The 95,898-nt window shown below is 49.5% G+C and carries 84 protein-coding genes, 1 tRNA gene, 2 rRNA genes and 3 pseudogenes (1 of these 90 cut by a window edge); 48 read left to right on the top strand and 42 right to left on the bottom strand.

Annotated features, from left to right (window positions below):
- Window positions 1-103 (top strand): 23S ribosomal RNA (locus H6G00_RS32705); the annotation flags it as partial.
- A gap of 87 nt (window positions 104-190) precedes the next feature.
- Window positions 191-308: ribosomal RNA gene (gene rrf, locus H6G00_RS32700) — 5S ribosomal RNA — on the top strand.
- A 536-nt stretch (window positions 309-844) separates the two neighbouring features.
- Here rrf and H6G00_RS32695 read toward each other — a convergent pair.
- The 3 genes from H6G00_RS32695 to H6G00_RS32685 form a co-directional block, all read right to left on the bottom strand.
- Window positions 845-2,164 carry a dihydrolipoamide acetyltransferase family protein gene (locus H6G00_RS32695; RefSeq protein ID WP_190799923.1) on the bottom strand — a complete coding sequence of 440 codons (1,320 nt, stop codon included), beginning with the start codon at window positions 2,162-2,164 and terminating at the stop codon, window positions 845-847.
- 96 nt (window positions 2,165-2,260) lie between these two features.
- The gene (locus tag H6G00_RS32690; protein WP_190642690.1) at window positions 2,261-2,710 is read right to left on the bottom strand and encodes a YlqD family protein; all 450 of its coding nucleotides are present in this window, start codon (window positions 2,708-2,710) and stop codon (window positions 2,261-2,263) included.
- A 91-nt stretch (window positions 2,711-2,801) separates the two neighbouring features.
- Window positions 2,802-4,799, bottom strand: coding sequence for an AMP-binding protein (locus H6G00_RS32685; RefSeq protein WP_190799922.1), 1,998 nt, complete (start codon window positions 4,797-4,799; stop codon window positions 2,802-2,804).
- A 261-nt stretch (window positions 4,800-5,060) separates the two neighbouring features.
- Between H6G00_RS32685 and H6G00_RS32680 the strand changes: the two genes are divergently transcribed.
- The 3 genes from H6G00_RS32680 (at window position 5,061) to H6G00_RS32670 (ending at window position 7,377) form a co-directional block, all read left to right on the top strand.
- A complete protein-coding gene (locus H6G00_RS32680; protein ID WP_190642688.1) occupies window positions 5,061-5,345 on the top strand; it encodes a DUF427 domain-containing protein in 285 nt (94 codons plus the stop codon).
- A 215-nt stretch (window positions 5,346-5,560) separates the two neighbouring features.
- Entirely contained in the window at window positions 5,561-6,166 is a 606-nt protein-coding gene (locus tag H6G00_RS32675; protein WP_190642687.1) for a DUF3038 domain-containing protein, read from the top strand.
- Window positions 6,163-7,377: a DUF4335 domain-containing protein gene (locus tag H6G00_RS32670; protein ID WP_190799921.1), complete on the top strand. Its 1,215-nt coding sequence runs from the start codon at window positions 6,163-6,165 to the stop codon at window positions 7,375-7,377. Before H6G00_RS32675 ends, H6G00_RS32670 begins: the two co-directional genes overlap by 4 nt.
- Before the next feature lie 48 nt (window positions 7,378-7,425).
- Here the strand turns inward: H6G00_RS32670 and H6G00_RS32665 are convergent, their stop codons facing one another.
- Complete coding sequence (locus tag H6G00_RS32665) at window positions 7,426-8,124, bottom strand: hypothetical protein (protein ID WP_190686992.1); 699 nt, start codon at window positions 8,122-8,124, stop codon at window positions 7,426-7,428.
- A 482-nt stretch (window positions 8,125-8,606) separates the two neighbouring features.
- On the opposite strand from H6G00_RS32665, the gene H6G00_RS32660 reads away from it, so the two are divergent.
- Window positions 8,607-8,846: a hypothetical protein gene (locus H6G00_RS32660; RefSeq protein ID WP_190686963.1), complete on the top strand. Its 240-nt coding sequence runs from the start codon at window positions 8,607-8,609 to the stop codon at window positions 8,844-8,846.
- Between the two features lie 71 nt (window positions 8,847-8,917).
- Complete coding sequence (gene fmt / locus H6G00_RS32655; protein ID WP_190799920.1) at window positions 8,918-9,937, top strand: methionyl-tRNA formyltransferase; 1,020 nt, start codon at window positions 8,918-8,920, stop codon at window positions 9,935-9,937.
- A 46-nt stretch (window positions 9,938-9,983) separates the two neighbouring features.
- Here the strand turns inward: fmt and H6G00_RS32650 are convergent, their stop codons facing one another.
- Window positions 9,984-11,249, bottom strand: coding sequence for a GTP cyclohydrolase II (locus tag H6G00_RS32650; protein WP_190799919.1), 1,266 nt, complete (start codon window positions 11,247-11,249; stop codon window positions 9,984-9,986).
- A gap of 766 nt (window positions 11,250-12,015) precedes the next feature.
- On the opposite strand from H6G00_RS32650, the gene H6G00_RS36405 reads away from it, so the two are divergent.
- On the top strand, window positions 12,016-12,147 hold the full coding sequence (locus H6G00_RS36405; protein ID WP_277882018.1) for a hypothetical protein: 132 nt from the start codon (window positions 12,016-12,018) through the stop codon (window positions 12,145-12,147).
- Between the two features lie 530 nt (window positions 12,148-12,677).
- Window positions 12,678-13,976 carry a glycosyltransferase family 4 protein gene (locus H6G00_RS32645; RefSeq protein ID WP_190799918.1) on the top strand — a complete coding sequence of 433 codons (1,299 nt, stop codon included), beginning with the start codon at window positions 12,678-12,680 and terminating at the stop codon, window positions 13,974-13,976.
- A 156-nt stretch (window positions 13,977-14,132) separates the two neighbouring features.
- Here the strand turns inward: H6G00_RS32645 and H6G00_RS32640 are convergent, their stop codons facing one another.
- From H6G00_RS32640 to H6G00_RS32605, 8 genes are all read right to left on the bottom strand, one after another.
- A complete protein-coding gene (locus tag H6G00_RS32640) occupies window positions 14,133-15,113 on the bottom strand; it encodes a YegS/Rv2252/BmrU family lipid kinase (protein ID WP_190799917.1) in 981 nt (326 codons plus the stop codon).
- A gap of 78 nt (window positions 15,114-15,191) precedes the next feature.
- Window positions 15,192-15,578: a nuclear transport factor 2 family protein gene (locus tag H6G00_RS32635; RefSeq protein WP_190642680.1), complete on the bottom strand. Its 387-nt coding sequence runs from the start codon at window positions 15,576-15,578 to the stop codon at window positions 15,192-15,194.
- 159 nt (window positions 15,579-15,737) lie between these two features.
- Window positions 15,738-16,994: an aspartate aminotransferase family protein gene (locus H6G00_RS32630; protein ID WP_190799916.1), complete on the bottom strand. Its 1,257-nt coding sequence runs from the start codon at window positions 16,992-16,994 to the stop codon at window positions 15,738-15,740.
- 266 nt (window positions 16,995-17,260) lie between these two features.
- Window positions 17,261-18,133 (bottom strand): S-methyl-5'-thioadenosine phosphorylase, encoded by an 873-nt coding sequence (locus H6G00_RS32625; protein ID WP_190799915.1) that lies wholly within the window; start codon window positions 18,131-18,133, stop codon window positions 17,261-17,263.
- A gap of 54 nt (window positions 18,134-18,187) precedes the next feature.
- Window positions 18,188-19,030 (bottom strand): Tab2/Atab2 family RNA-binding protein, encoded by an 843-nt coding sequence (locus tag H6G00_RS32620; RefSeq protein WP_190799914.1) that lies wholly within the window; start codon window positions 19,028-19,030, stop codon window positions 18,188-18,190.
- Window positions 19,031-19,055: 25 nt separating this feature from the next.
- Entirely contained in the window at window positions 19,056-19,388 is a 333-nt protein-coding gene (gene petJ / locus H6G00_RS32615; protein WP_190799913.1) for a cytochrome c6 PetJ, read from the bottom strand.
- On the bottom strand, window positions 19,385-21,181 hold the full coding sequence (aspS, locus tag H6G00_RS32610) for an aspartate--tRNA ligase (protein WP_190799912.1): 1,797 nt from the start codon (window positions 21,179-21,181) through the stop codon (window positions 19,385-19,387). The genes petJ and aspS overlap by 4 nt, the downstream gene beginning before the upstream one ends.
- A gap of 238 nt (window positions 21,182-21,419) precedes the next feature.
- Window positions 21,420-21,854 carry a hypothetical protein gene (locus H6G00_RS32605; RefSeq protein ID WP_190686931.1) on the bottom strand — a complete coding sequence of 145 codons (435 nt, stop codon included), beginning with the start codon at window positions 21,852-21,854 and terminating at the stop codon, window positions 21,420-21,422.
- Window positions 21,855-22,094: 240 nt separating this feature from the next.
- Between H6G00_RS32605 and mgtE the strand changes: the two genes are divergently transcribed.
- The 4 genes from mgtE (at window position 22,095) to H6G00_RS32585 (ending at window position 25,667) form a co-directional block, all read left to right on the top strand.
- Window positions 22,095-23,498 carry a magnesium transporter gene (mgtE, locus tag H6G00_RS32600; RefSeq protein ID WP_190799911.1) on the top strand — a complete coding sequence of 468 codons (1,404 nt, stop codon included), beginning with the start codon at window positions 22,095-22,097 and terminating at the stop codon, window positions 23,496-23,498.
- A gap of 107 nt (window positions 23,499-23,605) precedes the next feature.
- Window positions 23,606-23,911, top strand: a complete 306-nt coding sequence (locus H6G00_RS32595; RefSeq protein WP_190799910.1) for a DUF6464 family protein — start codon at window positions 23,606-23,608, stop codon at window positions 23,909-23,911.
- A gap of 977 nt (window positions 23,912-24,888) precedes the next feature.
- Window positions 24,889-25,167, top strand: coding sequence for an Npun_R1517 family heterocyst differentiation transcriptional regulator (locus H6G00_RS32590; RefSeq protein ID WP_190686924.1), 279 nt, complete (start codon window positions 24,889-24,891; stop codon window positions 25,165-25,167).
- Window positions 25,168-25,280: 113 nt separating this feature from the next.
- Window positions 25,281-25,667 (top strand): metalloregulator ArsR/SmtB family transcription factor, encoded by a 387-nt coding sequence (locus H6G00_RS32585; RefSeq protein WP_190642672.1) that lies wholly within the window; start codon window positions 25,281-25,283, stop codon window positions 25,665-25,667.
- Window positions 25,668-25,753: 86 nt separating this feature from the next.
- On the opposite strand, the gene H6G00_RS32580 is transcribed toward H6G00_RS32585, so the two are convergent.
- From H6G00_RS32580 to H6G00_RS32555, 6 genes are all read right to left on the bottom strand, one after another.
- Window positions 25,754-26,506 (bottom strand): GerMN domain-containing protein, encoded by a 753-nt coding sequence (locus H6G00_RS32580; RefSeq protein ID WP_190799909.1) that lies wholly within the window; start codon window positions 26,504-26,506, stop codon window positions 25,754-25,756.
- Between the two features lie 119 nt (window positions 26,507-26,625).
- A complete protein-coding gene (locus tag H6G00_RS32575; RefSeq protein ID WP_190799908.1) occupies window positions 26,626-27,429 on the bottom strand; it encodes a DUF2993 domain-containing protein in 804 nt (267 codons plus the stop codon).
- 6 nt (window positions 27,430-27,435) lie between these two features.
- On the bottom strand, window positions 27,436-29,241 hold the full coding sequence (locus H6G00_RS32570; protein WP_190799907.1) for a proline--tRNA ligase: 1,806 nt from the start codon (window positions 29,239-29,241) through the stop codon (window positions 27,436-27,438).
- 44 nt (window positions 29,242-29,285) lie between these two features.
- Window positions 29,286-30,029: a DivIVA domain-containing protein gene (locus tag H6G00_RS32565; protein WP_190799906.1), complete on the bottom strand. Its 744-nt coding sequence runs from the start codon at window positions 30,027-30,029 to the stop codon at window positions 29,286-29,288.
- A complete protein-coding gene (coaD, locus tag H6G00_RS32560) occupies window positions 29,927-30,490 on the bottom strand; it encodes a pantetheine-phosphate adenylyltransferase (protein WP_190799905.1) in 564 nt (187 codons plus the stop codon). The genes H6G00_RS32565 and coaD overlap by 103 nt, the downstream gene beginning before the upstream one ends.
- 240 nt (window positions 30,491-30,730) lie before the next feature.
- Window positions 30,731-32,875: a recombinase family protein gene (locus H6G00_RS32555; RefSeq protein ID WP_347278255.1), complete on the bottom strand. Its 2,145-nt coding sequence runs from the start codon at window positions 32,873-32,875 to the stop codon at window positions 30,731-30,733.
- Window positions 32,876-33,189: 314 nt separating this feature from the next.
- Between H6G00_RS32555 and H6G00_RS32550 the strand changes: the two genes are divergently transcribed.
- Together H6G00_RS32550 and H6G00_RS32545 are read left to right on the top strand one after the other, a co-directional pair.
- Window positions 33,190-34,560 carry a proton extrusion protein PcxA gene (locus tag H6G00_RS32550; protein WP_190799904.1) on the top strand — a complete coding sequence of 457 codons (1,371 nt, stop codon included), beginning with the start codon at window positions 33,190-33,192 and terminating at the stop codon, window positions 34,558-34,560.
- A gap of 49 nt (window positions 34,561-34,609) precedes the next feature.
- Window positions 34,610-35,611 carry an alpha/beta hydrolase gene (locus H6G00_RS32545; RefSeq protein ID WP_190799903.1) on the top strand — a complete coding sequence of 334 codons (1,002 nt, stop codon included), beginning with the start codon at window positions 34,610-34,612 and terminating at the stop codon, window positions 35,609-35,611.
- Between the two features lie 74 nt (window positions 35,612-35,685).
- Here H6G00_RS32545 and tsaD read toward each other — a convergent pair whose 3' ends face one another.
- On the bottom strand, window positions 35,686-36,729 hold the full coding sequence (gene tsaD / locus H6G00_RS32540) for a tRNA (adenosine(37)-N6)-threonylcarbamoyltransferase complex transferase subunit TsaD (RefSeq protein ID WP_190799902.1): 1,044 nt from the start codon (window positions 36,727-36,729) through the stop codon (window positions 35,686-35,688).
- A 171-nt stretch (window positions 36,730-36,900) separates the two neighbouring features.
- On the opposite strand from tsaD, the gene H6G00_RS32535 reads away from it, so the two are divergent.
- Both H6G00_RS32535 and psaJ read left to right on the top strand, forming a co-directional pair.
- Window positions 36,901-37,383: a Photosystem I reaction center subunit III gene (locus tag H6G00_RS32535; protein WP_190799901.1), complete on the top strand. Its 483-nt coding sequence runs from the start codon at window positions 36,901-36,903 to the stop codon at window positions 37,381-37,383.
- A 156-nt stretch (window positions 37,384-37,539) separates the two neighbouring features.
- Entirely contained in the window at window positions 37,540-37,674 is a 135-nt protein-coding gene (gene psaJ / locus H6G00_RS32530; RefSeq protein ID WP_190642662.1) for a photosystem I reaction center subunit IX, read from the top strand.
- Window positions 37,675-37,856: 182 nt separating this feature from the next.
- Here psaJ and H6G00_RS32525 read toward each other — a convergent pair whose 3' ends face one another.
- Window positions 37,857-39,569, bottom strand: a complete 1,713-nt coding sequence (locus H6G00_RS32525; protein WP_190799930.1) for an NFACT RNA binding domain-containing protein — start codon at window positions 39,567-39,569, stop codon at window positions 37,857-37,859.
- 251 nt (window positions 39,570-39,820) lie between these two features.
- Between H6G00_RS32525 and H6G00_RS32520 the strand changes: the two genes are divergently transcribed.
- Entirely contained in the window at window positions 39,821-40,084 is a 264-nt protein-coding gene (locus H6G00_RS32520; protein ID WP_190642661.1) for a DUF370 domain-containing protein, read from the top strand.
- A gap of 370 nt (window positions 40,085-40,454) precedes the next feature.
- Here the strand turns inward: H6G00_RS32520 and H6G00_RS32515 are convergent, their stop codons facing one another.
- A complete protein-coding gene (locus H6G00_RS32515) occupies window positions 40,455-41,531 on the bottom strand; it encodes a Gfo/Idh/MocA family oxidoreductase (RefSeq protein WP_190799900.1) in 1,077 nt (358 codons plus the stop codon).
- 382 nt (window positions 41,532-41,913) lie between these two features.
- Between H6G00_RS32515 and H6G00_RS32510 the strand changes: the two genes are divergently transcribed.
- Window positions 41,914-42,579, top strand: coding sequence for a response regulator transcription factor (locus H6G00_RS32510; RefSeq protein WP_190642659.1), 666 nt, complete (start codon window positions 41,914-41,916; stop codon window positions 42,577-42,579).
- Between the two features lie 37 nt (window positions 42,580-42,616).
- On the opposite strand, the gene H6G00_RS32505 is transcribed toward H6G00_RS32510, so the two are convergent.
- The gene (locus H6G00_RS32505) at window positions 42,617-43,090 is read right to left on the bottom strand and encodes a low molecular weight protein-tyrosine-phosphatase (protein WP_190642658.1); all 474 of its coding nucleotides are present in this window, start codon (window positions 43,088-43,090) and stop codon (window positions 42,617-42,619) included.
- 37 nt (window positions 43,091-43,127) lie between these two features.
- Between H6G00_RS32505 and H6G00_RS32500 the strand changes: the two genes are divergently transcribed.
- A tRNA-Arg gene (locus tag H6G00_RS32500) sits at window positions 43,128-43,200 on the top strand.
- Window positions 43,201-43,204: 4 nt separating this feature from the next.
- Here the strand turns inward: H6G00_RS32500 and H6G00_RS32495 are convergent.
- Complete coding sequence (locus tag H6G00_RS32495; RefSeq protein ID WP_190799899.1) at window positions 43,205-44,518, bottom strand: ATP-binding protein; 1,314 nt, start codon at window positions 44,516-44,518, stop codon at window positions 43,205-43,207.
- A gap of 80 nt (window positions 44,519-44,598) precedes the next feature.
- Between H6G00_RS32495 and H6G00_RS32490 the strand changes: the two genes are divergently transcribed.
- Window positions 44,599-44,907 (top strand): TMEM14 family protein, encoded by a 309-nt coding sequence (locus H6G00_RS32490; protein ID WP_190686904.1) that lies wholly within the window; start codon window positions 44,599-44,601, stop codon window positions 44,905-44,907.
- A 201-nt stretch (window positions 44,908-45,108) separates the two neighbouring features.
- The gene (locus H6G00_RS32485) at window positions 45,109-45,696 is read left to right on the top strand and encodes a general stress protein (RefSeq protein WP_190799898.1); all 588 of its coding nucleotides are present in this window, start codon (window positions 45,109-45,111) and stop codon (window positions 45,694-45,696) included.
- Window positions 45,697-45,793: 97 nt separating this feature from the next.
- On the opposite strand, the gene bioF is transcribed toward H6G00_RS32485, so the two are convergent.
- A complete protein-coding gene (bioF, locus tag H6G00_RS32480; RefSeq protein WP_190799897.1) occupies window positions 45,794-46,978 on the bottom strand; it encodes an 8-amino-7-oxononanoate synthase in 1,185 nt (394 codons plus the stop codon).
- Window positions 46,979-47,104: 126 nt separating this feature from the next.
- Between bioF and H6G00_RS32475 the strand changes: the two genes are divergently transcribed.
- Both H6G00_RS32475 and H6G00_RS32470 read left to right on the top strand, forming a co-directional pair.
- Complete coding sequence (locus tag H6G00_RS32475) at window positions 47,105-48,811, top strand: transglutaminase domain-containing protein (RefSeq protein WP_190799896.1); 1,707 nt, start codon at window positions 47,105-47,107, stop codon at window positions 48,809-48,811.
- Window positions 48,812-48,894: 83 nt separating this feature from the next.
- Window positions 48,895-49,641 (top strand): Uma2 family endonuclease, encoded by a 747-nt coding sequence (locus H6G00_RS32470; RefSeq protein WP_190799895.1) that lies wholly within the window; start codon window positions 48,895-48,897, stop codon window positions 49,639-49,641.
- Between the two features lie 29 nt (window positions 49,642-49,670).
- On the opposite strand, the gene H6G00_RS32465 is transcribed toward H6G00_RS32470, so the two are convergent.
- Window positions 49,671-50,441: an amino acid ABC transporter ATP-binding protein gene (locus tag H6G00_RS32465; protein WP_190642651.1), complete on the bottom strand. Its 771-nt coding sequence runs from the start codon at window positions 50,439-50,441 to the stop codon at window positions 49,671-49,673.
- A gap of 280 nt (window positions 50,442-50,721) precedes the next feature.
- Here H6G00_RS32465 and H6G00_RS32460 point away from each other — a divergent pair.
- The 3 genes and pseudogenes from H6G00_RS32460 to H6G00_RS32450 form a co-directional block, all read left to right on the top strand.
- A pseudogene (locus tag H6G00_RS32460) lies at window positions 50,722-51,549 on the top strand (basic amino acid ABC transporter substrate-binding protein); the annotation flags it as partial.
- A 141-nt stretch (window positions 51,550-51,690) separates the two neighbouring features.
- A pseudogene (locus tag H6G00_RS32455) lies at window positions 51,691-52,422 on the top strand (amino acid ABC transporter permease); the annotation flags it as partial.
- A 64-nt stretch (window positions 52,423-52,486) separates the two neighbouring features.
- Window positions 52,487-53,077, top strand: coding sequence for a chromophore lyase CpcT/CpeT (locus H6G00_RS32450; RefSeq protein ID WP_190799892.1), 591 nt, complete (start codon window positions 52,487-52,489; stop codon window positions 53,075-53,077).
- Between the two features lie 212 nt (window positions 53,078-53,289).
- Here the strand turns inward: H6G00_RS32450 and H6G00_RS32445 are convergent, their stop codons facing one another.
- From H6G00_RS32445 to H6G00_RS32430, 4 genes are all read right to left on the bottom strand, one after another.
- The gene (locus H6G00_RS32445) at window positions 53,290-53,583 is read right to left on the bottom strand and encodes an AzlD domain-containing protein (RefSeq protein WP_190799891.1); all 294 of its coding nucleotides are present in this window, start codon (window positions 53,581-53,583) and stop codon (window positions 53,290-53,292) included.
- A complete protein-coding gene (locus H6G00_RS32440; protein ID WP_190799890.1) occupies window positions 53,580-54,323 on the bottom strand; it encodes an AzlC family ABC transporter permease in 744 nt (247 codons plus the stop codon). Before H6G00_RS32440 ends, H6G00_RS32445 begins: the two co-directional genes overlap by 4 nt.
- A gap of 87 nt (window positions 54,324-54,410) precedes the next feature.
- Window positions 54,411-55,217, bottom strand: coding sequence for an AraC family transcriptional regulator (locus H6G00_RS32435; protein WP_190799889.1), 807 nt, complete (start codon window positions 55,215-55,217; stop codon window positions 54,411-54,413).
- Window positions 55,218-55,225: 8 nt separating this feature from the next.
- A complete protein-coding gene (locus H6G00_RS32430; RefSeq protein ID WP_190799888.1) occupies window positions 55,226-56,137 on the bottom strand; it encodes an NAD(P)-dependent oxidoreductase in 912 nt (303 codons plus the stop codon).
- Between the two features lie 291 nt (window positions 56,138-56,428).
- On the opposite strand from H6G00_RS32430, the gene H6G00_RS32425 reads away from it, so the two are divergent.
- From H6G00_RS32425 to H6G00_RS32405, 5 genes are all read left to right on the top strand, one after another.
- Entirely contained in the window at window positions 56,429-57,580 is a 1,152-nt protein-coding gene (locus H6G00_RS32425) for an NAD-dependent epimerase/dehydratase family protein (RefSeq protein ID WP_190642644.1), read from the top strand.
- A gap of 271 nt (window positions 57,581-57,851) precedes the next feature.
- Complete coding sequence (locus tag H6G00_RS32420; RefSeq protein ID WP_190799887.1) at window positions 57,852-58,985, top strand: glycosyltransferase; 1,134 nt, start codon at window positions 57,852-57,854, stop codon at window positions 58,983-58,985.
- Between the two features lie 432 nt (window positions 58,986-59,417).
- Window positions 59,418-61,991 carry an adenylate/guanylate cyclase domain-containing protein gene (locus H6G00_RS32415; RefSeq protein WP_199318849.1) on the top strand — a complete coding sequence of 858 codons (2,574 nt, stop codon included), beginning with the start codon at window positions 59,418-59,420 and terminating at the stop codon, window positions 61,989-61,991.
- Between the two features lie 2 nt (window positions 61,992-61,993).
- A complete protein-coding gene (locus H6G00_RS32410) occupies window positions 61,994-62,887 on the top strand; it encodes a rhodanese-related sulfurtransferase (protein ID WP_190799885.1) in 894 nt (297 codons plus the stop codon).
- Between the two features lie 126 nt (window positions 62,888-63,013).
- Window positions 63,014-63,232 (top strand): hypothetical protein, encoded by a 219-nt coding sequence (locus H6G00_RS32405; RefSeq protein ID WP_190799884.1) that lies wholly within the window; start codon window positions 63,014-63,016, stop codon window positions 63,230-63,232.
- A gap of 488 nt (window positions 63,233-63,720) precedes the next feature.
- Here H6G00_RS32405 and H6G00_RS34960 read toward each other — a convergent pair whose 3' ends face one another.
- The 3 genes from H6G00_RS34960 to H6G00_RS32395 all read right to left on the bottom strand — a co-directional run bounded on the left by H6G00_RS34960 (window position 63,721) and on the right by H6G00_RS32395 (window position 65,562).
- Window positions 63,721-64,296 carry a hypothetical protein gene (locus H6G00_RS34960; protein ID WP_199318842.1) on the bottom strand — a complete coding sequence of 192 codons (576 nt, stop codon included), beginning with the start codon at window positions 64,294-64,296 and terminating at the stop codon, window positions 63,721-63,723.
- On the bottom strand, window positions 64,281-64,994 hold the full coding sequence (locus H6G00_RS34955) for an NACHT domain-containing protein (protein WP_199318841.1): 714 nt from the start codon (window positions 64,992-64,994) through the stop codon (window positions 64,281-64,283). Before H6G00_RS34955 ends, H6G00_RS34960 begins: the two co-directional genes overlap by 16 nt.
- 100 nt (window positions 64,995-65,094) lie before the next feature.
- Window positions 65,095-65,562 carry a hypothetical protein gene (locus H6G00_RS32395; RefSeq protein WP_199318840.1) on the bottom strand — a complete coding sequence of 156 codons (468 nt, stop codon included), beginning with the start codon at window positions 65,560-65,562 and terminating at the stop codon, window positions 65,095-65,097.
- Between the two features lie 197 nt (window positions 65,563-65,759).
- Between H6G00_RS32395 and hemB the strand changes: the two genes are divergently transcribed.
- Together hemB and H6G00_RS32385 are read left to right on the top strand one after the other, a co-directional pair.
- The gene (hemB, locus tag H6G00_RS32390; RefSeq protein ID WP_190799883.1) at window positions 65,760-66,743 is read left to right on the top strand and encodes a porphobilinogen synthase; all 984 of its coding nucleotides are present in this window, start codon (window positions 65,760-65,762) and stop codon (window positions 66,741-66,743) included.
- Between the two features lie 181 nt (window positions 66,744-66,924).
- Entirely contained in the window at window positions 66,925-67,434 is a 510-nt protein-coding gene (locus H6G00_RS32385) for a DUF732 domain-containing protein (protein ID WP_190686847.1), read from the top strand.
- 52 nt (window positions 67,435-67,486) lie between these two features.
- On the opposite strand, the gene H6G00_RS32380 is transcribed toward H6G00_RS32385, so the two are convergent.
- The 4 genes and pseudogenes from H6G00_RS32380 to H6G00_RS32365 all read right to left on the bottom strand — a co-directional run bounded on the left by H6G00_RS32380 (window position 67,487) and on the right by H6G00_RS32365 (window position 70,223).
- Window positions 67,487-67,669, bottom strand: coding sequence for a hypothetical protein (locus H6G00_RS32380; RefSeq protein WP_190799882.1), 183 nt, complete (start codon window positions 67,667-67,669; stop codon window positions 67,487-67,489).
- Window positions 67,670-67,776: 107 nt separating this feature from the next.
- Window positions 67,777-69,405 (bottom strand): glycoside hydrolase family 3 N-terminal domain-containing protein, encoded by a 1,629-nt coding sequence (locus H6G00_RS32375; RefSeq protein ID WP_190799881.1) that lies wholly within the window; start codon window positions 69,403-69,405, stop codon window positions 67,777-67,779.
- A gap of 173 nt (window positions 69,406-69,578) precedes the next feature.
- Window positions 69,579-69,935 (bottom strand): annotated as a pseudogene (gene rbfA, locus H6G00_RS32370) (30S ribosome-binding factor RbfA); the annotation flags it as partial.
- A 90-nt stretch (window positions 69,936-70,025) separates the two neighbouring features.
- Entirely contained in the window at window positions 70,026-70,223 is a 198-nt protein-coding gene (locus H6G00_RS32365) for a DUF751 family protein (protein ID WP_190642635.1), read from the bottom strand.
- Window positions 70,224-70,533: 310 nt separating this feature from the next.
- Between H6G00_RS32365 and H6G00_RS32360 the strand changes: the two genes are divergently transcribed.
- The 6 genes from H6G00_RS32360 to folB all read left to right on the top strand — a co-directional run bounded on the left by H6G00_RS32360 (window position 70,534) and on the right by folB (window position 75,558).
- On the top strand, window positions 70,534-71,583 hold the full coding sequence (locus H6G00_RS32360; protein WP_190799879.1) for a catalase family protein: 1,050 nt from the start codon (window positions 70,534-70,536) through the stop codon (window positions 71,581-71,583).
- Between the two features lie 57 nt (window positions 71,584-71,640).
- Entirely contained in the window at window positions 71,641-72,279 is a 639-nt protein-coding gene (locus tag H6G00_RS32355) for a Uma2 family endonuclease (RefSeq protein WP_190799878.1), read from the top strand.
- Window positions 72,280-72,526: 247 nt separating this feature from the next.
- On the top strand, window positions 72,527-73,831 hold the full coding sequence (locus H6G00_RS32350; protein WP_190799877.1) for a glutamate-5-semialdehyde dehydrogenase: 1,305 nt from the start codon (window positions 72,527-72,529) through the stop codon (window positions 73,829-73,831).
- A 69-nt stretch (window positions 73,832-73,900) separates the two neighbouring features.
- Complete coding sequence (locus tag H6G00_RS35895; protein ID WP_242042636.1) at window positions 73,901-74,722, top strand: hypothetical protein; 822 nt, start codon at window positions 73,901-73,903, stop codon at window positions 74,720-74,722.
- The gene (locus H6G00_RS32340) at window positions 74,719-75,102 is read left to right on the top strand and encodes a type II toxin-antitoxin system VapC family toxin (protein ID WP_190799876.1); all 384 of its coding nucleotides are present in this window, start codon (window positions 74,719-74,721) and stop codon (window positions 75,100-75,102) included. Before H6G00_RS35895 ends, H6G00_RS32340 begins: the two co-directional genes overlap by 4 nt.
- Window positions 75,103-75,189: 87 nt before the next feature.
- On the top strand, window positions 75,190-75,558 hold the full coding sequence (gene folB, locus H6G00_RS32335; protein ID WP_190799927.1) for a dihydroneopterin aldolase: 369 nt from the start codon (window positions 75,190-75,192) through the stop codon (window positions 75,556-75,558).
- Window positions 75,559-75,565: 7 nt separating this feature from the next.
- Here folB and H6G00_RS32330 read toward each other — a convergent pair whose 3' ends face one another.
- A complete protein-coding gene (locus H6G00_RS32330; RefSeq protein ID WP_190642630.1) occupies window positions 75,566-75,940 on the bottom strand; it encodes a hypothetical protein in 375 nt (124 codons plus the stop codon).
- Between the two features lie 247 nt (window positions 75,941-76,187).
- Between H6G00_RS32330 and H6G00_RS32325 the strand changes: the two genes are divergently transcribed.
- Together H6G00_RS32325 and rimM are read left to right on the top strand one after the other, a co-directional pair.
- Complete coding sequence (locus H6G00_RS32325) at window positions 76,188-77,492, top strand: valine--pyruvate transaminase (protein WP_190799875.1); 1,305 nt, start codon at window positions 76,188-76,190, stop codon at window positions 77,490-77,492.
- Window positions 77,492-78,022, top strand: a complete 531-nt coding sequence (gene rimM / locus H6G00_RS32320; protein ID WP_190799874.1) for a ribosome maturation factor RimM — start codon at window positions 77,492-77,494, stop codon at window positions 78,020-78,022. The genes H6G00_RS32325 and rimM overlap by 1 nt, the downstream gene beginning before the upstream one ends.
- 55 nt (window positions 78,023-78,077) lie before the next feature.
- Here the strand turns inward: rimM and H6G00_RS32315 are convergent, their stop codons facing one another.
- Both H6G00_RS32315 and H6G00_RS32310 read right to left on the bottom strand, forming a co-directional pair.
- The gene (locus tag H6G00_RS32315; protein WP_190799873.1) at window positions 78,078-79,271 is read right to left on the bottom strand and encodes a 1-deoxy-D-xylulose-5-phosphate reductoisomerase; all 1,194 of its coding nucleotides are present in this window, start codon (window positions 79,269-79,271) and stop codon (window positions 78,078-78,080) included.
- An 83-nt stretch (window positions 79,272-79,354) separates the two neighbouring features.
- Entirely contained in the window at window positions 79,355-80,599 is a 1,245-nt protein-coding gene (locus tag H6G00_RS32310) for a hypothetical protein (protein ID WP_190799872.1), read from the bottom strand.
- A gap of 417 nt (window positions 80,600-81,016) precedes the next feature.
- On the opposite strand from H6G00_RS32310, the gene glgP reads away from it, so the two are divergent.
- Window positions 81,017-83,230: an alpha-glucan family phosphorylase gene (gene glgP / locus H6G00_RS32305; RefSeq protein ID WP_190799871.1), complete on the top strand. Its 2,214-nt coding sequence runs from the start codon at window positions 81,017-81,019 to the stop codon at window positions 83,228-83,230.
- 282 nt (window positions 83,231-83,512) lie between these two features.
- On the opposite strand, the gene purF is transcribed toward glgP, so the two are convergent.
- Both purF and purL read right to left on the bottom strand, forming a co-directional pair.
- On the bottom strand, window positions 83,513-85,078 hold the full coding sequence (gene purF, locus H6G00_RS32300) for an amidophosphoribosyltransferase (protein WP_190799870.1): 1,566 nt from the start codon (window positions 85,076-85,078) through the stop codon (window positions 83,513-83,515).
- Window positions 85,079-85,412: 334 nt separating this feature from the next.
- Window positions 85,413-87,812 carry a phosphoribosylformylglycinamidine synthase subunit PurL gene (gene purL, locus H6G00_RS32295; protein ID WP_190799869.1) on the bottom strand — a complete coding sequence of 800 codons (2,400 nt, stop codon included), beginning with the start codon at window positions 87,810-87,812 and terminating at the stop codon, window positions 85,413-85,415.
- Between the two features lie 610 nt (window positions 87,813-88,422).
- Between purL and H6G00_RS32290 the strand changes: the two genes are divergently transcribed.
- From H6G00_RS32290 to recJ, 5 genes are all read left to right on the top strand, one after another.
- Complete coding sequence (locus tag H6G00_RS32290) at window positions 88,423-89,190, top strand: peptidylprolyl isomerase (RefSeq protein ID WP_190642623.1); 768 nt, start codon at window positions 88,423-88,425, stop codon at window positions 89,188-89,190.
- Window positions 89,187-92,174: a type I secretion system permease/ATPase gene (locus tag H6G00_RS32285; protein ID WP_190686814.1), complete on the top strand. Its 2,988-nt coding sequence runs from the start codon at window positions 89,187-89,189 to the stop codon at window positions 92,172-92,174. Before H6G00_RS32290 ends, H6G00_RS32285 begins: the two co-directional genes overlap by 4 nt.
- Before the next feature lie 77 nt (window positions 92,175-92,251).
- On the top strand, window positions 92,252-93,832 hold the full coding sequence (locus H6G00_RS32280) for an HlyD family efflux transporter periplasmic adaptor subunit (RefSeq protein WP_190686811.1): 1,581 nt from the start codon (window positions 92,252-92,254) through the stop codon (window positions 93,830-93,832).
- A gap of 86 nt (window positions 93,833-93,918) precedes the next feature.
- Window positions 93,919-95,529 carry a rhomboid family intramembrane serine protease gene (locus H6G00_RS32275; protein WP_190799868.1) on the top strand — a complete coding sequence of 537 codons (1,611 nt, stop codon included), beginning with the start codon at window positions 93,919-93,921 and terminating at the stop codon, window positions 95,527-95,529.
- 26 nt (window positions 95,530-95,555) lie between these two features.
- A protein-coding gene (recJ, locus tag H6G00_RS32270) for a single-stranded-DNA-specific exonuclease RecJ (RefSeq protein ID WP_190799867.1) crosses the window boundary here: on the top strand, window positions 95,556-95,898 show its beginning. It continues 2,021 nt past the right edge of the window; 343 of the gene's 2,364 nt are visible here — the first part of the coding sequence; the start codon lies at window positions 95,556-95,558; the stop codon falls past the right edge of the window.

Raw genomic sequence — 95,898 nt, 5'->3', positions numbered from 1 at the left:
TAATCCAGTAAGGTCACGGGTAGAACACCCGTTGATAGGCTCTAAGTGGAAGCCCAGTAATGGGTGAAGCTGAGGAGTACTAACAGACCGAGGGCTTGACCTCTTCCATTGGTCTAACTAAAACAAAAATCTTCTTTTATTCGCTATGCAGCCTTCAGGGTTCCTGTCCTCGTACACACCCAACAAGTTTCCTGGTGCCTATGGCGCAATGGAACCACTCCGAACCCATCCCGAACTCGGTCGTGAAACATCGCTGCGGCAAAGATAGTTGAGGGGTTGCCCTCCGCAAAAATAGCTCGGCGCCAGGTTATTAATAAGAAAACCACGAATTCCTCCTTCGCTTTATTGAAGGAGGAATTCGTGGTTTTGTATGATTTTGTGCTAGCTCTATTCCTATTTAGGGAATTCTGTAAACACAAACATATTGGGAGGCATCTATGGCTAGTGCAGGGTTAAACAAGTGGATAGTTAGTGGAAGCCTGGCTGCAGATGTTCAAGTTGAAAACGGTTGATCTTCGAAATGGTGAGAAGGTTAAGGTGGCTCAAGGAACAGTATATGTTTGTAAAGCTCGTAATCGCGAAGAATCGTTTACTGTATCTTTGAGTATCTGGGAACGTTCTGCCGCATGGTGTAAACTTCCTTATCTCAAGAAAGGATCTCTAATCATCTGTACCGGAAGTGTTGAACCAAGTCCTTTCATTTCTAGCAATGGTAATTCCCATGTGCTTACCAGATTCACGAGCGGAAGTCACTGAGTAGAGAATTTATAGTTCTACAAATGAACCTGAGGTTGAAACGCTTAACTTGCAACCTCAGGTTTATAGGTTAACTGCAACCTAAACTCTATAGCGTTAAAGATTGAGGGTCAGTTTCAATTAGTTTTGCTAAGTCTTGGAGGAACGCTGCTGCGTGAGCACCGTAAATGATTCGATGGTCACAGGTAATGTTCACTTGCATTCGTTGTCGCACACCTAGTAGCCCATCTTTGGTGGCAACAACTTGCGGATGTGATGCTCCGATCGCTAAGATAGCGCCTTGTCCGGGCGGCAGTATTGCATCGAATCGATCAACTCCAAACATTCCCAAGTTTGAAAGCGTAAAGCTGCCGGAGGTGTATTCATCAGGCTGTAATTGCTTTGTCCTGGAGCGATTAACTAGGTCTTTCCAAGCACGTGATAGGGAATAGATATCAACTTGATCTGCATTCTTCAACACGGGGGTAATTAAACCGGCATCATCCATAGCAACGGCTACTGAAACGTTAATGTCAGGTTTGTATTGAGTGCCCTGTTCAGTATAGCTAGCGTTCAGTAATGGATGTTTTAGCAGTGTGACTGCGACTGCTTTTGCTAGCAGTGCAGTCATAGTTACACCCTTTGATTTGATCTGCTTGTAGATTTTATCCAGGCTATCGGTAGTGATTGTATAACCCACTCGATAGGTTGGAACCTGAAGGCTCGCAACCATGTTTCGCACTACTGCGTTTTGTAGAGTGTTTAGCGGTACAACTTGACCTGGTGCAGTGGGAATCGCAGAAATAGCAGGAGTTGCAGATTTTGCAGAAGTGGGGGATGCAGGGGTAGTCGTTTGGACTACTGGTGCAATAACTGAAGGTGTGGGTACAGCAGTTGGCTGGCTCGTTTTTCCAACTGCTGCTTCAACGTCCTCTGCTACGATTCGGCCATGAGGACCACTGCCTTTGAGAATATCTAGATCAACTTTTAATTCTTTAGCTAGTTTGCGGGCACGAGGAGATGCAACAATTCGACCGTTACCAGCTTTAGAAGAGCCGTTTTGTTCAGTTTCAGACTGAACCGCGATCGCCACTGGCGCCGCTTGTTCTGTTTGATCTTGAGTAGATGCTGATGTCGGGCTGCTTTTGGTTTTACCAGAAACTTGTTGTTTGGCAGTTTCAATTTCAGCTTCTGTTTCAGCTATTAGGGCGATCGCCTCTCCTACAGGAGCAACTTCACCTGCAGGCACAACAATTGTTGCAAGATAGCCTTCATAGAAGGACTCTACATCCATGTCTGCTTTATCAGACTCAACAACAACTACGGTTTCGCCCTTTTCAATCTTGTCTCCAGGTGATTTGATCCAGGAGACAATTTTGCCTTCTGTCATAGTGGAACTAAGGGCAGGCATGAAAACTTCGTGAATCATGAGTAGCTTTGCGACAATTAAAACAACATGGATAGCAGAATCGAATTGTATCGTGATCTGGGTCGTTCAAGGATCGGAAACTAGGATGCGAGTAGGCTATGCATCGCCTCGAATTTCTTGGACAACTCCATCGCGTAAAAGTATCTCTACGCGCATTTTGTCGAACAGATTGTCTCCAATTTCTACACGGAAAAAGCCTTCGACTTGGAGCTGCAACACTTCCTTGTCCAGTTCTGCAAGCTGTACTTGTTGAAGTTGTTGAAGGATTCGATTTTTCTGTTCTAAAAGCTCGCTCTTCTTTTGGTTGACTTGTACTTGGATGTTGCCAATTTGTTGAGCGATCGCTGGATCGGCGGGCTGAGAGGTTTGCTTTTGTAGCTCAGCCGTCATGCGCTGTCCCTGGTTCTCTAACTGTTGCAGTTGACCGTCTAACTGGTTAATTTGGGCCTGTAGCTGTTGCTGCATTCCCTCCTTCCACAGAGGAGTGACAAGGGCTTTTACGTTTACAACTCGTTTTAAGAGCAGATGGGATTTAGAAACATCCATGAGTTTTAGGTCAAGGAAACAATTTGAGGATTAGAGACAAAAATTATGTGAGCGAAGCCATGCTGTTCTTGAGCAGCATAACCAGTACAGTTTAGACAAACATCCCGTCAATCATATCGCGATAGCGTTCCATCACAACGGGTCTACGGATTTTGAGAGTTTGAGTCATGGTGCCATTTTCGATAGAGAAAGGCTCTAAGACAAGCCGGAATGGTCCGATGCGATCGTCGGGACGATATCCAGGTCGATTTTTGACCTCACAAGTTAACTCTTGCCGATACAAGTCCTGGACTTGTTTGCTATCAAGGCTGATTTGAGTCGCAGCTAGAGATGCAGTGTTTTCCTGATCAGGAAGCTGAAGCTGTAGGTTTTGAGTGGCTGCCCATTTTTCTAGCGTTTCTAGATTAGGAACAATCAAGGCACCTAGCGATCGCTGATCTTGCCCGACCAGCATAATTTGGTCAATGTAGGGACTCCGTAAGCAAGCGTCTTCAATAGGCTGCGGCTCGATATTTTCGCCGTTTGTCAAAACGATTGTGTCTTTGGCTCGCCCTGTAATTACCAGATCATCCTCAGCCGTGACTAAACCTAGATCGCCCGTATCGAACCAACCTTCTGAGTCGATCGCCTTGGCTGTTGCCTGAGGATTTTTGTAATAGCCTCGCATTACTTGAGCACCTCGAATCAAAACAACGCCCTGTTGTCCAGCAGGAAGAGGTTGACGGGTTTCTAAATCAACGATGCGGGTTTCAGTTTGAGGAATTGGCTGACCGTCAGCACCTCTAATATTGCGCCAGGGACGACGAACATGGGTAATAGGAGCAGTCTCTGTTAGACCATAGCCGCCTAAAATCTGAATCCCGACAATTTCAAAGAAGTTCTCCAGGTGCATTGCGATCGAACCGCCACCACTCACAACAAACTTAATTTCGCCCCCTATGCCTGCCCGAACCTGTTGGTAGACGAGCTTGTCTCCTAAGCGATGCAATGATGCCAGGAAAGGTAGTTTTAGCCCTGCCCCAAACCGCTCTGCGGCAGAGGGATTCAGGTTTTCTAAGTCTAATTTCTGAACAATTCGGCGGTTATCTATGTAGCGTTGACTAATTTCTAAGAAGAAGTTGATAAGCCGCTGTTTGCTTGCAGGCTGCTCTCGAAACTGCTTCTGCACTCCTTCGTAAATCGATTCCCAGAGGCGAGGCACACCGACCATGTAGTGGGGGTGAAATTCTTTGAGGTCTCGCTTGACTTGACGAATGTTGGTATAGATCTGGGTGCAGCCAAAGGAGAAAATGAAATATTCAAAGGAGCGTTCGTAGCAGTGCCAAATCGGGAGAATGCTGAGGACACGTTCTCCAGGTTGAGGCTGGGCTACGGCTCCTGCATTTGTGACTTGGGACAGCAAATTGCCCTGGGTCAGCATCACTCCTTTAGGAGTTCCAGAAGTCCCAGAGGTATACATTAGGGTAGCTAGCGTGTCCCGATTCGTGCTGACTGCCTGAAGCGAGTGCTTGGCTCCTAACTCTAGAACTTGGGAAAAAGTTAGAGTTTTGAGGCGATCGCCCTCCTCCACAGCCTCATCAGATAGCACAATTGCTAGTCGAATCTGGTCGGGGTTGAGATCAGAGTAGAGTTTTTTAAGGGTAGCCTGGTCTTGAACTGCGATCGCCACACTATCGCTATCAGCAAGAATAAACAGTAGCTCCTCTCGATCTGCCTGAGCACTACGCACTACGTTGACAATGCCAGCCGTCATCATTCCCTGATCAGTGATTAGCCAACGAGGGCTATTGTCTGAGAACAGGGCAACGTGTTCCCCTTCCCGCAACCCCAGTGCCTGCAATCCGGCTGCAAACTGCTGAATCTGCTGCCACAGCTCTGCGTAGGTAATGCTTACCTCTGGTTTCACATGAGGATCATGAAGTGCAACCAGGCTAGACACCTCTTTCCGTTGAGCGGCGATCGCCCAAATTTCGGGAATTGACTGAGCCGCACTAAAGTCATTAGGGCGACTTTCGGAGATGCCAGCACCAGACGGTGTAGCGGTATTTAGAGCGGATGTAGAACCGGAGTTGGTGGGACGATTCATCATGACTAGCTCCGTAAAGTGCCGTTAAAGTTGCGATTTTTCTAAACTACCCTACTTCTTGCAGCGCTAGAATAGTCAATTGGGAAGGACAGAACCCTATCCGTCTGTCTTGTAACTTCTCCATTTCGCAGATTGGGTCACGAACGCAGCCTGCCAACGAGGAGGGTTGCTCCTGAGAGTCGCTGTCCGAATAATCGGCTATGAAATGCTGATAGGTAGCGGAATTAGAATAGGATAGCAAAGCGTGTTATTAGGAGAATTTATATGCCTAAAGCAGTTTGGAATGGTGTCGTTTTAGCAGAAAGCGACAAATGCGAAGTAGTCGAGGGAAATCAGTACTTTCCTCCTGACTCGATCAATTCAGAATATTTTAAGCCTAGCAACACGCATACTACCTGTCCCTGGAAAGGGCTTGCAAGCTACTACAACATTGAGGTGAATGGGCAAATCAATAAGGATGCTGCATGGTACTACCCCAGTGCTAAAGATGCTGCAAAGAATATTGAAGGCTACGTAGCATTTTGGCGCGGTGTGCAGGTCGAAGCCTAACCCCAAATTAGTCCTTAAGTTGGTGTTGTAAAGCTGGCTTTTGGGTATCTTGATGTCTAACTTGCTGCGTGTGATGCTATCCAGCAAACTGAAATTCCCGGATAAAAAGTGTTACTGTCAAAAATTTGTGACCGGACTAACAGATCCCAGGTCTGAATCCAGGAATAGGTAGATCGTGGTTTGATAGAATTCTGCTGAACATCTCCGTGAGGGTAATGAAAGTATATAGTCCACCCGCCCAGTCACCTCCTATGATTCTGGATTCGTTACCCAACCCTCCTGTGTTGGATGAGGTTTGTCCTCGTCGGGCGCGGTTGCAAATTGATCTTATTATCCTGGCGATCGAAGCGCTAGACCTTGGTGGTTCTGAGGCTCTACTCATGGCTGCTAAAGAGCTTGAACTACAGGGAATTGTAAAAAATCGTGTTTCTCTGTGGCGACTACGCAGCACCAACCCACTAAGGCGCAATAGCCAGCGCCGTCCGCTTACGCTAACAGAAGCAAAAGCATTAGTTCTGATTGCTTGTCATTTGTCACGACGGCTAACCGTTCTAATTCGTCAGTTGCTTTTGGCTTATCAGCAGTTGCAAGAAAAACAGCTCTCTCTAGATCACCATTTCCGCCTGTCTGAATATCTGGAGCGATTTAGGGCGCATTTTCGCTCTCGAATGAACCCCAAACGGGCAGGTGTAATGGCATACAGTACCGATGAAAAGCTGAACGAACTCGCAATGAAGCTTTTGAGCCAACTTCTATTTTGCACAGGAACGGGTGGTACGCAGCGGCTCTGGAGCAGCTTGTTTGATGGAGATGTGGCATGACGATTCAGCGTCAATATAGCTTACCGAACTGTAAGCTGGTACTTGAAGGATGGCCAGATGAGGCGATCGCCAGCAGCACAACGGGTCGCCCTCTAGTCTCTAAGTTGGTTAGTGCTGAGTGTCACTTTACTCACCTTGAGAGACCCCTTACAGGGGGAAAAGAATTCTTTGAGAGCCTAATCACAGCCGTTAGTAATTATGCTCAAGAGTTCTTAAGTGGAGTACCTCATCCTTCTCACGCAACGGGCAAGCCAGACCTAGTACATCTTCAACGAATTAATCAGAATCTACATCGGTTAACAGTTCAGGCTGAATCGAACAATGGCAGTCAAGCTCAAAGTTCCGTGACTCCAGTCCAGCTTGATTTGGTGACCGTTCAACTTTTTGATCTGGTTGAGGCGATTGATCAGTTTTTCGCGGATAGCCAAACACTGCCGGAGCTATCGCTCAATCTAGCCCCCGTTTCTAAGCGATATGCTGCATCGCAGGAACCGATAACAAAACGAGCAATGCCAGTTGCTTTGGGAGTTTCTGGGCTAGCGGTTGCAGCGATCGCCCTCTTCTTTGTACCTGTGCCGCAAAGAGGACCAGTAGAGTCAGAGACAACTACAGAACAGTCTACAGAAGTTTCTCCGGCTGCGAATGCCAGTGTTGAAGAAGCAACCGAGTCACCCCCAACTGCAACAACTGCTTCACCAGAACCTGTAGTGGCTGATGACGCATCTGAACTTTCTGATTCTGAGCTGTCTGATTCTGGAGCAGAGCCATCTGATGATGTTTCTGAAACAACAGAAGTTGGAGAATCTTTAGCTGCTGCAGATTTAGAAGCACTGCTAGATGCTGCTCCTGAGATTTCTGACCCAGATCGGCTCGATGAAATGACCTTGCAGTTGCGAGATCAGCTTGATGCAGCCTGGACTGATCGAGATGCTGGACTGGATGAAGAACTCATTTATCGGGTTGGTGTTGCCGAGAATGGCGATATTCTCGGAGTAAAGCAAGTCAACGAAGCCGCTATCACCTACTTTGACCTAACTCCTCTTGCAGATCTGCGATACAACCCAATTGATGCAGATGCGCCAAACCAGGAACCCATTGGTCAGTTTCGAGTTGTGTTTAGACCTGACGGAGTCATTGAGGTCAGTCCCTGGAATGGACGACCTGCTGCCAATGCATCACCTCTAGAGAGCCTTGTTTCTCTGTTGATATAAATACATAAAGGGCGCAAGATTTTTGCGCCCTCAAAGATTCTCCAGTTTCTATCGATGTGCCTGAGGTCCCGCCCAGATGTTGTTTGCCACTCGTCCAAAGGTGACGGGCTGGTCTTCGATGGCGGCGGTGGTGCTTCCGCTAAAATCTACTGCCCATAGCATGGTTTGGGTGTCACCCAGGTTGCCTGCTTGAAAAAGAACCCGCCCAGGATGCGTCTGACTCCAGCCCAATAAAACAGCATTTGTGTACTGAACGCGAGTGGGAGCAACGGTGTAAGTGCGGTTTTGCTGCCGATCCCAAACGACAGCATAGTCGGAAGCAATATCAGAGCCAAACAACGACTCAAACTCTCTTGCCAGGATGCGATCGCCCGTCTCGGACCAGGCAACTGGAATCAAGATGGCGATCCCCCCCGCCTCAACTTCTACAGGAGTGAGATTTCCGTTTCCAAAGGGGTTATCTGCTAGGGGAGAAGATGCAGTAATCGTCTGCAAATCACCCGTCCTCAAATTCTCCAGAAACAAAACACTGCTAACTCGACTCTGAGTGAATTGAGGAGAAACCTGCATTTGAATGCGACTATAAGCCGCATATTCACCATCCGGAGAAATAAGCGACTGGCTGCGGTAATAACGCAGGATTGAAGTATTTGACCGACTTATTTCAGCCAGAGTTGCTAAAACCCAATTCCAGGGAACTGGATAGGGACTATTGAGTGGGTCAAGTTGTACTGACGGCTCCGCCATAGGACTTTCAGAGACAGAATTTTCAGGAACAATAGGGGAAGCTGGCGACTCAGCAGCCGGAACAGCTTCAGGACTAGCTAAGACGGAGCGGGAGCCTAATAGAAACACCAATAACAAGACGGTAGCCAATTGAGATGATGTTCGGGGGAACAACCATCCTAAGCAGAGTTTGATTTGGCGCATTAAGTTAAGTCTCTGGGCGACGGATTTGTGGTGAGATGCGACACCCGAACCAACATAAGGCTGTTCTCGTTCTATCTTTCCTTGATCTATGTATAGCAACTGTAAGGCTCGTGAATGCATGAATTCTCTAAACTCTTCAACAGATGTAATGTTGCTAATGTCAGTCTGTAGGCAGGTAGGTAACTAGTAGGAATCGTGCGATTTTGACCGCAAAGCTGGGAAAATTAACGCTCAGCTTTTGGACTTGTCCAAAGTTGAGGTAGCATCACAACAGGGAAATCTGTGCATGAGGTCGAAATATGACTAGATCCTCAACGGCTCAAGCAACGGAACGCCAATCTCCTCAGCGATCGCCCGGTGGGGGCAGGTCTTTCCTGGTGTTAATTTTTCGGCTGCTGCTGCTAACAGTGGGCGGCAGTTTTGCAGGACTGTTGGGCATAGCGGTTGCTCAGGTTCACCCCGCGCAAATCCAAGAAACGCCCATTCTCGAAAAAGTACTTCAGCGATCTGAAGCGTTAATCAGGGATATTCGAAGTTAATCTTTAGGATTTTCGGAATAAAGCAGTCTCAAACTCTGTTTTCCTGGCACCCATACTGTTGATCCCGGCTCATGCGAATTATTTTTTTTGGTACTCCTCAGTTTGCGGTGCCCAGCTTAGAGCGATTACTGTCCCAGCCTGAATTTGAGTTGCTTGCGGTGGTGACTCAGCCTGACAAACGACGAGGACGTGGCAATGACCTCATTCCTTCTCCGATCAAAGCGTTAGCAGTTGAGCATCAGCTTCCAGTCTGGCAACCGCGCAGCGTCAAGCGAGATGCCGAAACTCTGGAGAAGTTGCGAACAAGTCAGGCAGATGCTTTTGTCGTTGTGGCCTATGGACAGATTCTTTCGCAAGGAATTTTGGACATGCCTCGGTTAGGCTGCATCAACGCACACGGTTCGCTGTTGCCTAGATATCGGGGCGCGGCTCCAATTCAGTGGAGTCTCTATCATGGCGAGACAGAGACGGGGATCACAACCATGCTGATGGATGCGGGCATGGATACTGGAGCAATGCTACTCAAAACAACTACACCAATCGGCTTGTTAGACACGGCTCTAGATTTGGCAGAAACTCTATCGGCAGTGTCGGCTGACTTGCTAGTAGAGACACTGGTTGGACTAGAGCAGCGATCGCTTCAATCTATTCCTCAAGACAATGCTCAGGCTACCTATGCGCCGTTGATTCAAAAGCAGGACTATCAGCTAGATTGGTCACGTCCGGCGATCGCCCTGCACAATCAAGTTCGAGGATTCTTCCCAAACTGCGTTGCGACCTTTCGAGGAACAGTACTAAAAGTTACAGCTACCCTGCCACTGGTAGCGACGTATGACGCGTTGCTTCCAGCTGAGTTGCACGATATAAAATCCGAATGGGAAAGTCTGCTAGAGCAAGCCTCCCAGCAACACGATTCTCTTACTCCTGGAACTGTTGTGGGGTTGCTGAAGAATCAGGGAGCTTTGATTCAGACAGGGGAAGGATTGCTGCTCCTGCGCGAAGTGCAGATGGCAGGTAGGCGATCGCAGTCCGGATGGGACTTCATTAACGGCTCCCGCTTGCAAATCGGCGAAAAGATAGGAAATGGTTAGTTACTGGTCATTCGCGCAACGACCAGTAACTCGTGAATCAAAAACCTCAATCACTCAAACCCCGTCCCTGAACCTGAGCAAGCAAAGTTGCATCCAGTATGTCGCCTTCGGTGTAATAGCCTGCTGCTTTTTTGGCCTCAATTTCTACTTTGGCATCAGCCGGAATCAGTTCTTCGGGAATGGGCACCCGCTCGATGATCTCGATGCCAGAATTGACGATCGCCCGGTATTTCATGTCACTCATGGAGATAAAGCGATCGATTCGGGTAATTCCGAGCCAATGCAGCACATCAGGCATGAGTTCTTGAAAGCGCATGTCTTGCACACCTGCAACACATTCGGTGCGGGCGAAGTAAGCATCGGCGCGATCGCCCCCTTCCTGACGTTTTCGGGCATTGTAGACCAAAAACTTGGTCACTTCACCCAAGGCTCTACCTTCCTTGCGAAAATAGACGATTATTCCAGCTCCGCCTGCTTGAGCCGTTTGAATGCAAGCCTCAATTCCATGTACCAAATAGGGTCGGCAGGTACAAATATCAGATCCAAATACATCTGACCCATTGCATTCATCATGTACCCGCACGGTCAGCGGCTTTTGCGGATCAGTAATTGCGTCCAGATCTCCCACCATGTAGACGGTAATGCCACCAATCGGAGGTAAGAAAACCAGCAAGTCCGGACGAGTTACCAGTTCTGGAAACATTCCACCTGTTTGCTCAAACAAGGTTTTACGCAAAACCCCTTCATCGACTTTGAGCCGTTTGGCAATTCCAGGTAGATACCAGACTGGCTCAAGGGCTGCCTTTGTGACAACTAAATCGCCACCTGTCTTCATAATTTTGCCATCTACCTGCAAGCGCCCCTTAGCAACCGCTTCTTGCAGTTCCGGCATATTGATGTGAGCTTTGGTGATGGCGATCGTTGGGCGAATATCGTAGCCCTGCTCGTAAAAAGGCTGAAACACTTCGCCTACAGAAGCGCCAAACGGGTCTAGAGCAACAATTTTGTCTGGATCAGCCCAACTAGGATGGGGTCCAATCCGCACTGTCGGAGAGGTATCAGTTAGATCAGCCCGATGACCAGATTGCAGCACGCCACTCGCGACTGCCAAGGCCCGATAGAGGGCATAAGAACCAGAGTGAGTCCCAATTACATTACGATGGGCAGAATTGGTTAAGGTCGCCACAACTGGTCCTCGTTTCAAGGGGTCTGCGTCTCCCCAAGAGATAGCTGTGGGTTTAGGACCAAATCGATTGGGGTGAGAGGTTAAAACGATGTGACTGGGTTTTGAAACGGCTGATTGTTCTGACATAGATCTCCTAAATGCTGCCCTGATAAGAATTTGCTGCTAAGAAATTGCGGTTCAAGAAATTTCAAGAACTGCTTCTGTGAACTTGTCGCTAAACCTCTCAGTTGCTTGCTAAAGCATTTCAAGTAGATCAGCTAGATCTGGTTTTAGGGCCGAGAGTTTTTTACTAGAAAAACTTCAGTGTCAAGAACAGGTGAAATCTACTTGGAGGTGCGCTGTACAGCGAATGAGGTGTGGTGCGGTCTAGCTGTGCGATTTACAGGAGAAAAATGCAACCTCCCAGTTAATTTTGAACTGCCCATACAGGTCAAAATCAAGGTCTTGAGCGGTTTCTAATTTTTGTCGTGTACTCAACTCGCAGAATAATTGCTGATCAAATTCCTGTGGAAGGTAGTATTCTAGCAGCCGTAGCTAAAGCTGGGAATGGCTTTGCTTATAGATTTCGATCGCTACAACAGCCAGTCTTTACGGTAAAAAGTGGCATTAAGAGCGAAGATTTTTGATTTCTCAATAAGCCTGGCTGAAACGGTTTGCTAGCAGAGAAATGATGAATTCCTGAAATATTGCTGCTGATTGCGGGTGTTGCTGCCGCATTTTTCTAGTGCTTGAGCAGAGAGGCGATGAGAATGTAAATCTGCTCACCCTTCTCCCTCAACAATTCTGCCTAGTGAGGGGGGGCAACACTGCTGTGGTAATTTGCGCATGAGAGCGAGTGTTTTGCCACGCCAATTTGGCTATAGCCCGTACCTGCAGCAAATCCACTCACGGGATGAAGAATAAAGCGAATCAACCCGCCTCCCGCAGCGCTCCTAACAACAGCAGAGATGCACCCGTGAGTGAAGAGGTTATGGCGATCGCGCCATTAGCATCACGCCTATCTAAACTAGTCTGCGAATTATGAGCGGTAGATGAAGAATGCAGTGAATTAGAGAAGCTTTGTGGAAAAGGCTTTTATCATAAGTTCTTACGAAATATTGTAGTTAAACTTTCACAGATAATAGAAGAGTCTAAACCTCAAAAGCCGCGATAAATAACCACTCATCGGGGCTGTTCATGGACATTCGCCTATTTCACGCCTGTTCTGCTCAAACTCAAAATAGCCAGGTGTTGCTGTCTAGAATTCAGGTGTTTTCGGGAATACTTGATTTTCTTCAAATCTTTAAAGACTTAACTCAGAGCCTAAAGATTCCCTGAAGCCAAGCTCCAGAAGTTTCCTTAGAAACTAATCATAGTTATGGTTTCTACTAGCAACATCAACAGTGTCTCAAGAATTTTTCTGAGATTTTACTGAATACGCGACTGTATAACTAATGCCTTAATGTCGGTGATACCCTCGCAACATCTCAGAGTCTACTTTCAGTTGCCCCAAAAGAAGACTGCTGAGCCGAGAGCCTCGTCAGTTTAATCTAGAGCCTACTAGAGCCTACATTTATGCGGATTCTAATCTACTCCTACAACTATCATCCTGAACCTATCGGTATTGCTCCCCTTATGACCGAGCTAGCCGAAGGGTTAGCAGCGAGGGGACATGAAGTCCGAGTTATCACAGGAATGCCCAATTATCCTGAGCGCCAAATCTACAAGGAATATCGGGGCAAGTGGTATCTCACGGAGAAAAAGAATGGGGTTACAATTCAGCGTAGCTATGTCTGGGTACGCCCTCAACCTGGTCTGGTAACGCGAGTCATGCTGGATGGCAGCTTCGTTCTTACCAGCATGATTCAGGCATTCAGAGGTTGGCGACCCGACGTTATTTTGCTGACCGTTCCACCTTTGCCAGTCAGCGTTCCCGCTGCCTTGCTGGCTTGGTTTCACTCTTGCCCTGTCGTTCTTAATTTGCAAGACATCCTCCCAGAAGCGGCAGTGCATGTGGGTCTGCTGACTAACAAGGTTGCAATTCGCGTATTCGAAGCTCTAGAAAAGTTTGCTTACCGAACGGCTCATACGATTAGCGTTATCACAGACGGATTTACAGAGAACCTGGTTGGTAAAGGTGTACCTGCCGAAAAAATCACCTGCATTCCTAACTGGGTAGACGTTAATTTCATTCAACCTTTACCAAAGGAAAATAACCCCTTCCGGATAGCTCACCAGCTTGAGGGCAAATTTGTTGCTCTTTATTCTGGCAACATCGCTCTGACTCAAGGACTAGAGACAGTCATAGATGCAGCTAATCGGTTAAAACACATTCCCGAAATCGTCTTTGTCATTGTGGGGGAAGAAAAGGCTCTAAAGCAGTTGCAGAAATATTGCGAGTCGAAAGAAACAACCAATGTAAAACTGCTGCCTTTTCAACCGCGTAAGAAATTGCCAGAAATGCTAGCCGCAGCAGATGTAGGGTTAATTGTGCAAAAGCGGAATGTGATTTCGTTCAATATGCCTTCCAAAACTCAGGTCATATTGGCAAGCGGACGTCCAATTGTGGCTTCTGTGCCACTAACCGGAACAGCAGCAAGATCCGTAGAGCAAAGTGGGGGTGGCGTTGTGGTCGCGCCTCAGCAACCTCAGCTTTTGGCTGATGCCGTTTTGGATTTATATCAGAATCCACAGAAGGCAGAGCAGTTAGGGCAACAGGGTAGGCAGTACGCAATGGAGAATTATGAGTTTGAGCAGGCGTTAAGCCGCTACGAAGCTCTGTTTGCTCAAGTTGTGGCTCATCCGGCTGGAAATTCTGATGTGATCAAAGCGCTACCAGCTTTTGGTGTAAAGAAACCTGTCGTCGATGCTTAAAGGCTGCAAGCTGCCAACCTATTCGTGGGGATAATTATAGTCACCCTCAATTACACGGCATACAGCGGTGACGCACTGCGTCACCGCTGTATGCCGTGCTTTGTATTTCACTAAGGATTAGGGGGAATATAGGCTTTCTCCCTGATCCTTGTGGCGTTAACCTTTTTCCTCTACTTCCCCCTTTTTTGGAATCACCTCTACATCAGGTAACCCATCCAGGTGTTCGACGGGAACTTCTACTGCGGCTTCTGGAACTAAAATTGTGAGCCCAGCGGGAATGCATTCGACTTCAACTGGAGTACTACCCACCAGTTCACCGTCCAGCACAACTTTTTGGGGAGGATCTGTGGTGATTTTGATTTTTCTAGCTCGTAGGTAGCCAATATCGGGGCGTTCCGCTGGATGCTCGTTAAGTGCAGACTGAAGCAGGTGATAGCTAGCGGCGATCGCCCCAGCCACATTCTGGGGAGCCACAACCGTCAAATCTAATAGTCCGTCATCTACGATAAGTCCAGCAGGACCTTGAGCCAAAATTGAGGTCGGTGGTGCAGCATTTGCTACCGTAACAGATGCAGCTGAAACACGAATCACTTTATCTTCGGTTTCAATTTCTGCATCAAACTTACTTAGGTCACGAAGCTGCTGTAGTCCTGCCAACACATATGCCAGCATACCAAACCGATTTTTTGCTTCACGGTTAGCACGTTCGACGGCTTCAGCCTCAAACCCAATGCCAACCAGTAAAACCATTGGTTTACCATTGCAGTAGGCAGCATCTACAGTTCGATTAAAGCCTCCCAAAATGGTTTGGCATGCTGCTTCGATGGTGTTTGGAATGTCTAGAGCCGTTGCAAAAGCATTAGCTGTTCCACGTGAGATTACCCCAAAAGGAATCTTGGTGCCGACCAGTGCTGCTGCTGCTGCTGATAGAGTTCCATCACCGCCAGAGGCAATGATCATTTCTGCACCTCGCTCTACCGCTTCAGCAGCAAGCTGATCGGCATCAACATCCTCTGTTGTTTTGCGAATATCTAGATCAATTTCTGGCTCTAGAATCTCCAAAATTTTAGCTAGATCTTGATCTGGATTGCCCTGACCTGCAACAGGATTAAAAATTAGACATGCGGAACGAGACATACGACCTTCCTAAAGCAAGGTATGACAGTTGTGCTTGAACAAGATTGACCCCAATGGACCTGTCGTTACAGCAACGGATTACTGTACGAGAGGACTACCGTGATGATGCACGAGATACCATTGCTGAGACATGCGCTCAAAAATATTAGTTGCCGTTGATTGCGCTTCAAGCCTTTTGCCTCGAACAATTTGAAGCAAGCTTTCAGTCAGGACAACGTAGGCAAGATTGCCGCTGATTTCAATAGTGATGACGTCCGTTTCAATCTCGAAGTAGCTTGTGTTTTTGAAAATTTGCTCCCAGGAAACGCTAATTTGATCCCAGCTTTTCAAGACCCCTCTTCCGGGATGAATGCAGAGACTACCTAAACCTTTTGACCAAACGCGGCTCATGGCTTCGATGTCCTTTTTTTCAAAAGCACGATAGAAAGCCTGATTTACAGCTAGCACAGCTTGTGTGTCGCTCATTAAAGGCAAAGGCCGCAGTTTAACTGGGAATCCGTTCAGTGTACTGCAAGAAAGTCTTGAGTTCTGTCCATCCAAGAGTAGAGAGCGAGGAAGAAGCGATCGCCCTTTTCTCACTCTCTGGCTAGATTTGTGGATTTATTCTTAAAAACTGATCGTTGGCTAGAGTGCAGCTAGCGATCGCTCCACTGCCTGCAATGCCTGACTGACTTCAGCGGCGCTGACAATCAGCGGCGGCACAAATCGAACAACCTTTGGACCTGCCGGAACTAGCAACAGTCCTTCAGCCATTGCAGCTTCCACAACGTCCGCTGAGGTTAAATCGATGTCTGATCTCAAGACCAGACCATTGATCAAGCCCCAACCTCGGACTTCAGCGATCGCTTGCGGATAGGCTTGAGCGAGTGCACTCAGTCCCTGACGCAATTGCTTACCTCGCTCCTGCACATTGTCTAGCAAGTTTTCTTGCTCCAGGGTTTGGCAAACTGCGCGAGCTACGGCACAAGCAAATGGATTGCCGCCAAATGTGCTGGCATGATCACCTGGTTGGAAGACATCACAGAAGGACTTGCACAACACAGCGCCGATTGGGATGCCACCACCTAAGCCTTTTGCCGAGGTGAAAATGTCAGGTTCAATTCCTAAATGTTCGTAACTCCAGTAGTGACCAGTGCGGCCCATACCCACCTGGACTTCATCGAGAATTAGCAAAATGCCTTTTTCATCGCAAATCTGTCGCACCCGTTGGAAATAAGCTAGATCGCCAGGTCGAACACCACCTTCACCTTGCAGCCCCTCCAACATGATTGCAGCAACCTGCCGTTCTCTGCTGTCGAGTTGGGCGATCGCTTCTTCTAATGCCCGAATATCGTTGTAGGGAACATAATAGAAACCTGGAACGAGCGGATTGAAATTCTTTTGATATTTTGGCTGTCCGGTAGCGGTGACGGTCGCCAGGGTGCGTCCATGAAAACTAGCGTGGGCGGTCAAAACAGTCGGATTGTCAATTCCTAGAACCGTGTGGGCATATTTGCGGGCGAGTTTGATTGCACCCTCATTTGCCTCTGCTCCAGAGTTGCAGAAAAAGGCGCGATCGGCGCAGGAGTGCTGCACTAGCCACTTCGCTAACTCACCCTGTTCTGGAATGTAGTAAAGATTGGAAACATGATGCAGCTTCTGAATCTGCTGCGTCACGGCTTCAACCAAAACTGGGTGAGCATGACCTAAGGTGCAGGTAGCAATGCCAGCGACAAAATCCAGATATTCTCGCCCATCAGCATCCCAAACGCGGCAGCCTGCACCTCGCTCTAAGGTAAGGGGAAAGCGCCCATAAGTTGACATGACATATTCGTCAAACTCGGCTGGGCTGGGGCTAGCGACAGCGACGGGAGATGAAACGAGGGTTTCTGCTGGACTCATCGGCTTTTCCTCTGCTGGGCAAACAATTCAAACAATGGTAACAACTGAGTTAGAAACACAACCTGAAAATACAAGGTTGGCTAAATCAAGAGTTTAGATTTAGGGCTAAGTTTGATTGTAAGTTACTTGTTTCTGCTGTAGGATTGGCGGCGATCGCCACGAAACCTTTCAAAGCATTGATGTAGCGTCTTTAGAGCGCTCTGCCGCTGATTGTGAAAATTCAATGACATTTCAATGTCATTCAAAGTCTTGTCGAAATCATGGCTTCACAGATACTTCTGCAACAGCAAATTCAGCTTTTCTTTTGTGGCAGATGGGGCTTTGTCGAGCGGCGTGATGATGGCATATTTCAGCGCAGAATGGGCATCTGAGGAAGGGGGGTTTTGGCTAAGGCGACGCACCGTTTCTTGAATTACACGTTGAGCGTTAACTGCATTTTTCATCAAGTTGCCGATGACCATTTCTACAGTCACGCTGTCGTGATCGGGGTGCCAGCAGTCGTAATCAGTTACTAGAGCCAAGGTTGCATAGGCGATTTCTGCTTCTCTGGCTAGCTTTGCTTCTGGCAAATTGGTCATGCCAATCACTGTTGCGCCCCAGCTGCGATAGAGATTGGATTCTGCTTTGGTTGAAAAAGCCGGCCCTTCCATGCAGACATAGGTGCCGCCGCGATGCAGCACAACGTCAGGGAAATTGAGGCTGGCGATCGCCTCTGACAGAACTTTCGCCAAGTTTTGACAAATTGGGTCACCAAAGGCAATGTGTGCCACAATCCCTTCACCAAAGAAGGTGGAAATTCGATTTTTGGTGCGATCGATAAATTGGTCGGGCACAACCATGTCCAGCGGCTTGGCTTCTTCCTTGAGAGAACCGACTGCCGAAGCGGAAATTAAGTATTCCACTCCCAGGCTTTTCATTGCATAGATATTTGCCCGAAAGGGTAGCTCTGAAGGGGAAAGGTGGTGATTGCGTCCGTGACGAGCCAAAAAAGCCACTCGCGTTCCGTCTAGCGTCCCTAAGATCAAAGCATCAGACGGCGCACCAAAGGGCGTATCAATCTGCACTTCCTCGATGTCTCGCAGTGCCTCCATCTTGTAAAGACCGCTGCCACCCATGATCCCAATCTTTACGTCAGCCATAATTGCTTTTTTGCCCTTTGCTGCAATGCCAAGCCATTCTACCGGGAAAAGCTGCTAGTGTTCTGCCCTTAATAGCCAGAACCCGCTGTAGGTCATACCAGAATCATCGGGTTGAACTAGCAAAAAGTGCAGTTCTTGAGCCGTTTGCTGCCGCTGTTGAAAGGTTTGAGCGGCAGAAATTACGTCCTGATCATCAAAAGTAGTGACTACCCAGCGATCGACCAGTCCTGCTTCTAGAATTAGCCCATTGGGCTCGCCTGGAATGTAGTTGAGTGAGACTGGGCGAGTTTCTTGCAGCCACCGTGCTAGACGCATTGACTGTCTGCCGCCATCGATTACCACACCGGGTACCGAAACCGTGGAGGCAAGCTGTAAGTTGACTGGCAGAAGCGCTTTGGGCATTTGCAGGATGGGGATGGGTCTGTTTTTGAAGCTGGATTCCAGGTCAGAGGCGGCGATCGCCGCAAATCGCCACTGCTCTCCCCACAGATTTTCGGGCAGCGGCACGGGTGGCGGTTGTTCTAGTTTGACAGGCTCGTAGGGCTGTCCAGTGTAACCTTCCAGCTTGTGGTAGTCCTCAGCTCGCTGTTGAAGTAACTGTTTTAGAGCAGAAGTGCGGCGGGTTGGTTCTACAGCGATTTCTAAGGCTTGGCAAGCGGCTGCAATTAAGCTGACTGACTGAGGGCGAAATACCTGAATCTGCTGAGGTAGGTTTTTAGAGCTGCCTGCCATTTGCAATAGCTGATTTGCGATCCAGGTAGAATTTGCTTCTGACTGCGGACAAAATGCTTGAGCCGAAAAAGTTTGCTCAGGGTTACAGACCACTAGTTCCCACAGCGGCTGTTTTGCCTCATTCTGCAATGGACGACGATAAAAATCAGCTTGCCAAACCGTCATTTTGTCTGGCTCTCCTAACGCTTATTTATTTCCAATCTTTCTCTGCTTGTTCCAGCACATACGCTGAAACGTCTTCGATTTCTTCGAGGGTGAGGCGATCGCCATAGGCTGCCATCGGACGCTTGCCGTTGGTAACAATTTGAGCGATCGCCTCCAGTGAATCCATCTGGTTACGCCGCAGCGCCTTTAGCTTTAGGTTTTTGCCACGTCGGATGATGTTGCCACCGTTAATGTGACAGCCTGCACAACGTGCTTCAAAAATTTGGGCACCGTTGGCAGTGTTGGCTGCCCACACTGGAAAAGTGAAGGCAGCCCAGATCATCAGCATCAGGGTGATTACCGTGACGATTCGTTTCATTCTGCTTTAGGTTTGGGTTTGTAGGTTGAAGCGACGTGCAGTTCTTTTAGCTGCTTTTCGTCGACACTAGAGGGGGCATTGGTGAGGAGGCAGCGAGCTTGCTGGGTTTTGGGGAAGGCGATCGCATCTCGGATTGACTCTTCACCCGCTAGCAGCATCACCAGTCGATCCAGCCCGTAGGCAATTCCTCCATGGGGCGGAGTGCCATACTCAAACGCTTCTAGCAAGAAACCAAATTTGCTATATGCCTCTTCGGGCGACAAACCGATTGTTTCAAAGACCTGTCGCTGCAAATCGGGCTGATAAATTCGCAGGCTGCCTCCACCCACCTCAAAGCCGTTATAGACCAAGTCATACGCCTGGGCATGGGCAGTTTTCAGGTCGTGAGCATCGTCAGGATGGGGGGCAGTGAAGGGATGGTGCAGTGCTTCCAACCGTTTCTCGTCGGCATTCCACTCGAACATGGGGAAGTCTGTTACCCAGAGCAAGTTAATCTTGTCGGGATCGATCAGCTTCAGTTCACGCGCTACGACCTGACGCAAGCGATCGAGCGTTTTGTTTACCGTTGCGGCATCCCCTGCGCCAAATAGCAGCAAGTGCCCTGGGGCGGCTCCGGTGCGGCTCAAAAGTTCTTGCTTCTGTGCGTCGGTGAGGTTGTCTTTAATGGCTCCGATCGTGTCAATTTCACCGTCCTCGCGCACCCGAATGTAGGCAAGCCCCTTTGCTCCAGCTTCACTGGCTTCTTTGAATAAATCGCCACCGGGTTTGATTCGTACATTAGAAATCGCGGCGTTGCCATTGGGAATCGGCAGAACTTTGACAATTCCGCCACTGCTAACGGCTGCCGAAAACACCTTAAAGCCAGAATCTTTGACCAGATCAGAAACGTTCACCAGTTCCAGATCATAACGAGTGTCGGGTTTATCGCAGCCGTAGCGATCCATCGCCTCAGCATAAGTAAGTCGTGGAAACGGGCGCGAGATGTCGATGTTTTTAATTGCTTTAAAGATGTGGCAGACCAGTTTTTCATTCAGATCAAGAATTTCCTCCTGCGACATAAAGCTCATTTCCATGTCCAGTTGAGTAAATTCGGGCTGACGATCTGCTCTTAGGTCTTCATCCCGGAAGCAGCGAGCGATTTGATAGTAGCGATCGCACCCCGACACCATCAAAATTTGCTTAAACAGCTGTGGCGACTGCGGCAGCGCAAACCAATCTCCTGGATTGACCCGACTCGGTAATAGAAAATCTCGTGCGCCTTCTGGGGTGGAGCGTGTCAGCATTGGGGTTTCGACTTCGATGAAACCTTCCTGATCTTCCAGGTAACGGCGAATGGCTTTGACAACCTGGTGGCGCAGCTGCAGGTTTCGCGTCATGCGATCGCGCCGCAAATCGAGATAGCGATACTTCAACCGCAGTTCTTCTCGCACAGGTTCCGCATCAGCAGTGGAGACCTGGAACGGCAACTGTTTTCGCACCGCATTCAGCAGTTCAATCTGGTCAGCGTATACCTCGACTTCGCCTGTGGGAATGCGAGAATTCAGCGATTCATCAGGACGACGAGTAACGCGCCCTGTGATTTTGACTACATATTCGTTTCGCAAATTACCTGCGGTTTCATAGGAAGCAGGCGTACGTTCGGGATCGCTGACAATCTGGGCAATTCCAGTGCGATCGCGTAAATCCAAAAAAATGACTCCGCCATGATCGCGGCGACGGTCTACCCAACCAAATAGAGTAACCGTCTCTCCAATATGTTCAGGTCGGAGTTGACCGCAGTAATGGGTTCGCATGGCTATGAGTTGAAACTGAAGGGCCTAAGTAAAAACCCTTCCATTATCTAGCATTCGTTGCGATCCCGATCAGAAAAATCAGAGTCCTATTCTTTTCGCTCCGGTAGGGAGGCAATTCACCTTGCCTTTGCAAAAGATTCTCCCCAACAAGATCTCCGGACAATTCCTGCTCCATATCAAAAGTAGCTGAGTGGGAACGAACGGACGTTCGTTCCCATACTCCTCGAAGATCTCTTGATTAGCGCTTGTGGTCTGAATTCATCAACGTATTCCAAGCATCCCTGGCTGCGTCAACTAATTGCACCCCCAAAGATTCAATTTCGGAAACAATCACGCTCCAATTCATTTCTGCCTGTCGTTGGACTAATTCAACCGACTTTTCAACTTGCACCGGATCGACTAGGGGCTTGTTTTGCTCCACTGCTTCTCTAGCTTGCCGAACTGCTGTCAGGTAAGAGTCAAGCGTCACATCCCTCGCTTCTTGCACTGACAGCTGAGCACGTCTTTTGATAGCTTCAATCAAAGCCATCGTTTCACGCTGAGCCTCTTCTGGCTTGTTTGGCATTTCCTGCTTTACCAATGCCTCCGTCTCAGGACTAATTTGCACGACCGCAGTTGTTTCAGGAGTCGTTGTAATTGCGGTAATTTCGGGGGTTCTAGTCTCAGAGTTCATGTGCCTCTCTCCTTTAGTCACATCAGTTCTGGGCAAACTTCATCTCAAAGGTGATGACGGCTGCACTTTCAAACTAACTTCCGACAGAATTGATAGCATCGGGCTAAAGTAAGAACCTGCAAACCCTACACTGGTTTACCAAATTGATGAGCGGTTGCTGTAGTCAAGCAACAAACGTTATGGGAAATTATGGGTAGAGCCACAATAGGCACAGACTCATAGAGGAAAAAATTTAGAGCATTGACTATCGACAACGACAATTCATCCACTGCTCTTCAAAGTTTTTCTCGTAGAGAATTGCGAGAATTGGTGCGATCGCAACTTCAGGCTCTTTTAGAACAGGGAAACCTGATCGGAGCCAAAGCACTGCTCGTACCCGTTCAGCCTGCGGATATTGCTGAAGCGATCGAAGGACTGCCCGAACCGATGCAGGCGATCGCCTTTCGCTTACTTTCTAAAAGTGAGGCGATTGAAGTCTACGAATATCTTGATTCGACCGTCCAGCAAACGCTGATCGAAGAATTTAAGCGGCAAGACGTACTCGACATCGTCGATAAAATGTCGCCCGACGATCGAGTGCGCCTGTTTGACGAATTGCCTGCCAAAGTCGTTACCCGCATCCTGGAGCAGCTTAGCCTAGAAGAACGTCGCGCTACAGCCTTGCTGTTAGGCTACGAATCGGGCACCGCCGGGCGAATTATGACTCCGGAGTACGTTTCCCTTAAAGAAGGATGGACAGTCGCTCAGTCCCTTGAACGCATCCGCAGCCTGGCTAACGTCAGTGAAACCATTTACTACCTCTACGTCACTGATGCTGCTCGTCGTTTAATCGGGACCCTTTCCCTCCGCGCCCTAGTGACAGCCCAACCAGACCAAAAGATTGGCGATGTCCTGACTCGGGAAATCGTCTACGTCCAGACCGACACCGATCAAGAAGAAGCCGCTCGAATCATTCAACGCTATGACTTCCTCGCAGTGCCCGTCGTCGATGCAGAACAGCGTCTAGTCGGAATCATTACCGTAGACGACGTGCTCGACATCCTGGAAGAGGAAACAACGGAAGATATTTATACCTTGGGTGGCGTGCAGTCCGGTGATGACAGCTATTTCCAAACGAATTTGCTGACTGTAGCTCGCAGACGGGTTGTTTGGTTGTTTGTGCTGCTGATTACCAATACTGCGACCAGTGCTGTAATTCGCAGTCAGCAGGAAATTTTGCAGCAGGTTGTAGCACTAGCAGCATTTATTCCTCTCCTGATCGGTACGGGTGGAAATGTTGGTGCACAATCTTCCACTGTCGTGATTCGAGGACTAAATACGGATGAAATTCAGGGTAAAAAAGCCCTGCGGGTGATTCGTCGAGAGGCGATCGCAGGAACTTTCCTGGGTTTAATGCTGGGACTGGTCGTGCTGGTCTGGGCCTATGTGCTTCAGGGAAGCTGGGTTGTGGCGATCGCTGTTGGAGTTAGCCTGGTTGCCATTTCAATTCTGGCTTCAGTTGCAGGATCAACCTTACCGTTTCTCTTCCAGACTATCGGTCTTGATCCCGCTCTAATGTCCGCTCCATTCATCACAACTGCCGTAGACGTATTGGGAGTCCTGATTTATCTCAACCTGGCGCGGCTAATCTTGCAGATTCAATAGCGTTAGATTCAGAATAAGTCCAAAAGCTTTTCCCCACTTAAGGACAAGAAAGTAGGTAGAATCCAGTCCTGCTCGTTCACTTAGCTCCATCGTCAAACCAGAAAGCCGTGTTAGTTGCACTCCTAATTCTCATTCTTGGCTTGACCCCCTCCCTATTCTCAATCTGGGTCATGCGTCGCGTAGACGCTCAAGCCCAAGAGAGACTTCGGTTAGCCCTTCACTCAACTGCCAGTCGGGGTCTGCCCAATTTCCATCTTGCCCCTGACCAACACTATGTGGAAGGAATGGGTTACATCATTGGTGACATTACCTGCCAATTTAATGCCCGCTCCAGCTATATTCGCTGCGCCGTAAATCCACTTGGGCCTTGCCAGGATTGTTCACACTACCACCCCAAGGAATGGACTTGCTGAAAGGGTTGAGAGTCTACCCTTCCTCCAACTTCTTTCGTCTTCTTCACACATTGTTTCAAATCAAAGCTGGACTGCTAACCATTCGATGTAGCATAAGTCCTACCTGTACCATATTGAATTCTCAGTTACCCTGCTAATGCCTGTATCAGAAAATTGATTACTACTGAATTAAACACTGAAGCCAGTTTCGCTATTAGCAAAGCAAGGTGTTTGTAACAGATTGCTTCGCTGGAAAAGCAAGGTGTCAAAAAAAGTACATTCAGCTTTAAGTTGTTGATCAGTACAAGCTTAAGTCAAGTGTAAAATGTGGCGACGGATGCTTGATTGAACCTGCATTAAAGAGGCTAGAACCAGGCGTATTTAACGTTTGTTTTCATATCATAATAGTCTGAACCAGGACATCTTTTCACCTGCAGTTTGAGAAATGCCCTACCACATACATTCGGCACAACTCAGGTAGCCTGCGGGGTCTGAAGCTATCCGAAGGCAGAGATGTCTAATTTACCAAACTTATTGAGAACCAAGCGTAGGCGGCAAAATGGTACTTTCTAGGTAGTTAAACATTCAACTAAAATCTGGTTTAAAGCCTCTGTAAAGGCATTAAAGAGTCCTTACAGAGATTTTATGAATGCCCTAGCCTGAAGAGTAGAAAATAGCGTTAGTAAGCGTTCATTACTAATTCGACGATACAGATCTACTTGTGTTAGGGAATGGTGAAGCTACCGCTGATTCAATATAAAAGCTTTAACAACCAAGTAATTTGAATTCAGCTAATTAGCGGATCTAATCATCTTCAAGGGAATGCTACTTTAAGTCTAAGCAACAAACGCCAAGCCCTGCACAGCAAGAAGTCCCTATCTTTAAGCAGTAAGTCTTTAAAGGCAGGTCAATTGCAAAAGCAAAATTGATGAAACTTTTGTTGAACCAGATCTGGAAACTACCCTCTTAATCGCAGCACAACAGGTGCTGTTTCTCAGATGAAATCTAGTTCTTTAGAGTATCAGCCTGTTAGCACTGAAGTTGGTGTCTACGATTGTGAGATTCGCCTCAAGTTCAGGCTGATTGAGGAGAAGGGCGTTCTGTGCGATCGCGAGGAGCTTCTAGAAATGTTGCTAGATGCGTTCACCTGTGGAGCTGACGAGTATCTGGAACCAGTTCAGATCCATGTTGAGGCAAAAGAGCTACCTGAGGTGGAAGCATCGCCCCAAATGCGCCGTCAGCTTATCCGTTTACGCAATTCTAGTGATTTAGCCTAGTCAACCTTTCGTATTGCTACATAGAACGTGCTCCGCTTGTGTTCTATTACTCTATTGGCATAGATGGGTTGACTGGTACAATCTGGGATCAGTCCTTTCGGGGTTAGATTTGCATGAAACCAGCCGAGTCTGTACCGCCAGAAATTGTGCAGCAAGTTGCTGAGTACTTCGGTGTGTTGAGTGAACCGATGCGTCTGAAACTCTTGAACTCACTGCGAGATGGTGAAAAGTGTGTTCAAGACCTGGTTGAGGCAACTGCAACTAGTCAGGCCAATGTTTCTAAACACTTGAAGGTCATGTTGCAGGCTGGCATTCTCAGCCGCCGCAGCGTTGGCACCTCAGCTTACTACAGTGTGGAAGACGATCTGATTTTTGAATTGTGCAGCTTGGTGTGCGATCGCCTTGCCACCCGCATTGAGCAGCAGGCCAGACACTTCCGGGCCTTTACCCTAACTAGCAGACAGCAGCCTGACACTATAGCAATCCAAAATAGGCTGTGAGAGTGTCCCCTAGCAAGGGGTGTCTCTCACAGACCACCTATCTTTACAGCTAAATCTAGGATTGCTGGTGCTTCCGGCAAATTGCTCTAGAGGGCAAAGTTCTGCTCAAAGCCATCACGGGTCATTGGCTGGTCAACGACTAAACCCTCTCCACCTAGTACTTCTAGGGGTTCTCCTTCTACCGAGATCCAAACGTTGGCTTCTGGTTCCAGGCTAGTGGCGGTATAGACTATTTGTCCCAACCTGCCCGTCATAGATGCACTACCACCGCCGAGGGTAAAGTCCTCAGATAGGTCAATATGAACCCCGTCACTCTCAACGGTTACCTCGCGTAGTTCAGTTCCTTCAGGAATTTCGGAGAACGCTGCTGATTCGCTTGGTCCTTGGAGCAAATCTTCAAATACTACTTTCAGTGCCTCGTCAGGCTGATCAGTTGGCAGTGAAACTGGACTAGCGACTAGTTCTAACTGTTCAGCATTGACATCCAGCCAGTAAACTTCAGCAGTTTGCTCTTCTACAGTGCTGGGCTGGGGTTCAGGTGCTTGAGCGGCAGGGGATTCTATGGGAACGTTTGTCGCGGGCAATTCCACTGGGGAGGGCTGTATGGTAGCAGGAGCAGTTTTGCTAGGGTCAGCATTCCTAGCCGCAAAGTTCCATGTCCACCAGGCTGTAGCGCTGCCTGTTAGCACAACGACGGCAGATATTCCTGCGAGTAATCCAAGTGGAATGCGACGAGAGAGCCGATTACCTTCAGGAAACGATTCTGTCTCTGGCTGTGGGTAGTCCGATGATTCTAGTGACTGACGGGTTGGCTGATCTGATGGCTGATGATCACGCATAGCAGGTTCCTCCTGAATAACAAACAGCGTGAGAGTTGAGGAAGCCCTGATTTAACTCGAAAGGGGTTGAATTTATCTCAGCTCTCTAACTACAGCAGTGCTAACCTGGTTTCCGGAGTTCAAGGCCGACGAATTTGAACAAATGCAGCTAAATTCAGCGCTTCAGGGGTTAACTCTACCTGTAGAAGTCGAGCTGTGATGCCAAAAGTTTCTAAATTATTCAGGTTGAGCTGTTGGTTGATGCCGTCAATCAAGGGTTGAATAAGCTGTCGCGGAACGGGTTCTCCATTGGCACGGACGATTGGCTCAACAATCTGAAGCTGTAGGGCTGAGGTCTTTTCTAATCCCAACTCTGCAAGAATTTGCAAATCTTCTTGAGTTTCCTGTTCTCGTAGAATGACTTGGATTCGTATGCGACCCAGAACCGTGCTACCTGCGGAATCGTTGTCTATGAACTCTATCTGCGGGTCAATAAAGTCATAGCGCTGTAATTCCTCGGCTCCTGAACGGCTAACTAGATTGACGCTAAAATCACGCAACTGTTCGGCAATTTCAGGAGATTGCAAAGCCTGGTTTAAGTCTGCTTGCTTTAATACCAGTCGGATTCCTGCCTGCAAGGGTTGCTCCAGCGCAGCCTGACCCTCCTGGAGGCGATCAGGATCGATGGCGATCGCATCTGTCTCCACTTCCACCGTGTCGATTCGCAAAGCCTCTACAGGAAAGAGTCCACGTCCAGCAATTCTGACTCGCTGAACTTTACCCTGCAAGATTTGGTAGCTGGGTGCGTTATCCACCCGGACTTCTAGCTGCTCAACGTCCTCTAACTGATCGCGGATAGCATTTTCAGCTACGCTGTCGATAACCAAGCCAGCTGGGGAAAGAATACCCAGCAAGCCGGACAGAAGAATGGTGAAGAATTCCATATCGGGTTAAGAGAGAGCTTCAGCGATCCATTGCTTGAGGGTAGGCAGCACTTGATCCAGAGCAATTTCTTCAGATTCGCGGGTAGCACGTTTGACCACTTCGACTTTGCCAGACTGGAGCGATCGCCCCGTCACAATCCGAAACGGAATACCGACCAGGTCAGCATCTTTAAATTTGACTCCGGCCCGTTCGTCGCGGTCGTCGAGCAAGGTTTCTACACCAGCCTGATTCAGTTCGGTATACAGCTTTTCAGCCACTTCTACCTGGTTGGCATCGGCAATGTTGGGAATGACAACGATCGCATGATAGGGAGCGATCGCCACGGGCCAGATGATTCCATCCTTATCGTAGGATTGCTCAACGGCCGCCTGTGCCAGTCGAGACACACCCACCCCGTAGCAGCCCATGTACATGGGAGCGGGTTCACCCTGCTCAGTCGTGTAGGTTGCACCCATTGACTTGGAATATTTCAAGCCGAGTTGGAAAATGTGACCAACTTCAATGCCTCTGGCACTTTGGAGGGTTTGGCTGGAGTCATGTAGGGCGCGATCGCCTGCTTGGGCTTTTCTCAAATCTACAGCTAGCTTGGGAAGCTGAAACTGCTCACCCCAATTTGCCCCAACGACGTGATGCCCTGATTCATTTGCTCCTGTCGCAAAGTTTTTTAGCTCAACTGCGGTTGGGTCTACTATTCGCAAAAACTTTGGAGCTAAATTTTTGGATGACTGAATGTAATCATCACCCAAATCAGGAGCAATGTAACCTAGCGGCAAGGGTTTTGCCGCCCACTTTTGTTGGGACTCAGCATCAGGAACGGTTAGCGCAATCACTGTGCTGCCACCGTACTGATCTGCCTGTTTTACCAGTTCATTTTGCAATTTCACTTCGTTGACATCCTGATCGCCCCGGATGCTGACTAACACCAGCACGTTCATGCCGTTGTTGTACGTCACCTGGTAAAGTACGTTTTTGACGATCTGCGTGGGTGAACACTTGAGGAAATCGCAGAGGGTAGCGATGGTTGGCGTTCCAGGGGTTTCTAATTTCTCGTATTTCTTGAAACCGGAAGGTTCAGCATCGAGCGGTAAGGAAACCGCTTTTTCGACGTTGGCAGAGTATTTGCCGTCCTCCGTGTAGAGAACTTCGTCTTCCCCTGCGTCCGCTAGAATCATGAACTCCTGGGAACCGGAACCACCGATCGCCCCCGAATCTGCCTCGACAGCCCGAAATGCCAATCCGGACCGCCGAAAGATGTTGTTGTAAGCGTGATACATCTTTTCGTAGGACTTTTTCATGCCTGCCTCATCCATATCAAAGGAGTAGGCATCTTTCATAATGAATTCTCGCCCACGCATCAGACCAAAGCGGGGGCGGATTTCATCTCGGAATTTGCTTTGAATCTGATAGAGGTTGACCGGCAACTGACGGTAGGAGCGGATCATGTCACGGGCGATCGCCGTCACGACTTCTTCATGGGTTGGACCTAGCCCCAATTCGCGATCCTGCCGATCTTTTAAGGCAAACATGATGCCTTCGGCTTTGGTATAGGTATCCCACCGACCCGATTCGCGCCATAGCTCTGAGGGCTGCAACTGAGTTAGCAAGCATTCCTGTGCTCCGGCAGCGTCCATTTCTTCCCGCACAATTTGTGAGACTTTCTTGAGGACACGCCACAGCAGCGGTAGGTAGGCATAAAGACCACTGCCAACTCGCCTCATGTATCCTGCCCGCAGCAGCAGTTTATGACTGGGAATTTCTGCCTCTGCTGGATCTTCCCGCAGGGTTAAAAAGAGCATCTGTGACAGCCGCATGGTTTGCCTTCCTACAAATTGTCTTCCTACAGAAGTCTAGACTACTAGCTCTTCGATCGCTCTGACGCAGATTTTTGAGCTGGGGTAGGGCGATTTGCAGAGGGGCTGCTAGATTCCCGTGGCTTTTGCGGACCAGGTGGCTCTGGGTGAAGCTGTTGACGACCATTGCGAATGACGCGGATCATGTCGCTAAGCTGTTGCTCCATGCCTTTGAGGACGCTATCAGCATAGTCATCTGCGCCTTGCTGGATCTCCTCGGATTCGGCGATCGCTCGCTTCCTAATTTCCTCTAATTCCTGCTGAGCTTGGCGGCGCATTCGATCAATATCAGCCATCGTTTGCTCTTGTGCGGCTTCACATTCCTGCTGCACCCGCTGCCGAATTTGTTGTGCTTCTAGCTCAGCTTGCCGAATTAAACCCATCTCATCCAAGATTTGGGCGGCTCGTCGCTCTGCAGTTTCCAAAATTTCTTGAGCATACTGCTCTGCTTCTGACAACAAGTCTTCCTTGTGACAAACCACTTCTGCCGCTTCTTGGAATGCCGTTGGCAGGTTCAGTCGAATTAAGTCAAGTTGATCGAGCAACTGCTCTTCATCCACCAAAGTCCGCTTGCTCAGAGGAATTCGGGGACTGTCGAGGATCATTTCTTCCAGTTTATTGAGCTCTCGCTGGATATCAAGGCCGCCTATTCGGGCTGCATCTCCGTAGGAACCTCCAGCGGAGACTCCGGCGTGTGGGGTACTTCCGCTACGGTCGGGGCTAATACGGTCGGAGTCTTGGCGTAACATCGATGGATATCCAGGGCAACGGGTTGAGGGACAAGATGATCTACAGGACCACCAAACCTAGCGATTTCTTTAACTAGGCTGCTACTCAGAAAGCTGTACTCGTTTGAAGTGGCTAGAAAAACGGTTTCAACATCGTCTGAGAGCGTTTTGTTTGTATGAGCCATCTGGAGTTCCTTCTCAAAATCAGAGAGGACTCGAAGACCCCGCAACAGCACCCCAGCTTTTCGCATTTTTGCATAGGTTACAGTCAAACCGTCAAAGCTATCAACTTCAACGTTGGGCAGATGACGGGTGGTCAAGCAAATTTGCTCTATCCGTTTCTGCGCTGAAAACAGCGGCGTTTTGTTAGGGTTCGTCGATACCAGCACAATCACCTGATCAAAGAGCTGACAGCCTCGCTCAATGATATCCAGATGACCCAGCGTAATCGGATCGAAACTACCAGGATACACTGCAATCACGATTTAGTTTCTCGACTCGCTGAAGCGATTTTACCGGACGCTGATACTGGAGTGTGTTCAGATTTTTGTGTAAATACGGGCAGAATGCCCGTATTTACACAAAAATCAAATCATCGATACTGCCATCTTGTGAATACCAGGACATTATACAGATGGCAACGGAAGCGGTAACGGCGAAAACAAAGAAATTTCTATCGGGTGGAATTTATTGAATGACTTGCACTGAGTTGAACACTTTTGTCAAACCAACTCTGGAGCATATTCCTCTAGAGCATATTCAGAGACGGCTGCTGTGGCAGAATTTGCCAGGTTGAGTAGCGGCCCGTTTTGCTCTTGCCCGTTGGTGGCTAGTTCACTGTGGCACAAGTAGACTCGTTCACCCACTCGACCAAGAAGGTCTAAGATTTGGCGCTGGAGGCGTTGCTGATCGGCTTCCGTGGCTTCGGCCGCTGTCCAGGGGCGTCCTGACCAAGATTGCAAAAATAGAGGTGCGCCAAATAAAGGTCCACCCCCCGTTAGCCAAAGGGCAGAACCTGCATCAAGCCAGAAGTGCCAGCGATGAAAACGACGGTTTGAGCGGTATTGAAAGATGGTCGCCAGGGTGACTGCCTGACTCGTTGGTCCAATTGGACGAGCGGGAAAAGGGTCTGCTGTTATCGTCCCGGCACGCAGTAGCTGAATGAAGTGTCCGACGCTGGCAGAGACTGGAGATTCTGCCCGACTTGCTACGGAACCTGCTGCATCAGCTTGTCTTAGCCGATTATCTACCTCCCAGTAATGTTGGGCGGTTTCCATCAGTTCTCTGAGGGCGGCAAGTTGGTCGTAGGGTAAGTTGCTACCACCCGAGAGGAAGCGCTGAGTAGCACGATCGAGCAGAACAACAGGATTAGGGATTAGGCGTTGTTGCTGCTGAATTTGTTGCGTCTCGACCCATTGCAGTAGGTCGGTATAGAAGCTAGTTGCTTGGTAACCCAACCGATCCCAGCGAGGGAAGGCATTAGCGGGAAGGAGTTGGGGGTGCTCGGAGTCAGGAAGATAGCAGTGGTCGGTTAGTAACCCTGCCCGCACAGGATCAATTCTCGCTAGGTCGAGTCCCGATCGCCCCGCATCAAAGGCAGGAGTTTGGCTCAGCACGACCAACATTTCAGAAACGGCATCGCGGTTGATCAAATGCCCTAGCCCCGGATAGATAAATGCCATCAGGGTTAGCAAAGCGCGAATCATGGGGGAACTGTTGAGCGGCTGCTGATCGTTGAGTGATTCGACGGCGATCGCCCGACTGGTCAAAATTTCTCGCAGCGTGTATCGGGCGATCGCATCCAGACCGGGTCCAATCACCGCTACTTCCTGAGGCTGCACCTGCCCAGAGTGAATTGCCGTTGTGATCACTTCTGCCGTCTGGCGCAGCAGTTGTGCTCTAGAAGTGGTTTGAATTGAATAGATAGAATCTGGCAGCTCGGGTAGCGATAGCGGTTCTTGAATCCAGTTCACTATCGTTTCACCCCAGGTTTCAGTCAAACTGTCTGGTTGGGGAGATAAGGTTTCAACCTGACACCGTGCAGCTAATCCAGCTAGATAGTCAGGATCAGCGCCCAAACCTAATCGAATTGAACCGTCTGGGTTATAGCTAAACACGCCGGGAATACCCTGATCGAGCAAAAACTCGAAGAGGAAACGGGCGATCGCCGGGTATTCATCCACATCATCAGCGGCGATCGCCCGATAGCGGCGTTTAAGCTGCTGTTGATAAGTGGGATGCGGCAACAAATATCGCCAGTAAAGCTGAGAAATAATCCCATAGGTCAGCAGTCCTCGCTCCAGACACCACGTCTGCCAGCGCAGCAACACTTCCTGCATACAGTCCCAGAGGTCAGACGACCCCTCCTGCCCCGCGAACCCATCCTTTAAGACGCTGGCAATGTCCTCTGTGGGGATGCCCCCACTTGCGGCTAGCTGCAGCAAATCGAGTGTCCGACGCACTAGATAATACTCACTTACCCCTTCCTGACTAAGCCGTCCGTCATCTAGCTCAGGTCGCCATAGCCGCGTCGCTAATTCCTGCTCAGTCTCAGGTCGCAGCCGCAGCGGAAATTGAGTCTTTAAGCCCAACTGTTGTGCCAGCAGAGGCCAAAACAGCACAACCTCACTCTGGAAAAAGCCAAGTGGAGTTGTGGAATCAAAGGGAAATTGAGCTTGAGTGGCTACTGCAATGCGGTCTGCCAGGTCAATCCGATTATCTCCATTGGCAGCAAAGACCAACGTAGCAGGAGCCGGATGAGGATGAGGCTGTTCTGCAAAAAACTGGGCTAGAACCTGAAATTGCTCAATCAAGCGACTCGTCTTACCACTACGAGTTGAGCCGACGAGCCAAACAGAGGCAGTCACAACGGATGAGCTGGAGGACGGATTTGATATGATACTACGTACCTTAACCTTTAAATACTAGGAAGTTTTCTAGCCTTATTATAAGTTAGGCATTATCAAGGTTTATTGAGCTTGAAGTTTACTTGCCTGCCAAATCTACAGCGGTCCTAAATCAACAGTAAGACGAACAGTCCGTGAGAAAAGCACTTCGTCAGGGACCCCTTTCACAACTCCTTCAAGATTAGTATGAATAAATTGGATTGTTTAAACACAAAAGTTGAATATCTTTAGACATAAGCTGCTAGAAAACATGTCAGGCACCCGCTAAACCGCATATGAAAACATCTCTTTTGGCAACGATTAAAGGGTACTTGCAGGGTGCTAATCAGTGGTTTCTGAGAACACCAGAGCGTGCCTTAGACGAGGCGTATGAAGCCGCTTTAAGAATCAAAGCGATCGAAGATGCCCATTTTGGTGGCAGTAAAATATCGACTGACTATGGAACTTATAGCAAGAGCGCACAGGATTACTTTCAATCAGAACTAACGAAGTACCTGAACATTGCAAAAGTGAGGCTGGCAGAGTTCAAAACCAGCAGTTCCATTTTGCAGATTCCCAATCAAAAAATTACCGAGATTCAGTTAGAAGAAAATGCTGATTTACGTGCAATCAGCATTATCGACAAACCCGGTCTTATTCTGAAGAAGCTCAGAATAGTAGATGAGGTTCTTGCTCGCTATAGTTCTGTCAGACAAAAGCCTTCCTCCTTAATTTCAATTTCGGAATCCACTCAGATTACTGATGTAAAAGTGCGACAGTCAGGGCGTATTGAACCTCAAAATAATTCACCGGATCAGTCAGCCAAGAAGCAGCCTAAGCCAGATTTATCAACCGACGGTGATTCTATTGCTGATAAAACTGGAGTTTTGCCCAGGTCGATTCTAAGAACGGTAGATCGAATTAAACGAGAACTCGATCCTAAAGCGGAAGAGCAGGTTGTTGATAGTTTCCGTAGCTCTAAAGCCAGAACCGTTATTTCCTTAAGATTCATTCTGCTGCTCATTATCATTCCACTACTGACTCAGCAAATCTCGAAGAACTTTCTAATCGGACCTTTGGTTGACTCTCTCCGAGATGAGGAGCAGGCTGAAGTTTTTCTCAATGCAGAAATGGAAGAAGAGGCACTAGACGAACTGCACCGATATGAGGAGAGAATTAGGTTTGAAAGTTTCATTGGTAAGGCTCCACCTATTTCTGAAGAGGCGATCGCAGAAGTATTACGACACAGGGCATCTGAGATCGAGGAGGAATATCGCCAGAGAAGCTCTAACGCAATTAAAAATGTTTTTTCTGACTTAATCTCTTTAATTGCATTTACAGGTGTTATTTACTTCAGCAAACGAGAGATTGAAGTTTTAAAGTCATTTTTTGATGAGTTGGTTTATGGACTTAGCGATAGCGCTAAAGCCTTTATTATTATTTTGTTGACTGATACCTTCGTCGGTTTTCACTCACCTCATGGATGGGAAGTCATCTTGGAGGGGGTTTCTAGACACTTAGGACTGCCTGCCAATCGAGATTTTATTTTCTTGTTTATTGCAACCTTTCCTGTAATTTTAGATACAGTATTCAAGTATTGGATCTTTCGATATTTGAATCGGATCTCGCCTTCGGCTGTCGCGACTTACAAGACGATGAACGAGTAAGGCGATCAGAAATGCCAGATTTCAGAGCGCTTCGAGATACCATAGAAGTATGGTCAAAACCGTTGATGTCCTGGGAGTCCCTCACGCCTATGAGCTAACTCCTCCCAGAGATAGCTCTGTCGTTCTGGTTTTTGTTCACGGCTGGCTGCTGAGCCGTGAATATTGGCGGCCTACCATTCAGCAGCTATCGCCTCACTATCAATGCTTATCCTATGACTTGCGAGGGTTTGGTCACTCGCAAGCTGTAACCCCTAAGCCTTCCAGTCAAGCTTCATCGCCACAAATGTCTGCTGCTGAGCAGAACAGCTCATCCGATCGCTCAACTCAGTTCGACCGAGTTCAGCCTGATGGCACTAGTTCAGTTGCTCAATCGAGTGTTCTAAAGCAAAACGCTACTTTAACGGTTCCTTCTCGATATGCTCCAGCTGCTTATGCACAAGACTTGACTGTTTTGCTGGAGCAGCTTGAAATTTCAACTGCCTGGTTGGTAGGTCATTCTTTGGGAGGCAGTATTTCTCTATGGGCTGCCGATCAGCTACCCCAGAAAATTAGAGGGGTTGTGTGTGTAAATTCGGGTGGTGGTATTTACCTCAAAGAGGAGTTTGAGCGGTTTCGGGCAGCAGGGCAACAGTTGGTCAAGCTGCGTCCACGCTGGCTCTGCCGTTTGCCGCTGCTCGATCTGCCAATGTCGCGGATGAATGTGGCGCGTCCACTAACGCGGCAGTGGGGTAAGCAGCGGTTAGTAGATTGGGTCGCGGCACATCCAGAAGCCGCTCTGGGAACGCTACTGGACTCAACGACAGAGACAGAGGTTCACAGTCTGCCCCAGGTTGTTTCCCGACTGCAGCAGCCTGTGTACTTTATTGCTGGGGCAGAAGACACGATCATGGAACCTCAGTACGTTCGTCACTTGGCCAGTTTTCACCCTTCGTTTGAATGCTGCGGCAACAATGTGGTTGAAATTTCTGACTGTGGACACCTGGCGATGGTTGAGCAGCCAGAGGAAGTGGCAGCTCAAATTCAAAAGATTGTCGCGAAGCATGAGTTCTGATTGAGTTAAATCAGGTTTTGGTGATAGCAAGCAGTCATTTGCCCCTTGAGGACAAAACCTGGCTCAGAAATTTCCTAAGTCGCATAAAGCTGCATGACGTTGGCGATCGCCATTCGAGATTGCGTCCCCAAGGTCAGCGGTGATCTGTGTCCCCGGTTGAAATGATCGGCGGCTGCACAGCCAATCATCGCAGCATTATCAGTACAAAACTGCATAGGCGGAAACAGCACACGCAGATTGCGCTCCGCGGCGGCAGCTTGGAGGCGACGACGCAACCCTTTGTTAGCCGCAACACCACCGCCAACCGCAATGGTGTCTAGCCCATAGTCAAGGGCACAAGCGATCGCCCGTTTGGTGAGCGATCGCGCCACCGTATCCTGAAAACTGGCAGCCAGATCCGCCACAGGCAAAGCTCCCTCGGACTGCTGCAGCTTTTGGGACAACCGCAGCACAGCAGTTTTTAAGCCACTGAAGCTAGAGTCATAGCGATGGTAGCCGCCTTCTGGAAGGGAAACCTGACCTTCAGGCAAGGAAAAAGCCTGGGGATTGCCCTCAGCCGCCAGTCGATCGATCACGGGTCCACCCGGATAGCCCAAGTTCATCAGCCTTGCTACTTTGTCAAAAGCTTCTCCAGCAGCATCGTCACGGGTTTGACCCAGCGTCTCATAGTGACCGCAATCTTTGACGTAGATCAAGCTGGTGTGCCCCCCAGAGACAAGCAAACAGAGAAACGGGGGTTCCAGCGCCGGTTCACTTAAGTAGGAAGCGTAGATGTGCCCTTCCAGGTGATGCACACCTAGAAATGGCTTTTGATGCAGCATTGCCAGCGTTTTTGCAGCCGTTAGACCGACCAGCAGTGCCCCGACTAACCCTGGTGCAGCGGTTGCAGCAATGCCATCAATTCCAGACCAGTCGAGTTGAGCCTGCTCCAAGGAATGGGCGAGCGCCCAATTAATGATCTCTACGTGCTGACGAGATGCCACCTCTGGCACCACGCCGCCATACTGTTGGTGAATGGCAATTTGAGACGAAACCACATTGCTCAACACCTGGCAATCGCGCACCACCGCAACGCTCGTTTCATCACAACTCGTTTCAATTGCCAAAATCGTTGCCATACGCTGCTAAAAAAGCCCAAATTTCTATTCAATCAATTTCTTTTAAAAGCTTAACTTTACTGGGTTTCCCTGTGAGAGTATGATTGCTCTGAAGTTCAACTTTGTTTGTACAAATAACTTAATTTTTTTGTACAAAAGACTTTGCTTTTTGTAATAAAGGGAAACAATTCCATGCAACGATTGTTTGCTCTAGTGCTAGTTCTTTTTCTATGGGCAGGTTTTGCACCTCCTGCCTCTGCTGATGTCTCTGGGCTAACCCCCTGCGCTGACACCCCCGCTTTTCAACAGCGTGCCTCTAACGCTAAGACAGAACAAGCTAAAAAGCGATTTGATTTCTACGGTGAAAATCTGCTTTGTGGTCCCGAAGGTTTGCCCCATTTGGTTGTAGATGGTCGTCTGAATCATGCAGGCGAGTTTCTTATTCCTGGCATTCTCTTCCTTTACATTGCCGGATTGATTGGCTGGTCTGGTCGCTCTTACCTAATCTCGGTACGCGGTGAAAAAGACCCTGAAATGAATGAAGTCATTATCGATGTGCCTCGTGCCATTGGTATCATCCTCTCTTCTCTCCTTTGGCCCCTAGCAGCCATTAAAGAGTTATTGAGTGGCGAATTAGTCGCGAAAGAAGAAGAAATTCCAATTTCACCTCGCTAATTCTGTTAACTTCTAGCTGACAAACTTGCTGAATTGGGTTAGATCGAACTCTCGTGATAATCCAGCATTGACTTCAGTTTTATTGGGTTACGCTAGCGCTAACCCAACCTACACAACCGACAACTTAATTCATCTTCTGAAGTTTGGAGCATATTCATGCAATCGCAGTATCTCCTGAAATATCTATCGACCGCTCCCGTGTTCGCGACAGCTTGCCTGTTTGTTATTGCTGGAGCTTTGATTGAATTTAACCGCTTTTTCCCTGACCTGCTGTTCCACCCGCTGCCGTAGGTTTTGACAAGATTTCGTTAGTTTTGAAATCAACGCCATAGATAAAAAGTACATCGCTTAAGCTGTGATGTGTTTTAGTCTATGGCGTTGCTGTAAGCGACTACGTAATGGGCAAAGAGTGCAGACTCGTGCCCATTTTTTCATGACATACAAATCGGTGAAATACGAATCAGTATTCCGGTCTACTTCACCCGCTGAGGTTGCCCCCAAATTACCCGTTCGTTTTTGTAGATGGCGATTCCAGGCTTTGCGCCTTTGGGTTTGTAGACGTGTTTAGGTTCAGTGTAAATAATGGGAACTTGTTCGCTTTGACGAGCGCGGCTGTAGTAGGCGGTCAGGTCAGCCGTGAATTGGAGGTCTGCTTCATCAGGAACGTCACCTGCCTGAAGCCTGAGCAGCACATGGCTACCGGGAATTTCCTGAGCGTGAAACCAGAGGTCATAGTCTCCCGCCAAACGGAAAGTTAGCTGATCGTTTTGGCGGTTGTTGCGTCCAATTAGAACTTCGTGCCCCCCGGGCGTTTGCTGCCGACGAAAATCGGGGCTGGGAGGGGCAGAACTACGGCGGTCAGGGGCTTCAAGATATTTTTGCTGGATCAGTTCATCGCGAATTTCTGCGAGGGAAAGCAGATCATCGGGAGTTTGGTATTGCTCTGGCTGGGAAATGGCGACTTCGACTTGCTCCAAATAAGCGATTTCTGCCTGGACTTCATCTAACAAGGGAATTAGCGCCGCTCGCGATCGCTTCAACTTCTGATGTCGTTTGTAAAGCGCTTGAGCATTTTGGACGGCGTTTTTTTCTGGATTGAGCGGAATGGTAATCGGTTTTTCGGTGGTGAAATCAGCCAGGGCGATCGCTTTCATCCCCGGTTGCCATTCGTGCAGATGCGCCATCAGCAAATCTGCCTGTTCTCGATAGTCGTCTGCCTGGTCGGACTGCTGGAGACGAGTTCGAAAGTCCTGCGCTTTAATGTTTAACTTTTTTAGAATGTTGCTTAATTTTTGTCCAATTTGGTGGCGCAGCTGTGAAAATTCCTGCTGATTGAGCTGGTCAGTGTAGTAGCGGTTGAGCAAATCCTGCACAGACTTGACAGGTTCAACAGTGCCCCAACCCATAACGGTATAGCCCTGCATCAGCCAACCCGGTTGAAACTGCTGTTGCTCTAGTGCTCGTAGCCAGGTTTGCCAGCAGTCAAATAGCTGTTGCCAGTGGCGATCGCTTAAGCTATCCGTCGGTTGATCGGGCTTCAGTTCAACAGCCTGTGCCATTGAAGCAATCAGAGTAGAACTGAGTCCCCGATAGCTTTTCAGGATATTGCGCTTTAACGAGCCAGGAACAAGACTAATTCGCTCACGCCAGCGGGATTGAGCCTCACTCAAGCTGGGAGCAGGATCAGTCAGCGCGGGCGGAACTTCGTAAGGTTGCCCCGTTTGAATTGGGCGTACGCTCGACTGTTGGGAACTGACCTGATGCGCCGCCGTGACGATGAGATCTTCCTGGTTAGTCAAAATCACGTTGCTGTATTTGCCCATGATCTCGACGTAAAGATGCCAGAGTGCGTCTTCGCCCGGGCGACGGGCAAACTGCAGGTCGAGAACGCGTTCCCAGGGAGCGATCGCCTTAATCGTCACCAGCGCCAACCCCTTTAGCTGATGCTGAAGCTGTTGGCTAAAGGTAAAGGTATCTGGTACACGCGGCGGGGGGTCGCCAATGCAAACGCGAGCAGCTTGAGGATGCCAGGACAGCGTCAGCCAGGCTCGCTGATCTAAGGTTCGCAGAGCCAACGCGATGGTGTGGCGATCGCGTTGATAGACCTGCTCTAGTCGAGCAGGCAACCAATCTGCCTGCAATTCCGCGCAGGCAGCCATGAGAGTCGTAAAGTCAACGGGTTGCAAAGCAGAACATCTTTCCAATCACAACAAAATTGAGTCAGTCGCTTCATTCAACTTGAGAAATTTCAATTAGGATGGCTAGCCGATCATAGGCTCTTAAGTCAAAGAATTTATGTCAAAAGGTAGAAAAAACGGAGAATAAAAGCAAAGAACGGAGATTTTCGGGAATTTAAGCTTGTTGGTCATTTTTTTTGTCGATAGTATTGAGATTAAGACTTTTTAAACCTTTACTCGGCTAGGTCATTCTATTTATTATGGACATTAAGCTGATCAATATCGGTTTTGGTAACATCGTATCCGCCAACCGAGTGATAGCTATTGTGAGTCCAGAATCCGCCCCTATTAAACGTATCATTACTGACGCTCGCGATCGCGGACAGCTTGTTGATGCTACATACGGTCGTCGTACTCGGGCAGTGATTATTACTGATTCTGGTCACATTATTCTTTCTGCAATTCAACCCGAAACCGTTGCTAATCGTTTTGTGGTTAGTAAAGACGGTGCAAGCGATGATTAAAACTGATTTTTTTGAGCGGTTGCTACTTCCTAAAGCGCTCATAAAACATTCAAGGTGAGGGCATAAGTTTGACCCAGAATTTGAGGCGGTATTAACTAACTTAGTGCAGTAAAACTATATTTCTATTTAACTGCAGCGTTGCTTACCAAAGCATTTTAGGTCGTGCTGAAATAGACTAGCGATCGCACTCAACCTATTAAATCACCTACTCCTAACTCAACTTTAGGAAAAGCCGAACCCGAAAAACATTCCCTTGGTTGAAACGTTTTGATAGTTTGATATCCATCGGATGGACACTTCAGATGGACATTTTGGTAGCTCAGGCACTATCGCTTAAAAGTGTGTTGCCTGAAAATGTGTTTTGAGCAGGCTACGAAATTTTCACAGTAGCATTGGTACTGAGATTAATGTCGCAGTGTTCCCACACTTGCCCATCCATTGCCATTTGTTCAATTTGGCTAGCCAGGCGCAAAGCTTTAAGGGCTTGTTCCCCTCCTACCGAAGGTTGGTTTCCCCCTCGAACACAGTGGACAAAATGCTCTAGCTCAGCATGAAGCGGTTCAATATTGCTGGTGTAAACTTTTTCAATTAACCCATCCTGCCGATAAAGCACCTGCCCATAGTCCGTCAGGCAATTTGCGGTCGTTTGGCGGTGGATCAGGATCTCATTGTTGAGAAAATCTGCCTCAGTCAAAGAATTTTTGCAGTGAGCGGCAATGCGGCGAATCTTTCGATGCGTTACCTTGCTAGCCGTTAGGGTTGCAACGATGCCATTAGCAAAGCCCAAGGTAGCAGTCACATAATCTAGATAGCCTGAATCTGCTGCTCGACTGCCACTAGCTGTCAGCTTGGCGATGGGCGCACCTGCTAGCTCTAGCAGCAGATCAATATCATGAATCATCAGATCTAGCACGACCGAAACATCGTTGGCTCGGTCAGAATAAGGGCTCATGCGATGAGCCTCTAATGCCAGCAATTCTTCAGTATTCAGCACTTTGCTGAGTTCCTGAAAAGCAGGGTTAAAGCGCTCTATGTGACCGACCTGCAAAATACAGTGTGATTCCGCAGCAGCGTTGACGAGTGATTCGGCTTCAGCAATGCTGGCGGCGATCGGTTTTTCGATGAGTACATGCACGCCTGCATGAAGGCAGGTCAGTCCTACGACGTGGTGCAACAGCGTTGGAACGGCAATGCAAACCGCATCAACATGTTTGAGTAACTCGCGATAGTCTTCAAAAAAGCGGGCGCGATATTTGCTAGCAGTATCTAGACCTCGCTCAACGTTTACATCTGAGACACCTACAAGCTCGACATCTTTTAGCAGACTGAGAACTCTAGTATGCTTTTGTCCCATGCTGCCGACTCCGATCACACCAACCCGAATGGGCTCAGGTTGGCTGCGCTGTAAGTGGGAACTGGCACACCCCACAGAGGTACTCTCTTGCACTCCTGTTGTCTCCTACACCATGAAATCACGCCGAAAAAGTGACTGCTGTGCAGTCGTCAGACCAACCAGATAGTATCACGATGGTCTTTATATAAAGAATTCCGAAGTTTGGTTTAAATCGAATACGGTGCTTCCATTTATTGTGCAACGTGACTGACTTTGCTTTACTAAAAATGTGTCAGTTTTCTTCCTGGCTACGCTTTTCTGTTTGTGACGCAATTGAGATTGAGGGGATGCGTTACTCTGAAGAGGTAGATAGCGATCCTCTTGACGTCATATTCTGCTTGATCCGGTGTAATGATTTAGAAAAGTCGTCCCTCTGGCAATCGCGTAGGACGATCTTGGCTTAGGCTAAGAGTGATTATGTATTTGTCTGCACCTCATGCCCCTGACCATCCTTGTTGCTGATGATGATCCTGGCACTCGTTTGTCAATCAGTGACTACCTCGAACTTTCTGGATATTTAGTTGTTTCGGCTGAGGATGGTCGAAAGGCTTTGGCTATGGTCGATCAATATCAGCCCCATCTGATTGTGACAGATATCACAATGCCGCAGATGGATGGCTATGAATTAGTAAGACAGGTGCGCCGACAGCCAGCGTTTCGGCTATTGCCTGTGATTTTTTTGACCGCTCGCACCAATACTCAAGAGCGAATTCTAGGCTATCAGCTTGGCTGTGATGCCTATTTGCCGAAGCCTTTTGATTTAGAAGAATTGGGAGCCGTAATTCGTAACTTGCTGGAGCGGGTGCAGATGATTCAGCTAGATTGGCGAATGCGACCGCCCACCACAGAAGCCGAAAGTCCACATCTACCAAACGAACAACCTAAGTCAAGTGCGATCGCCATTGCCCTCGATCTCACTCCTCGCGAATGGGAAGTGCTAGATCTGCTAACGGATGGGCTTTCTAACTCTCAAATTGGCGATCGCCTTCACCTAAGTTCGCGCACTGTCGAAAAATATGTGAGTAGCCTGCTCCGCAAAACCGAAACTAACAATCGAGCCGAGCTAGTACGGTTTGCGATGGAGCATCACTTGGTGGAGTAGGAATGAAGGACGAATGAAGGACGGGAAATGAACCGCTTCATATCTCATCCTTTACCTTCTCCAGTAGCCCCTCACAGGCATCCAGCAGCAAATTGATCACATAATTGAAACCTTCAGTGCCGCCGTAGTAAGGATCGGGAACTTCCTGATCGGGATGATGGCGGCAAAAGTCGCACATCAGCTTAACCTTGTCGCCATATTGTTCTTTGAGGTCGAGCGTTAAGATGTCGCGACGATTTTCTTTGTCCATCGCCAAGATCAGGTCAAATTTCTCGAAATCTTCAGGATGAAATTGACGAGCTTGACCGGTGAGGGTGATACCGCGTTTGTTGGCAGCAGCGGACATGCGGCGATCGGGTGGGCTGCCAATGTGGTAGCTAGAGGTGCCAGCCGAGTCGCAGACAATCTGGTCACTCAATCCTTCCTGCTGAATCAGATGATCCATGATGTTTTCCGCAGAAGGAGAGCGGCAAATATTTCCCAGGCAAACAAATAGTAACTTGTAAGGCATGAAAATCCTATAAATGCTATACTCGCTTCAGGTTTAAGGGCATGTAGCTCAGTGGATAGAGCATCAGGTTCCGGTCCTGAGGGTCGGGGGTTCGAATCCCTCCATGCTCGTACTTTACAAGAGATTCGCACGTAGAAAGTCAATGAACTGGCGGGCAGTGCGACCCGATCGCCCATTGTGACGGGTTGCCCATTGCAGCGCCTGATATTCCAGTTCCTGGGCTGTCAAGGGAATTTCTGCCAAACTTGCCAGGTGATGCACGATCGCCAGATAGGTCTTTTGATCTGCAGGTTCAAAGGTGAGCGTTAAGCCAAAGCGATCGCTAAACGAGAGCTTTTCTTGCACCGTATCCCAGCTATGAATTTCGTCTGCGTCGCTGGGGCGGGGGCGATCGCCAAAAAACTCACGAATCAAGTGCCGTCGATTAGAAGTGGCGTAAACCACCATGTTCTGCGGTCGAGCTGTTAGGTTTCCTTCGAGAACGACTTTAAGCGCTTTATAAGCGTCTTCATCTTCCTCAAAGGACAAATCGTCTACAAAGATAATGAATTTTTGTGGCACTCCTCGCAACTGATCCACTATGGCAGGCAAATCTTGAAGGTCAGCCTTTGCTACTTCAATTAGCCGCAAGCCCTGCTCTGCATAGCGAGTCAACATCGCCTTCACCAGCGACGATTTGCCCGAGCCGCGACTGCCATAGAGCAACACATGCAGCGCTGGATAGCCCGCCAGCAGCGCTTCTGTGTTCTTAATTAACGCCTCCTGCTGCGCCTCGTAGCCCGTCAATTCCTTAAGTCGCACCAGGTCGGGACAGGGAATTCCTGTGAGCTTGCCAAACTGCCAACGTGCAGCGCGATATTCAGAAAACAGTCCAGCTCCAGCTTTGCGGTAATAGGCAGCTAAATCTTCTAGCACGCCTGACCAATCTTCAATGCCTTCTAGCTTGACCCATAGTGGTAGCTTGCGAATACCCCCTAACCCCGCCTGAGGATGTCCCGTGCGAGTTTGATCCCAAGCTGTTGGGGCAACGGGTAGTGCTGCTGCTGCCTGTACCCACTGGCTAAGTTGCTGACTACTACAGGCATAGAGATGTTGCAAAACCTGTAAATCGTGCTGGGCAGCCGCCAGTAAGGGTGGCGGCAAGCTAGCTAAATCGGTTCGCTGAGCCTGCTGGCTAAAGGGATTTTCAGCCCGGAGGAGCTGCGTCAACAGGTGATCTTGCCAGCTTTGCCGCTGAATCGCCAGAGCATTAAACCAATCGCCATAGGCTCGAAGACAGTTTATGCCGTCGGAGTCAGGCTGTCGCAAAGCTTGCAGCAGGTTAAGAAAAGCTACTCCAACTTCGCTGCTAAGGACAGACTGGTAAATTAGCAAAGAAGCGGCTTGCCGCTGAAGAAATTGAATTGGGTGAGTGACTTGGGCATCCATTTCATTACTGTAAATGGGCGCGTGTTACTCCGCTAGAATTTAACCCCTAAATCCTTAAAATCCAAAAAATCCAAGAACCTATGAATTTAGCTATTGTGGCAGCGATCGCCTACGGCATTCTCTCTATCGTGGGCGGCATCATCGGCTACGTTCAGGCGCAGAGCAAAACTTCTCTTATTTCGGGTAGCGTCAGCGGCGCACTGCTGATTTTGGCTGGCATCTTGTCCTTGACTGGAATTAGTGGAGGGCTGTGGCTAGCGGCGATCGTGACGGTTGCACTCATCATCGTTTTTGCAGTGCGGCTATCCAAAACGCGTAAATTCATGCCTGCTGGACTCATGATCATTGCTGGAGCCGTAGCATTCATTCCCATTCTGCAAAACTTGTAGGGAGTGATGGCCGTCTGGTCATAGCTCTTCATCTCTTACTTTCTCATCCTCCATCCTTCCTCTCTATTGGCCGATATTCCCTTATCCCTGTGGGCTGATGAAGATCTAAGGCACAGTGAGAACAATAGAGCTGTACGCAAAAGCACGAAACACAGCTTGCTGGATGCAGGTTGGAAACCTGTTAGGCAGAAGGAGAAAGTTATGACTATTGGTCAATACGGACGTGCTATTGGAGTCTTCTCCAGTCGTCAAGATGCAGAAATGGCTCTGCAGGAGCTAAGAGATGCAGGTTTCAACATGGATCGGGTTTCGATCATTGCTCGTAACGCGAAGGGCAAAGATCAAATATCTGATGCTGACATGAATCCGAAGGAAGAGCAGGTGAAAGGCGGAGCTGGAGCCGGAGCCGTTGCAGGTTCTGCCACTGGTGGACTGCTGGGCTTAATCGGTGGATTGGGAGTTTTGGCAATTCCCGGAGTTGGACCTGCTGCTGAAGTCGGTATTGTGCTAGCTAATACCCTGCTAGGCAGTGGAATTGGTGCCGCCGGGGGCGGTTTGGCCGGTGCGTTGATTGGTTGGGGAGTTCCCGAAGAGCGGGCGCAATACTATGGCGATCGCCTCGAACAGGGAGACTACGTTTTAGTTCTGGAAGGTTCGTCAGACGATGTCCGCACTGCCGAAGCGATTTTGAACAATCGAGGAATTCGGGATTGGGACTTCTATGGCATTCCGGGAGCTGTTGGGAACCCCGCTGCGGGTATCAGTAACCCAACGCCAGGACGATTCTAGTATTGGGTGCGTCGGATAATAGCCAATAGGTCGGGGCACCTTTTGTCGGTGCCCTTATCTGCTTTTGCCTTCTCGATCCTCGTCCTTCTGATGATCTCTAGTTAGAAAACAGCGCTTCTACAAGCCGCTGAATCTGAGAAAGCTGATGCGTTGCCATGACGGTAATGCGAATGCGGCTAGTAGGTACAGTGGGCGGACGGATAGCGGCAGCAAAAATGCCCTGCTCTTGAAGATGCTGGCCAATGGCGATCGCCTTTTCTGCATCGGACACTTGTAGGCAAAGAATGGGTGACTCACTAGGAATCAGTTTGAAGCGATTGGGGAAAGTATTACTTGGGCGATCGTGGATCTGTTGCTGAAGCTGGTGAACGTTTTGCCAAAGCTGCTGACGGCGTTCTGGCTCTTGCTGAATGATAGCGATCGCCTCTAGCGCAGCAGCAGTATCAGCGGGAGATAGCCCAGTAGTGTAGATCCATCCGGGCGATCGGTTTCGCAAAAAGTCGATCAGCTCTGCACTGCCCGTTACATATCCGCCCAGGCTACCCAACGCCTTGCTCAAGGTGCCTACCTGAATTAGCGATCGCCCAGTGCAACCAAAGTGCTCGACACAGCCCGCCCCTGTTTCCCCCAAAACGCCCGTCGCGTGAGCCTCATCGACCAGCACCATACAGCCAAACTGGTCTGCCAGATTTAACAACTCTGGCAGCGGACACAGATCGCCATCCATGCTAAAAACGCTATCGGTGATGATCAGGCAACGTCGAAAGCGATCGCGCTGCTGCGCCAGCTTCGTCTGCAAATCTGCCAGGTCACAGTGAGCATATTCCAGCACCGTTGCCTTGCTGAGAACTGCCCCGTTTTTCAAGCTAGAGTGGTTGTATTCGTCCGATAAGACCAAGTCCCGTTGCCCTACTAGAGCAGCAATTGTCCCCAGGTTTGCCAGATAGCCAGAGCTAAACACCAGCGCGTCTTCAGTTTGCTTTAGCTTGGCGATCGCCCCTTCTAACTGTCGATGCAATGATCGATGTCCGGTGATTAAGCGAGAACCTGTACTGCCCGTGCCAAACTCCTGAGTCGCAGCGATCGCCGCCCGGATCAGCCGCTCATCTGCCGCCAGCCCCAGGTAGTCGTTACTGGCAAAATTCAAGACCTTGCGTCCATCTAGCTTGACCACTGCACCTGATCGCCCCTCTACCGTCCTGACAGCGCGATACCAATTTGCCCGTCGGATCGTCTGCATCGCTTGCCCAATCCAAGCATAAGGACTTGCCTCATCCCTCATCCTTTATCCCTCATCTTCTCATCTCTCATCCTGCCAAACCTGCTTGCCTCAATACATTAGCAGTCCAAGAGTTTTGTTTATGATGAGAGGGATTTCACCCCATCGCCCTACCACCGCTCGCCTATTATGCTGCTTGACTCTACCCAATCTGAGCAACTGAAGCCCAACTCCCCCCCTGAACCGATCGCCTTGCCGTCTCGATTTTCGCCACAACATCGAACGATCAGGCCCATCGGGGTTTATGCCCTGCATGGTCTAGCTGCAATGGGAGATGACCTGATTGCGGTTGATGCAGTGCGAGGCTATTTGGTCAAGGTCGATCCCGCCAGCGACAATACCACAGTCCTTAACCCTCACAATGTGCAAGATTTTCTTGATGCGGCGGGTCTAGCGGTGTGGGAGGACACAATCTGGTTTACGCGAGATCACGATGTCTTTTCGTGTACGTTAGCTGACCCTACGCCCAAGCATTTTGCCACCTTGCCTTATCCAGCGGATGGTGTAGCGGTGTGGCAGTCTACGGTGTATGTTGCTTGTCAAAAGTCCGGCTACATTCTCATTTTTGACCGTCGAACCGGACAGCAGATTACACGGTTTGCTGCCCCCGGTGTGGGAGCTGAAAACCTGTCCGTGCGGGATGAAGAACTGTGGGTGTGCGATCGCACCGAGCAAACGGTTTACTGCATGGATCGAGCCACTGGAGAAGTCAACTTCAGCATTCTCACCCCGTTTGACTCCCCTTCTGGAATTGCCTTTTACACCGATTCCCAAACCCAGGAAACAATTCTCTACGTTGCCTACGCTGGGGAAGAAGCATACATTCGGGATGATCCTAACTCCGAAGATCCTTATCAGCTTAGCTTTCGCGATCGCACCTTTATTCACCCGCTGCATTTCCACGTTGACAAAGACAAGCATTACGCTCTGTCAAACGGCTACCTGATCGAAATGTCTTATATCGAAGAACTGCTGCCGCTAGAGGAAGTGCAGGTTAACGGTTTAGAGTGGCGGATTGCCCTGCCCGCAGACACACCACGCCAGACCGTAAAGCGGGTTGAACCGATTGGAATGCCCTTTCAGGAAGAAATCCAGGAAGGACAGCGTGTTGCTGTGTTCAAATTCGACTCGTTGCAACCTGACGAGGGGCGACTATTTGGCTGGAAAGCGCTGCTAGAAGTCCGTGGAATCAAATATCGCTTTACCTTTGATGACGTTGACCGGGCTCCGGCGCTATCGGCTGAGTTTCAGTCGCGCTATCTGGTGGATGATGATGAGTTGGCGATGGATACGCCCGTCATTCAAGCCGCTGCACAAGAGGCGATCGGCACCGAAACCAACCTGCTGCGTAAAATTCTGAAAGTCCGCAACTACGTTTACGATCGCCTTTCCTACGGCATCAAGCCGCACATCGACACCCCCGACGTAGCTTTGGAACGCGGTGTTGGCTCTTGCGGTGAATATGTTGGCTTGCTGTTAGCGCTAGCCCGAATCAATGGCATCGCCTGCCGAACGGTTGGTCGCTACAAATGTCCACAACCCGCCGATCGCCAAGGAGTGCCTCTGCAGCCTGACTTTAACCACGTCTGGCTTGAGTTTTACGTTCCTGGTTTTGGCTGGCTACCGATGGAATCCAACGTGGATGATGTGATCGAAGGCGGTCCTTACCCTACACGCTTTTTCATGGGTCTGCCCTGGTATCACGCCGAGATTGCCAAAGGCATTCCCTTTGAGACTTTAAAGACTCCAGATGCCAGCTTTGACCTGTCAATTGGCGACCTGGCAATCAACCACATTCGCTTCACCATTTTGGGAGAACTGGCTCCTCCCACCTGATCTCTGAATCAAAACTAAAACCCATGTACTAATCCAATCCTTGCCGCCATAATAAAAGCACATCTGCAACGTTGAGGAACTCAATGGCTCTAACTGCCCAGGAACTAGAAAAACTGATGCCAGATGCCAGTCAGCTTTTGAGTGATGAGCCGGAAATGGAGAGTTCGCTTCACTATATGCAGCTTTTGCTGCTAGTTACCTGTCTAGAATGGCTGTGGCGTGACCAAAACGATTTCTTCATTGGGGCAAACCTGACGATCTACTTTAGTCGGCAGCAACTCAAGAACCGGGACTTTCGAGGACCTGATTTCTTTTTGGTAAAACAAACTGAGAAGCGATCTCGTAACGCCTGGGTAGTGTGGGAGGAAGATGGCAAATACCCCAACCTGATCATTGAACTGCTCTCGAACTCGACCGCTACAGTTGATCGCAATTTGAAGAAAGTTCTCTATCAGGATCGGTTTCGCACTCCTGAATATTTCTGGTTCTCGCCAGAGACTTTTGAGTTTGAAGGGTTTCGGCTGAACGGACATGAGTACCAAGCGATCGCCCCCACTCATCAAGGATGGCGCTGGAGTGAAGAACTGGGCTTATTCTTAGGAGTCGAGACAAACCAGCTACGCTACTTCACGTTAGAAGGGGAAAAAGTGCCAACGCCTGAAGAGGCAGCAGCGCAAGCAGCCATTCAATCTGAGCGAACTTCAGCTCAACTAGAGCAAACTTCGGCGCAGCTAAAACAAGAACGCCAACAGCGAGAAGCTGCTGAGCAGCAAGCAGCAATCCTGGCAGAACGGTTGCGATCGCTTGGGATTGATCCTAATCAACCGTAGCTTTTAGTGAATCTTGTGAATTCATCCTCTTAAGTTTTGGCAAAATTCATGCGACTGAGAAATACTTGAAGACGCTCGCTCTTCGGGTAGGTCAACACCTGCCGGGCAGCACCTTCTTCCTCTACAAAGCCCTTATTCAAAAACAGCACCCGATGGGCGACCTCACGCGCAAACTGCATCTCGTGGGTGACAATCACCATCGTCATGCCCTCTTCAGCCAACTGCTGCATGACAGTTAGCACCTCGCCTACCAATTCTGGGTCGAGGGCGCTAGTGGGTTCGTCAAACAGCATAACTTGCGGCTTCATACACAGGGCGCGGGCGATCGCCACCCGCTGCTTTTGCCCACCAGAGAGCTGGTCAGGGTAAGCCTCTGCCTTTTCTGACAGCCCCACCTTATCCAGATAAAACCGCGCCAGCCTGGAGCTTTCCTTAGCAGGCTGATTGAGCACCTTGCGCGGAGCTAGAGTCAGGTTGTCTAGCACCGTCATGTGAGGAAACAGGTTGAACTGTTGAAACACCATTCCCACATTGGCTCGAAGCTGCTTCAGCTTTCCCGTACTGAGATCAGGGTGCGATAAATCAATGCCATTGACGATTAGCCGCCCCCCGTTGATTGCCTCAAGTCGGTTAAAGCAGCGCAGCAGGGTGCTTTTGCCACAGCCCGACGACCCAATTACGGCAACGACCTCACCTGGGTTGATATAGCCACTGATGCCATTTAAGACTTGCAGTGCACCAAATCTTTTTTCTACTTGCTCAAAAATAATTGCTGGGGCAGCGCTATTGTTATCTTTCATCTGGATTTAGAAGTCTTCTGATGAGGGAGGGATTCTAAAGTTGCTCTCACCCTTAATAGTTGCTAACACACTTAGCGTTGCTAGATAGATGGAATGACTACCAACACGCTAGTTTTTAGTTTGTAGAATTAGGCGATCGCAATGTGGATTGTAGATAATTCTTCACCTTGCGATTCTTGATGCCCGTTTAGTCTTGAGTTTGAATCTAAAAGTCTAAGCCGCTACCCGTATTGGTGTGAAGGTTACGGAGAAATACCTTGGTATGAAAAAAGTTGCTCGTATGTTCAAGTTCACTCGATCTCAGTTTTTGCGCCAGTTTGCCCTTGGTTTAGTTTGCGTTTTCATGATTGCCGCTTGCGGCCCCAATGGGGAAGAGGCTCCCGAAGCAACAGAAGGGGGTACTTCAGAAGCCGCTGCCACGACGCTAACCGTTGCCACAGAGCCAGCCTTTCCACCTTTTGAAGCTCAGGCTGAAGGCGGCGACTATGAAGGATTTTCCATCGATTTGATGAATGCGATCGGGGAAGCTGCCGGATTCACCGTCGAGTTTCAGGCGCTTCCGTTTGATGGCATCATTCCCGCTCTGCAAGCTGGAACAGTAGATGCTGCAATCAGCTCCATGACCATCACCGCAGAACGGGCACAAACCGTCGATTTTTCTCGCCCCTACTTTAAGGCAGGGTTGGCGATCGCCGTTCCAGAAGACAACACCGACGTTACCTCCCTAGAAAACCTGGAAGGCAAACGAATTGCGGTACAAATCGGCACAACAGGCGCAGACCAAGCAGCAGAAATCGAGGGAGCGACCGTTAGCACCTTCGACTCAGCCCCACTCGCCCTGCAAGAGCTAGCAAACGGCAATGCTGATGCTGTGATCAACGACGCTCCGGTTACACTCTACGCAATTCAAACTGGCAACATTGGCGGTGTAAAAGTCGTAGGGGAACTGGTCACCGAGGAGTTTTACGGCATTGCCCTGCCCAAAGGCTCACCCAATGCCGAAGCGATCAACTCTGGTCTAGCTACCATCCTGGAAGACGGTACTTACGAGGAGATCTACCAAAAATGGTTTGGTGAAGCTCCACCCGAACTTCCCGAAGAAGCCCCACTAGAATAGGCAAATTTGTAAGCCTCAATGTGTAGGTTGGGTGCAGCACAGCGAAACCCAACACACTCGTATCTCTGTTGGGTTTCGTGCCCTCACCCTACACCTTACTCACGCACTTAATGGAATCCCCCCGTGCTTGAATCCTTAGAAATCATCCTGGATGCCCTCCCTAACCTACTGCGCGGCGCACTCGTAACCCTTCAACTTACCGCCTTGTCCGTTGTGTTAGGCATGGTCGGCGGCTCTCTGATCGGCATTGTCCGGTTGTCTGCGTCGCCCATCGTCAGCTTGGCCGCAAGGGCCTACATCGACTTCTTTAGAGGTACGCCCTTACTGGTGCAGATCTTTATGATTTACTTTGGTCTGCCCGCCGTGATTACCAACATTGCCGACCGACAGTTTTCCTTCGATCGCCTCACCGCTGCTGTATTAGCGCTCAGCCTGAATAGCGCCGCTTACATTGCCGAAATTGTACGAGCCGGGATTCAGTCGATTGAACTAGGGCAGAAAGAAGCCTCTCAGTCACTAGGGCTAGGGCCAGTTCAGACAATGCGCTACGTGATCTTCCCGCAAGCCCTACGCCGCATGATTCCGCCTTTAGGCAATGAGTTCATCACGCTGCTCAAAGATACTAGTCTGGTCGCAATCATTGGCTTTGAGGAACTGTTTCGTCGCGGTCAACTGATTGTGGCGCAGAACTATCGCTCATTTGAAATTTTTGCCGCTGTTGCGCTGGTTTACCTGGTGCTAACGCTGCTGTCCTCCCAGGCATTTAGCCGGATAGAGCGCTGGATGAACCCCGTAGAACGAGCCAGAGCAAAAGCTGTACCGCCACTTAATCCAGTTTCAGCCAGCGGAGATCATTTGTCGTAGGCTGCGTAAGTTGCTGCGTTCAGAGTCCTCTAAAATGGGGTAATGTTCCGATCGCACAGAGGTTATGACGCACTCTACCGACATCGCTGCACTAGCCCGCTGGATGGCAGCAGACTTTAGCAATCAAGCACAGGCGTTTGAAAATCCGCCCTTTTTTGCTCACATTCGCGTCTGTATGCGTCCGCTGCCGCTAGAGTTTTTGTCTGGAGTCAGCTTTTTTGTTGAGCAAGCCTATGACTACATGCTGAATGACCCCTATCGGCTACGGGTATTGAAGCTGCTGGTACAGGGCGATCGCATTGAAGTTGAAAACTACACCGTTCACGATGAGCAAGACTTTTACGGCGCATCCCGCGACCTGAAGCGCTTGCAGCAAATCAGTCCTGACCGTCTGGAAAAACTTCCTGGCTGCAACATGATTGTGGACTGGACAGGGCACAGCTTCAAAGGGCATGTTGAACCGGGCAAAGCTTGCATGGTCGTGCGAAAAGGAAAAACCACCTACCTCGACAGCGAATTTGAAATCGACGACCAGCGCTTTATCAGCCAAGACCGTGGACGCGACCCAGAAACCGATGAGCATATCTGGGGTTCGGTCGCAGGCCCGTTTGAGTTTGTGCGAGTCGCAAATTTTGCAGACGAAGTAAAAGTCTGAGCGAGTCTTGGTTAGTGGGTAGTGTCTACCCGAGATGGTTTGTGTAGATAGCAATGGTTGAGATCGCCCCGATCAATTTGCTGTAGTCATGACAGAACTTTGTGTTGTCACTACAGAAGTTTCTGGAGCCACGATAAGAGTCACTGTAGTGACGACAGAAGTTTGTGTTGCTACTACAGAAGTTTGTGTTGTGACGACAGCAAGTTCTGTCGTTAGAAGGAAACGATCGCCCCCCACACTCCACATCCGATCGCCACACAAAAGATCAGCGGAACTTTCTTGAAACTGGCGATCGCCACTACTACCCCTGCTGTAACAGTTGCCAAAGTTTCTATTGTTGAACCGCTCAGGCTAACCATGCTGCTGATGGTGAGTACCAGAATTACTGCTAGCGGCAAATGGTTTAACCAACGCGCCTGGAAGAATTGGGGCGGTAGCCAAACGCCTGCACTTCGCATCAAGTAAGTACCAATTCCGGCTAAGAAGATTACCCACCAGATATTCATACTTTCTCCTTAGGATTTGACTTCTCCTTGTGGTTTAAGCCTGGGAGCAGGGAGGATAGGATGGCGATCGCCAAAATTGACATCAAAAGACCGATCGATCCGAACTGTTGAGTAATTAGCACCAGAGCAATTCCTACGCCCAGAACGATGCTGATTTCTTGCTGCCAGCGATCGCGCAGTGCATTACTGGCAGAACTTCGCAGGTTGCTCACCAACAGGCAAAGGAATAGTCCGGGCAATGCAAACTGAAGCCACTGTTCGGGTAATTGCATTCCCACCTGAGAGCCCAGCCAGGAACCCGCCAGCCACGAAGCCCAGCAGCACACATGCATTCCCACGTAATAGGCAAACGGGCGCGGTTCATCAGTCATTTCCAGGGCAAAGGTTTCATCAATCAGCCCGTGAGCCAAAATCCACTGCTGTCCCCAGCTAAACCGCTTGTAAATCTTGTGTGCTGATAGACTCATGGGAATGTGGCGCAGGTTAATGATCAGCATCGTGAGTAGGATGCTGACACCAGACAGGTTTTGCCTTACGCCTTCGACTGCTGCAAACTGTGAAGCACCTGCATAAACCAAAGCAGACATCCCAACCGTGGAGAGCGGCGATAGCCCGGCCTGAACCGAAATTGCGCCATAGCTCATAGCGATCGGCAAGAAGCCTGCTACGACTCCCAGAGCGCGGTTCATGCCGTTAAAGAATTCTGTGAAGAAGGTTGAGCGATTTGTTTGTTGAAGCATGGGTCAATCACCTCCAGGGAGTAAAACCCTGATGCTTCTTAATTTATGGGCGATCGCTCTTTCAAATCTTGAAGAAAATTGCTCTATTTACCGCTGATATTGTCCCGGAGTCACCCCGGTCATTCGCTTGAATTGTCGGGTCAGGTGGCTCTGGTCAGCAAAGCCTGTCTCCTGAGCTACATCGGAAATCGGTTTGCCTTGAGCCAACAGTCGTTTGGCACGATACAACCGCACCTGATTGAGATAGCCATGCGGCGGCAACCCGACCTGTTTACGAAAAGTGCGGAGCAGGTAAAAAGGACTGAGGTTAGCGATCGCCGCCAGTTCTTCTAACGATGAATTCTCAGCGTAGTGCGCTTCCAGGTAATTTTGCACTAGTCGAATCGGTTGAGATTCCCTCCCTGCTGCTTTGATAGCGGGGCGATCGCCTGCATGACGGGCGATCAGTTGTGCCATCGTCCAGATCATGCGCGAATCTTGCTCTAGCTGACAGGTAGATTTCTCTAAGGTGACATGCAGCCGCAAAAGTAATCCCTTCAGGTATTCATCCTGAATCACAGGCTGAGGGAAATAGGGAATATCGGGCGATCGCCAAGATTCAGCCATTGCTTCCCGCAGAATGCTGACATCAGGGTATAGCATTCGATACATCCAGCCTCCCTCAGTTGCAGCGTGCCCGTCGTGCGGTTCTCCCGGATTAATTAACGCAATGCTACCTGCTGTTGCAACGTGGGTGGCACCCCGATAATCAAATTCCTCAGCCCCCTGCTGAATTACTCCAATCGCATAGGTGTCATGGGTATGGCGACAAAAGGAATGGGTAATAAATCGAGCATGAAGGAGTTCTAGATCGGCGAATTGAGGCGATCGCCAGAACTTGACTTGTTCTTTCATGGAAGGAATTAGGGGTTAGGGAGAATTCCGGCTTGTTCGGAGGCTTCTGAGGCGAGTCCAGTCCAGTCCAGATCGCCTTTGCCTTTAGCGACAGCAGACAGCAGGCGATCGTGCAGCAGGCTGGCGAGGGGCATGGGCATTTGGCTAGTTCTGGCAGTTTGCAGGGCCAGGGTGACATCTTTTAGACCGAGGGAAAGCTTGAATCCAGCAGGTTCATATTGCTGTTGGGCAATCATGCGACCGTAGTTTTGGTAGATCGGGCAAGCAAACAGCGTTTTGCCAAAAAGTTCGGCGACCTGAGTGCGATCGATACCGTTTTTTTCTGCCAGGGTAAAGGCTTCAGCCATCGCTTCGATCGCTGAAACAATCAGGAAATTGCCAGTCACTTTAACGATATTTGCGGCTTCCGGCGTTTCGCCAAAGTCAAATACACCCTGTCCCAAAGCATCTAGCACGGGCGCAACTTCCGCTTTAGCAGCAGGATTTCCTGACAGGCAAATCCACAGCTTTTTGGCAGCAGCGGCATCAGGGCGACCAAATACGGGTGCTGCCAGGTAATGCACCCCTTGCTGCTCGTGTTGTGCCGCTAAGTGCTGAGCGGTTGCGGGTGAAATGGTACTCATGGATAGGTGAATGCTGCCGGGGCTGAGCTTTTCTAGAATCCCGTTTTCGCCCAGCACAGCTTCCTCTAGTACCTGGTCGTTAGCGAGCATCGTGATGACGATGGTTTCGGGCGCTACAACTTCAGCGGGTGTATTCACCAAAGTTGCACCTTGCTCAGCTAGCGATCGCCCCTTTTCTAAAGTGCGGTTGTATACTTGCAGCGAATAACCCGCTGCAAGCAGATTCGTCGCCATTGGCAAGCCCATATTGCCTAGTCCAACAAAGCCGATTGTTTTAGAGCCGATATCTTTGCTCATTCGCCCATTCCTGAAACACTCTAATCGCTCTCAGGATAGAGGCGATCGACCCAATTTACATCCTTCATTAGAATGTCCCCGCTGCGATTTACTTTTGTCCCATTCACCTATCCGCGAAGACTAGGTCAGAGCTTAGGTGAAAAGGCTAAAAGATATTGCTGTCAGGGACTTCGAGTAGTTTGATAGCTAATTTTAATAGAAGTTTTTAGGCGAACAGTTCAGCCTCAATCGTCTAGAAGGTACCCAAACCTGATAGATTTGAGCGAGTATCAGCAAACAGGATATGGCAAGATGAAAGTCCTAGTCATTGGCGGCGACGGCTATTGCGGGTGGGCTACCGCGCTTTACCTTTCAAACCGAGGATACGAAGTCGGCATCCTGGACAACATGGTGCGCCGACACTGGGATTTAGAGCTTTGTGTCGAGACTCTGACCCCGATTGCTCCCATCCAGCAACGCCTCCAGCGCTGGAAAGATTTAACTGGTAAATCGATCGACCTTTTTGTTGGCGACATTACCAATTACGAATTTCTTAGCAAAGCAATGCACCAGTTTGAACCCGAAGCGGTGGTGCATTTTGGCGAACAGCGATCGGCTCCCTTCTCCATGATCGATCGTGAACATGCCGTCTTGACGCAAGTTAATAATGTAGTTGGGACGCTGAACCTGCTCTACGTTATGCGTGAAAGCTTCCCTGATTGCCACCTGGTGAAGTTAGGCACGATGGGCGAATACGGTACGCCTAACATCGACATTGAAGAAGGTTACATCACGATCGAGCACAACGGCCGTAAGGACACACTTCCCTATCCTAAGCAGCCCGGTTCGTTCTATCACTTGAGCAAAGTTCACGACTCTCACAACATTCACTTTGCTTGCAAAATCTGGGGTCTACGAGCTACTGACCTAAACCAGGGGGTAGTCTATGGGGTGCTAACAGAAGAGACGGGCATGGATGAATTGCTGATCAACCGCCTCGATTACGACGGTGTGTTTGGTACAGCGCTGAACCGTTTCTGCATTCAGGCAGCGATCGGGCATCCGCTGACGGTTTATGGCAGCGGCGGTCAAACTCGCGCCTTCCTGGACATTCGCGATACGGTGCGGTGTGTAGAATTGGCGATCGCCAACCCCGCCGACCCAGGAAAGTTCCGCGTCTTTAACCAGTTCACCGAAATGTTTAGCATTGGCGATCTGGCGCAAATGGTCGAGAAAGCTGGAAGCTCTCTCGGTTTGAGCGTTGAAGTCAAGCACCTCGACAACCCTCGCGTTGAGTTAGAAGAACACTACTTCAACGCTAAGAACACCAACCTGCTTGACCTCGGCTTACAGCCCCACTACCTGTCTGACTCGCTGCTCGACTCCTTGCTCAACTTCAGCGTTCAGTACAAGCATCGCGTAGACGAGAAGCAAATCCTGCCCAAAGTCAAGTGGAAGGGTTAACTCAGTCGATCCGGCCGAGCTGTATGTTATGTCAGATCTCCGACTTCTCAAAGAAGTCGGAGATCTTAATCCCTAGCCAGTGACATTAGGTTCAAACCCTTGTCAGGACGGAGCGTGATCGATTTTGCATTCCGTTCTGATAAGTTCTTGCCAACTTGACTGTGCCCTGTAGAAGAGGCAGAGTCTCTACGCTGATGTTCCCAAGTAAGCATGGGAACGAGAAAACCACCCCCAATCCCGAACCCCCACCCCCCAATCCCGAACATTCTCTATGCGAATTGCCCTATTTACCGAAACTTTTTTGCCCAAAGTTGACGGCATTGTTACCCGCCTCAGCCATACCGTTGAACAGTTGCAGCGATTGGGTGACGAAGTTTTAGTAATTTCTCCCGATGGTGGATTGACTGAATATAAGGGAGCCAGAATTTATGGGGTGCCGGGGTTTCCCTTACCGCTTTACCCAGAGCTAAAGCTGGCGCTGCCACGTCCCTCCATTGGTCAAGTGCTAGAAGGGTTCAAGCCCGATTTAATTCATGTAGTGAATCCTGCCGTTTTAGGATTAGCAGGACTGTACTACAGCAAAATCTTTAAAGTGCCGCTAGTTGCGTCCTATCACACCCACTTGCCTAAATATCTAGAGCATTACGGCTTGGGAATGCTGGAAGGCATGATGTGGGAATTGCTGAAAGTGGCGCATAACCAGGCACAGATTAACCTTTGCACCTCAACTGCCATGCAGGAAGAACTGGATGCTCATGGGATTGAGCGCTTAGCCGTGTGGCAACGGGGAGTAGATACGGAGCTATTTCATCCCGGTTTGGCGAGCCAGGAGATGCGATCGCGCCTCAGTCAGGGAAACCCTGATAGCCCGCTCTTGCTCTATGTTGGACGGCTCTCGGCGGAAAAAGAAATCGACAAAATCAGACCCGTCCTGGAATCGATCCCGAATGCTCGACTGGCTCTAGTGGGTGATGGGCCACACCGCCAGGAATTAGAACAGTATTTTGCTGGCACGCCGACTCACTTTGTCGGGTACCTGACTGGCGCAGATTTAGCAACCGCCTTTGCCTCTGCGGATGCCTTTGTGTTTCCATCGCGCACCGAAACGTTGGGACTGGTACTGCTTGAGGCAATGGCGGCAGGCTGTCCGGTGGTTGCAGCCAACTCTGGCGGCATTCCCGATATTGTGACGGACGGTATCAACGGCTATTTGTTTGATCCCTACGACGAACAGGGGGCGATCGCCGCTACTCAACGCCTGCTCAACCAACAAACCGAACGCGAAACGCTGCGCCAAAACGCCCGCCAGGAAGCAGAACGCTGGAGTTGGACGGCTGCGACCCGTCAGCTTCAAGATTTCTACCAAGTGGTGCTGACACCACACTCCATGCCCACGGCAGCGTAGGGCTTTCATTTAGTTTTCGTAGGTCTCTTCAAAAAGGCTCGCCAAAAATTTAAAATGCCTTCATAAAAGGAGCGATCGCCACTTTATCTCAGGAGACAATTCTAGATATTAGCTATGCTATATCCAGGTTGGGAAGAATGGAATTAACCGACTTGGCTTGCGCCTTGGAGTCGTCAGAAAGCTGTTAGACTATTGCCTTACCTGCGCTAACCCCAGATTTTGCGGAAGTCGGAGTACAGGTTAAACAGGGATTAACAGGAACGGTTGCTGATATTTGGCGGCTGAAGCTTTCTTCCAACTTCCAATCTTTACAAATTTTCATAGGTACCTATGACAGCTTCATCCCCACGCCGGCCCGATCGGGACCATGCTGACGCTGTGATTGATGTGTATCCTCACGTCTCCGAAGATGGGGGAGCCTACTTTAACTCAATGGGTGACATTGAAGTTGACGTGGTTCACAGCACCGACGACTTAAACCTAAACGTACCCCGCAAAACTGAGCCAGGTGGGGCTCTTGCTACTAAACACGGCAATTTCTCAGCTTTTCTGGCTCCTCTAACCCAGGATACGTTTAGGCAGGTTGTGACGGATGTTGAGCAAAAGCTGCGCGTCGTCAACCAGACCTTGTCGATGCTCGACTCTGTGCTAGATAGCCAGGGTTTCGATGCCATTCTGAACGAAATGCTTCAGTCGATCACCCTCAAGACAGGCGAGTTGCTGGGGGCAGATCGCACCACGATTTATCTCTTGGACGAAGACAAAAACGAACTCTGGTCAATCGTTGCCGAAAATGCTGGTGGCGGTTCCTTAGAGCTACGCATTCCTGCTGACCAGGGGATTGCGGGTGAAGTGGCGACCTTCAAACAGCCAATTAACATCCCCTTCGACTTTTACGATGATCCCCGCTCAGCTTTTGCCCAAAAGCAGGACAAAAAGACGGGATATCGCACTTACACCATGCTGACCCTGCCACTGTTGAGCGAGAATGGCGGATTGGTAGCTGTCGTACAGCTAATTAACAAGCTCAATTTTCCGAATGATCCTGGAGATCCATTGTCTGAGCGGGTAAATCGACAGGGCTTCACAGAAAAAGATCAGGACTTGTTCAGTGAATTTTCGCCATCGATTCGCCTGATTCTAGAAAGCTCTCGTTCCTTTTATCTGGCAACGCAAAGACAGCGAGCCGCGACAGCGCTGATGAAAGCAACGCGATCGCTGAGTCAGAGCAGCCTTGATCTGGATGCGACCCTGGCACGGGTGATGGAAGAGGCAAAGGAACTGATGAACGCCGATCGCAGTACCCTATGGCTACTCGATCAGGATCGGAACGACCTGTGGACAAAAATTCCGATGCCAGATGGCTCGCTCAAGGAACTGCGAGTACCCGTCGGCGTTGGTTTTGCAGGTAAGGTTGCAGAAACCCGTGAGCCGTTAAACATTCCCTTTGATCTGTACGAACATCCAGACGCAGACAACGCCAAAAAGCTAGATCCCACTAACGGCTACCGTACCTGCAGCCTGCTATGTATGCCCATCTTCAACGCAGATGGTGAGCTAATCGGCGTCACGCAACTGGTCAACAAAAAGAAACAGGGCGAATTTACTGAATACAATCCAGAAGATTGGCCCAGAGCACCAGAGTGCTGGAAATCTAGCTTTAACCGCAGCGACCAGGAATTTATGCAGGCGTTTAACATCCAGGCGGGTGTGGCGCTGCAAAATGCCAAGCTGTTTGCCACCGTAAAGCAGCAAGAACAGATGCAGCGAGACATTTTGCGATCGCTCTCTAACGCCGTCTTCTCAACCAACAAAGACGGGGAAGTCATCGCTGCTAACGAAAGCGCCAAGCGATTGCTCGGACTGGACGAGCAGGAAAAAATTGAAGGGCGACCGATCACCGAACTCATCAAAATTAAGGAAGGGGATTTCTCCAAGTGGTTCGTTGCTGCGTTAAAAGGCACAGGCAGCAAGAATCGACAGCAGTACTACCCTGACCAAACCCTGATCTCATCGGAAGTCGAGCAGCACAGCGTTCACCTGTCGATCAACTCGATTGCTGATGTGGCAGACGATACTCATGTGTATGGCGCACTGGTCGTGATGGATGACATCAGTGACGAAAAGCGGCTAAAGAACACCATGTATCGCTACATGACCCAGGAGTTGGCAGAGGAACTGCTCAGGCTGGATGACCCGAAACTAGGAGGCGATCGCAAAGAGGTTTCTATCCTATTCTCAGACATTCGCAGCTTTACCTCGATCGCCGAAAGCATGGAAGCCGAAGAACTGGTTGTCATGCTCAATGAATACTTTGAGTCGATGGTCGATGCGGTGTTTAAGCACAAAGGCACGCTCGACAAGTACATTGGCGATGCCATTATGGCGGTGTTTGGCTCCCCCTTGCCGCTAGAAAATCACGCCTGGTTAGCCGTACAAACAGCGATCGATATGCGGCATCGGCTAGAGGCATTGAATCAGAAGCGCGAGGCAGACAGCAAACCCGCGATCAACATCGGCATTGGTATCAACACTGACAATGTGATCAGCGGCAACATTGGCTCTAGCCGCAAGATGGAATTCACCGCGATTGGCGACGGGGTGAACCTGGGATCGCGTTTGGAAGGAGCCAGCAAGCAATACGGCTGTGACATTATCATCAGTGAAACGACCTACCAGCCCTGCGCCGATCAGGTGTGGGTGAGAGAGTTAGACCGAATTCGGGTGAAGGGCAAGAACAAGCCCGTCAGCATTTACGAGCTAGTGGGACTGCGATCGGAACCCATCTCAGAGTTAGACCAACGCCGGATCGAACTCTATCAGCAGGGGCGAGAATATTATCTTGAACGCAAGTTTGTCAAAGCGATCGCCGCATTTGGCACAATTTTGGAAGAGCTAGACCACCAAGATAAAGCCGCCGACCTGCACGTCAAGCGCTGTCACCACTGGATGGTAACTCCGCCACCTGAAGACTGGAGTGGCGTTTGGGATCTCACCGAGAAGTAGAAATGTCTCTCGTTGTCGCAACCTTTTATAAGTTCGTTAAGCTGCCTGACTTTGCTGAGAAGCAAGCTCCATTGCTGGACTACTGCAATCAGCAAGGAATCAAGGGGACAATTTTGTTGGCAGAAGAAGGCGTAAATGGAGCGATCGCCGCTTCCCGTCAAGCCATTGATGCTGTCCTCGCCTTTCTGCGCTCTGACCCCCGTCTAGCCGACCTGGAACATAAGGAATCTTTTGCCGATTCCCCTCCCTTTGATCGGCTGAAAGTGCGGTTGAAAAAAGAAATTGTCACACTGGGGCTTCCCGAAGTTGACCCCAATAATCAGGTTGGCACCTACGTCAGCCCGCAAGAGTGGAATGCGCTAATTTCTGATCCAGAGGTAACGGTAATCGATACGCGCAACGATTTTGAAGTGGCGATCGGTTCCTTTCAGGGCGCACAAAACCCTCAAACAAATTCATTTCGCCAGTTTCCCGACTACGTTCGGACTCAGCTTGACCCAACCAAGCACAAAAAAGTCGCGATGTTCTGCACAGGCGGCATTCGCTGCGAAAAAGCTTCCTCCTTCATGCTGCAACAAGGCTTTCAGGAGGTTTATCACCTGCAAGGTGGCATCCTCAAGTATTTAGAAGAAGTCCCTGCTGACGCAAGCCTCTGGCAAGGTGAATGCTTTGTGTTTGACCAGCGCGTTGCGGTTCAGCATGGCTTGGCTCCGGGCACTCACGACCAGTGCTTGAGTTGTGGTCGCCCCATTTCTGATGCAGATAAGGCTTCTCCCCAATACCAAGAAGGCATTTCCTGTCCCTATTGCTTTAACGGACTAACAGAAGAGAAAAAAGTACGGCAGGCGGAAAAAGTACGGCAGATGCGGTTGGCACAGCAAAAAAATGTGCTTTAGCAGATACTTATACGGAATCCGTTTCGTAAAGAAGTACTGTTTCTTGCGTACAGGCAAAGCATTCGGTTAAAAGGCTGTGCTTGTGTTGCAGAGGTCGTAACCCAATGTTTCGCCCATATAGTCGGGATGATAGATTTCGTAGGTTGGGTGAAGCGCAGCGTAACCCAACACTTGCAGAGATCTCTCGTTGGGTTTCGCTCTGCTCCACCCAACCTACATCAGCTACATCAGTCGCTTTGCCCAAACGCTAAACCCTCTGAGCGAAGTAGTCGAGCAGTTCACGGTGTAGAAAGCGATAGCGCCCGCCGACTCGCTGAAGCAATCGACGCTCAACGCAGTAGTTGAGGAAACGGGCTAAGTTCCAGGGAACAATGCCGCTCTGCCAAAGAACCAAGCGCAGGCAGAGATGTTGGATAAGGGGTAAGTAGCTTGAACAAACTAGAAATCCAAGAACACAAAAAATAATTTGATAGTAAGTACTCTGTATTAGAAAGGGTAAGAAAGAAAAACCATAAAAGAGAATTAGAACTAGAGATGCAACCTTCAGGGATTCTTGTAATCCTTGATTAGGAGTTGATGTTTCCTTCATCTCTTCTGTTACTAAAACAGAAACTGAACTTATGATTAGGAACAGTACAAAAGTTGCCAGAATTGGAAGGAAGGTAATCATATTGAAAATTAGATTAAGCAGCCATCCACCTTCCTGTCTAATCATTCTTATGTATTGAAAACTTAGTTCACCTGCTAGGGCGTGATGGGGATATCTAAATTTGTCCGTACTTGCCAAAGATAATCTGGTTTTCTGACTAATTCTTGCATAGGATTTCTTGAGTTTAATACCTAGCCTCCTCATACCAATTAGATTGGCTAATTCTCCCGAAAGCATATGCATAGAAACAATGGCCTATTTGATTTTCATCTCTCAGGGTTTGTGCTATCCACCAGAGCGTTCGTAGTGTTTTCTGCCGTTTGGGTTCTAACTCAGGCGTTTTGTATGCCCACTGTCGCTGCTTAATTTCTTTGCGGCGATCGCTTTCCCTCACATCTTTCGACAACTGCCGCTCCACATATTGCTCTAACAATTCAGTCTTGGTTTGAAACGGGTATTGAGGGTCATAAACTTTGGCAGCAAGGCTGATAAACAAAGGCACTCGCAACAGTCCAACATCACCTTTATCATCAGATTCCAATAGGTTTTGTAGGGCAGGCACGGACTGAATCATTGACCAGAGATCAGGGCGATTGACAGTATTCAAATACTCCTGAATTTGTTCATCGGTGAGTGGTTCAAGACATACCGCTCCTCTCAGATTGTCGAGTTTGAAATTCGCCTGAGCAAACTCCTTCACTCGACAACACACCACCAGATGAGGATAGTGTTTGGCAAACTCATTTAGCTTGCGGTGCATTGCTTTTGTCGCTCTAGCCCCAGTTCATCCAGCCCGTCTAACAGCGGCAACAGCACTTGCTGGTCTAACCATTGCTCATAGCGCTTGGCTTTTGGGTTGCCACCATGCAGGTCATAAAGCTGTTCGATCAACCAGTCTTGAATGCTCTGGTTATCATTGCGCCAGGTAGACATTTCAAACAGGACTGGAATTACCGTTTTGGCCTGGGCAAGGGCACCACATACCAGTTGCTCTGCCAGACTTAACAGAGCGGTGGTTTTGCCTGCGCCCGGAGTTCCTAAAATCAGCAGCTTGCCTTTGATATCATCCTGCCCAAACGTTTTAATGAGCATCTGATGCATATCGAGGATGCCCCGGTCTTCACCCTGCACCTGCAAGCGGCGGTTGGCTTCGAGCCGCCCTACCCACGACAACTGCTCATTTATGGATAGCTGCATTAGGCAGCGATCGCGCCCTAAGGTATCGGTCAACCGTTTATGAATGTCGGGTAGCTGCTTGTCTCTTAGTAACCGAAGCGCCCAAGTCCAATCGACAGACGAAGATACGGGCTGACCAAACAACCGCAGAATGATGTGGTTGATCGTGACCTGGTTATCCTGGCTGTTCTGAAAACTAACCGCATCTTGTCCAGCCTGAACCAGTTGAACCTGGCTATTTTCAATCTGGCTCCCATCAATGTCCTGATTCTGAGAAGCCATCACTCCTGCCCATTCTGAATATCACTGGATTGATTCATCTCCTCAAAAGATTCTGTAACTTCTCAAAGGAGTCGCAGATCTGAACCCCAACATACTTTGTTCAAATGCCAAAGAATGCAGCAGCAATGCCTAACCAGGGAGCAACTGCCTTAAAGATCTCCGTCCCGGTCTGCCACAGACTTTTTCCAGCTTCGGTGGTGTCCTTCAAGGTTTTCATCGTTTCACTCACCTGCTTCAGGTTTTGCCCCACCAACTCTTTACTAGGGGTTTCCTTACCTGCCTCTCGTTTTGCAGGACGTAGATAGTCAAGCAATTCTTCTTGCTGGGTGGAGTCAAGGGCTGATTGCTTTACCGCTGCTTCCAACTGTTCTAAAAGCGTTACGACCTCTATCCCGGTGATGCCCTGCTGCTGAGTATCTAAGCTTCCGGTCTGGCTTTGCTGAATGTTGCTTCCTGCTTGCCCAAGCTGCATCATGCCGCCTGTTAATATGACGTTGCTGAGGCTCTGCGGTTGATTGGGTGATCTAGACTTGGATGGCTCAGATGGGGGCTTTTTGCCAAACATCATCTTTCAGGTCAAAGAATTCTCTTTATCATAAGCAGTCGATTTGAGTGACGCAATGAACGAAGGAAGCTGGAGGAATGGATGCGATCGTCCTCCATTGCTTTTACAGAAAGTTACGTTCTGAGTAAGTTATGAGTGCAGCCAAAGCTTTAGACTCTATAACAATTGGTGTTTAACTCCTCAAATCCCATCAGACTCCTATGTTTCCACTTCACCGCCCTCGTCGCCTCCGCAGCCATCCTCAGCTTCGACGCATGGTGCGTGAGCATACTTTAACCACAAGCGATCTGATCTATCCCCTCTTTGCAGTGCAGGGCGAGGAAATTGCCCAAGAAGTCCGCTCAATGCCGGGAGTTTACCAGCTTTCAGTAGACAAAATCGTAGAAGAAGCGAAGGAAGTCTACGACCTGGGAATTCCAGCAATCATTCTGTTTGGCATTCCAGCGGACAAAGACGTTGAGGCGACCGGAGCCTGGCACGATCACGGCATTGTTCAGGTTGCTTCCCGTGCTGTGAAAGAAGCAGTGCCAGACCTGCTGGTGATTGTGGATACTTGCCTGTGTGAATACACCTCTCACGGTCACTGTGGCTATTTGGAAGTCGGCGATCTGTCTGGACGGGTGTTGAACGATCCGACCCTGGAGCTATTGAAGAAAACGGCAGTTTCCCAAGTAAAAGCGGGAGCTGATATTATTGCGCCTTCGGGTATGATGGATGGCTTTGTCCAGGCAATTCGGGCAGGGCTGGATGAAGCGGATTTCCAAGATGTGCCGATCATGTCTTATGCCGCCAAGTATGCTTCGGCTTACTACGGACCATTTCGTGATGCAGCAGAGTCTACACCTCAGTTTGGCGATCGCCGCACGTACCAGATGGACCCCGGTAACGGCAAAGAAGCCCTCAAAGAAATTGAGCTAGACATTGCTGAAGGTGCAGATATGCTGATGGTCAAGCCTGCCCTGGCTTACATGGACATCATTTGGCGCGTTAAGCAAGCCACCAACCTGCCCGTAGCTGCCTACAACGTTTCTGGTGAGTACGCGATGGTCAAAGCAGCCGCCCTTAATGGCTGGATTGATGAAGAGCGCGTCGTCATGGAAACACTAACAGGCTTCAAGCGATCGGGTGCTGACCTAATTTTGACTTACCACGCCAAAGATGCAGCCCGTTGGCTGAATGGGTAGTTAGGAGATTGGGGATTAGGGGTTAGGAGATCCCTGAAACGAGTTTCATTTCTAATTCCAACCCCCCAATTCCCAACCCGCAATTTGATACTTTCTGCAAGACTGCTATAACTGATCTAAAAACTGGGAACATAACCATTTCAGTAGTTATCCTGAGACAGAGAAAGTTCTGGTGTTGTCAATGCTGAAAATCGCTTATTCACTTGTGCTAATGGGGTCGATGTTACTGCCGCTGGCGGGACTGCCTCAACCTGCGATCGCCCAAGATTCAGACGATGAGGATGAAGTGCAGGTTGTACCTGTGACAGGGTTCCTTGGCGTTTGTGAGTTAAACACCCTGTCAGGTCTTACCTTCATCGACGAAGAAACTGGCGAAGTGCGGATTTTGGCAGACTACTGCCCAACTGAAACTGCTACCCGACTATCTTTAACCGAGGAAGGGGAAGAATTTTGGCAGGCGTTTCTGAGTGTTGCTAGCCCTAACGCCATTGAGTTTGCGTCCAAAACAAACCGTCAAGAAGTTGCAAACTATGGTGCGACGGTGTGCGTCGTCATGGACGAAGGTTCTAGTCTCCAGGAAGTTCGGCAGCTTCAACTCGAGGGGGGCTTGCCTGCTTCTTTCGATGCGGCGGTCAATGTAGCTGCCATCAACACCTATTGCCCAGAGTACCGTGCGGAAATTGGTCGATAAGAGGGTTCAAAGACGATGAGGTAGAGACGTATTTGCTGCGTCTCTACTCAAGCTACGGTGCAGAAGATTCGATTGGGTTGATGACTGCTTCGGGTTCAGGTTCAATCATCATTTGTCCCACCAGTGCATAGGCTAGCAAGTAAGTAAAAGTCAAGCCGACAAAGGCGATTTTGGCAATTAAGGCGGCTGGCGATCGCTTGACTGCTAGTTGCTTTGGGGGAGTTTGTACCCGCATGAATTCGTTTACCTTTCTGGACAATTTTTAGGAACAGATCTGATTTCCTGCTTTTCTAGAAAAACATATTAGGGGTACTTCTGCTTCCACCTCAAGTTATTCAAGGCTTAGAGCGTTTCACCATCAAAATACTGCTGCAGAGCGATCCCCTGGGCCGACGGCATCTGCCCATAGGTAAAGACATACGAAACATCGGGGGGTAACACCGAAACAAACTGCTCCAGAATATAGGGACTCCCATAAACTACTAGGGCTTGCAGTTGATCAGTTTTAACTAAGAATTGAAACCAATCTTGAGCAGTCTGCGTCTGTCCTGCACTGCCGCGAAATGGATTTCCCCGAATGAACAGTTGCAATAGCGTTGGACAGGGTGGCGTACTCCGGTCCAACATTGGCGGGGGGGTGTAGCAGTCAACAATTTCAGTCCGGTATCCTCGTGATTGCGGAAGAGCGATCGCCGGCGTGTGTTTTCCCAGGAAATCGCGCTCTAGAGCATCATCCACCAAAATCAGATTTCTCAGTTCCCCAGTTTGAGTAGACCGGAGGCGAGCGTTAGCTGGATGGTGAACCTGCATCGAGTCTTGTAGAATTTGAGCAACAGAGGCGATCGCCTCTGGCTGGGCTAGCCGCTCAAGCTGAACTGGCGGTGGTGAAACTTGTTCCCAAGCGTGAGAAGTACTGCCCTGCAAATCTGGAGCGCACACCTTTTGCTTTGCTTGCCAGATCCGCTCAACCGAAGCCTGAATTCGCTCTGGAGCAATTCGCCCTGATTCAACTGCCTCACAGATTGCCTGAATTGCACCGGCTGGATCAATCGGCATCAGGAGAATATCTGCCCCAGCTTCAACGGCTAACACGGGCGCTTCATTTGCTCCATAGCCGTTGGCGATCGCTCCCATGATCAGCGCATCCGTGACAATCAGTCCGCCAAAGCTCAATCGCTGCCGCAACTCCTCTGTCAAAATTCGATAAGACAGCGTGGCTGGATATTTCTCATCCAACGCCGGAATTTGTAGATGAGCACTCATCACCGCATCCACTCCAGCGGCGATCGCCCGTTCAAATGGTGGCAACTCTACCTCAGCCAACCGCTTTTGGCTATGCGGAAGAACAGGTAGATCCAGGTGAGAATCTGTCGCTGTATCGCCGTGTCCGGGGAAATGTTTGGCAGCGGTCAGAACTGGATGCTGCTTTGCCCCTCGGATAAACGCAGTTGATAGCCGACTCACGACATCTGGCATTTCCCCAAAAGCCCGCACATTAATTACTGGATTCTGAGGGTTGTTGTTCACATCCACCACCGGAGCCAGCACCCAGTTGATACCAATCGCAAGTGCCTCTTCAGCCGTGAATGCACCCATTTGCTCAGCATACTGTTCAGCTTTGGCGAGATCCTGTTGGGCGATCGCAGCAAGCGCAAACGGTGGCGGAAACCAGGTCGCTCCAGCAAATCGCTGCCCTACGCCTTCCTCAATGTCTGCCGCGATCAGCAGCGGAATTTTAGCCCACTCTTGAAGCTGGTGCGATCGCAATCCCACCTCCGCCGCACTGCCCCCCAGCAAAATCACCCCACCCACTGCCAAATCTTCTAGCCAGTGACGCAAAGTTGCTGCTGGAGACTCCCATGCAGGATAGCGAATCTGATGGTCAAACAGGTGCCCAGAGGCGCGAACTACCACCATCTGAGCCACCCATTCTGGCAAAGACAAAGTTTCCCAATCGGGCAAGGTAGACACGTTTACTGCTTAGCTCCCATGCCATCTTCATTCACTTCTTCGTCAAAATCATCCTCATCAAAATCATCTTCGTCAAAATCATCTTCGTCAAAATCATCCTCATCAAAATCGTCCTCAGCGATGCTACTTTCAACCGCAGCATCGTCAGCCAGTTCCTCGTCTAAGGGAGAATCCTTGCGCTCCTGGCTCAGTCGATTCAGTAGCGATAATACCTGGGTACCGCGCTCAAGCGAACGATCTTCAACGAAGATAACCTCCGGAGTTCGACGCAGCCGCATTCGGTGACCTAACTCACCGCGAACGAATCCAGTTGCAGATTTCAACCCCGCCATCGTCGCAGCTCTGGCTTCATCGGTGCCATAGATGCTGACAAAAATCTTGGCGTGCTGCAAATCACCTGATACATCCACATCAGTGACACTCACCATGCCCGCTCCAACACGATCATCTTTAATGCCAGACATTAGCAACTGGCTAACCTCTCGCTTGATCAATTCAGAAACACGGGCAACACGACGACTGGTAGCCATAAAACTTTTCTCTAGCGTTTACAAAGGGGAATCGGGTTGATTTTTCGTACCTTAGCGCACGAAAAATCCAACCTTTAAAGCACCTAGCCCCTAACCTAACCCCAACATAGCGCGTAGAGTGAAACCAACGAAGGTTAGTGCTGCTACAAGAAAAATACTGGTGGCGATCGCCGTTGAGGGGCGCTTAAACAAAGGCAGCAATGGGCTAACCAGCGTCAGCAAGATGCCCAGCGATATCGTAATCAGAAAGCGAGGATAGCGGGAAATGTTGTTCAAAAACTCTTGCATGATTCTCAGCCAAAATAACGCCTTTGCAGCGAGTTAAAAATATTAAAGAAGCCAGCTAGCGTCAGTTAAAGTCAAACACTCTCTAATAACGCTCCTCAATATTGTACGAGTTTCGCTGCAAGAGTTTCACAGCCCCAAAGTTGGTTCAGTTAAAGCCAACAGAAAACTGCAACTACAGCAAACTGATCAAACTGCTCACCCTAAAAAGTGAGCCAATAGCTTCCCTTACTCTGTTAGGACATTGGTTTTAGGGCTTGCACAAGTCCTGGATTTTGCTTTTCACCCCTAACCCCCAATTCCCCTAAAAACCATGCAAAACCAACTCGAACTAGGCAAAGAATATCCGCCCGCAAACGAGACGGAGTTGATTCGAGAAATTGAACTGATCAGTTTGAAGTTGCTTGAGCAAGACTATCCAGCAAATTTACGTCCAGCAAAACGGGATGCTCATGCCAAACATCACGGCTGTGTCAAAGCAGAATTCATCGTAGCGGATGATTTACCTGATGAGTTGCGAGTTGGCATTTTTAAGGAACCACGACGCTATCCTGCCTGGGTGCGCCTGTCTAACGGAGCCAGACAGCCCCAACCCGACGCAAAAGGTGACACTCGTGGCATTGCTATTAAGCTACTAGGTGTAGAAGGTGAGAAGGTACTAGAAGCGGAAAAACATGAGCAAACCCAGGACTTTACCCTGGTGAATCATCCGGTTTTTGCAATTCGCAATGCTCAGGATTATCTAGAACTGTTTAACCTGCGAAAGCAAGGAGAGAAACAAATTATTCGCTTCTTCTTCAATGGCATCAATCCGCTAAAGTGGCGTTTGCATGAGTTTGGCATCTCCAGAGCGATCAACAAAAAGAAAATTCCCAATCCGCTGACGATTCAATATTGGAGTATGGTGCCTTACCAGTTCGGCTCCAAAGCTGCTCGGTTTTCAGTCAAACCCACAAATGTAGGGAATGCGCCAGAGGGCGATCGCAGCTCAATGCATTATCTGCACGAAGTCATGGTGAAACACCTGGCCAACCAGGAGGCAACCTTCGACTTTTTGGTACAGCTTCAAACCGATCCGGTGAAGATGCCAATTGAAGATCCAACGATTGAATGGGATGAATCCCTTTCGCCTTATCGAAAAGTCGCAACCTTAAGAATTCCACCCCAAACCTTTGACTCCCCTGAACAGATGGAATTCTGTGAGAATCTCTCATATACCCCTTGGCATTCCATCCCAGAACACAAACCGCTAGGCGGAATCAATCGCGTTCGCAAAGTGGTTTACGAATCTCTGGCGAATCTGCGACACGACTTAAACGGCGTTCCTCGCCGAGAACCGACCGCAGCAGAATTTCCAGATTAGTCAGGATGAGCAGGGGCGATCACACTACCATCTAAGAATTCTCAGAGAGGTGTTCCTATGGCAGTCACACTCAACCGCGCCGATCGAGTCGTGCTTCACAACATTAGCTGGCAGCAGTTTGAGAATTTGCTGAAGGATTTGGGCGATCGCCGCTCTGCCCGAATTGCCTATGACCGAGGCACCCTGGAAATTATGACCCCCCTACCAGAACACGAATACTTCAAGGAAACGATCGGTGATGCAGTAAAAGATATTGCTGAAACGCTGGAGCTAGATTACGAAAGCTATGGCTCTACAACCTGGCGACGAGAAATCAAGCAAGCAGGCCTTGAACCCGATAACTGTTTCTACTTTCAAAATGAGGCTCTAGTTCGCGGCAAGCTCAACTTTGACCTGAACCAAGACCCACCACCCGACCTGGCGTTGGAAATCGACATCACCAGCAAATCGCTCGATCGCTTTCCTATCTATGCTCGGTTAGGCGTTCCAGAACTTTGGTGCTACGACAACGGAGCGCTCAAAATCTATCATCTGCAATCCGATCAGTATGTAGAAGCAGAACGCAGTCTGGTTTTTCCCATGCTAGAAATCCAGAAGCTACCTCAAATCATTGAAGCTCATCGAAATGCTGGAAGGTTGGCACTGCGGCGATCGGTAAGGGAGTGGGCACGGGAAGGAATGAGGAATGAGGGATAAAGACGTATTTAAGCTGTAGGAAGTAACTGTAAACAGGAAGTGCCCATAAAAAAGAGGCAAGCAATGCTTACCTCTACGGAGGGGTTCCCAAACGATTGTCAAAAATTGCTGAGGAGGAGAGTTCGTTCGCTGTGGCTGTTGGAGAGCTTCAGTTGAACGTAACTTTAGATTCAATCCCTTCAGCGACGAATCCGCAAAAGTTTAGGATAGAAATAGTCGCAGCTTAAAATATCCCGCCCTTTAAACCATGACAGCTTCCCAAGTAGCTTCCGTTTCCTTGACTGCCCTGGCTCAGCAAACCCGTGAGGCGGCACGCAAGCTGGCAGTTTTGCCAACTGATGCCCGTAACCGAGCTATTGAGGCGATCGCCCAAGCCCTCGAAGCATCTGCTCCAGAAATTTTGGCAGCAAACCAGGGAGACTGTGAAGCGGCTCTGGCAGAAGGGTTGGCAAAACCGCTATATGGACGGCTGAAGCTGGATGCGAGTAAGCTTCAGGGGGCGATCGCCGGAGTCCGCGATGTAGGGAAGCTACCTGATCCTGTTGGCAAGGTAGAGATTCACCGAGAATTGGATGATGGGCTGGTGATGCAGCGAGTCGCTTGTCCGGTAGGTGTGTTAGGCGTAATTTTTGAATCGCGCCCTGACGCGTTGGTGCAAATTGCGACGCTGGCAATCAAGTCTGGAAATGGGGTAATTCTCAAAGGCGGCAAAGAAGCGGTGCGGTCTTGCACTGCACTAACCAAAGCGATTCACAATGGGCTAACTCAGGCAGGAGTTGATCCGGCGGTCGTTCGGTTGCTCACGACTCGTGAAGAAACTCTGGAACTATTGCAGCTTGACCAATACGTTGACCTGATCATCCCTAGAGGCTCAAACTCATTTGTGCGCTTTGTCCAGGAAAATACTCGAATTCCAGTGCTAGGACACGCGGACGGCATTTGTCATTTGTATGTAGACAAAGCCGCTGATATTCAAAAGGCAGTGGCGATCGCCATTGATGCGAAAGTCGGCTATCCCTCAGCCTGCAATGCGATCGAAACGCTTTTGGTTCATCAGGCGATCGCTCCAGATTTTCTCCCAGAAGTTGCTCAAGCGCTGCAAGCCAAACAGGTAGAGCTACGAGGTGACGAATCTAGTCGCAAAGTTATAGACATTGCAGCCGCAACCGAGGCAGATTGGTCAACTGAGTACAGCGATTTGATTTTGTCGATTAAAGTTGTAGATTCGTTGGATGAGGCGATCGCCCACATCAACACCTACGGTTCTCGTCATACGGAGGCGGTCGTCACCCAAGACGACACAACCGCCGCAACCTTCGTTGCTCAAGTCGATGCAGCAGGCGTATTTCAAAATTGCTCAACTCGCTTTGCTGATGGCTTCCGCTACGGCTTTGGCGCAGAAGTAGGCATCAGCACCCAAAAAATGCCGCCGCGTGGTCCCGTTGGGCTAGAAGGACTTGTCACCTACAAATATCAAATCAAAGGTGACGGGCATATCGTGGCAACCTATTCTGGTGCAAACGCAAAACCTTTCACCCACCAGGATCTGTAGTGTCTTAGCACAACAACTACAATGCAGAAATAGTTCATCAGCTCTTTTAATGCTTAAGAAGTGTCTGCTATGAATAATATTCAAATGGAAGGAGTTGATAGTACTCTCAGTCAAGTTGTTTTAGAGGATATTCAGTACCTAAAGCAACACCTCGACGATATTCTTGTAAGTTCAGATCAAACCCTGATCAAAAATCTTATTGAAGAAACAGAGTTTTTTCTACAACAAACCAAGAGTAACTCCAAAACATATCAGGAAAAGTATGATGCCTTTGACCAATTAACTAACTCTTGGTTCGGTGTGTGGAATCACTACAAGCACATCCCTGAGGCAATCAATCTGATCAAATTACTCAATCATTTAACCAATCATTCTATAGCATATTCCTGTTTATTTCTTAGTCTCTCCCGTATAAACGAAGGTAGAACTGGTGAATATGAAGCGGATCTTGAGAGAATCGTTTCAGGTTTCCTGCTGCTCTCTCAAATTGTTGATGTTTTTACAAATTTCTTCTCAATCTCAGACCTCAAACAAATTCAAAACGGTGCCAAGAATGCAATTTCTATCTCTATCCGTGACGTAGAAGAATACTTTGAGAATGGCTTAGAATTGTCGATTTTAGTTACTCAACTTAGAGCTTATAGTAGCCTTATTGTACTGAGAGTTGAGGAGTATATTAATACGTCCGAAGAACTTGAACAGAACAGTAAGGTAATAGTTGAAGTAGCATCTAACTACCACTCTGATAAGTTAGACGCTGAAGCTAGACCTGCTGTATCCAACAATAAGCAACTACGACCGTTTGGACTGTGTGCCGGAGAATTTATAGTTCCCGATGATTTTGATTCGCCCTTACCAGAGGAGATTTTAAGTGCATTCGAGGGTAAATGAAAGTTCTGTTAGACACGCATATTTTCCTCTGGTTCATTATCGGTGATACCCGATTGTCAACCGATATTCGGGATACCATTCGTACACCGGACAACGAAGTCTATTTGAGTGCAGTTTCAGTTTGGGAAGCAATTGTTAAGTACCAGTTGGGTAAACTGCCTCTGCCGGAGCATCCCGGAATGTATTTACCTAAACAACGAAATCTTCATCAGATTACCAGTCTTGCTCTCGACGAAAGCAGTGTGGCGCAACTGGCTAACCTGCCGCCATTACATCGTGATCCGTTTGATAGGATGTTAATCTGTCAGGCATTACAGAATGGTTTGACGATTGCGACTGTAGACGCAGCTATTCGTGCTTACTCAGTCAGCGTCATGTAGCAGCGCAGCCCAACATAGCCTTTAAGCCGAACGGGTCAAGTAATCCTTTGAAGTTGCCATTTTTATGAATCGCGGCGTAGCTTAATGATGGACTCTATTCAAGTAACTGGTATTAGGGCATTTGGGCATATTGGGCTGCTGCCCGAAGAGCAGGTATTGGGGCAGTGGTTTGAAGTTGACCTGACGGTGTGGTTTGACTTGGTGAAGGCGGCGGAGAGCGATCGCATTGAAGACACTTACGATTACCGCTCAGCCGTCCTTGAAGTTCAAAAGTTGATCAAAACTGAGAGATTTGCCCTGATTGAGAAACTAGCAGGGGCGATCGCCACGCTGATTCTAGAATCAGGCGTTGAGCAAGTTCGAGTGCGGGTCACCAAAGTAACTGCACCAATTCCAGACTTTGACGGCAAAATCGCAGTAGAAATTACCCGAAGTCGCAACACTGCGGTTTCCTAAGCCTGCGCTATTGTTTGGCAGCACGGAAAGCAGCCTGAGTTTCTGAATCGAGCAAGCCCCACAGCCCTAATCCACCCAAAACTACAAAAGCGCTTGTAATATACAGGGCACAAATGACGATACCGGCAATCCAAGCCCAGTACTTGAGTTTTCTCAAACCCCAAACGACCACTTCTACCCCTACCGCAAGCAACAAAGAAAAAATCAAGGTAAACACACCTAGAAAAATTCCCAAAGGCTGCACGGATGTTAGGGAAGGGTCAGGTGCTATGGATTGTACTGAAACGAAAGCAAAGAAAAATCCCAAGCCAATTCCTAGCAGTACATAAAGAGCTGCGCTGATATGCAAACAAACAATGGTGATATTTAAGCGTCCTGGCATATTTTTTTCCACTATGTTTACTCTTTTCTCTTCATTTTGCCTGCCGTCTCAACAGGTTGTGTAGGGCTAGTTCCGCCGCTCGAAACTGAGAATTGGTATAGCTTCGGTGAGCAACACTACACCGCTTTAAAGTTGCGATTTTTGAGAATGGGGCTTAGACTTTCCTTACTATTCTTGCCTGTAAATCTGCACAGCATTTTTGCACAGCACTCATCTGCATCCCCCTAGCTTTTAGTCCTAACTTCCTATGAAGCCTGCCCTTACCCGATTTGGCAATCAGATGTCTCACCTGAGCGGCGTTCGCGCCGTGATGAAGGATATCGTCGAGGCAACCCGGGCAGGCAAGGATTTTATTAACCTGAGCGCTGGCAATCCGGTAATTTTGCCGGAGGTTGAGCAGATGTGGCGCGATTGCACTGCCAAGCTTTTGAGTAGTGCGGAATATGGGGAAGTGGTCTGTCGCTATGGTGCAAGCCAGGGCTACCGTCCTTTAATTGAGGCAGTACTCCAAGATTTTAATCAGCGGTTTGGGCTGAATTTGAGCGATCGCAACATTCTCATCACCCCCGGTAGTCAAGCCCTCTACTTCTACGCTGCGAATGCACTGGGCGGCTACACTACTGACGGCGGACTTAAGCAAATGGTTTTGCCGCTGAGTCCTGACTACACCGGATATGGCGGCATCTCGCTCACACCAGAAGCGGTAAAAGCTTACAAGCCAGCCATTGAGATGGATGCAAAGGGGCATTGGTTTAAATATCGCCCTGACTTTAGCCAACTAGAAATCAACGAAAAGACCGGATTCGTGCTGTTTTCGCGTCCGTGTAACCCAACAGGCAATGTGTTGTTAGACGATGAGGTGAGACGAATTGCGGCAATGGCTAGTACCTATAATGTCCCTGTACTGGTTGATTCCGCCTATGCGCCGCCTTTCCCGTCACTCAACTTTACGGAGATGACTCCTATCTTTGGAGACAACATTGTTCACTGCACTAGTTTGTCAAAGGCGGGGCTTCCGGGTGAGCGGGTAGGGATTGCCCTAGGCGATGAGCAGGTGATTCAGGCGCTAGAATCTTTTCAGACTAATCTTTGCTTACATTCTTCACGTTATGGGCAGGCGATCGCCGCTCACGCAATTCGCTCTGGACAACTGGCAGACATCTCAACACGAGTGATTCGTCCTCACTATCAGGCAAAGTTTGCCGTCCTGGAGTCAACTCTACAAGACGTAATGCCTGATGTGCCTTGGTTTTTGCATCGCGGCGAAGGCTCGATTTTTGGCTGGCTCTGGCTCCAAAATTTGCCCATCACCGATTGGGAATTTTATGAACTGCTGAAGCAAAAGGGTGTTTTAGTCGTTCCAGGTAGCCCCTTCTTCCCAGGCATTCGGGAGGATTGGAGCCATACGCAGCAATGCTTCCGCATCAGCCTGACTGCCACCGATCAAGAACTGGTAACAGCCATGCAACGACTAGCAGAGGTAACAGAGCAAACCTATCGGCAGTCGAGCCTACAATCAAGTAAGCGGGTGGCTAATTTGGTGGTGGGTTGATGGCTGATACAAGCTGGTTGGAAGTCGGTAAAATTGTTGGCGTACAAGGATTAAAAGGGGAAGTTCGGGTTTACCCAAACTCAGATTTTCCAGAGCGATTTGAGGTACCTGGGCTGCGCTGGCTGCTACGACCAGAGGCAACAGAGCCAGAGCAAATTGAGCTATTGTCAGGACGCTATCTCAACGGCAAAGGGCTGTATGTGCTGCGGTTTGAGGGAGTTAGCGATCGCACCCAGGCTGAAGCACTAAAAAATTGCCGCCTGCTGGTGCCAGAGAGCGATCGCCCCCCTTTAGAAGAGGGTGAATTCCACGTCTCCGATCTGTTGGGTCTAGAGGTTTTTGACCAGGCGACTCAGGTTTTGGTTGGCACCGTTGTAGACGTATTTGCGGCAGGCAATGATTTGTTAGAAGTAGAGCTCAGTGAATCTGGCTCTAAAAAGCTGATCCCGTTTGTTGAAGAAATTGTGCCTGTCGTAGATTTGCAGCAAAGACGAGTTGAGATCACACCCCCTGCTGGGTTAATTGAGTAGAGCTTCAACGCTCAAACATCTCAGAAGATGTTTGCAGAGCTTCATAGAATTAGGTCTAAACGGCGATCGCCCGATCGCCCTTATCCAGTTTCTGGCAAAACTCCAACACCGCCTGCCTGGCCCACTGGTCAGCCGCAATGATGTCCTCCAGGGAAGGAGAAGCGTGATTGTCAGATTGATGGCGATCGCACACCTGCTCAATTAGCCGAGGAATATCGAGAAACTGAATTCTTTCCTCCAAAAACAGCGCAACAGCCTGTTCATTTGCAGCATTGAGAACGGCAGGCATTGATCCCCCGGCTCGACCTGCTGCATACGCCAACCGCATGCAGGGATATTTCTGATGGTCAGGCTCTCGAAATGTCAGATTCCCAGCTTTGACCAGATCCAATCGTTCCCAATCCGTCGAAACTCGCTCTGGGTAAGAAAGGGCATACAGTAAGGGCAACCGCATGTCAGGCAAACCAAGCTGTGCCAGCACGGATGTATCTTCTAGCTCAATCAGCGAGTGAATGATACTTTGCGGATGGATCACAATCTCAATATGGTCATAATCCAGCCCAAACAGAAAATGCGCCTCAATTACCTCCAACCCCTTATTCATCAAGGTGGCGGAGTCAATGGTAATCTTTTGCCCCATTGTCCAGTTAGGGTGCTTTAGCGCATCAGCAACTTTAACAGTCGCCAACTTTTCTACGGGCAAATCTCGAAACGCACCACCAGAGGCAGTGAGCAGAATTCGGCGCAACCCTCCAGTCGGGACTCCTTGCAGGCATTGAAAGATTGCAGAATGCTCTGAATCGGCAGGCAACAGTTTGATCCCGTGTTTCTCAACCAGCGGCAGGACGACCGGACCACCTGCGATCAAGGTTTCTTTGTTGGCTAAGGCAATATCTTTTCCGGCTTCGATCGCCGCAATTGTTGGTAAAAGTCCGGCACAACCTACGATCCCGGTCACAACGGCTTCTGAGTTGCCGTAGCGAGCGACTTCAGTTACACCGGCTTCGCCTGCCAGCAGAATCAGTTTGTAATCAAGATCGGCGATCGCCTCCTGCAAAGCGCCCAACTGAGCGGTGTCACAAATCGCTGCAATTTGGGGACGAAACTGACGAATTTGCTGAGCCAGCAGTTCAACATTACGTCTGGCTGCCAATCCGACAATCTGAAACTGATCGGGATATTCAGCCACAATATCCAGGGTTTGGGTGCCGATAGAGCCAGTGGAGCCAAGCAGAGTAATCGGTTTCACGATTGTTTAAGAATTAGCAGCAACTCCACTATAGGACGCTCTGGACACAGGAACCAAGCAAAGCAAAAGAGATGATCCCAAGGTTATTTCTCAGATGCCGTCTCAGCCTTTTGATCAATCTGGGCATAGTAAACTCCAGCAAAAACCGCAAAGGCGTAGATCAGAGTACCGATGGTGTAAACAAAGTTGCCGAAAGGCTGTGCTTTAGCCAAAGAACTCGTGTGCAATAGCAGGTAGTGCCAGTCGTGATAGCTGATTTCACCACCCAGCAGCGGCAAAATTCGATCTTGAGCATCTTTGATGTAGATGGAGACATCCCAGAAATTTTCTCCAGCCCAGCAAAGGGCGATCGCACTGGCATAGCGTTGTTGAGTGTAGAAAAAATAGCCGCAGATGCCCGCAGGTACCAAAATCTGCATCAGCGATCCCCCTAAAACGTAGATGAACCGCCCAAAGGGACTGAACAGAACGTGCCCCGCTTCATGAAAAATCAGGTTGACCCCATGCAGAAACATCATGATGCCGTTGTTAGCTATCAGAAAGCCATCAACCGTGTAGTCTGAAGCGCTAAACAGCCCATGGAATGCCAGAGCTGAAACGAACCCCAGCTTTAGATAGTTAAACTTGAACGTCCACTCCATCGGGGGTTGGGCAGGCTGTTGAGCAGAAAGGGGCTGACCAGCCCTGGACTTGAGCAAATTTGAAACGGGGATCGCTTCTGTTGTGGGCGGATTGACTACTCCCTCCGTGGGTACCTGCCGCGAAAACTCCTCAGTCCAGCCTGGAGAATCTGATTCAGTCCGTTTTCCAAAAACCTGAACGTCTGCAATCAAATTTGTGCTGAATCCGGCTAATTCTCGCTCAACCAGCGTTACTGCGGCTCTTTGATTGGGAGTTTGGTCAGAACTTAAATAAACGGATAGATGAGCATTTTGTAGCTGAGCTTTGATTTCAACCGTTTGGTGAGCTAAAGCACGGCTGAGAAGAACGGCGATCGCCTCTTCATCGCCCTGTTTTGCTAATCCCTTGAGCAGACCTAGCCGATTGGCAGAACACTGGTCAGCCCACACCGGAAGCTGGTCTTGCTGGCAGGCATAAACCTGAACTGACTTGACCAGCGGAATCTGTAAATGCAGCAAGGCGCGATAGATCTGTTTGAGACAAGTCGTCTGATCAGGAATCTCAGCCGCCTCTAGCATGATTCGCAGACAGCCATCCGTCAGGCTTACTTTTGTGGCGATCGCTTCAGTCCGAAGCGCTTTTTCAATGAAAGTGGCGATCGCCTGCTCATTCCCCTGCTTAGCAAGATGCAAGTTGGGTTGTGTCATACACCCAAAGCTTTAAAGTATAAAACCTAACTATAGCCTCAAGTAAATTGAAGGACACCAACCTACTTTCTGCCCCTTGTAGCCTGCCCTTCAGCTTGAGTAATGATTAGTTAAAAAAAGCGTTCAAAACTTTGCACATTGAAAAAGTAATTCAGGATCAAGTCAGTTTGTAGTCTGCAAAACCGTAAAGAGTGTAAAAAAAACCTCTTTTTAAGCAAAATCCTGTCAGCCTGTAGGTAGACTTCATTGCAGTGCGTTTTGACTCATCAGGGTTTTAATTCAGCGCTAAATAAATCAGGTTACTTGGCGATCGCAAAACTAGTTCAAGTCGTGCCAAACAACCAGCCTGACTCACACAATCCGGTTTTGATGAGAGAAGTCTAACGAAGCACAGAGAGTATTGAGAGCAAAAAAGATATGGTGAACGACAGTTCTGTAACGCCTGCTAACAGATTAGGCGCAAGATTACCGCTTCCCCTCAAACGCTTAGCGGATTTGGCTTACAACTATTGGTGGAGCTGGACAAGCGATCGAATCTCCCTATTTCAAAACATCGACCCAGAGGAATGGCAGCGTTGCGGTCATAACCCCGTTGCTCTGCTAGAAACTGTTTCCTACGATCGCCTCACCCAAGTTGCTGAAGACCCTACCTATCTCAAGCGACTGCAAACCCTGGCTGCTCAGCTTGACCAATACATGTCAGAGCGCAACACCTGGGCTAATCGAGTCGCGCCCCAGATTTCTCAAGAACATCCCGTAGCCTATTTTTGCGCCGAGTTTGGGCTGCATGAGTCGCTGCCCATCTACTCAGGCGGTCTAGGCATTCTGGCTGGGGATCACCTCAAATCCGCCGCTGACCTGGGCGTACCACTGGTAGGATTAGGGCTGCTTTATCGTCAGGGCTACTTTCGGCAACGGCTGAGCCGCAGCGGTTGGCAGGAAGACTATTACATAGATAACCAGTTTGAGAAACTGCCCCTGGAGCTAATGCTCAATGACCAGGGATCAGCCATCACGATTGAGCTACAGGTTCGCCAGCGACTCGTTAGAGCGCAAATTTGGCGGGTGCAGGTGGGGCGCGTCAGCCTTTACCTGTTAGATACCGACCGAGAAGACAATGATCCGATTGATCGCTGGCTTACTGGACACCTCTATGGTGGCAACCAGGAAACCCGGATCGCCCAAGAAGTGCTACTGGGGATCGGCGGTGTCCGGGCACTACAAGCTCTGGGAATCGAGCCTTCGGTTTATCACTTGAATGAAGGACATGCTGCTTTTTGCTTGCTGGAAGTGGCAAAGCTGGAGATTCAGCGCACAGGCAAATCCTTTTATGATGTGGAAGCATCGGTGCGCGATCGCTCCATCTTCACCACCCATACGCCTGTTCCTGCGGGGCATGATGTATTCTCCGCCGACCTGATCGACTCCTACTTTGCTCACTACTGGGCAGAGTTGGGGCTTTCCCGCGAACAGTTCCTGGCACTGGGCGCACGGCGTTTAGGCGATCCCTGGGAACCGTTTGGCATGACTGTTCTAGCACTGCGCCTGACTCGCGCTGCCAACGGTGTCAGCGAACTGCATGGTCAAGTATCGCGCAAGATGTGGACGATTCTCTATCCCGATCGCCCTGAAGACAAAGTCCCCATTAGCCACATCACAAATGGCGTTCACGCCCGCACCTGGACAGCTCCTTTGCTGGCTGATCTTTACGCCCAATACATGGGAGAGGATTGGTCTAGCCATGTCGTCGATCCACAAATGTGGGCAAAGGTAGATCAAGTGCCGGATGAGGAACTGTGGCATCGCCACCAGATTCTCAAAGACCGCCTAGTCGCTCATACCCGCTTCAAGATCAAACACGCACGACAACTGCGAGGTGAAGATCACGGGCTAATCCAGGCAACCAATCAACTGCTTGATCCCAAAGTGCTGACGATTGGCTTTGCCCGTCGATTTAGCCCCTACAAGCGCGGAGCCTTACTGCTGCGCGACTTTGAACGGGCAATTCGCTTATTTGGCAACCCAGAGCGTCCGATTCAAATTGTCTTTTCGGGCAAAGCACATCCCGCCGACGAGGAAGGCAAGCGCATCATTCAACGACTGATGGAATGGTGCAAACATCCTGCCCTGCAAAACCGAGTCGCGTTTGTAGAAGACTACGACATTTTCACCGCCCAAAAGCTGGTGCAGGGAGTTGATGTTTGGCTAAACAATCCTCGTCGTCCGCTAGAAGCATCTGGCACCAGCGGTCAGAAAGTTTGCTTTAACGGCGGCATCAATTGCAGTGTGTTAGACGGCTGGTGGTGTGAAGGCTACCAGGCAGACGCAAATGGCAAGGGCATTAACGGATGGGCGATCGGCGAAGATGCTAACACCAGCGATCAGGACTTGCAGGATCAAATCGATTCTGAGTCTCTGTATCAGTTGATGGAGCAGGAAATTGTGCCGCTCTACTATGACCAGGATGAGAACGGCGTTCCGCACGGCTGGGTGCAGATGATGAAAGCCTCCATTCGCACGAATGCACCTGTGTTCAACACCGATCGCATGATTGCCGATTACGTAGCCAAGATGTACGCACCCGGTGCGCCGATTCACATGGAGCCAATTTTAGCCAGCGTTCCTTCCTAGAGACGTTTCAACGTAGGGTTATTTTTGTAGGGACAACATCTAAATGTAATGTTGTCCCTATTTTTTGTCCCTGTTTTTTATAGTGCTAGTCGTACCACTTCCAAAAATTAGAGCTATAGACTGAAGGGCACCCTGCTTGATGGGGTGCCCTTCAGTCTATAGCTTGTTTTTGTAGAAATGGTATCACCCTGGAAGTTAGGACAAAGAAGGGAGATAGGACAAAGCCCTACCTCCCTTCTTTGTCCTAAGCTATATAGCTGCAGCCACAATGCAAAAGCCGTCCTACACCGAGGTTGAAGCCGGGATTGCTTTCTCAGGCAAAACAGACTGTTCTGTCGGAGCATTTTTCTCCAGCACTAATTTCGATCGCTTAACCATCTCCGGAATTTGCACGGGGTAATCACCCGTAAAGCAAGCTGAGCAAAAGCTTTCCTTGTCTTGTTCAGTCGCTTCTAACATTCCATCCCACGTCAGATAGGCTAAGGAATCTACACCAATCTGTTCACGAATTTCCTCTACCGATTTGGTTGCAGCAATCAGCTGATCCTGACTATCTGTATCGATGCCATAAAAGCAAGGATGAGTCACGGGTGGGGAAGAAATTCGCATGTGAACTTCGAGCGCCCCAGCTTCACGCAACGCTTTCACAATTTTGCGGCTAGTGGTACCCCGAACGAGCGAATCATCCACGATCAGAATTCGCTTACCGACCAACACATCCTTAAGCGGATTTAGCTTCATCCGAATGCCAGACTCTCTCATACTCTGGGTGGGCTGAATGAAGGTCCTTCCGACGTAGCGGTTTTTGATTAATCCTTCTGCGTAGGGAATCTTGGATTCTTGTGAAAAACCGATCGCTGCCGGAATTCCAGAGTCAGGCACTCCCAGGATCATATCGACATCGGCAGGAGATTCGATCGCCAGTTGTTTACCCAACCGCAACCGGTAGCTGTAAAGGCTTTCATCATTTACAACGCTATCGGGGCGGGCAAAGTAGATCATTTCAAAAATGCATAGCTTACGCTTGACCTTGGGTGCCCAATGGAAAGAAGCTAGCCCTTGCTCGGTGATCCACACCAATTCTCCTGGCTCAACGTCACGCAAATATTCTGCGCCAATAATATCTAGCCCACAGGTTTCTGAAGACAAAACATAGCGCTGAGGAGCCTCTGATTCAGGATCATTCAGGGTGCCAATCACCAGCGGACGAATGCCGTTGGGGTCGCGCACACCCATAATGCCGTCTGGGGTAGCGATCGCCAGACTAAATGCTCCCTGACAGCGGTTAAAAGCACTGATCGAGCCTTCTAGCCAGTCTTTTCCCGCGTTAACCTCTTCAGCGATCGCAAAGGCAATCATTTCTGAGTCGGTCGTGGTGATCAGGTTGAACTTAGATCTCAGCAACTCTTCTCGCAGGGCTGGTGTATTGACCAAATTGCCGTTGTGAGCCAGCGCCAATGAACCCAGCCGAGTCTCCACCACGGCGGGTTGAGCATTCACAACTCGACTAGAGCCAGTCGTGGAGTAGCGAGTATGCCCTACAGCCAAATCCCCAGGCAAATCGCCCAGAGTCGTTTCGTTAAATACCTGAGAAACTAATCCCATATCCTTGTGCAGATGCACGCGATCGCCTTCAAACGTGGCAATCCCAGCAGATTCTTGTCCACGATGCTGAAGCGCGTACAGCCCAAAATAAGTCAACTTCGCAACATCTTCACCAGGTGCATAAACACCAAACACGCCGCAAGCTTCTTCCGGTTTGTCCGGTCGGGTCAAATCAGCAGAAGTAGCAATGGATAAGTCAGAATCTTCACCCGAAGATAGACGATCAGCAGGATTAGGCATCATGCGAGGAATTGGCTCCTGGTTGAGTTAGCGAGTTTGTTGAATACTAAATAAATGTTACGAGATGTAACTATCCCTGGTAGTGAAGAAATGAATTAGTGTTTACAAATTAACGTTTCCTTAACAATCCCATAGATTAACGGTAACGTAAACAGCTTTTGGTTAACCATTCATATCTGTTTCACTAGGCTTACATTGATGCAGAAAAGAGTTGAAATGTTATGCGCCGTGAACACTCTACCTACCAAGAATTTTTCCAGCTCAATGCTAGAGGTCTGCATTATCAGTAAATGCCAATTCTCATACTGCGTTGCCCAGAAACCTTTGCTGAGGCTGATCAGGTCGTTAAACGCCGCTCGATAGCATTGAGCCAGCGATCGCCCATCTCTTCAATCCTAGCGTTGATTAAGTTGGAACCGTCCGCCATTACCTGGAGAGTTGTTCCGCTGACTTGCCCAATTTGCTGCCAGTTCCGATCCAAATTCTTGGTTAAATAGGATTCCCACTCTGCTTTGTGAATCGCTGAAACAGAAATCACAATTCTCGCGCCACCTTCTCCAAACAGCAGGGTATCCCAGCGATGGAGAGTTTCAGCATCACCAACAGACAGGCGAACGTCGGCTCCAAGACGACCGCTGATGCAAGACTCAGCAAGGGCGATCGCCAACCCACCTTCTGCGCAATCGTGGGCTGACTTCACCCACCCCTGACTAATTCCCTCCCGGCAAGCCGTCTGTACCTGCCGCTCCAGCGCAAAATCTACAGCAGGTGGCATCCCTGCAACGGTATTGTGAATTGCCGCCAGATATTCCGAACCACCCAGAGTGACCCCAGAATCTGAATTCACAGGTACCCCCAACAGATAGATCAAATCTCCTTCTGCCTGCCATCCCTGTCCACAAATTTTGCTCAGATCAGGAATGAGCCCTACCATGCCGACAACAGGCGTGGGATAAATCGCCTGAGGCTTGCCCTCTGAATCGAGCGTTTCGTTATAAAGCGAAACATTTCCTCCGGTTACAGGGGTAGCAAATTCGCGGCAGGCTTCGGCTAATCCCCGGCAGGCTTCAGCTAGCTGCCAATAGCCAATGGGCTTCTCAGGACTACCAAAGTTGAGATTGTCGGTCACCGCTAACGGCTCTGCACCTACACAGCTTAAATTTCGGGCTGCTTCAGCAACGGCGGCTTTCGCCCCCTCATAGGGGTGCAGGTAGACGTAGCGGGCATTGCAATCTACGGTTGCAGCAACACCGGTCTGGAAGGATGAAGGATGAGAGGGGAGGGATGAGGAGCCATTTTCAGGAATCGCTTTGCTCCCTTCTAGCGGTTCTTGAGGGCGAATGCGGATAACGGCAGCATCGGCACCACCAGGAAGGAGAACAGTATTGTTTTGTACTTGGTGATCGTATTGGTGATAGACCCAGCGCTTGGAAGCGATCGTCGGCGTTTCTAGTAGCTGGAATAACACTTCAGTCCAGCTCAGAGAATTTTGGGCTGTGGATGAGTCGGCGATCGCAATTCCCTTTATTGAACACGCTGGCAGTGATGCCTCGCTCCACATCCAGGCTTGACGAGCATAATCTGGCGGCTCTGCCAGCAATTCTCGATGGTAAATGGGCGTATTGTCTGCCAAAGCGGTTGCCGGAATTTCAGCTGCGACCTCCCCTTCAAACAAAATCCGCACAATCGGCTCAGCGATTACAGTTCCAGCCACAACAGCTTGGAGTCCCCAGCGCTGAAAAATCTCAATTAGCTCCTGCTCTCGCCCTTTGTGAGCAACAAACAGCATTCGCTCCTGAGACTCAGACAGCAAATATTCATACGGCACCATTCCCGTTTCCCGGACAGGAATTTGGTCGAGGTCAAGCTCAATGCCTACCCCCCCTTTTGCCGCCATCTCTGAAGTAGAGCAGGTAATTCCAGCCGCACCCATATCCTGAGCAGCGACAACTGCTCCAGTCTTAAATGCCTCCAAGCAGGCTTCAATCAGAGATTTTTCCAAAAATGGATCGCCAACTTGAACAGCGGGGCGATCTGCTTCAGATTCGTCACTCAATTCAGCACTGGCAAAGCTGGCTCCACCCATGCCATCTCGCCCGGTTGTAGAACCCACATAGAGAACCGGATTACCAACGCCCGACGCACCCGATTTGACAATCTCAGCCGTTTCCATTAGCCCCAGCGCCATTGCGTTGACGAGCGGATTGCCTGAATAGGCTGGGTCAAAATACACCTCTCCGCCGACCGTTGGCACTCCAACGCAGTTGCCATAATGAGCAATACCCGAAACCACACCTGAAAAGAGTCTGCGGGTTCTACTGTCTGCCAAATCGCCAAATCGGAGTGAGTTGAGGATGGCGATCGGACGTGCCCCCATCGTAAAAATGTCGCGGAGAATGCCGCCAACCCCCGTTGCAGCACCTTGAAATGGCTCGACAGCGGAAGGGTGGTTATGAGATTCGATCTTGAAGGTCAGTTGCAGTCCATTTCCTAAATCCACTACGCCTGCATTCTCACCTGGACCAACCAAGATACGTGGCCCTTCTGTCGGAAATTGCTTGAGCAGGGGTCGTGAGTTCTTGTAGCAGCAGTGTTCTGACCACATCACGCCAAACATGCCCAGTTCGGCGCGATTTGGGTGTCGTCCTAGACGAGCTACAATTTCCTCGTATTCTTCCGGCTTCAGCCCCTCCGCAGCAATTTCCTGAGGTGAGGGCAAAGGCGAGACAGCAGACATAAGCACCTCAAGATAAATCAGGTATCAATTCTATAGCAGTTAATTGAACTTCCGGAATCATGAGATTAATTGATGATTAACTGGACTGGGTAGAAAGGCAAATCTGCCCTATTCTCAGGAGAGCCATCTGACGTGCAGATAGGCTCGTTTCGCTCTGTCCAGCTCCATCAATCAATATTTAGGATGTTTGCTCAATATTTAGGATGTTTGCTCAATATTTAGGATATTTGCTTAAGGTGTAGCTGTTGCGATTGTCAATTTTTTATACGACGAGGAACTAGTGTGTTTGAGTTTAGTCAGGATTAGGTTAGCCTAGCTCACCCGAAATTCCAGTAGTTGGAGCAAAGTCAGAAATAGTCAGAATAAGTATTAGAAAAGGTAAGGCTATCTCTACTTCTTACTTATTCATACTTACAAGGCACTAATCAGCAGCTAGCTTGAAAGAGCAATTTAGGTAGAGATTATTAACGTGTTCCTAACGCCTTTAGGCACTGATTTAGAATCAGAATGAACTTTTGGGCAAGCTAAGCACTGAGATTGATCCTAGATCTCTGAAACAAGATTTCTAGAATACCCCCTCTAAGACAAAACCTCTAAGAGACTTGCTGAAATGACTGTAGTTCTAAAAGTTGGGGATCGCTCTATTGAAGCTGAAGAACTCCTGTCGCTGTTAGCAGGCTACCAAATGCTGCCACAGTTTCTTCAGGAACTTCTCATCGAACAGGCGATCGCTCGCATCACCTGCACTGACGAAGAGAAGACCACTGCTTGCGAACAGTTTTACGCCCAAAACCAGATTAATTCTGAAGAAGCGCTAAAAGCGTGGTTAGGGCGTTATGGCATGACCCAGGAACAGCTAGAAGCCTTAGCAACCCGAGGGTTGAGGGTCGAGAAGTTTAAGCAAGCGACTTGGGGTCCAAAGCTAGAATCCTATTTTTTGACGCGTAAAGGACAGCTTGACCGAGTCATTTACTCCCTGATTCGTACTCAAGATTTGGGAATCGCTCAAGAGCTTTACTTTCGAGTGTTAGAGGGAGAACAATCCTTTGCCGAATTGGCCCGTGATTACTCACAAGGTCCAGAAGCTCAAACAGACGGCATGATCGGACCGGTAGAGCTAAGTGTGCCTCACCCAACGCTTGCCCAAATGCTCTCAGTTAGCCAACCCGGTCAACTGTGGGCACCAACGCGAGTAGGCGAGTGGCTAGTGATTGTCCGGCTAGAGAAATTTATCCCCGCCCAGCTAGACGACCCGATGCGTCGCCGTTTGTTGAACGAATGCTTTACCACCTGGCTGCAAGAGCAGCTAGCTCAGTTAGGTTCCCTTTCCTCCGGTTCTTCGTCCCCCAGCGATAACGCAACTCCTGTTGCCCCATGACTTATACCAAAACCTCCGTTCAAGAATTTCTCTCGACCGTTACCCCGTTTGACAAGCTGCCGCCCTTTGAGCTTGGGGTACTGGCGAGCCAGTTTCAACTCCTGCGCTATCGAATGGGGCAGGCAATTCTGGTACGCGATAAGATGCCAGCCCAGGTTGCCATTCTCTATCAAGGTCAGGCTCGTTCACTAGCCTATGATCCCCGCACTCAGCGCCCGGTCACCCTGGAACTGGCGCAGCCTGGAGCAGTTCTGGGCTGGGTTGGGTTGGTGCGCGGCGTACCTTGTGAGACGGCGATCGCCTCCGTTGAAACGATTTGCCTGACACTACCTGCTGCAAATTTTCTGGCCCTGATAGAAGAGCAGCCGATCGTCGCTGCCTATTTCCAGACGCAGTGTCAATCCGTTGAAGCCTTTGACCTACTCGGGGCAGAACTGCATCGCCAGGCAAATGGCGATACCATCCTCAAAGATCTGACTCTAAAAGTATTGCCGGATGCTGCCGTGACTAATTTGCCTCCGGGAATCACTCCCTGGAGCCAGTTGGGTAATAACCGGCTCTGGTTAGTCAGCGGCGGTGGGGCGATCGCGGGTTTCCCGATTGGCAGCCGTCTTGAACCCGAGGACAACCTCTCTTACGTTGAGGTGACAGGTTCTGAACCCGCACGGATTGTTGGCTTCCAGCACTTTGACGAATTGCTAACTGACTCTAGCATCCCTCAAGAGATCAACGTCGAAGCCATCATCACCGAAGAACTAGAGATTCCTTACGCGCCCGATCGCCCGCAAGAAGCGGACCCCCACATTAGATCCAACAGCACTAAACCCTTACAACCAGACAAATATCCTTTTGTGCGAGGGCGTGGCCCACTCGACAGTACGATGGCTTGCCTGCAAATGGTCAGCCGTCATCTCAACATTCCTTTCCGTAAGGATGTGATTCAGCGCGTATTGGTTAGCCAGGTAGAGCGAACCGGCAGTCTTTCACTCGATCTGTGTGGCGCAGTTGCAGAATTAATGGGGCTGAATGCTCAGCTTGTGACCGCACCTGCAAGTGCGATCGGTCGTCTCGAACCCCCAGCCTTATTTCAGTGGCAGGACAGTTATGCCCTACTCTACGCGGCAAGCGAACGAGAATTAGTGATTGCGGTGCCAGAAATTGGCATTATTCGGCGCAAACCCAGCGACTTTGCTGAAACCTGGGGAGAACAGGGTCAGATCCTGCTGCTCAAACCCACCAAGCAAACACCCCAGCAGCGGTTTAGCTTGAAATGGTTTTTGCCCTCGCTCTACAAGCATCGTAAAGTCCTGCTGGAAGTGTTTATTGCTTCCTTCTTTGTGCAGCTTTTTGCTTTAGCAAACCCGCTGATGATTCAGGTGATCATCGACAAGGTGATCGTGCAAAACAGCGTCGATACGCTTCAGGTGTTGGGGGTCTTCCTGCTAGTTTTGGCAGTGTTTGAGGCAGTTCTCACCAGTCTGCGAACCTACCTGTTTGTTGATACAACGAACCGGATTGACATGACACTCGGTTCTGAGATCATCGACCACCTGCTGCGTTTACCCCTGCGTTATTTTGAACGGCGACCTGTAGGTGAACTGGCAACTCGGATCAACGAGCTAGAAAACATTCGCCAATTCCTTACCGGAACGGCTTTAACGGTGGTGCTAGATGCCGTCTTCTCGGTGATTTACATCGTCGTCATGTTTATCTACAGCTGGCTGCTCTCGCTGGTGTCGCTGGCAACCATTCCACTATTTGTCTTGCTGGCGATGGTGGCTTCGCCGCTGATTCGGCAGCAGCTTCGGGTGAAGGCAGAGCGAAACGCTGAAACGCAGTCCTACCTAGTGGAGGTGGTGTCAGGCATTCAGACGGTGAAGGCGCAAAATATGGAGTTGCGATCGCGCTGGCAGTGGCAACAGCGTTATGCCCGTTACGTCAGTGCTGGCTTCAAAACCGTCCTCACTTCAACTACTGCCGGATCAACTAGTAACTTCCTCAACCAACTGTCGGGACTGCTGGTGCTGTGGGTAGGGGCTTACCTGGTCCTTCAGGGAGAACTCACCCTCGGTCAATTGATTGCTTTCCGCATCATCGCTGGATACGTTACCAGCCCTCTGTTGCGACTAGCGCAACTCTGGCAAAACTTCCAGGAAACGGCTTTATCTTTGGAACGCTTAAGCGACATCGTAGATGCAGCTCCCGAAGCGAATGAAGTCGATCGCCTGAACATTCCCATGCCTGCAATCAAGGGAGCGGTTGAGTTTGATGATGTTTCTTTCCGGTTTGGTCCCAGTGGTCCGCTCCAGCTTTGCAACGTCAAGGTAGAGTTTCCAGCAGGCGTGTTTGTCGGTGTGGTCGGGCAGAGCGGTTCCGGTAAAAGCACCTTGATGAAACTTTTGCCTCGTCTCTATGACCTTGAATCAGGTCGGATCATGATCGACGGGTATGACATCAGCAAAGTGGAACTTTACTCGCTCAGACGGCAAATCGGTATCGTGCCGCAGGATACGCTGCTGTTTGACGGCTCGGTTCAGGAAAACATTGCCCTGACCTGCCCAGATGCCTCAGCCGAAGAAATTATCGAAGCTGCCAAGGTTGCCGCTGCCCACGAATTTATCATGAGTCTACCGAATGGCTACAACACCCGCGTCGGAGAACGGGGCTCGGCACTATCGGGTGGACAGCGACAGCGAATTGCGATCGCCCGTACCGTCTTGCAAAACCCACGCATGCTGATTTTAGACGAAGCGACCAGCGCTCTAGACTACGACTCCGAGCGTCGAGTCTGCCTGAACCTAGCGGAAGCTTTCCGAGGACGCACAGTTTTCTTCATTACCCACCGTCTCACCACAATCAAAAATGCCGACAACATCCTACTCATGGATAAAGGGGCGGTCGTCGAATTGGGCACCCATGATGAACTGATGGCACTGAAAGGACGCTATTACTGTCTCTATCAACAGCAAGAAGCTGAGCTTTAATCGTCTGCCCTTCACCTTCTATTCCTCATACTCCAGCCTTTACCTACTCTGCCGCCAACCGCAACCCAATAATCCCTATGACTAAGTCTCACACCACCAATGGACACAACGGAGCTAAAACTCAGCCGTCGTTTGCTCTGACTTCTCCTAATGGCTCGGCTCCGGCTCAACCTAAAGCAAAAGCAAACGGTTCAGGAACCAACCAGGCAACTCGAACTGAGGCATTTGACCAGCCTGTCGTGTTACAGCAAACCTCAGTTTGGTCACGCGCTATTGTTTGGGGAATTGTCAGCGTCACAACCTTCGTTGTGATCTGGGCTTCCGTTGCCAAAATTGAAGAGGCTGTGCCAGCAACGGGTAAACTCGAACCTCAGGGCAGTGTGCAGGAAGTGGAAGTGCCTGTTGGCGGTGTGGTTGAGGAGGTTTTGGTTGAAGATGGGCAGCGGGTAGAAAAAGGAGAACTGCTGGTACGTCTTGACCCAACCGCCGCCGAGGCACAACGGCGATCGCTTCAGCAAGTTCGTAATTCTCTAGCTCAAGAAGTTCGGTTTTATCGGGCTCAACTAAGCGGCGCGACCCAAGCTTCACCCGATGAAGGCGTTGATTTACCTGCCGAAATTCTGTCGTTAACTGAAAATCGGGCTGCTCTGGTTGCAGAGAATAATTTGTATCGGTCACAGCTACGGGGCTCTAGCGCAGGTGCTAACCTGACTCCTGAGCAGCAGGAACGACTTCAGGCGATCGCCGCTGAAGCTGACTCTCGTACCGCAGCCGCACAGCTACAGCTTTTGCAGAGTCAGCGTGAATATAACCAGGTTGACATTCAACTAGCAGCAGCTCAACAAAGTCTAGCCATTGACCAGGCAATTTTAGGCGACATTGCGCCTCTCGTGGAAGAAGGCGCAATCGGACGGCTCCAAAAAACTCGGCAGGAGCAAGAGGTACTCAATGCCCGAGCCGAAGTCAATCGGTTGGCTCAGGAGAAGGCACGATTGGAGCTGGCAATAGCTGAGGCTCAACAACAGCTTCAAAACACAATGGCTGTCTCCAGCACCGAGTTGTTGTCTCGCATCTCAGATAACGACAAGCAGATCGCGACCATCAACAGTGAATTGAACAAGGCGATCGTTGAGAACGAAAAGCAAATTGCCGACATCGACAGTCAGCTTAGCCAAACAGAACTAAACCTGAGATATCAGGAGCTTCGCGCCCCGGTTGATGGCGTTGTCTTTGACCTACAAACTCAAATTCAAGGCGTGGTGAATCAGGGTGCCCCTGAACCCATTCTTAAAATTGTGCCGGATGACTCTCTCATTGCCAAAGTCACCATCACCAACCAAGATATCGGCTTTGTAGGGGAAAACCAGGAAGTTGACGTCCGAATTGACTCCTTCCCCTACAGCGAATTTGGCGACATCGAAGGTGAACTGATTTGGATCGGCTCAGACGCACTGCCTCCAACTGAAATTACACCGTTCTACACTTTCCCTGCCAAAATTCGGCTAGAGGAACAGGCACTTAATGTTGGGGGTCGAGAAATTGCACTGCAATCAGGGATGTCTGTGACGGTTAACATCAAAGTACGACAGCGTACTGTCATGAGCATCTTTACGGAACTATTTGCTGACAAGGTGAATAGCCTCAGAACGGTACGTTAAACCCTTCAATCAGGATTTTAGCCTTCGACTGGGGAGAGGATTTTGTCAACCTCCTCCCCAGTTTTCTCATTTTTAGGTCAAGATGATTGCTCAACCGTGCGATCGCCCTATTTCTCAGCCCTATGGATCTAAACGTCATCCTCATCCAGCTTGTTAGCTTTTCCTGCATTCTGCTACTGCTGCGTGCCTCGCGTTTGCCTCGCGGTTGGGTGATCGTCTCAGCAATCATCCTGTTGGTGCTGGCTGGGGCATATTACGTTGCACCTAGCTGGGCTGGTTTTGTCAGCGGCGGTTTGTGGGCATTGTTGATCCTGCTGCCGATTGTAGGGTTTGCTCAAGTCAACCGTTTGGTTTCTCAAGAACGGTATAGTCAAGCGCGTAGGCTAGCAATGGGACTGCGCTGGCTTCACCCAGCTGACGGTCTGTTTGAATACCCGCAGCTCCTACAAGGACTGGAGCTAGGACATCAAGGCAAGCTGGAAGAAGCAAGTCAAATCTTTGATCGCTACGGATCTACCAAAACTTTGACGGGGCGAACCGCTATAACTTTGCTATATCGAATTAGTGCCCGTTGGGACGAATTGCTGAGTTGGGTTGCGCAAAACTTTCAGCAAAAAGTTCTGAGCGAATCCACCTTAGCCGTTTACTATTTACGTGCTTTAGGGGAAACAGGAAACCTGGAGCAGTTAATTCAGGAGTTAGAACGCTTTGAGCAGCGATCGCCCCGACGCGCAGATCCCATCACGTTGAATCTAGTAAGAATGTTTGCCCTGGCTTTTGGGGGGCAGCCTGAGCAGGTGCAACAAGTCTTTGACGATGCTTTGGCAACGCATCCGCCTAACATTCGTGAGTTTTGGTTGGCGACAGCTGAACTAGCAGCAGGAAACGGTTCTGAAGCAAGGCAACGCCTATTGGCGCTGAGCGATCGCAGCGATGCAGTTTTGAGGAATGCGATCGCCTGGAGACTGTCTCATCCTCTGGCTGATCCTGATCAAGCGCTGAGCCAAATCTCAAAGCAAGTTCTTTCGCACATTGCAACAGATATCCAGCAAGAGTCGAAGTATGGTGGCACTGCATTTCTTAAAAGCCAAGCCTATGCAACCTACGCTTTAATTGCAGCAAATGTAGCCATCTTTGCTGTGGAAATCTGGCAGGGCGGCAGCGAAGATTTAGAGACGCTTCGTCAACTCGGGGCGCTAGTGCCAGCAGTTGTTTTTGCTGGGGAATGGTGGCGACTGCTTACTGCAACTTTCCTGCACTATGGTGTTGCCCACCTGCTAATGAACATGGTCGGGCTATATTTTCTTGGCACGATTGCAGAAGCTTCTTTGGGCAGCAAAAAATTCTTGCTAGCTTACTTCTTTAGCGGTGTAGGCTCCATGCTGATCGTCTCCTGGTTGGCGGTCAAGCTAGGTTCCTCAGATCAAATTGTCGTTGGGGCATCAGGTGCAATCATGGGGTTGCTAGGAGCGATTGGGGCGATTTTGCTGCAAGGTTGGTATCGAGAAAAAGCTAGAGTTGCTGCAAAACGCCTGAGAACCGTTTTGTTTATCATTGGGCTACAGATTGTGTTCGACCTAGCAACCCCACAGGTAAGTTTTGTCGGGCATATTTCGGGCTTAGGGTTAGGTTTTCTAGTCGGTAGCCTCCTGGCGATCGCCACTCCCGTCACAAAGCCCAACGTCGAGACATTCTGAGTAAATCTTGAGTAGAGCTGTATGTCATGCCTGAACCTCAGTGGCAAGTCCAACCCGTCGCTGAATTGCCCATTGCTTTTGTGCAAGCGGTCAATCAATGCGCTGCTGGGCTATCAGGATATGCGGCTCAACTGCTCTGGCAGCGAGGAATCCGAGACCCTGAGCAAGTAGCAGGCTTTGTTAACCCCGATCTCTACCATCCGACCAGCCCGTTTGAGTTTGGGCAGGAAATGCATCGAGCAGTTGAGCGGCTGCGGCAAGCTTACGAACAGGAAGAAGCGATCGCCATTTGGGGAGACTTTGACGCTGACGGCATCACCGCCACGGCAGTCCTGTGGGATGGCTTGGGGCAATTCTTTCCACAGGATA

The sequence above is a fragment of the Leptolyngbya sp. FACHB-541 genome (assembly GCF_014695875.1).
Classification (GTDB): Bacteria; Cyanobacteriota; Cyanobacteriia; order Elainellales; family Elainellaceae; genus JAAUTN01.
The sequence above is the reverse complement of the archived record's forward strand: the minus strand, read 5'-3'. Positions and strand labels throughout refer to the sequence as shown.

Bases quoted from the DNA above. Each gene is read 5' to 3' on its own strand.
- H6G00_RS32385 (WP_190686847.1), top strand. From the start codon at position 66,925: ATGCTGAAAATCGCTTATTCACTTGTGCTAATGGGGTCGATGTTACTG.
- H6G00_RS32440 (WP_190799890.1), bottom strand. From the start codon at position 54,323: ATGCTTCAACAAACAAATCGCTCAACCTTCTTCACAGAATTCTTTAAC.
- H6G00_RS32575 (WP_190799908.1), bottom strand. From the start codon at position 27,429: ATGGAATTCTTCACCATTCTTCTGTCCGGCTTGCTGGGTATTCTTTCC.
- H6G00_RS32590 (WP_190686924.1), top strand. From the start codon at position 24,889: ATGAAATCTAGTTCTTTAGAGTATCAGCCTGTTAGCACTGAAGTTGGT.
- H6G00_RS32620 (WP_190799914.1), bottom strand. From the start codon at position 19,030: ATGACGGTTTGGCAAGCTGATTTTTATCGTCGTCCATTGCAGAATGAG.
- H6G00_RS32510 (WP_190642659.1), top strand. From the start codon at position 41,914: ATGCCCCTGACCATCCTTGTTGCTGATGATGATCCTGGCACTCGTTTG.
- H6G00_RS32630 (WP_190799916.1), bottom strand. From the start codon at position 16,994: ATGAGTCCAGCAGAAACCCTCGTTTCATCTCCCGTCGCTGTCGCTAGC.
- H6G00_RS32550 (WP_190799904.1), top strand. From the start codon at position 33,190: ATGAAAACATCTCTTTTGGCAACGATTAAAGGGTACTTGCAGGGTGCT.
- H6G00_RS32445 (WP_190799891.1), bottom strand. From the start codon at position 53,583: ATGAATATCTGGTGGGTAATCTTCTTAGCCGGAATTGGTACTTACTTG.
- H6G00_RS32680 (WP_190642688.1), top strand. From the start codon at position 5,061: ATGCCTAAAGCAGTTTGGAATGGTGTCGTTTTAGCAGAAAGCGACAAA.
- H6G00_RS32660 (WP_190686963.1), top strand. From the start codon at position 8,607: ATGACTAGATCCTCAACGGCTCAAGCAACGGAACGCCAATCTCCTCAG.
- folB (WP_190799927.1), top strand. From the start codon at position 75,190: ATGGACTCTATTCAAGTAACTGGTATTAGGGCATTTGGGCATATTGGG.
- H6G00_RS32285 (WP_190686814.1), top strand. From the start codon at position 89,187: ATGACTTATACCAAAACCTCCGTTCAAGAATTTCTCTCGACCGTTACC.
- H6G00_RS32695 (WP_190799923.1), bottom strand. From the start codon at position 2,164: ATGATTCACGAAGTTTTCATGCCTGCCCTTAGTTCCACTATGACAGAA.
- H6G00_RS32535 (WP_190799901.1), top strand. From the start codon at position 36,901: ATGCAACGATTGTTTGCTCTAGTGCTAGTTCTTTTTCTATGGGCAGGT.
- H6G00_RS32425 (WP_190642644.1), top strand. From the start codon at position 56,429: ATGAAAGTCCTAGTCATTGGCGGCGACGGCTATTGCGGGTGGGCTACC.
- H6G00_RS32340 (WP_190799876.1), top strand. From the start codon at position 74,719: ATGAAAGTTCTGTTAGACACGCATATTTTCCTCTGGTTCATTATCGGT.
- H6G00_RS32465 (WP_190642651.1), bottom strand. From the start codon at position 50,441: ATGAAAGATAACAATAGCGCTGCCCCAGCAATTATTTTTGAGCAAGTA.
- H6G00_RS32450 (WP_190799892.1), top strand. From the start codon at position 52,487: ATGACGCACTCTACCGACATCGCTGCACTAGCCCGCTGGATGGCAGCA.
- H6G00_RS32415 (WP_199318849.1), top strand. From the start codon at position 59,418: ATGGGTGACATTGAAGTTGACGTGGTTCACAGCACCGACGACTTAAAC.
- H6G00_RS32645 (WP_190799918.1), top strand. From the start codon at position 12,678: ATGCGGATTCTAATCTACTCCTACAACTATCATCCTGAACCTATCGGT.
- H6G00_RS32605 (WP_190686931.1), bottom strand. From the start codon at position 21,854: ATGAACTCTGAGACTAGAACCCCCGAAATTACCGCAATTACAACGACT.
- H6G00_RS32565 (WP_190799906.1), bottom strand. From the start codon at position 30,029: ATGTTACGCCAAGACTCCGACCGTATTAGCCCCGACCGTAGCGGAAGT.
- H6G00_RS32435 (WP_190799889.1), bottom strand. From the start codon at position 55,217: ATGAAAGAACAAGTCAAGTTCTGGCGATCGCCTCAATTCGCCGATCTA.
- H6G00_RS32675 (WP_190642687.1), top strand. From the start codon at position 5,561: ATGAAAGTATATAGTCCACCCGCCCAGTCACCTCCTATGATTCTGGAT.
- aspS (WP_190799912.1), bottom strand. From the start codon at position 21,181: ATGCGAACCCATTACTGCGGTCAACTCCGACCTGAACATATTGGAGAG.
- rimM (WP_190799874.1), top strand. From the start codon at position 77,492: ATGGCTGATACAAGCTGGTTGGAAGTCGGTAAAATTGTTGGCGTACAA.
- H6G00_RS32650 (WP_190799919.1), bottom strand. From the start codon at position 11,249: ATGTCAGAACAATCAGCCGTTTCAAAACCCAGTCACATCGTTTTAACC.
- H6G00_RS32395 (WP_199318840.1), bottom strand. From the start codon at position 65,562: ATGATGTTTGGCAAAAAGCCCCCATCTGAGCCATCCAAGTCTAGATCA.
- H6G00_RS32470 (WP_190799895.1), top strand. From the start codon at position 48,895: ATGGCTCTAACTGCCCAGGAACTAGAAAAACTGATGCCAGATGCCAGT.
- petJ (WP_190799913.1), bottom strand. From the start codon at position 19,388: ATGAAACGAATCGTCACGGTAATCACCCTGATGCTGATGATCTGGGCT.
- H6G00_RS32430 (WP_190799888.1), bottom strand. From the start codon at position 56,137: ATGAGCAAAGATATCGGCTCTAAAACAATCGGCTTTGTTGGACTAGGC.
- H6G00_RS36405 (WP_277882018.1), top strand. From the start codon at position 12,016: ATGAAGAATAAAGCGAATCAACCCGCCTCCCGCAGCGCTCCTAACAAC.
- H6G00_RS32545 (WP_190799903.1), top strand. From the start codon at position 34,610: ATGGTCAAAACCGTTGATGTCCTGGGAGTCCCTCACGCCTATGAGCTA.
- H6G00_RS32690 (WP_190642690.1), bottom strand. From the start codon at position 2,710: ATGGATGTTTCTAAATCCCATCTGCTCTTAAAACGAGTTGTAAACGTA.
- fmt (WP_190799920.1), top strand. From the start codon at position 8,918: ATGCGAATTATTTTTTTTGGTACTCCTCAGTTTGCGGTGCCCAGCTTA.
- H6G00_RS32670 (WP_190799921.1), top strand. From the start codon at position 6,163: ATGACGATTCAGCGTCAATATAGCTTACCGAACTGTAAGCTGGTACTT.
- purL (WP_190799869.1), bottom strand. From the start codon at position 87,812: ATGTCTGCTGTCTCGCCTTTGCCCTCACCTCAGGAAATTGCTGCGGAG.
- H6G00_RS32330 (WP_190642630.1), bottom strand. From the start codon at position 75,940: ATGCCAGGACGCTTAAATATCACCATTGTTTGTTTGCATATCAGCGCA.
- H6G00_RS32360 (WP_190799879.1), top strand. From the start codon at position 70,534: ATGCAAAACCAACTCGAACTAGGCAAAGAATATCCGCCCGCAAACGAG.
- H6G00_RS32495 (WP_190799899.1), bottom strand. From the start codon at position 44,518: ATGGATGCCCAAGTCACTCACCCAATTCAATTTCTTCAGCGGCAAGCC.
- H6G00_RS32585 (WP_190642672.1), top strand. From the start codon at position 25,281: ATGAAACCAGCCGAGTCTGTACCGCCAGAAATTGTGCAGCAAGTTGCT.
- H6G00_RS32365 (WP_190642635.1), bottom strand. From the start codon at position 70,223: ATGCAAGAGTTTTTGAACAACATTTCCCGCTATCCTCGCTTTCTGATT.
- H6G00_RS32280 (WP_190686811.1), top strand. From the start codon at position 92,252: ATGACTAAGTCTCACACCACCAATGGACACAACGGAGCTAAAACTCAG.
- H6G00_RS32665 (WP_190686992.1), bottom strand. From the start codon at position 8,124: ATGGCGGAGCCGTCAGTACAACTTGACCCACTCAATAGTCCCTATCCA.
- H6G00_RS32355 (WP_190799878.1), top strand. From the start codon at position 71,641: ATGGCAGTCACACTCAACCGCGCCGATCGAGTCGTGCTTCACAACATT.
- H6G00_RS32325 (WP_190799875.1), top strand. From the start codon at position 76,188: ATGAAGCCTGCCCTTACCCGATTTGGCAATCAGATGTCTCACCTGAGC.
- H6G00_RS34955 (WP_199318841.1), bottom strand. From the start codon at position 64,994: ATGGCTTCTCAGAATCAGGACATTGATGGGAGCCAGATTGAAAATAGC.
- H6G00_RS32405 (WP_190799884.1), top strand. From the start codon at position 63,014: ATGATAGATTTCGTAGGTTGGGTGAAGCGCAGCGTAACCCAACACTTG.
- H6G00_RS32505 (WP_190642658.1), bottom strand. From the start codon at position 43,090: ATGCCTTACAAGTTACTATTTGTTTGCCTGGGAAATATTTGCCGCTCT.
- H6G00_RS32485 (WP_190799898.1), top strand. From the start codon at position 45,109: ATGACTATTGGTCAATACGGACGTGCTATTGGAGTCTTCTCCAGTCGT.
- H6G00_RS32420 (WP_190799887.1), top strand. From the start codon at position 57,852: ATGCGAATTGCCCTATTTACCGAAACTTTTTTGCCCAAAGTTGACGGC.
- H6G00_RS32350 (WP_190799877.1), top strand. From the start codon at position 72,527: ATGACAGCTTCCCAAGTAGCTTCCGTTTCCTTGACTGCCCTGGCTCAG.
- H6G00_RS32685 (WP_190799922.1), bottom strand. From the start codon at position 4,799: ATGATGAATCGTCCCACCAACTCCGGTTCTACATCCGCTCTAAATACC.
- purF (WP_190799870.1), bottom strand. From the start codon at position 85,078: ATGATGCCTAATCCTGCTGATCGTCTATCTTCGGGTGAAGATTCTGAC.
- H6G00_RS34960 (WP_199318842.1), bottom strand. From the start codon at position 64,296: ATGCACCGCAAGCTAAATGAGTTTGCCAAACACTATCCTCATCTGGTG.
- psaJ (WP_190642662.1), top strand. From the start codon at position 37,540: ATGCAATCGCAGTATCTCCTGAAATATCTATCGACCGCTCCCGTGTTC.
- glgP (WP_190799871.1), top strand. From the start codon at position 81,017: ATGGTGAACGACAGTTCTGTAACGCCTGCTAACAGATTAGGCGCAAGA.
- H6G00_RS32625 (WP_190799915.1), bottom strand. From the start codon at position 18,133: ATGGCTGACGTAAAGATTGGGATCATGGGTGGCAGCGGTCTTTACAAG.
- H6G00_RS32520 (WP_190642661.1), top strand. From the start codon at position 39,821: ATGGACATTAAGCTGATCAATATCGGTTTTGGTAACATCGTATCCGCC.
- H6G00_RS32290 (WP_190642623.1), top strand. From the start codon at position 88,423: ATGACTGTAGTTCTAAAAGTTGGGGATCGCTCTATTGAAGCTGAAGAA.
- H6G00_RS35895 (WP_242042636.1), top strand. From the start codon at position 73,901: ATGAATAATATTCAAATGGAAGGAGTTGATAGTACTCTCAGTCAAGTT.
- H6G00_RS32580 (WP_190799909.1), bottom strand. From the start codon at position 26,506: ATGCGTGATCATCAGCCATCAGATCAGCCAACCCGTCAGTCACTAGAA.
- H6G00_RS32570 (WP_190799907.1), bottom strand. From the start codon at position 29,241: ATGCGGCTGTCACAGATGCTCTTTTTAACCCTGCGGGAAGATCCAGCA.
- H6G00_RS32380 (WP_190799882.1), bottom strand. From the start codon at position 67,669: ATGCGGGTACAAACTCCCCCAAAGCAACTAGCAGTCAAGCGATCGCCA.
- H6G00_RS32490 (WP_190686904.1), top strand. From the start codon at position 44,599: ATGAATTTAGCTATTGTGGCAGCGATCGCCTACGGCATTCTCTCTATC.
- H6G00_RS32310 (WP_190799872.1), bottom strand. From the start codon at position 80,599: ATGACACAACCCAACTTGCATCTTGCTAAGCAGGGGAATGAGCAGGCG.
- H6G00_RS32635 (WP_190642680.1), bottom strand. From the start codon at position 15,578: ATGAGCGACACACAAGCTGTGCTAGCTGTAAATCAGGCTTTCTATCGT.
- H6G00_RS32640 (WP_190799917.1), bottom strand. From the start codon at position 15,113: ATGTCTCGTTCCGCATGTCTAATTTTTAATCCTGTTGCAGGTCAGGGC.
- bioF (WP_190799897.1), bottom strand. From the start codon at position 46,978: ATGAGGGATGAGGCAAGTCCTTATGCTTGGATTGGGCAAGCGATGCAG.
- H6G00_RS32475 (WP_190799896.1), top strand. From the start codon at position 47,105: ATGCTGCTTGACTCTACCCAATCTGAGCAACTGAAGCCCAACTCCCCC.
- H6G00_RS32410 (WP_190799885.1), top strand. From the start codon at position 61,994: ATGTCTCTCGTTGTCGCAACCTTTTATAAGTTCGTTAAGCTGCCTGAC.
- hemB (WP_190799883.1), top strand. From the start codon at position 65,760: ATGTTTCCACTTCACCGCCCTCGTCGCCTCCGCAGCCATCCTCAGCTT.
- tsaD (WP_190799902.1), bottom strand. From the start codon at position 36,729: ATGGCAACGATTTTGGCAATTGAAACGAGTTGTGATGAAACGAGCGTT.